105 protein-coding genes, 2 tRNA genes and 12 pseudogenes (1 of these 119 only partly in view) are annotated in these 110,488 nt (G+C 61.9%); 63 read left to right on the top strand and 56 right to left on the bottom strand.

Features of this window, described 5'->3' with window-relative positions; genetic code table 11:
- Positions 1–80 precede the first annotated feature (80 nt).
- A pseudogene (locus tag ACFQAU_RS16045) lies at positions 81–2,976 on the bottom strand (Rne/Rng family ribonuclease).
- 546 nt (positions 2,977–3,522) lie between these two features.
- Here ACFQAU_RS16045 and ACFQAU_RS16050 point away from each other — a divergent pair.
- Positions 3,523–3,813: a hypothetical protein gene (locus tag ACFQAU_RS16050; protein WP_132443422.1), complete on the top strand. Its 291-nt coding sequence runs from the start codon at positions 3,523–3,525 to the stop codon at positions 3,811–3,813.
- Between the two features lie 23 nt (positions 3,814–3,836).
- On the opposite strand, the gene ACFQAU_RS16055 is transcribed toward ACFQAU_RS16050, so the two are convergent.
- The 5 genes and pseudogenes from ACFQAU_RS16055 to purC all read right to left on the bottom strand — a co-directional run bounded on the left by ACFQAU_RS16055 (position 3,837) and on the right by purC (position 8,680).
- Positions 3,837–5,171 carry a sigma-54-dependent transcriptional regulator gene (locus ACFQAU_RS16055; RefSeq protein WP_067624654.1) on the bottom strand — a complete coding sequence of 445 codons (1,335 nt, stop codon included), beginning with the start codon at positions 5,169–5,171 and terminating at the stop codon, positions 3,837–3,839.
- A 4-nt stretch (positions 5,172–5,175) separates the two neighbouring features.
- Entirely contained in the window at positions 5,176–6,903 is a 1,728-nt protein-coding gene (locus tag ACFQAU_RS16060) for a sensor histidine kinase (protein WP_201721952.1), read from the bottom strand.
- A 69-nt stretch (positions 6,904–6,972) separates the two neighbouring features.
- The gene (purQ, locus tag ACFQAU_RS16065; protein ID WP_132443424.1) at positions 6,973–7,641 is read right to left on the bottom strand and encodes a phosphoribosylformylglycinamidine synthase subunit PurQ; all 669 of its coding nucleotides are present in this window, start codon (positions 7,639–7,641) and stop codon (positions 6,973–6,975) included.
- Positions 7,641–7,870: pseudogene (gene purS, locus ACFQAU_RS16070) on the bottom strand (phosphoribosylformylglycinamidine synthase subunit PurS). The gene purQ and the pseudogene purS overlap by 1 nt, the downstream one beginning before the upstream one ends.
- A 48-nt stretch (positions 7,871–7,918) precedes the next feature.
- Positions 7,919–8,680, bottom strand: coding sequence for a phosphoribosylaminoimidazolesuccinocarboxamide synthase (gene purC, locus ACFQAU_RS16075; protein WP_067629081.1), 762 nt, complete (start codon positions 8,678–8,680; stop codon positions 7,919–7,921).
- Positions 8,681–8,847: 167 nt separating this feature from the next.
- Between purC and ACFQAU_RS16080 the strand changes: the two genes are divergently transcribed.
- Entirely contained in the window at positions 8,848–9,165 is a 318-nt protein-coding gene (locus tag ACFQAU_RS16080; RefSeq protein WP_132443425.1) for a DUF1476 domain-containing protein, read from the top strand.
- 132 nt (positions 9,166–9,297) lie between these two features.
- Entirely contained in the window at positions 9,298–10,311 is a 1,014-nt protein-coding gene (gene bmt, locus ACFQAU_RS16085; protein WP_132443426.1) for a betaine--homocysteine S-methyltransferase, read from the top strand.
- A 3-nt stretch (positions 10,312–10,314) separates the two neighbouring features.
- On the opposite strand, the gene ACFQAU_RS16090 is transcribed toward bmt, so the two are convergent.
- Complete coding sequence (locus tag ACFQAU_RS16090) at positions 10,315–11,391, bottom strand: PA0069 family radical SAM protein (protein WP_132443427.1); 1,077 nt, start codon at positions 11,389–11,391, stop codon at positions 10,315–10,317.
- A gap of 201 nt (positions 11,392–11,592) precedes the next feature.
- Between ACFQAU_RS16090 and ACFQAU_RS16095 the strand changes: the two genes are divergently transcribed.
- Positions 11,593–12,291, top strand: coding sequence for a corrinoid protein (locus ACFQAU_RS16095; protein ID WP_067629073.1), 699 nt, complete (start codon positions 11,593–11,595; stop codon positions 12,289–12,291).
- Between the two features lie 55 nt (positions 12,292–12,346).
- On the top strand, positions 12,347–12,991 hold the full coding sequence (locus ACFQAU_RS16100; RefSeq protein ID WP_132443428.1) for a DUF1638 domain-containing protein: 645 nt from the start codon (positions 12,347–12,349) through the stop codon (positions 12,989–12,991).
- Positions 12,992–12,994: 3 nt separating this feature from the next.
- Here ACFQAU_RS16100 and ACFQAU_RS16105 read toward each other — a convergent pair whose 3' ends face one another.
- Positions 12,995–13,405 carry a SufE family protein gene (locus ACFQAU_RS16105; RefSeq protein WP_120351037.1) on the bottom strand — a complete coding sequence of 137 codons (411 nt, stop codon included), beginning with the start codon at positions 13,403–13,405 and terminating at the stop codon, positions 12,995–12,997.
- Positions 13,406–13,530: 125 nt separating this feature from the next.
- Here ACFQAU_RS16105 and ACFQAU_RS16110 point away from each other — a divergent pair, with 125 nt between their 5' ends.
- A complete protein-coding gene (locus ACFQAU_RS16110; RefSeq protein ID WP_120351036.1) occupies positions 13,531–14,049 on the top strand; it encodes a hypothetical protein in 519 nt (172 codons plus the stop codon).
- Positions 14,050–14,106: 57 nt separating this feature from the next.
- Here the strand turns inward: ACFQAU_RS16110 and rnd are convergent, their stop codons facing one another.
- The 3 genes and pseudogenes from rnd to purM form a co-directional block, all read right to left on the bottom strand.
- Positions 14,107–15,264 (bottom strand): ribonuclease D, encoded by a 1,158-nt coding sequence (gene rnd, locus ACFQAU_RS16115; protein WP_120351035.1) that lies wholly within the window; start codon positions 15,262–15,264, stop codon positions 14,107–14,109.
- Between the two features lie 79 nt (positions 15,265–15,343).
- On the bottom strand, positions 15,344–15,940 hold the full coding sequence (gene purN / locus ACFQAU_RS16120) for a phosphoribosylglycinamide formyltransferase (protein WP_132443429.1): 597 nt from the start codon (positions 15,938–15,940) through the stop codon (positions 15,344–15,346).
- Positions 15,937–16,982: pseudogene (gene purM, locus ACFQAU_RS16125) on the bottom strand (phosphoribosylformylglycinamidine cyclo-ligase). The gene purN and the pseudogene purM overlap by 4 nt, the downstream one beginning before the upstream one ends.
- Positions 16,983–17,110: 128 nt before the next feature.
- On the opposite strand from purM, the gene ACFQAU_RS16130 reads away from it, so the two are divergent.
- A tRNA-Ile gene (locus ACFQAU_RS16130) sits at positions 17,111–17,187 on the top strand.
- 26 nt (positions 17,188–17,213) lie between these two features.
- Here ACFQAU_RS16130 and ACFQAU_RS16135 read toward each other — a convergent pair.
- A complete protein-coding gene (locus ACFQAU_RS16135; protein WP_067629061.1) occupies positions 17,214–17,663 on the bottom strand; it encodes a DUF4442 domain-containing protein in 450 nt (149 codons plus the stop codon).
- A 69-nt stretch (positions 17,664–17,732) separates the two neighbouring features.
- A pseudogene (locus tag ACFQAU_RS16140) lies at positions 17,733–19,054 on the bottom strand (ATP-binding protein).
- Between the two features lie 43 nt (positions 19,055–19,097).
- On the opposite strand from ACFQAU_RS16140, the pseudogene ACFQAU_RS16145 reads away from it, so the two are divergent.
- The 3 genes and pseudogenes from ACFQAU_RS16145 (at position 19,098) to ACFQAU_RS16155 (ending at position 20,797) form a co-directional block, all read left to right on the top strand.
- Positions 19,098–20,011: pseudogene (locus ACFQAU_RS16145) on the top strand (MBL fold metallo-hydrolase).
- 145 nt (positions 20,012–20,156) lie between these two features.
- Positions 20,157–20,279: a hypothetical protein gene (locus ACFQAU_RS16150; RefSeq protein WP_259980958.1), complete on the top strand. Its 123-nt coding sequence runs from the start codon at positions 20,157–20,159 to the stop codon at positions 20,277–20,279.
- 95 nt (positions 20,280–20,374) lie between these two features.
- Complete coding sequence (locus tag ACFQAU_RS16155) at positions 20,375–20,797, top strand: DUF4112 domain-containing protein (protein ID WP_120351031.1); 423 nt, start codon at positions 20,375–20,377, stop codon at positions 20,795–20,797.
- A gap of 63 nt (positions 20,798–20,860) precedes the next feature.
- Here ACFQAU_RS16155 and ndk read toward each other — a convergent pair whose 3' ends face one another.
- Positions 20,861–21,283, bottom strand: a complete 423-nt coding sequence (ndk, locus tag ACFQAU_RS16160) for a nucleoside-diphosphate kinase (protein ID WP_067266630.1) — start codon at positions 21,281–21,283, stop codon at positions 20,861–20,863.
- A 106-nt stretch (positions 21,284–21,389) separates the two neighbouring features.
- On the opposite strand from ndk, the gene ACFQAU_RS16165 reads away from it, so the two are divergent.
- The 4 genes from ACFQAU_RS16165 (at position 21,390) to ACFQAU_RS16180 (ending at position 25,239) form a co-directional block, all read left to right on the top strand.
- On the top strand, positions 21,390–23,255 hold the full coding sequence (locus tag ACFQAU_RS16165) for an ABC-F family ATP-binding cassette domain-containing protein (RefSeq protein WP_067629091.1): 1,866 nt from the start codon (positions 21,390–21,392) through the stop codon (positions 23,253–23,255).
- Positions 23,256–23,346: 91 nt separating this feature from the next.
- A complete protein-coding gene (locus ACFQAU_RS16170) occupies positions 23,347–23,985 on the top strand; it encodes a MarC family protein (RefSeq protein ID WP_067629053.1) in 639 nt (212 codons plus the stop codon).
- Between the two features lie 45 nt (positions 23,986–24,030).
- Positions 24,031–24,612, top strand: coding sequence for a retropepsin-like aspartic protease family protein (locus tag ACFQAU_RS16175; RefSeq protein ID WP_132443432.1), 582 nt, complete (start codon positions 24,031–24,033; stop codon positions 24,610–24,612).
- Positions 24,613–24,762: 150 nt separating this feature from the next.
- Entirely contained in the window at positions 24,763–25,239 is a 477-nt protein-coding gene (locus ACFQAU_RS16180; RefSeq protein WP_132443433.1) for a dihydrolipoyllysine-residue succinyltransferase component of 2-oxoglutarate dehydrogenase complex, read from the top strand.
- 51 nt (positions 25,240–25,290) lie between these two features.
- Here ACFQAU_RS16180 and ACFQAU_RS16185 read toward each other — a convergent pair whose 3' ends face one another.
- Positions 25,291–25,749 carry a DNA polymerase III subunit chi gene (locus tag ACFQAU_RS16185; protein WP_120351029.1) on the bottom strand — a complete coding sequence of 153 codons (459 nt, stop codon included), beginning with the start codon at positions 25,747–25,749 and terminating at the stop codon, positions 25,291–25,293.
- A gap of 7 nt (positions 25,750–25,756) precedes the next feature.
- The gene (locus ACFQAU_RS16190; RefSeq protein ID WP_132443434.1) at positions 25,757–27,229 is read right to left on the bottom strand and encodes a leucyl aminopeptidase; all 1,473 of its coding nucleotides are present in this window, start codon (positions 27,227–27,229) and stop codon (positions 25,757–25,759) included.
- 131 nt (positions 27,230–27,360) lie between these two features.
- Between ACFQAU_RS16190 and lptF the strand changes: the two genes are divergently transcribed.
- The 8 genes and pseudogenes from lptF (at position 27,361) to ACFQAU_RS16230 (ending at position 35,369) form a co-directional block, all read left to right on the top strand.
- Positions 27,361–28,494 carry an LPS export ABC transporter permease LptF gene (gene lptF / locus ACFQAU_RS16195; RefSeq protein ID WP_132443435.1) on the top strand — a complete coding sequence of 378 codons (1,134 nt, stop codon included), beginning with the start codon at positions 27,361–27,363 and terminating at the stop codon, positions 28,492–28,494.
- A complete protein-coding gene (gene lptG, locus ACFQAU_RS16200; protein ID WP_132443436.1) occupies positions 28,491–29,588 on the top strand; it encodes an LPS export ABC transporter permease LptG in 1,098 nt (365 codons plus the stop codon). The genes lptF and lptG overlap by 4 nt, the downstream gene beginning before the upstream one ends.
- A 1-nt stretch (position 29,589) precedes the next feature.
- Positions 29,590–31,176, top strand: coding sequence for an LPS-assembly protein LptD (locus ACFQAU_RS16205; protein WP_386283446.1), 1,587 nt, complete (start codon positions 29,590–29,592; stop codon positions 31,174–31,176).
- Entirely contained in the window at positions 31,110–31,754 is a 645-nt protein-coding gene (gene lptD / locus ACFQAU_RS16210) for an LPS assembly protein LptD (protein ID WP_386283452.1), read from the top strand. The genes ACFQAU_RS16205 and lptD overlap by 67 nt, the downstream gene beginning before the upstream one ends.
- The gene (locus ACFQAU_RS16215; RefSeq protein ID WP_120351024.1) at positions 31,742–32,980 is read left to right on the top strand and encodes a peptidylprolyl isomerase; all 1,239 of its coding nucleotides are present in this window, start codon (positions 31,742–31,744) and stop codon (positions 32,978–32,980) included. The genes lptD and ACFQAU_RS16215 overlap by 13 nt, the downstream gene beginning before the upstream one ends.
- Positions 32,977–33,949, top strand: a pseudogene (gene pdxA, locus ACFQAU_RS16220) (4-hydroxythreonine-4-phosphate dehydrogenase PdxA). The gene ACFQAU_RS16215 and the pseudogene pdxA overlap by 4 nt, the downstream one beginning before the upstream one ends.
- Positions 33,946–34,788: a 16S rRNA (adenine(1518)-N(6)/adenine(1519)-N(6))-dimethyltransferase RsmA gene (rsmA, locus tag ACFQAU_RS16225; RefSeq protein WP_132443439.1), complete on the top strand. Its 843-nt coding sequence runs from the start codon at positions 33,946–33,948 to the stop codon at positions 34,786–34,788. Before pdxA ends, rsmA begins: the two are co-directional and overlap by 4 nt.
- 2 nt (positions 34,789–34,790) lie before the next feature.
- A complete protein-coding gene (locus ACFQAU_RS16230) occupies positions 34,791–35,369 on the top strand; it encodes a hypothetical protein (protein WP_132443440.1) in 579 nt (192 codons plus the stop codon).
- A gap of 63 nt (positions 35,370–35,432) precedes the next feature.
- Here the strand turns inward: ACFQAU_RS16230 and ACFQAU_RS16235 are convergent, their stop codons facing one another.
- The 3 genes from ACFQAU_RS16235 to prfA form a co-directional block, all read right to left on the bottom strand.
- On the bottom strand, positions 35,433–36,062 hold the full coding sequence (locus ACFQAU_RS16235; protein WP_132443441.1) for a DUF4167 domain-containing protein: 630 nt from the start codon (positions 36,060–36,062) through the stop codon (positions 35,433–35,435).
- A gap of 208 nt (positions 36,063–36,270) precedes the next feature.
- Complete coding sequence (gene prmC, locus ACFQAU_RS16240) at positions 36,271–37,113, bottom strand: peptide chain release factor N(5)-glutamine methyltransferase (protein ID WP_067629029.1); 843 nt, start codon at positions 37,111–37,113, stop codon at positions 36,271–36,273.
- Positions 37,110–38,165 carry a peptide chain release factor 1 gene (gene prfA / locus ACFQAU_RS16245; protein ID WP_132443442.1) on the bottom strand — a complete coding sequence of 352 codons (1,056 nt, stop codon included), beginning with the start codon at positions 38,163–38,165 and terminating at the stop codon, positions 37,110–37,112. The genes prmC and prfA overlap by 4 nt, the downstream gene beginning before the upstream one ends.
- Before the next feature lie 72 nt (positions 38,166–38,237).
- On the opposite strand from prfA, the gene ACFQAU_RS16250 reads away from it, so the two are divergent.
- Positions 38,238–38,525, top strand: coding sequence for a hypothetical protein (locus tag ACFQAU_RS16250; protein ID WP_386283460.1), 288 nt, complete (start codon positions 38,238–38,240; stop codon positions 38,523–38,525).
- On the opposite strand, the gene ACFQAU_RS16255 is transcribed toward ACFQAU_RS16250, so the two are convergent.
- From ACFQAU_RS16255 to ACFQAU_RS16265, 3 genes are all read right to left on the bottom strand, one after another.
- Complete coding sequence (locus ACFQAU_RS16255) at positions 38,463–38,888, bottom strand: DUF1499 domain-containing protein (RefSeq protein ID WP_132443443.1); 426 nt, start codon at positions 38,886–38,888, stop codon at positions 38,463–38,465. The two genes, ACFQAU_RS16250 and ACFQAU_RS16255, sit on opposite strands and share 63 nt — an antisense overlap.
- A gap of 105 nt (positions 38,889–38,993) precedes the next feature.
- Complete coding sequence (speB, locus tag ACFQAU_RS16260) at positions 38,994–39,959, bottom strand: agmatinase (RefSeq protein WP_132443444.1); 966 nt, start codon at positions 39,957–39,959, stop codon at positions 38,994–38,996.
- Positions 39,959–41,128 carry a M20 aminoacylase family protein gene (locus tag ACFQAU_RS16265; protein ID WP_132443445.1) on the bottom strand — a complete coding sequence of 390 codons (1,170 nt, stop codon included), beginning with the start codon at positions 41,126–41,128 and terminating at the stop codon, positions 39,959–39,961. The genes speB and ACFQAU_RS16265 overlap by 1 nt, the downstream gene beginning before the upstream one ends.
- A gap of 64 nt (positions 41,129–41,192) precedes the next feature.
- Here ACFQAU_RS16265 and mazG point away from each other — a divergent pair, with 64 nt between their 5' ends.
- The 4 genes from mazG (at position 41,193) to ACFQAU_RS16285 (ending at position 44,891) form a co-directional block, all read left to right on the top strand.
- Positions 41,193–42,017, top strand: coding sequence for a nucleoside triphosphate pyrophosphohydrolase (gene mazG / locus ACFQAU_RS16270; protein WP_132443446.1), 825 nt, complete (start codon positions 41,193–41,195; stop codon positions 42,015–42,017).
- 77 nt (positions 42,018–42,094) lie between these two features.
- Positions 42,095–43,036 (top strand): nucleoside hydrolase, encoded by a 942-nt coding sequence (locus ACFQAU_RS16275; protein WP_132443447.1) that lies wholly within the window; start codon positions 42,095–42,097, stop codon positions 43,034–43,036.
- Entirely contained in the window at positions 43,033–43,482 is a 450-nt protein-coding gene (locus ACFQAU_RS16280; protein ID WP_132443448.1) for a GNAT family N-acetyltransferase, read from the top strand. The genes ACFQAU_RS16275 and ACFQAU_RS16280 overlap by 4 nt, the downstream gene beginning before the upstream one ends.
- Positions 43,482–44,891 carry a protein adenylyltransferase SelO gene (locus ACFQAU_RS16285; protein ID WP_132443449.1) on the top strand — a complete coding sequence of 470 codons (1,410 nt, stop codon included), beginning with the start codon at positions 43,482–43,484 and terminating at the stop codon, positions 44,889–44,891. Before ACFQAU_RS16280 ends, ACFQAU_RS16285 begins: the two co-directional genes overlap by 1 nt.
- 3 nt (positions 44,892–44,894) lie before the next feature.
- Here the strand turns inward: ACFQAU_RS16285 and ACFQAU_RS16290 are convergent, their stop codons facing one another.
- Positions 44,895–45,089, bottom strand: a complete 195-nt coding sequence (locus tag ACFQAU_RS16290) for a hypothetical protein (protein ID WP_206054258.1) — start codon at positions 45,087–45,089, stop codon at positions 44,895–44,897.
- Positions 45,090–45,102: 13 nt separating this feature from the next.
- Positions 45,103–46,413 (bottom strand): DEAD/DEAH box helicase, encoded by a 1,311-nt coding sequence (locus tag ACFQAU_RS16295; RefSeq protein WP_120351011.1) that lies wholly within the window; start codon positions 46,411–46,413, stop codon positions 45,103–45,105.
- A 348-nt stretch (positions 46,414–46,761) separates the two neighbouring features.
- On the opposite strand from ACFQAU_RS16295, the gene ACFQAU_RS16300 reads away from it, so the two are divergent.
- Positions 46,762–47,181, top strand: a complete 420-nt coding sequence (locus ACFQAU_RS16300; RefSeq protein ID WP_067629018.1) for a Fur family transcriptional regulator — start codon at positions 46,762–46,764, stop codon at positions 47,179–47,181.
- Complete coding sequence (locus ACFQAU_RS16305) at positions 47,178–47,876, top strand: NYN domain-containing protein (RefSeq protein WP_132443450.1); 699 nt, start codon at positions 47,178–47,180, stop codon at positions 47,874–47,876. Before ACFQAU_RS16300 ends, ACFQAU_RS16305 begins: the two co-directional genes overlap by 4 nt.
- A 7-nt stretch (positions 47,877–47,883) precedes the next feature.
- Here ACFQAU_RS16305 and ACFQAU_RS16310 read toward each other — a convergent pair whose 3' ends face one another.
- A complete protein-coding gene (locus ACFQAU_RS16310; protein ID WP_132443451.1) occupies positions 47,884–48,945 on the bottom strand; it encodes an AbrB family transcriptional regulator in 1,062 nt (353 codons plus the stop codon).
- A gap of 129 nt (positions 48,946–49,074) precedes the next feature.
- Between ACFQAU_RS16310 and ACFQAU_RS16315 the strand changes: the two genes are divergently transcribed.
- The 3 genes from ACFQAU_RS16315 to ACFQAU_RS16325 are packed head-to-tail and all read left to right on the top strand — an operon-like array spanning position 49,075 to position 51,823.
- Entirely contained in the window at positions 49,075–49,998 is a 924-nt protein-coding gene (locus ACFQAU_RS16315; RefSeq protein ID WP_386283475.1) for a DMT family transporter, read from the top strand.
- A gap of 11 nt (positions 49,999–50,009) precedes the next feature.
- Positions 50,010–51,287, top strand: coding sequence for a phosphopyruvate hydratase (gene eno / locus ACFQAU_RS16320; protein WP_132443452.1), 1,278 nt, complete (start codon positions 50,010–50,012; stop codon positions 51,285–51,287).
- Positions 51,287–51,823: a GNAT family N-acetyltransferase gene (locus ACFQAU_RS16325; protein ID WP_132443453.1), complete on the top strand. Its 537-nt coding sequence runs from the start codon at positions 51,287–51,289 to the stop codon at positions 51,821–51,823. Before eno ends, ACFQAU_RS16325 begins: the two co-directional genes overlap by 1 nt.
- Positions 51,824–51,891: 68 nt before the next feature.
- Here the strand turns inward: ACFQAU_RS16325 and ACFQAU_RS16330 are convergent, their stop codons facing one another.
- Together ACFQAU_RS16330 and ACFQAU_RS16335 are read right to left on the bottom strand one after the other, a co-directional pair.
- Complete coding sequence (locus tag ACFQAU_RS16330) at positions 51,892–52,470, bottom strand: hypothetical protein (RefSeq protein WP_386283478.1); 579 nt, start codon at positions 52,468–52,470, stop codon at positions 51,892–51,894.
- Positions 52,471–52,822: 352 nt separating this feature from the next.
- Positions 52,823–53,949: pseudogene (locus tag ACFQAU_RS16335) on the bottom strand (anhydro-N-acetylmuramic acid kinase).
- A gap of 66 nt (positions 53,950–54,015) precedes the next feature.
- Between ACFQAU_RS16335 and tyrS the strand changes: the two are divergent.
- From tyrS to ACFQAU_RS16350, 3 genes are all read left to right on the top strand, one after another.
- Entirely contained in the window at positions 54,016–55,266 is a 1,251-nt protein-coding gene (gene tyrS, locus ACFQAU_RS16340; protein WP_132443456.1) for a tyrosine--tRNA ligase, read from the top strand.
- 132 nt (positions 55,267–55,398) lie between these two features.
- A complete protein-coding gene (locus tag ACFQAU_RS16345) occupies positions 55,399–56,154 on the top strand; it encodes a 3-hydroxyacyl-CoA dehydrogenase (protein ID WP_132443457.1) in 756 nt (251 codons plus the stop codon).
- Positions 56,154–56,765 carry a hypothetical protein gene (locus ACFQAU_RS16350; protein WP_132443458.1) on the top strand — a complete coding sequence of 204 codons (612 nt, stop codon included), beginning with the start codon at positions 56,154–56,156 and terminating at the stop codon, positions 56,763–56,765. The genes ACFQAU_RS16345 and ACFQAU_RS16350 overlap by 1 nt, the downstream gene beginning before the upstream one ends.
- On the opposite strand, the gene ACFQAU_RS16355 is transcribed toward ACFQAU_RS16350, so the two are convergent.
- The 3 genes and pseudogenes from ACFQAU_RS16355 to ACFQAU_RS16365 form a co-directional block, all read right to left on the bottom strand.
- A complete protein-coding gene (locus ACFQAU_RS16355; RefSeq protein WP_132443459.1) occupies positions 56,762–58,573 on the bottom strand; it encodes an ABC-F family ATP-binding cassette domain-containing protein in 1,812 nt (603 codons plus the stop codon). The two genes, ACFQAU_RS16350 and ACFQAU_RS16355, sit on opposite strands and share 4 nt — an antisense overlap.
- Positions 58,574–58,628: 55 nt before the next feature.
- Positions 58,629–59,350, bottom strand: a pseudogene (locus ACFQAU_RS16360) (GNAT family N-acetyltransferase).
- Positions 59,351–59,414: 64 nt separating this feature from the next.
- Positions 59,415–59,879, bottom strand: a complete 465-nt coding sequence (locus ACFQAU_RS16365; protein WP_120351000.1) for an outer membrane protein assembly factor BamE — start codon at positions 59,877–59,879, stop codon at positions 59,415–59,417.
- Positions 59,880–59,969: 90 nt separating this feature from the next.
- On the opposite strand from ACFQAU_RS16365, the gene ACFQAU_RS16370 reads away from it, so the two are divergent.
- The 8 genes and pseudogenes from ACFQAU_RS16370 to ACFQAU_RS16405 all read left to right on the top strand — a co-directional run bounded on the left by ACFQAU_RS16370 (position 59,970) and on the right by ACFQAU_RS16405 (position 65,787).
- Positions 59,970–60,521 (top strand): YceD family protein, encoded by a 552-nt coding sequence (locus ACFQAU_RS16370; protein ID WP_132443723.1) that lies wholly within the window; start codon positions 59,970–59,972, stop codon positions 60,519–60,521.
- A gap of 201 nt (positions 60,522–60,722) precedes the next feature.
- Positions 60,723–60,928: pseudogene (rpmF, locus tag ACFQAU_RS16375) on the top strand (50S ribosomal protein L32).
- A gap of 50 nt (positions 60,929–60,978) precedes the next feature.
- Positions 60,979–62,055 carry a phosphate acyltransferase PlsX gene (gene plsX / locus ACFQAU_RS16380; RefSeq protein WP_132443461.1) on the top strand — a complete coding sequence of 359 codons (1,077 nt, stop codon included), beginning with the start codon at positions 60,979–60,981 and terminating at the stop codon, positions 62,053–62,055.
- Positions 62,052–63,023, top strand: coding sequence for a beta-ketoacyl-ACP synthase III (locus ACFQAU_RS16385; protein ID WP_067628999.1), 972 nt, complete (start codon positions 62,052–62,054; stop codon positions 63,021–63,023). The genes plsX and ACFQAU_RS16385 overlap by 4 nt, the downstream gene beginning before the upstream one ends.
- A gap of 109 nt (positions 63,024–63,132) precedes the next feature.
- Positions 63,133–63,435 carry an integration host factor subunit alpha gene (ihfA, locus tag ACFQAU_RS16390; RefSeq protein WP_067265868.1) on the top strand — a complete coding sequence of 101 codons (303 nt, stop codon included), beginning with the start codon at positions 63,133–63,135 and terminating at the stop codon, positions 63,433–63,435.
- Positions 63,436–63,438: 3 nt separating this feature from the next.
- The gene (locus ACFQAU_RS16395; RefSeq protein ID WP_132443462.1) at positions 63,439–64,488 is read left to right on the top strand and encodes a MerR family transcriptional regulator; all 1,050 of its coding nucleotides are present in this window, start codon (positions 63,439–63,441) and stop codon (positions 64,486–64,488) included.
- Between the two features lie 67 nt (positions 64,489–64,555).
- Positions 64,556–64,632: transfer RNA gene (locus ACFQAU_RS16400), tRNA-Pro, on the top strand.
- A 78-nt stretch (positions 64,633–64,710) separates the two neighbouring features.
- Positions 64,711–65,787 carry a 2'-deoxycytidine 5'-triphosphate deaminase gene (locus ACFQAU_RS16405; RefSeq protein ID WP_120352198.1) on the top strand — a complete coding sequence of 359 codons (1,077 nt, stop codon included), beginning with the start codon at positions 64,711–64,713 and terminating at the stop codon, positions 65,785–65,787.
- A 236-nt stretch (positions 65,788–66,023) separates the two neighbouring features.
- Here the strand turns inward: ACFQAU_RS16405 and scpB are convergent, their stop codons facing one another.
- The 7 genes and pseudogenes from scpB to ACFQAU_RS16440 form a co-directional block, all read right to left on the bottom strand.
- Positions 66,024–66,680: an SMC-Scp complex subunit ScpB gene (gene scpB, locus ACFQAU_RS16410; protein WP_132443463.1), complete on the bottom strand. Its 657-nt coding sequence runs from the start codon at positions 66,678–66,680 to the stop codon at positions 66,024–66,026.
- A gap of 3 nt (positions 66,681–66,683) precedes the next feature.
- Complete coding sequence (locus tag ACFQAU_RS16415; protein ID WP_132443464.1) at positions 66,684–67,478, bottom strand: segregation and condensation protein A; 795 nt, start codon at positions 67,476–67,478, stop codon at positions 66,684–66,686.
- Positions 67,471–68,477 (bottom strand): annotated as a pseudogene (locus ACFQAU_RS16420) (glycoside hydrolase family 3 N-terminal domain-containing protein). The gene ACFQAU_RS16415 and the pseudogene ACFQAU_RS16420 overlap by 8 nt, the downstream one beginning before the upstream one ends.
- Complete coding sequence (locus ACFQAU_RS16425) at positions 68,477–69,532, bottom strand: SPOR domain-containing protein (protein ID WP_132443465.1); 1,056 nt, start codon at positions 69,530–69,532, stop codon at positions 68,477–68,479. Before ACFQAU_RS16425 ends, ACFQAU_RS16420 begins: the two are co-directional and overlap by 1 nt.
- A 31-nt stretch (positions 69,533–69,563) precedes the next feature.
- Positions 69,564–71,309: an arginine--tRNA ligase gene (gene argS / locus ACFQAU_RS16430; RefSeq protein ID WP_132443466.1), complete on the bottom strand. Its 1,746-nt coding sequence runs from the start codon at positions 71,307–71,309 to the stop codon at positions 69,564–69,566.
- Positions 71,310–71,415: 106 nt separating this feature from the next.
- Positions 71,416–72,036, bottom strand: coding sequence for a Rossmann-fold NAD(P)-binding domain-containing protein (locus tag ACFQAU_RS16435; RefSeq protein ID WP_132443467.1), 621 nt, complete (start codon positions 72,034–72,036; stop codon positions 71,416–71,418).
- 48 nt (positions 72,037–72,084) lie between these two features.
- Complete coding sequence (locus ACFQAU_RS16440) at positions 72,085–73,242, bottom strand: deoxyguanosinetriphosphate triphosphohydrolase (protein WP_120350992.1); 1,158 nt, start codon at positions 73,240–73,242, stop codon at positions 72,085–72,087.
- 96 nt (positions 73,243–73,338) lie between these two features.
- Between ACFQAU_RS16440 and ACFQAU_RS16445 the strand changes: the two are divergent.
- Positions 73,339–73,661: pseudogene (locus ACFQAU_RS16445) on the top strand (HesB/IscA family protein).
- Positions 73,662–73,677: 16 nt separating this feature from the next.
- On the opposite strand, the gene ACFQAU_RS16450 reads toward ACFQAU_RS16445, so the two are convergent.
- On the bottom strand, positions 73,678–74,739 hold the full coding sequence (locus ACFQAU_RS16450) for a DUF6902 family protein (protein ID WP_240791525.1): 1,062 nt from the start codon (positions 74,737–74,739) through the stop codon (positions 73,678–73,680).
- Between the two features lie 53 nt (positions 74,740–74,792).
- On the bottom strand, positions 74,793–75,056 hold the full coding sequence (locus ACFQAU_RS16455) for a DUF6749 family protein (RefSeq protein ID WP_132443468.1): 264 nt from the start codon (positions 75,054–75,056) through the stop codon (positions 74,793–74,795).
- A 347-nt stretch (positions 75,057–75,403) separates the two neighbouring features.
- On the opposite strand from ACFQAU_RS16455, the gene xth reads away from it, so the two are divergent.
- Positions 75,404–76,186 carry an exodeoxyribonuclease III gene (gene xth / locus ACFQAU_RS16460; protein WP_120350991.1) on the top strand — a complete coding sequence of 261 codons (783 nt, stop codon included), beginning with the start codon at positions 75,404–75,406 and terminating at the stop codon, positions 76,184–76,186.
- Between the two features lie 3 nt (positions 76,187–76,189).
- Here xth and ACFQAU_RS16465 read toward each other — a convergent pair whose 3' ends face one another.
- Positions 76,190–76,774 carry an HNH endonuclease gene (locus tag ACFQAU_RS16465; RefSeq protein WP_067621954.1) on the bottom strand — a complete coding sequence of 195 codons (585 nt, stop codon included), beginning with the start codon at positions 76,772–76,774 and terminating at the stop codon, positions 76,190–76,192.
- Between the two features lie 145 nt (positions 76,775–76,919).
- On the opposite strand from ACFQAU_RS16465, the gene ACFQAU_RS16470 reads away from it, so the two are divergent.
- Positions 76,920–77,363, top strand: a complete 444-nt coding sequence (locus ACFQAU_RS16470) for a VOC family protein (RefSeq protein ID WP_132443469.1) — start codon at positions 76,920–76,922, stop codon at positions 77,361–77,363.
- Here ACFQAU_RS16470 and ACFQAU_RS16475 read toward each other — a convergent pair.
- The 3 genes from ACFQAU_RS16475 to ACFQAU_RS16485 are packed head-to-tail and all read right to left on the bottom strand — an operon-like array spanning position 77,360 to position 79,395.
- Positions 77,360–78,025 carry an alpha/beta hydrolase gene (locus tag ACFQAU_RS16475; RefSeq protein WP_067939390.1) on the bottom strand — a complete coding sequence of 222 codons (666 nt, stop codon included), beginning with the start codon at positions 78,023–78,025 and terminating at the stop codon, positions 77,360–77,362. The genes ACFQAU_RS16470 and ACFQAU_RS16475 overlap by 4 nt on opposite strands.
- Positions 78,022–78,654 carry a DNA-3-methyladenine glycosylase family protein gene (locus ACFQAU_RS16480; protein WP_120350988.1) on the bottom strand — a complete coding sequence of 211 codons (633 nt, stop codon included), beginning with the start codon at positions 78,652–78,654 and terminating at the stop codon, positions 78,022–78,024. The genes ACFQAU_RS16475 and ACFQAU_RS16480 overlap by 4 nt, the downstream gene beginning before the upstream one ends.
- Positions 78,655–78,681: 27 nt before the next feature.
- Complete coding sequence (locus ACFQAU_RS16485; protein WP_386283491.1) at positions 78,682–79,395, bottom strand: precorrin-6A/cobalt-precorrin-6A reductase; 714 nt, start codon at positions 79,393–79,395, stop codon at positions 78,682–78,684.
- 123 nt (positions 79,396–79,518) lie between these two features.
- Here ACFQAU_RS16485 and ACFQAU_RS16490 point away from each other — a divergent pair.
- Positions 79,519–80,729, top strand: a pseudogene (locus tag ACFQAU_RS16490) (MFS transporter).
- Between the two features lie 4 nt (positions 80,730–80,733).
- On the opposite strand, the gene ACFQAU_RS16495 reads toward ACFQAU_RS16490, so the two are convergent.
- From ACFQAU_RS16495 to ACFQAU_RS16515, 5 genes are all read right to left on the bottom strand, one after another.
- Positions 80,734–81,498 carry a squalene/phytoene synthase family protein gene (locus tag ACFQAU_RS16495; protein ID WP_132443472.1) on the bottom strand — a complete coding sequence of 255 codons (765 nt, stop codon included), beginning with the start codon at positions 81,496–81,498 and terminating at the stop codon, positions 80,734–80,736.
- Positions 81,495–82,202, bottom strand: a complete 708-nt coding sequence (locus tag ACFQAU_RS16500; RefSeq protein ID WP_132443725.1) for a class I SAM-dependent methyltransferase — start codon at positions 82,200–82,202, stop codon at positions 81,495–81,497. The genes ACFQAU_RS16495 and ACFQAU_RS16500 overlap by 4 nt, the downstream gene beginning before the upstream one ends.
- 8 nt (positions 82,203–82,210) lie before the next feature.
- A complete protein-coding gene (gene cimA, locus ACFQAU_RS16505; RefSeq protein WP_132443473.1) occupies positions 82,211–83,827 on the bottom strand; it encodes a citramalate synthase in 1,617 nt (538 codons plus the stop codon).
- Positions 83,824–85,194: a cysteine--tRNA ligase gene (cysS, locus tag ACFQAU_RS16510; protein ID WP_132443474.1), complete on the bottom strand. Its 1,371-nt coding sequence runs from the start codon at positions 85,192–85,194 to the stop codon at positions 83,824–83,826. The genes cimA and cysS overlap by 4 nt, the downstream gene beginning before the upstream one ends.
- 353 nt (positions 85,195–85,547) lie before the next feature.
- Positions 85,548–86,147: an outer membrane protein gene (locus tag ACFQAU_RS16515; RefSeq protein ID WP_067621921.1), complete on the bottom strand. Its 600-nt coding sequence runs from the start codon at positions 86,145–86,147 to the stop codon at positions 85,548–85,550.
- Between the two features lie 457 nt (positions 86,148–86,604).
- On the opposite strand from ACFQAU_RS16515, the gene ACFQAU_RS16520 reads away from it, so the two are divergent.
- Complete coding sequence (locus tag ACFQAU_RS16520) at positions 86,605–87,975, top strand: phospholipase D-like domain-containing protein (protein ID WP_132443475.1); 1,371 nt, start codon at positions 86,605–86,607, stop codon at positions 87,973–87,975.
- Positions 87,972–88,682: an endonuclease/exonuclease/phosphatase family protein gene (locus ACFQAU_RS16525; protein WP_132443476.1), complete on the top strand. Its 711-nt coding sequence runs from the start codon at positions 87,972–87,974 to the stop codon at positions 88,680–88,682. The genes ACFQAU_RS16520 and ACFQAU_RS16525 overlap by 4 nt, the downstream gene beginning before the upstream one ends.
- Positions 88,683–88,687: 5 nt before the next feature.
- Here ACFQAU_RS16525 and ACFQAU_RS16530 read toward each other — a convergent pair whose 3' ends face one another.
- Positions 88,688–89,026: a hypothetical protein gene (locus ACFQAU_RS16530; protein ID WP_067622059.1), complete on the bottom strand. Its 339-nt coding sequence runs from the start codon at positions 89,024–89,026 to the stop codon at positions 88,688–88,690.
- A gap of 1,147 nt (positions 89,027–90,173) precedes the next feature.
- Between ACFQAU_RS16530 and ACFQAU_RS16535 the strand changes: the two genes are divergently transcribed.
- From ACFQAU_RS16535 to ACFQAU_RS16550, 4 genes are all read left to right on the top strand, one after another.
- Complete coding sequence (locus ACFQAU_RS16535; protein ID WP_386283497.1) at positions 90,174–91,352, top strand: hypothetical protein; 1,179 nt, start codon at positions 90,174–90,176, stop codon at positions 91,350–91,352.
- Positions 91,353–91,453: 101 nt separating this feature from the next.
- Complete coding sequence (locus ACFQAU_RS16540; RefSeq protein WP_386283498.1) at positions 91,454–91,807, top strand: hypothetical protein; 354 nt, start codon at positions 91,454–91,456, stop codon at positions 91,805–91,807.
- 29 nt (positions 91,808–91,836) lie between these two features.
- A complete protein-coding gene (locus ACFQAU_RS16545; protein WP_386283500.1) occupies positions 91,837–93,714 on the top strand; it encodes a GEVED domain-containing protein in 1,878 nt (625 codons plus the stop codon).
- Positions 93,596–95,233, top strand: coding sequence for a hypothetical protein (locus ACFQAU_RS16550; RefSeq protein WP_386283503.1), 1,638 nt, complete (start codon positions 93,596–93,598; stop codon positions 95,231–95,233). Before ACFQAU_RS16545 ends, ACFQAU_RS16550 begins: the two co-directional genes overlap by 119 nt.
- A 13-nt stretch (positions 95,234–95,246) precedes the next feature.
- Here the strand turns inward: ACFQAU_RS16550 and ACFQAU_RS16555 are convergent, their stop codons facing one another.
- Genes ACFQAU_RS16555 through ACFQAU_RS16565 form a run of 3 tightly spaced genes read right to left on the bottom strand, consistent with a single transcriptional unit; the run spans position 95,247 to position 97,278 of the window.
- On the bottom strand, positions 95,247–96,344 hold the full coding sequence (locus tag ACFQAU_RS16555; protein ID WP_386283977.1) for a sensor histidine kinase: 1,098 nt from the start codon (positions 96,342–96,344) through the stop codon (positions 95,247–95,249).
- Entirely contained in the window at positions 96,281–96,610 is a 330-nt protein-coding gene (locus tag ACFQAU_RS16560) for a sensor histidine kinase N-terminal domain-containing protein (protein WP_386283506.1), read from the bottom strand. The genes ACFQAU_RS16555 and ACFQAU_RS16560 overlap by 64 nt, the downstream gene beginning before the upstream one ends.
- Complete coding sequence (locus ACFQAU_RS16565; RefSeq protein WP_120350978.1) at positions 96,607–97,278, bottom strand: response regulator transcription factor; 672 nt, start codon at positions 97,276–97,278, stop codon at positions 96,607–96,609. The genes ACFQAU_RS16560 and ACFQAU_RS16565 overlap by 4 nt, the downstream gene beginning before the upstream one ends.
- A 149-nt stretch (positions 97,279–97,427) precedes the next feature.
- On the opposite strand from ACFQAU_RS16565, the gene ACFQAU_RS16570 reads away from it, so the two are divergent.
- The 6 genes from ACFQAU_RS16570 (at position 97,428) to ACFQAU_RS16595 (ending at position 103,671) form a co-directional block, all read left to right on the top strand.
- Positions 97,428–98,504 carry a type 2 periplasmic-binding domain-containing protein gene (locus ACFQAU_RS16570; protein WP_132443479.1) on the top strand — a complete coding sequence of 359 codons (1,077 nt, stop codon included), beginning with the start codon at positions 97,428–97,430 and terminating at the stop codon, positions 98,502–98,504.
- Positions 98,505–98,573: 69 nt separating this feature from the next.
- Positions 98,574–100,604 carry a tripartite tricarboxylate transporter permease gene (locus ACFQAU_RS16575; protein ID WP_132443480.1) on the top strand — a complete coding sequence of 677 codons (2,031 nt, stop codon included), beginning with the start codon at positions 98,574–98,576 and terminating at the stop codon, positions 100,602–100,604.
- 11 nt (positions 100,605–100,615) lie between these two features.
- Complete coding sequence (locus ACFQAU_RS16580) at positions 100,616–101,704, top strand: 4-oxalomesaconate tautomerase (RefSeq protein WP_132443481.1); 1,089 nt, start codon at positions 100,616–100,618, stop codon at positions 101,702–101,704.
- A gap of 1 nt (position 101,705) precedes the next feature.
- Positions 101,706–102,521, top strand: a complete 816-nt coding sequence (locus ACFQAU_RS16585; RefSeq protein WP_132443482.1) for a universal stress protein — start codon at positions 101,706–101,708, stop codon at positions 102,519–102,521.
- 7 nt (positions 102,522–102,528) lie between these two features.
- On the top strand, positions 102,529–102,687 hold the full coding sequence (locus ACFQAU_RS16590) for a hypothetical protein (RefSeq protein WP_165935525.1): 159 nt from the start codon (positions 102,529–102,531) through the stop codon (positions 102,685–102,687).
- A 9-nt stretch (positions 102,688–102,696) separates the two neighbouring features.
- Positions 102,697–103,671 (top strand): D-2-hydroxyacid dehydrogenase family protein, encoded by a 975-nt coding sequence (locus tag ACFQAU_RS16595; RefSeq protein WP_132443483.1) that lies wholly within the window; start codon positions 102,697–102,699, stop codon positions 103,669–103,671.
- Here ACFQAU_RS16595 and ACFQAU_RS16600 read toward each other — a convergent pair.
- On the bottom strand, positions 103,646–104,692 hold the full coding sequence (locus tag ACFQAU_RS16600; RefSeq protein ID WP_132443484.1) for an AbrB family transcriptional regulator: 1,047 nt from the start codon (positions 104,690–104,692) through the stop codon (positions 103,646–103,648). The genes ACFQAU_RS16595 and ACFQAU_RS16600 overlap by 26 nt on opposite strands.
- A gap of 88 nt (positions 104,693–104,780) precedes the next feature.
- Here ACFQAU_RS16600 and ACFQAU_RS16605 point away from each other — a divergent pair, with 88 nt between their 5' ends.
- From ACFQAU_RS16605 to ACFQAU_RS16620, 4 genes are all read left to right on the top strand, one after another.
- Complete coding sequence (locus ACFQAU_RS16605) at positions 104,781–105,461, top strand: GntR family transcriptional regulator (RefSeq protein ID WP_132443485.1); 681 nt, start codon at positions 104,781–104,783, stop codon at positions 105,459–105,461.
- On the top strand, positions 105,458–106,843 hold the full coding sequence (gene tcuA / locus ACFQAU_RS16610) for an FAD-dependent tricarballylate dehydrogenase TcuA (protein ID WP_132443486.1): 1,386 nt from the start codon (positions 105,458–105,460) through the stop codon (positions 106,841–106,843). The genes ACFQAU_RS16605 and tcuA overlap by 4 nt, the downstream gene beginning before the upstream one ends.
- Positions 106,833–107,900, top strand: a complete 1,068-nt coding sequence (gene tcuB / locus ACFQAU_RS16615) for a tricarballylate utilization 4Fe-4S protein TcuB (RefSeq protein WP_132443487.1) — start codon at positions 106,833–106,835, stop codon at positions 107,898–107,900. Before tcuA ends, tcuB begins: the two co-directional genes overlap by 11 nt.
- 196 nt (positions 107,901–108,096) lie before the next feature.
- Entirely contained in the window at positions 108,097–109,197 is a 1,101-nt protein-coding gene (locus tag ACFQAU_RS16620) for an alpha-hydroxy acid oxidase (protein ID WP_240791527.1), read from the top strand.
- Here ACFQAU_RS16620 and ACFQAU_RS16625 read toward each other — a convergent pair.
- The 3 genes in view from ACFQAU_RS16625 to ACFQAU_RS16635 are tightly spaced (at most 5 nt apart) and all read right to left on the bottom strand, a layout consistent with a single transcriptional unit that may run on beyond the window.
- Positions 109,182–110,027 carry an energy transducer TonB gene (locus tag ACFQAU_RS16625; protein ID WP_132443488.1) on the bottom strand — a complete coding sequence of 282 codons (846 nt, stop codon included), beginning with the start codon at positions 110,025–110,027 and terminating at the stop codon, positions 109,182–109,184. The two genes, ACFQAU_RS16620 and ACFQAU_RS16625, sit on opposite strands and share 16 nt — an antisense overlap.
- On the bottom strand, positions 110,024–110,482 hold the full coding sequence (gene exbD, locus ACFQAU_RS16630; protein ID WP_120350966.1) for a TonB system transport protein ExbD: 459 nt from the start codon (positions 110,480–110,482) through the stop codon (positions 110,024–110,026). The genes ACFQAU_RS16625 and exbD overlap by 4 nt, the downstream gene beginning before the upstream one ends.
- 5 nt (positions 110,483–110,487) lie before the next feature.
- A protein-coding gene (locus tag ACFQAU_RS16635) for a hypothetical protein (RefSeq protein WP_386283526.1) crosses the window boundary here: on the bottom strand, position 110,488 shows a 1-nt sliver of it. The gene runs 128 nt beyond the window's last position; only 1 of the gene's 129 nt is visible here; its start codon lies off the right edge, out of view; its stop codon straddles the right edge of the window (only 1 of its three bases is visible, at position 110,488).

Raw genomic sequence — 110,488 nt, forward strand, 5'->3', positions numbered from 1 at the left:
CGGAACGCGCGCTTCAACCCTACGACAGAATCGGAAACGGCGGGCCTGAAAGCCCGCCGTTTCCTTTTATATGTCGTGGCTTAGCTGCCCAGCGACCACCAGCCCCGGCGTTTTGGCTTGGGCTTTTCGGCGGGTTGCTCTTCCACCTTTTCGGCCACCGGCTCAGGAGCCGTTTCGGCAGCGGGCGCTTCGGCTTCCACCGGCTGGGCCGTGGGTTCGGGCTGCGGCTCAGGCTGCGGTGCTTCCGCGACAGGTGTGGCCGTTTCCGGCGACGGGGCCGCGATGGGCGCTTCGGTCGGCAGTGCGTCGGCCATCGCCTCGGGCGTGGCTTCGGCAACCGGCTCGACCGGCTTGGCTTTGGCCCGGCTCCGGCGCTTGGGTTTTGGCGCGGGTGCGGCCTCTTCCTCGGTCGCCACGGCGTCTGTTGTCACCGTCTCTTCTGCCGCTTCCACCACGGGCTTTTTGGTCCGGCGGCTGCGCTTGGCCTTGGGCTTGGGCGTCTCTTCTCCTTCAGCCTCGGCACTGACCTGTGGCGTTTCGCCTTCTGCGGCGGCAAGCGCTTCGGGCGCGGGTTCCGCTTCGGGGGCCAGTTCGGCTTTGGGCTTGCGCGACCGGCTGCGGCTTTTTGGCTTGGGCTTTTGCTCGGCGGCGGGCGCGGCGTCGGTGTCGGCCTGCGCTGCCTCCGCTTCTACCGGTTGGGCTTTATCGCCTTCGTCCGGCTTCGCCTCTTCCTGCTGCTGACCACCGTTCTGATCGTCTGCACCATTCTGCTGCTCGCCATTGCCATTGCGGCCACGGCCACCCCGGCTGCGACGACGACGGCGGCGGCGTTTGGATTTGCCCTCGCCCTCGTCACCATTGCCGTTGCCATTCCCGTTTCCGTTCTCGGATTGCGGGGGCTTCCTGTGCGGCGGGTGCCTCTTCCACTTCGGCCTCTGCGGCGCTCTCATCCTCGTCGATCTGATCCATCAGCGATGTATCGACCGAAACGACGTGATCCGAGACGGGCGGCACGGTGCGGGTGGCGGTCTTGAACTTCTCGATGTGGAAATCGGGGCTGACCAAGGTTGGGTCGCCTTCGATCCTCACAGACATGCCGTAACGCATCTCGATATTGGCGATGTGCTCACGCTTTTGGTTCATCAGGAAGTTGGCGATGCCCACGGGCGCACGCACCAGCACTTCGCGCGAACGGCGGCGGGTGCCCTCTTCTTCGATCTGGCGGATGATCGACAGGGCGAGGTTGTCGTCAGAGCGCACCAGACCGGTGCCGTGGCAGGCGTGGCAAGGCTGGGTCGTCGCCTCGATCATGCCCGGACGCAGACGCTGGCGCGACATTTCCATCAGGCCAAAGCCCGAGATGCGGCCCACTTGGATGCGCGCGCGGTCGGTCTTGAGCTTGTCTTTCATCATCTTTTCGACGGCGGCGTTGTTCTTGCGCTCATCCATGTCGATAAAGTCGATGACAATCAGGCCCGCGAGGTCACGCAGACGCAGCTGACGCGCCACTTCGGCGGCAGCCTCAAGGTTGGTCTTGGTCGCGGTCTGCTCGATCGAACCTTCCTTGGTGGCCCGACCAGAGTTCACGTCAATCGCCACCAGCGCTTCGGTCACGCCGATCACGATATAGCCACCCGAGGGCAGTTGCACAGTGGGGTTGAACATGCCCGAAAGGTAGCTTTCCACCTGATAGCGCGCAAAGAGCGGCAGGCTTTCGTTGTAGAGCTTCACGTTTTTCGCGTGGGACGGCATGATCATTTTCATGAAGTCCTTGGCGATGCGGTAGCCGCGCTCGCCCTCAACGTGGATCTCGTCAATCTCGCGGTTATAGAGGTCGCGGATCGAGCGTTTGATCAGGTCGCCTTCTTCGTAGATCTTGGCGGGCGCGATGGACTTCAGCGTCAGCTCGCGGATCTGCTCCCAGAGGCGCTGGAGGTATTCGTAATCGCGCTTGATCTCGGCTTTGGTGCGTTTCGCGCCGGCAGTCCGAACAATCAGACCAGCACCCTTGGGAACTTCGATCTCAGTCGCGATTTCTTTAAGTTTCTTACGGTCAGCCGCATTGGTGATCTTGCGCGAGATGCCGCCGCCGCGCGCGGTGTTGGGCATCAGCACGCAGTAGCGACCCGCAAGGCTGAGGTAGGTGGTCAGCGCCGCGCCCTTGTTGCCGCGCTCTTCTTTGACGACCTGCACCAGCAGGATCTGGCGGACCTTGATGACCTCTTGAATCTTGTAGCGGCGCGGGCGCGGTTTGCGCACGGGGCGAATGTCTTCGCTGTCATCTTCGTCGGCGACGGATTCGATGGAATCGTCTTTCGCCGTGGCATCGCTGCCTTTGTCGTCTTCGTTGTCGGCATCGTCGGCCTGGGCGTCGCTGGCGTCAGCGTCATCGGACGTAGCCGCTGCCGTTTCATCTGCCTTAGCAACCTCGGCCTCGGCTTCGCCGTTCTCAGGCTCTTCGACCGGCGTTTCCGCGACCCGCTCCATGGGCGAGCTGCCCTCTTCGCTGTCGAGATCAACAGTTTCCATACCGGCGATTTGATCGCTGTTGTCGTCAGCTACCTCTGCTGTGACCACGGCATCATCGCTGTTGGTCTCAGCCGCTTGGCTTTTCGATCGGCTGCGCGACCGCGAGCGGGTCCGCTTGGGCTTTTCGTCTTCGTCGTCTTTGGCGGCCTGCGCTTCAGCATAGGCGCGCTCTTCTTCCAGCAGCGCCTGACGGTCGGCCACGGGAATTTGGTAATAATCGGGGTGGATTTCCGAGAACGCGAGGAAGCCATGACGGTTGCCGCCATAGTCAACAAAGGCAGCCTGAAGCGACGGTTCGACCCGTGTAACTTTGGCTAGATAGATATTGCCGGCAAGCTGGCGTTTGTTTTCTGATTCAAAATCGAATTCTTCGACCTTGTTTCCGTCCACGACCACAACGCGAGTTTCCTCGGCGTGGGTGGCATCGATAAGCATTTTCTTAGACATAGATCCATTATGCACAGCACCCGCGCACGGAAGGCCCCTGGCGGGGCATCGGGCTGGGAGGTGTGACTTGTCAGGGCGATGGAGGACGCGGCAACAGCAGGGCCACGAATGGCCCCCATCTGTCTGCTCTGAGCATCTGCGCGCGTCATCGCGGTTCTTCTCCGATGCGAGGGCCTTTGCGCCTCTCCCATCCATTAATTAGCTGTGCTTCGGTTGGGCTAACCCTCGCGAATATCAGCGGTTCTTCGGCCGTTTCCGGCCCAATCGGTCTGCTGGCCCCCGGTGTCGGGCTGGCACGGCAGCGAAACTGTCAAAAGTCACCATACGCCAGTCGGGCGTTACAGGACTTATCCGGCTAGTTAAGGGCTTTAAGGGGTGAAACACAATGGTCAATCGAATGAGCAACAGTCAAATGCGGTTTATCTCGGGTCGGTTGACAAGGCGCATGGGCTTGGAAACATTCAGACTGTCGCCGCAAGGATCGCTGGGCGGCACCATAGAATTGCTTTGCCGCCCCCGCGGCCCAGAGTTTCAAAGGACCGCTTCATGCAAATATTCCTGCGCCCCGCGCTTTGTCTGACCCTTTTGGGCCTTGCCGCCTGTGATGAGATCGCCGTGGCCGACAATCCGGCGGCGCTGGCCGAGTTGCGCGGGCAGAAAAGCTGTGTGGCCGCGGTGACCCAGCAAACCGGCGCGACGGGTGTCGCCGTCAATACAACACGCCCTGTGGTGGAGCTTTACCGCCATATCGTTGACGTACCCGGCGGCGCGAGTTGGTCCTGCATCACCGATCCGAATGGCAAAGCGGTCGAGATTGCAGAGCAGCGCAGCGGTTAAACCGCGCTGCTTAAGGGAGGTGGTCAGAGGTAATCTGACCGCTGCAACCCGTATTTCGCCATCTTCTCGTTCAGCGTCCGGCGCGGCAGGCAAAGCTCGTCCATCACGCTGGCGATAGAGCCCTTGTGACGGCGCATGGTGTTGTCGATCAACATGCGCTCGAATGCCTCGACATATTCCTTGAGCGGTTTGCCTTCGGTGGTCATCACCGGCTGCATCTCGTCATGGTCGCTCATCAAGAGGGAGGCGATGGTGCCCGAGCCGCGGCGCGATTGCAGCACGGCGCGTTCGGCCACGTTAATGAGTTGGCGCACGTTGCCGGGCCATGGCGCTTGCAACAACTGTGCCGCCTCTTGTGCACTGACCTGAGGCGCCTCGCAGCCGTATTCATCCGCGAACTGATCGCTGAGCCGGGTGAAGAGCGTCAGGATATCCTCACCACGCTGGCGCAGCGGCGGCACGGTGATGCGGAGCGCTGCCAAACGATAAAACAGGTCCGATCGCAGCGCGTCTTCCGAGGTGCGCCCGGCTTCTTGCAGGTTCGAGATGGCGACGATTCGTGTCTCTGCCGGGGTGCCTTGTTCGTTGATGGCGCTCAACAACCGCGCCTGCAGGCTTTCGGACAGGGCTTCGATGTCTTCCAACACCAATGTCCCGCCGCGCGCTTCTTCGATGGCGGGCAGTTGCGCGTCTTCGGGCTGCATCGGGCCGAACAGCCGCTTGGCGAGCGCGTCTTCCTCCAGAGCACCACAGGAGACGAGGACAAATTTCTTGCCCGCGCGGCTGCCGACCGCGTGCAGCGCATGGGCCACGAGGGTCTTACCGGTCCCGGTTTCTCCGTCGATCAGCACATGCCCATCGGCCTGCCCCAGATCGAGGATATCTTCGCGCAGGCGTTCCATGACGGGCGATTGGCCGATGAGCTTTTTCATCAGCTGGCCGCCGTCCGACAGCTCACGCCGCAGGGCGCGGTTGTCCATCACCAGACGCCGCGCATTGGTGGCCTTTTTGGCCAGTTCGCTCATCCGGTCGGGGTTGAAGGGCTTTTCAAGAAAGTCGAAAGCGCCGACGCGCATCGCTTCGACCGCCATCGGCACGTCACCATGACCGGTGATCATGATGACCGGCAAAGCCGAGTCGCTGCCCATCAGCTTTTTCAGGAATTGCATTCCGTCCATGCCCGGCATTTTGATGTCGGAGATGACGATGCCCGGATAATCCGGCCCCAAAGTCTTTAGCGCGTCTTCGGCGCTGCCGAAGGTTTCCGTGTCATACCCCGAAAGGGCCAGCCACTGGCTGATCGACTGCCGCATGTCCTGTTCGTCGTCTACAATCGCGATTTTCATTGCCTGAGCCATGCGTTCACTCCGCCGCTTCTATCTTCGTTTCATCTGCCAATATAGGCAGTTGCATCTCAAATACAGCGCCACCGTTTTGTCCGTTGCGCGCCATAAGCCGTCCCCCAAGGTCGTTGACGATCCCCGATGAAATGGCAAGACCCAGCCCAACACCATCGCCGGGCTGTTTGGTCGTGTAGAAAGGTTCGAACAGCGCGTCCAAGTCCTCAATCCCCGGGCCATTGTCGCGCACGGTTAATGTCGCCGTCTCCCCCGCTGATAGTATAATGTCCACCTGAGGGTTTCGTTCCGATTTTGTTGCGTCTAATGCGTTTCTTAACAGGTTTACCATAACTTGTTCGATCCGCATACGGTCTCCCATCACCATGACGGGATTATCGGGCAGGATGCGGCTGATCTGAACCTGTCGCTGGCGCAACTGCGGCTCCATCATCGACAGGGAAGACGCCAGCGCCGCGCCCATATCAACCGGAGAGAAGGCCTCCTGCCCCTTGCGGGCATAGGATTTAAGCTGCCGGGTGATCGCGCCCATTCGTTCGATCAGGTCGTCGATGCGCCCAAAGGACGACAGCGCCTCATCCTGCCGGTTGCGGTTCAGCAAAAGCCGCGCGCCCGCTAGATAGGTTTTCATCGCCGCAAGCGGTTGGTTCAACTCATGGCTGACGGCGGCAGACATTTCACCCAATGCGGCAAGTTTTGATGACTGTTCTAGGGTTTGCTCGGCCACGGCGAGGGTCTGTTGCACCCTCTTTCGCTCCGCAATCTCACGCTGGAGTGCGAGGTTCAGCGCCCTGAGCTTGGCCGATTCCCGTTGAAAAATCGCCAAACGTCCCGCTGTGCGGCGGCTCAGGAAATAGAACGCCAGCGCCAAGAGAATCGCAAAACCCATCACCTCTAACGCCAACACGCCGTTCACTTTTTCCCTAACCGAGGCATAGGTGGTGTAGCTGCTCATCCGCCAGCCGCGGAACGGAATGCGGTTTTCCAGCCGCATCACCGCCTCGCCCTGCAGATAGGCATCGGGCGGCAGCGCGGTCCAATCGGTGGTGGCTTGAATGGCGCGTTCAATGGCGCTTTGGGGCGTGTGGTTGGCCAGCGCTTCGGGTTCTGTCAGCCCGCGCCAACGCGACTCGGTGGCGAGGATAATCTCGCCCGTGCTGTCCATCACGATGACCGCGTCCGAGATCCCGGCCCAAGCCCGTTCAAACTTTTGCAGATCAACCTCAACGGCGATCACCCCAAGTGTGGTCCCGCCAGACTGCATGCGCCGCGAATAGAGGAAGCGATAGCCGCCCTGCTCACGCTCAATGGTCGAAAAGATCGTCGCATTTGAGCGGATGGCATCAACGAAATAGGGCTCGGATTTATGGGCGGAGCCGAGGCGGTTACGGTCTGTCGCCGCCACGGTACGCCCGTCGATGTCATATAGCATCAAGGATGCCGCGCCGATTTCCTCAACGAAAGAGATAAGCCGCTGTGTCGACAGCGAATAATCCGCCGATTGCAGCGCGCCGATCAACGTGGGGTCGCGCGCCAAAAGCTGCGGCACAATGGCGTTTTGCCGTAATTCAGCCAGCAGGTTGCCGCTGTAAAGCGCGATGCGCAGTTCTGCGCGGTTGCGGGTGCTTTCGGTAAAACGGTCGGTCAGCAGCTTGTTGGTGATCGAGATCGTCACCACGGCGAGGATCATCAGCGACGCAATCGCGAACCGCACCCGCCAGGATACGGCCATGCTATTGCCTTCGGAACCGGATGCATCACTCATCGCGGCAATCTACGCGCTACGCTGGCCGCACTCAAGTCAGGCGGTTTGCAAAGCACCGGTCAATGCGCGGAAGAGCGCCGCCCCGTCGATGTTGCCATGGGCCGCTTCGGCTGCCCGCTCGGGGTGCGGCATCATGCCCAACACGCGGCGGTTTTCCGAAAGAATGCCCGCGATATCATCGCGCGCGCCATTCGGGTTCTCGGCATAGCTGAACGCCACACGATCTTCGCCGCGCAATTTCGCGATGGTCTCATCATCGGCAAAATAGTTGCCGTCATGGTGAGCGATTGGAATGTTGACGACCTGACCGGCGTCGTAGCCAGAGGTATAATCGCTCGCCGTGGTCTCAACCTTGAGGCCGACAGTCTTGCAGATGTACTTCAGCCCCGCATTGCGCAGCAGCGCGCCGGGCAGCAGGCCGGTTTCGGTCAGCACCTGAAAACCGTTGCAAATGCCCAGCACATAGCCGCCGCGCTGCGCATGAGCCGCCACAGAGCGGCAGATCGGCGAATTCGCGGCAATGGCCCCGCAGCGCAGGTAATCCCCATAGGAGAACCCGCCGGGAATGCCTACGATATCAACGCCTTGCGGCAGTTCGCTGTCCTTGTGCCAGACCATGGAAACCTTGGCGCCCGCGGCTTTGAAAGCCACGGCAAGGTCGCGGTCGCAATTGGACCCGGGGAAGACAACTACCGCTGCGTGCATCAGGCCAGCTCCACCGAATAGGATCGATCACCGTATTGGCCAAGAGCTTTTCGCACATGGCGGTCACATCGGCCTCGGTCGTGCCCTCGGCGAGGTCAAGCTCGATCACCTTGCCCTGACGCACACCGTTCACCCCGTCAAAGCCCAAGGCTCCGAGCGCGTGGCGGACAGCTTCGCCCTGAGGGTCGAGCACCCCGTTCTTCAGCATCACATGCACCCGTGCTTTCATGGCGCGACACCCCTTTGTAACATCTGCAAATTGAACGGCGAAGCCGCGTTAGTTGATCAACGTCGGCTTGGAGACCGGCGCATTGTTCTTGGGCATGACGCCGAGACGTTTGGCCACTTCGGTATAGGCATCGGTGAGCGAGCCCAGATCCCGGCGGAACACATCTTTGTCGAGCTTCTGGCCCGTCTCGATGTCCCACAGGCGGCAGCTGTCGGGGCTGATCTCATCGGCGACGATCAGACGCTGGAAGTCACCATCGTAAACGCGGCCAATCTCAATCTTGAAGTCCACCAGCTTGATGCCGACGGCCATCATGACGCCCGACATAAAGTCGTTGACCCGCAGCGCGAGGCTCAGAATATCGTCCATGTCTTGCTGGGTTGCCCAGCCAAAGGCGGCGATATGCTCTTCGGTGACCAGCGGATCACCAAGCGCGTCGTCTTTGTAGCAATACTCGACAATCGGGCGCGGCAGCTGTGTGCCCTCTTCGATGCCAAGACGCTTGGACATGGAGCCCGCCGCATAGTTCCGCACGATCACTTCCAGCGGAATGATCTCAACCTGCCGCACGAGCTGTTCGCGCATGTTCAGGCGTTTGATAAAATGCGTCGGCACGCCGATGTTGTTCAGCCCGGTCATAAAGAACTCGGACAGGCGGTTGTTCAACACGCCCTTGCCCTCGATCGTGGCTTTCTTCTCGGCGTTAAAGGCCGTCGCATCGTCTTTGAAATATTGCACGATGGTGCCGGGCTCAGGACCTTCATAGAGGATCTTTGCCTTGCCTTCGTAGATCTTGTTGCGCCGGGCCATGGGCATCCTTTCCAACAGGGGGCCGGGAACATCCCTGCCGCTTGCGCTTCTCTTAGTGCAACCACCCCGCTGCTGCAAGCATGGCCCGTCACCTTTGACGCGCCACTTGTGGGAACGCGGGGGCGACCGCATATGAATAGGGTAACACCAGCAATCGGAGACCCGCTATGAGCAAGTTCGACGACCGTGCAAATGCCTTTGAAAGCAAGTTCGCCCATGATGCAGACATGCAATTCCGCGCCGAAGCGCGCCGCAACAAACTTCTGGGCCTCTGGGCTGCTGAACTTTTAGGCAAATCGGGCAGCGACGCCGACGACTATGCCAAAGAGGTGGTGAAATCCGACTTTGAAGAGGCGGGCGACGAGGATGTCTACCGCAAAGTCTCGGGCGATCTGGGCGGCCGCGCCGATGAGGCGACGATCCGCGCCAAGATGCAGGCGCTAATGGTCGAAGCCAAAGCGCAACTGCTGAGCGAGACCAGCTGACGCATTCCACCCCGGCCACGCGCCGGGGTGACCCGCCCTGCCTGCCCTCATAATGAAGATGAATATTATGAGATTGCCCCCATGAAGGCATCATGACATCAGGCGAAATTCCCAGACCCTACAGGAGCCCCCATGAGCAACGCATTCACCGATCTTTTGGCTGAAAAGGGCACATTGCTCGCGGATGGGGCCACGGGCACCAATCTGTTCAACATGGGGCTGATGTCGGGCGACGCGCCTGAGATGTGGAACACCGATGAGCCGAAGAAGATCATCAAGCTTTACCGTTTCGCGGTGGATTCGGGCAGTGATCTGTTCCTGACCAACTCTTTTGGGGCCAATGCCTCGCGGCTCAAGCTGCACGGCGCCGAAAAGCGGGTGCATGAATTAAGCCGCGTCTCTGCCGAACTGGCACGCGAAGTGGCCGATACCGCCGAGCGCAAAGTCATCGTCGCAGGCTCTGTCGGCCCCACGGGTGAGATCATGGAGCCGGTCGGCACCCTGACCCACTCCCTCGCCGTTGAGATGTTCCATGAGACTGCCGACGGCCTCAAAGCTGGTGGTGCCGATATTGGCTGGCTGGAAACGATCAGCGCCCCCGAAGAATACCGCGCCGCTGCCGAAGGCTTTGCGCTGGCGGGGCTGCCATGGTGCGGCACGATGAGCTTTGACACCGCGGGACGTACGATGATGGGCCTGACCTCCGAAGGGATGGTCGATATGGTGCACGGGCTGGACAACACACCGCTGGCATATGGTGCCAACTGCGGCACGGGCGCGTCTGACCTGCTGCGCACGGTACTCGGTTTCGCCGCCAAGAATGGCACGCTGCCGATCATCTCCAAGGGCAACGCGGGCATCCCGAAATACGTCGAAGGCCACATCCATTACGACGGCACGCCCGAGTTGATGGCGCGCTATGCGACCATGGCGCGTGACGCGGGGGCCAGCGTCATCGGCGGTTGCTGCGGCACCCTGCCCGAGCATCTGGTCGCGATGCGCGAAGCGCTCGATAGCACGGAAAAAGGTCCCGCCCCGACGTTGGAGCAAATCCGCGAAGAGATCGGTGATTTCTCGTCCGAAAGCGACGGCACCGACGGGCAAGGTCCAGTGCGCGCGCCGCGCCGTGGCCGCCGCCGGAGCTAAGCTTCAAAACAAGCTCAATTGATCGCCCTTTTCGGAGGGCGGTCGAAACAGATCGCAGCGCAGCGGCACGCCCGCGCGGGTCAGCCCCAGACGTTTGACTGCCAGATCAAACCGCTGCGCCACCATCTGCGCATAGGGCCCCTCGCCCCGCATGCGTTTGTGCCAGCCCGCATCGTATTCCTTGCCCCCATGCATATCGCGCAGCCGCGCCATGATCCGCTCGGCCCGGTCGGGGTAATGGGTGGCGAGCCACTCTTGCACCAGCGGCGACACCTCACGCGGTAGGCGCAGCATGATCCAACCGGCGTGCCGCGCCCCGGCGTCACGTCCGGCGGCAAGGATCGCCTCCAACTCCGGGTCGGTCAGCGCCGGAACCATTGGGGACGCCATGATCCGCACCGGGATGCCAGCCTCCGACAGCTTTCGGATCACCTGCAGCCGCCGCTGCGGTGCGGGCGCGCGCGGTTCCATCAAACGGCTGAGCTTTGCGTCCAGCGTAGTCACCGAAATGCCAACCGCCGCCAATCCGCGCTCGGCCATATCGCCCAGAATGTCGATGTCGCGTTCGATCAGGCTGCCCTTAGTGACAATTGCCACCGGGTGATTGAATTCAGACAGCACCTCAAGACACTCCCGCATGATGCCATGGGTCTTTTCGATGGGCTGGTACGGATCGGTGTTAGTGCCGATGGCGATGGGCGCGACCTCATAGCGTTTCGCGCGCAGCTCTCGCGCCAAGACCTGCGGCGCTTCGGGGCGGGCGATCAACTGCGTTTCAAAATCCAACCCCGGCGACAGTCCAAGATAGGCGTGGCTGGGCCGTGCGAAACAGTAAACACAGCCATGTTCGCAACCGCGGTAAGGGTTGATCGACCGATCAAAGGGCAGATCCGGCGAGCGGTTGTAGGTAATTACCCGGCGCGGCACCTCGATGCTGGTGTTGGTACGCAGCACCGGAAGCACCTCTTCCCGTGCCCAGCCATCGTCCTCCGCCACGCGGGCGTGACGCTCAAACCGGCCTGCGTCATTGCTGCCTGCCGCGCGGCCAAGCACGCGGAATCGCTGGTCTTCCCTATCCATGAAAGAAGGTTAGAACATTGTGCGAACATCAGCAAGTAAACTTGCGCAAACCCTTGTCCTTACACCGCAAAAAGCAGTAGTTTGCTCCCAAGGCGTCGCGCATGGCGCGGCCGATGTCGCAAACCGCGACCCCGGCGCTAACATTCCGTGAGACAAGGGCCCAAGTGTCATGCACCTGCACGCCCAGCAGAAGGAAACACCATGTCAGAAGAAGACGATATCATCCTGGCCGAGTTGGACGACGAAGAACTGGTCCAGCAGATGTTCGATGACCTCTATGACGGTCTCAAGGAAGAGATCGAAGAAGGGGTGCAAATCCTGCTCGACCGCGGTTGGGAACCCTATGAGGTTCTGACCAAAGCGCTGGTCGGCGGCATGACCATCGTGGGCGCGGATTTCCGCGACGGTATCCTCTTTGTGCCCGAAGTGCTGCTGGCCGCTAATGCGATGAAGGGCGGCATGGCCATCCTCAAACCGCTCCTGGCCGAAACCGGCGCGCCCCGGGTGGGCAAAATGGTGATTGGCACGGTCAAAGGCGACATCCACGACATCGGCAAAAACCTCGTTGGCATGATGATGGAAGGCGCGGGTTTCGAAGTTGTCGATCTGGGCATCAACAACGCGGTCGAAGCCTATCTAGAAGCGCTTGAGACGGAACAGGCCGACATCCTCGGCATGTCCGCCCTGCTGACCACGACCATGCCCTATATGAAAGTCGTGATCGACACGCTGATCGAACAGGGCAAGCGCGACGACTATATCGTGCTGGTCGGTGGCGCGCCGCTGAACGAAGAGTTCGGCAAGGCCATCGGGGCCGACGCCTATTGCCGCGATGCCGCCGTAGCAGTGGAAACGGCCAAAGACTGGATGGGTCGGAAACATAACTCCGCCAACGCCTAGGCTGCTGGCACCGCTCCACTTGGCTTTGGCATCGGTGACATGCGATGGTGACGCCATGAGCGACAGCAATCTGCCAGATGATCGGACCCTCACCCAAGAGGGGCTCGCGCCCACCCGCGCGGGCCGCATTCTGCTGATCTCCTGTGGCGCGCTGGCCCGTGAGATACTGGATTTGAAGGCCGCGAACGGCTGGACCCATCTTGACCTGACCTGCCTGCCCGCGAAATATCACCTCTACCCGGAAAAGATCACCCAAGCGGTGCGCGACACGGTCGCCAAACACCGCGCGGACTATGACGATTTCTTTGTCGTCTACGCCGATTGCGGAACGGGCGGCGGGCTGGAGCGGGCCTGCGAAGAGATGGGCGTGCAGATGGTCGCAGGGCCACATTGCTACAGCTTTTTTCAGGGCAACGAGAGTTTCGCCAAAACCTCGGAAGATGAGATCACCACCTTCTACCTCACCGATTTTCTGGTGCGGCAGTTTGAGGCTTTCATCATCAAGCCAATGGGACTCGACCGGCACCCAGAGCTGCGCGACATGTATTTCGGCAATTACGAGAAACTGGTCTATCAGGCGCAGACGGACGACCCGGCGCTGACCGAAAAGGCGCAAGGCTGCGCCGCGCGGCTCGGCCTTTCGTTCGAGCGGCGCTTCACGGGCTACGGGGATTTGCAGACCGCTTTGCGCGACCTTTAACCGTCAGGCTTCCTGAGCGGCCGTCTCGCGCACGCGCTCAATCATCGCGCGCAACCCGTTGGAGCGTTGCGCCGAGAGGTGGTCATTCAATCCCAGCCGCGCAAGTTCCGCTTTGGCATCGACAGCGCCCACTTCGGCAGGCGTCAAACCGTTGTAAAGATTGCGCAAAACCGCGATCAGCCCCGAGACGATCATCGCGTCGCTCGCGCCGTCAAAATGCAGCTTGCCGCCGTCAAACTGTGCATGGAGCCAGACCTGAGAGGCGCAGCCGTCGACCTTGGTCGCCGGCACGCGCAGCGGCTCGGGCAGCGGGTCCATCGCTTTACCAAGGTCGATCACATGGCGGTAGCGGTCTTCCCAATCGTCCAGAAACTCGAAATCCTCGACCAGTTCTTCAAAGGCAGGCGTGGCCATCTGTGCACTCTCTTTGGGTGAATTCCATTGCCTGACAGGTAGGATGCCGATGCGCAAAGGTCCACCCCTTCCCAAGGGTGGCGTGATGGGGTAGCACAAGACAAGTTAATTTAACGGCGGATCCCATGCGCAAGACACTCCTCGCTCTTTTGGCCTCGACCCTTTTGGTATCCGCCTGTGGCACGGTCCGTGACAGCCGCATCAACCCGCTGAATTGGTTCGGCCCCGCGCGTTCGGCACCGTCCGCGCCGGAAGAGAGCAACAACCCGTTGATTCCACAGCGCAGCGGGCTGTTCGCCCGGCGCGCGGTTGAGGTCGACACTTATGAGGGGCGCCCTTTCGAGCAGATCACCGACCTGACGATCGAGCCGGTCCCGGGCGGTGCGATTCTACGCGCCACGGGCCTTGCCGCGCGGCAGGGCATTTATGCGGTGCAGCTAACTCCTGCGACGATTGATGAGACGCCTGTCGACGGTGTTCTGACTTACCGTTTGGAAGGGGTACGCCCCGACAAGGCGACCCCGCAAGGCAGCCGCCCCACCCGTGAGGTCATCGCGGGCCGTCGTCTGACAGATCAAATGCTGGCCGGGGTGCGCGAGATTCGCGTCGAAGGGCAGATGAATGCGCTGGTCTCTCGCCGCTAAGCGGCCAAGCCACGCACCATAAGAAAGAGCCGCCCCAATCGGGCGGCTCTTTTCAGTTCAGACTTTGACTGCTTTCACATCCGTCCCATCGGCGGCCAAAGCAATCTTGCCCTCGCAGAGCAGCAGCGCATCGGCGCCAAAGACCTCATGCCGCCAGCCGCGCAGGGCCGGCACGTCGCGCTCTCCCGCCGACAACATATCCAGATCACTGGCCGAGGCGATCAACTTGGCCGCGACGCCTGCGCTTTCGGTCTTGGCCTTGAGCAAAACCCGCAGCAGATCGGCCAGCGCCGGGTTCACCTGCAGCTTGTCGCGCTTGCGGTCGGGTTGCGGCATGTCGGCGGCTTTGCAGGCCACGCCTGCGGCCACGGCTTTCAAAATGCCCTCGGCGATTTCCCCTTTGCGGGCCTCGCGCAGCAGCAGACGGGCGCGGTTCAGCTCCTCGCCGTTAGAGGGTTTGAGGCTTGCCAATTCGACCAGCGCGTCATCCTTGAACACGCGATTGCGCGGGATATTGCGGGTGCGGGCGTAATCCTCACGAAAGGCGGCCAATTCGCGGACGATCGCCAGAAACTTCGGCGAATTGGTCCGGGTCTTGACCCGCTTCCACGCATCCTGCGGCTGGGTCACATAGGTATCGGGGCTGAGCAGCGTCTCAAGCTCCTCGGCCACCCAACGGGCGCGGCCGGTCTGTTCAAGCTTGCGCGCCAGAAACTCGTAAATCTGCCGCAGGTGGGTCACATCGGCCAGCGCATAGGTCTTCTGTGCGTCGGTCAACGGACGGCGGGACCAATCGGTAAAGCGCGAGGTCTTGTCCAGCGACTCATGCGCGATCTTGCGCACCAAGGTCTCATAGCCCACCTGTTCGCCAAAGCCGCAGACCATCGCGGCCACCTGCGTGTCGAACAGCGGTTCGGGAAAGACCTTGGCGTCGACGTAGAAGATCTCAAGATCCTGCCGTGCCGCGTGGAACACTTTGACCACCGATGTGTCGCGGAACAGATCGTAAAGCGGCTCAAGCGAGATGCCGTCGGCCAAGGGATCGACCAGCACGGCGTTGCTGTCGTCGGTGCCGGGCATGGCAAGTTGGACGAGGCAGAGCTTGGAATAATAGGTCCGCTCACGCAGGAATTCCGTGTCGACGGTCACGTAATCATGGCGCGCAGCTTCTTCACAGAATTGCGCGAGGTCGGCGGTCGTGGTGATGGTTTTCATAAATGCTCTTTGACAAGTTGCACGCCCGGTCATCGGGCTTTGCTCAAGAGGTACATCACGCGGAAAGCTTTGACCAGCGTCAGCCCGTGAGCATGACCGGCTGGCGTTCCCCGGCGGCGAAACGGCGCAGCACGGCGGGGTAAAGGCGGTGTTCTTGCACCAGCACCCGCTGGGCCAAGGTCTCTGCCGTGTCGCCCGACAGAACCGGAATGCGCGCTTGGCCAAGGATCGGACCATCATCCAAAGCGGCAGTGACTTCATGCACGGTGCAGCCATGTTCGGTATCGCCCGCCTCAAGCGCGCGTGCATGGGTGTGCAGCCCGCGGTATTTCGGCAGCAGCGACGGGTGGATATTGATCATCCGCCCGGCCCAAGCATCGGTGAAGCCTTCGGTCAGTTTGCGCATAAAGCCGGCAAGGCAAATAATGTCCGGCGCATGGGCCTCAAGTGCGGCGCTCAAAGCCGCCTCAAACGCGGGGCGGTCTTTGCCGTAGGGGCGGTGATCGACCACTTCGGTCGCGATCCCCTGCGCCTGCGCCCAAGCGATCCCGCCCGCGTCCGGGTTGTTGGACAGCACCAAACAGGGGCGGCCTGCATGGTCGCCGGTCATATCCTCGACCAGCGCCCGCATGTTAGAGCCGCCGCCCGAGACGAAAATCGCAACCCGCTTGGTCAAAGCAGCGCGCCGGAATAGGTGACGCCATTGCCGGTGGTGATACGCCCGATTTCGATGGCAGCGTGGCCATCCTCGGCAAAAGCGGCCTTGGCCGCGTCGACCTTATCGGCAGAGACGACGGCAACCATGCCAATGCCAGCGTTGAAAGTCTTGAGCATCTCGGCCTCGGCCATGCCCCCTCGGCGGCCAGCCATTTGAAGACCGGCGGCAGGTCCCATGCGTTCAGGTCAATCTCAGCCGCCAGCCCCACGGGCAACACACGCGGCAGGTTTTCAGTGAGGCCACCGCCCGTGATATGCGCCAGCGCCGACACGGCATCGGCGCGCAGGGCCGCAACGGCGCCCTTGACGTAAAGCTTGGTCGGTGTGAGCAGCGCACTGCCCAGATCACCTTCGCCCCATGGGCAATCGTCGCCCCAGCCCAGACCGCTGCGCTCAACGATTTTGCGCACGAGGCTATAGCCGTTGGAATGCACCCCGTCGCTGGGCAGGCCCAAGAGCACGTCGCCCTCTTTCACATCGCGCGGCAGCTCGGTTCCGCGCTCCATCGCGCCGACGGAAAAACCGGCGAGGTCGAAATCGCCCGCGTGATACATGCCCGGCATTTCAGCGGTCTCGCCCCCGATCAGGGCACAGCCGGAATCGGCGCAGCCTTTGGCGATGCCTTCAATGATCCGTGCGGCACTGTCGAGTTCCAGCTTGCCGGTCGCGAAATAGTCGAGGAAGAAAAGCGGCTCGGCGCCTTGGCAGACCAGATCGTTGACGCACATGGCAACCAGATCAATGCCGATGCTGTCGACGTTGCCGGTATCTATCGCGATGCGCAGCTTGGTGCCTACGCCATCCGTCGCCGCAACCAGCACTGGATCGGTGAAACCTGCGCCTTTCAGGTCAAACAGCGCGCCAAAGCCGCCAAGGCCAGACATAACGCCGGGCCGCGCGGTGGATTTCGCCGCTGGCTTGATCCGCTCTACAAGCGCGTTGCCTGCGTCAATATCCACGCCTGCTTCGGCATAGGTGATTCCGTTGTCGGATTTCGTCATGGTCATGGCCCCCGGCGCGCATTTTCCCTTGCGCGCGGAGTTAGAGTATTGTGCGGGTCACTGCAATCATTTGGTGCAGCTAATGTCTTGACGCTCGGGCTGCGGCGTCATACCCAAACGCCCATGGCGGGCCTGTAGCTCAATTGGTTAGAGCAGAGCGCTCATAACGCTTTGGTTGCGGGTTCAAGTCCTGCCGGGCCTACCATTCCGCCCCCGCTTTTCGCCCAAACCTCAGCGTTTGGCGCTGACATGCCAGTTCACCTGCATCTCAACGACCGTCTCACCCGCCTCATTCTGGATGTCGACCGCCACGTCAAAGGCGACTTTTCCGTCTTCTTGCAACGCGGTCAGCAGCTCGGCCCCGGGGCGCGAGGTTTCGGCATGGGCGGTCAGCGTACCCTCGGCGATCTTTTTAAAGGTGATTTGCCCCATGGCCGCGACGGGGCGCATGTCCATAATCACCGGCGCAATCGCCCCGGCCATGGCAGCACCCGAGGCGGCTTCGCCCAGCGTGAACATCGCCCCTGCGTGCTGCGTGCCGATGTGGTTAGAGGTCTCATGCCGCTGCACCAGTTCGGCGCTGGCGGTGCCGTCGCCGATCTTGAGCAGTTTCACCCCGACATGGGCGGCAAAAGGCACGGCGGTGTCGAGATGGGCTTTGATCATGTCGTAGGGGGTCATGGCTGCGCTCCGTTCTAAGGTCGGCTCACTGTGGCAAAGCCGCGCGCGCGGCACAATCCTGCCGCCGGGTCACCGCGCGATGACAATATCTGCACGCAGCCCACCAAGCCGCGCCGATTCCCCAGCCGCAGCACCCCGCCATGGGCGCGCGCAATGTCGGAGGCGATGGCAAGGCCCAGCCCAACGCCGCCGCCCTTGTCTTGATTGCGCGCAGGATCAAGCCGCGAGAACGGCCGCGTTGCCTCGTCGCGCCGCTCTTCCGGGATGCCGGGGCCGTCGTCTTCGACACGGATACGCAGGGTGCGGTCGCTCAGCATGACCGAGACTTCGGCCTGCGAGCCATAGCGCACGGCGTTGGAGATCAGGTTATCCACCGCCCGGCGCATTGCCACCTTGCGCAGTTTCACGATCCCCTCGCCCGCACCTTCAGGCGGCAACAGCGTGACCTTGCGCCCGGTGCGCTGCGCGTCTTCGACAATGGCGCTGATGAAACGGTGCGGCGCCACTTCCTCGGGATCGCCCTCGGCGGCGCCTTTGGCAAAGTTGAGAAACTCATCCAGCATCCGCTGCATGTCATCCACATCGGCCAGCAACGGGGTGGCATCCTCTTCATCGATCATCGACAGGCCAAGGCGCATACGGGTCAGCGGTGTGCGCAGATCGTGGCTTACCCCCGAGAGCATCATGGTCCGCTGCTCAATCTGCCGCTCAATCCGGGCGCGCATGTCAACGAAGGCATTGCCCGCCGCGCGGACTTCGACCGCGCCGGTGGGGGTATAGGGTTCATGCCGCCCCCGGCCAAAAGCCTCGGCCGCGCGGGCCAAGCGTTTGATAGGGCGCAGCTGGTTGCGCAGATATATGGAGGCGATGAGGCTCAAGAGCACCCCGAAGAACACCGTATAGACAAAAAGCTGGTGCGGGTTCGAGGCCGAGATCCGCCGCCGTTCAAACTGGATGCGCAGCGGGCCATGCACGCTATCGACGTAGAGCACGACAAAATCATCATCGCTGAGGTCAAATGTCTTGATCCCCTCCATGCGGCTTCTCATCCGTGGGATGAGCACCCGGCCCGAATAGTCATACCACAACAAGCTGTCTTGAACTGGCAGCGGACGATTGGCCCGGGTCACCACGAAATCAAGCGGCCCCGCCCGCGCCTCTACCGCCATGGGCACCGATTGGGCATCGGGTGCCGTGCCGACCGCCAGCATGACCAGTTCCAACTCGCGCAGGACCGTGTCGGTCATTTGACCGGTGACGCCTTCGAAATGTCGCTGGGCAAAGATCACCACAACGACCAACTGCAAAAACACCACCGGTAACAGCAAGATCAGCGCGGCGCGTCCGTAGATGCCGCGCGGCACATATCGTTTGAGCCAGGCAAAATTCATGGCTAGACCTTAGCCAGCCCCTGCCCCAGCGAAAGGTGAAACCATGCTGCCGCCCGACAACTTCGACCCCGAGATTGGCCTTGCCGAAACCTTGGAGCCCGGGCTGCGCCGTATCGTGGCGCCCAACCCCTCGCCGATGACCTATCGCGGCACAAATACCTATCTTCTGGGCCAGTCCGAGGTTGCCGTGATCGACCCCGGCCCCGACAGCCCCGCGCATCTTGACGCGATCCTCGCCGCGCTCCAGCCGGGCCAGCGGATCAGCCATATCATTGTGACCCATACGCATCTCGACCATTCCCCCTCGCGCGTCCCTTGGCCGCGCGGACCGGGGCCGAGGTCTGGGCTTTTGGCAACGCCACGGCGGGCCGGTCCCCAGTAATGCAGGGATTGGCCGAGGCGGGGCTGATGGGCGGTGGTGAAGGTGTGGATCACGAATTTATCCCCGATCATACCTTGGCCGACGGTGACGTACTGGAGGGGGAAAGCTGGGCGCTGGAGGTGCTGCACACGCCGGGCCATATCGGCAATCACCTCTGCCTCGCTTGGGGGGATGCCTGTCTCACGGCGGATCACATCATGGGCTGGGCCACCTCGCTGGTCTCGCCGCCCGATGGGGATCTGACCGATTTCATGACCTCTTGCGAAAAGCTGGCTGCCCGACAGTGGCGTGTGTTCTACCCCGGCCACGGCGCGCCGGTCCTCGATCCCAACACGCGGCTCGACTGGTTGGTGGCGCACCGCCGCGCGCGGGAGGCGTCGATCCTTGAGGCGCTGAACGCCGGGCCTGCCACGGCTGAGGACCTCGCCCGCGTGATCTATACCGAGACCCCCGCCGCGCTTTTGGGGGCTGCCACGCGAAACGTGCTGGCGCATTTGGTCGATTTGACAGGCCGGGGCCGCGTTGCCCCGCGGGGCGTCTTGCACGCAGAGGCGCATTTCGCCCTCACCTCATAGGGGAAAACCGCGGATTCCGTCGCAAAATCGCAACAAATGCCTCAATCTGGGCGCAATTAGGCCCCTTTATGGACCTGAACCGCGCCCAAGCTGGTTGCGAGGGTGAGAGACATCAAACCCCAGCGAGCAGCAAAGGAGCTACCCGATGGCCCGACTTGACAGAACGCCGCAACCGCAAAAACCGAAGCCCGAGCAGACGCCCAAGGGCACCTCGGCCCAGCCACCGCAGCGTCCCACACCGTTGATTACCGATTACGCCAGCCTTTGAGCAGGCCCCGCGACGCGCCGGATGGGGCCGGTGCTTTGGGGAACTTTGCAGCCTGACCGCGCGTTTGCAGCCTAGAGCAACACGCAAGGACAGATATGGAACCCCACGCCCCCTCTCACGAAGCCGACCTCGCCCGTCTGCGCCGTCTGGCGGTCAGCATGGACAGCGCCTTCAAAGTGCCGATTGTCGGTGTGCGCATGGGATGGGATTCGATTTTGGGTTTCGTGCCCGTGGTGGGCGATACGCTCGCCCTGCTCCCTTCGGCCTATATTCTGAAAGAATCACACCGGATGGGCGCGCCAAAGGGGATGCTGGCGAAGATGTTGGTGAACACCGGGATCGATTACGTTATCGGTTCGGTCCCGCTGGTGGGTGACCTTTTTGACATCGGTTGGAAGTCGAAACTGCGCAACGTCGATCTGCTGGAACGTCACCTGAAGGACCAAGCCGCCAAAGCGCCGCCCACGGGAAACGTCGAAGGGCGCATGTCTTCGCATCACCCCACGCTCAATAACTGATCCCTAAACGCAAGAGGGCCGCCCGAAGGCGACCCTTTCAATCGTTTTCCGAAGAATGGTGGCTTAGCCGACCAGTTCCAGACCGGAGAAGAAGTAGGCGATCTCAACCGCTGCGGTTTCCGGTGCGTCGGAACCGTGCACGGAGTTTTCGCCAACGCTTTCAGCGAATTCTGCGCGGATGGTGCCTTCGGCGGCGTCCGCAGGGTTGGTGGCGCCCATGACTTCGCGGTTTTTCGCGATGGCGTTTTCACCTTCGAGAACCTGAGCAACGATCGGCGCGGAGGCCATGAACTCGCACAGTTCGTCGTAGAAGGGACGCTCGGCGTGCACCTTGTAGAACTCGCCCGCCTGCGCCTTTGTCAGGTGGATGCGCTTTTGTGCGACAACGCGCAGGCCAGCGTCTTCGAATTTCTTGACGATGGCGCCGGTCAGGTTGCGGCGGGTTGCGTCGGGCTTGATGATCGAGAAAGTGCGTTCGAGGGCCATTGGCTGTACTCCATAGCGGGTGTTGATTTGCGCGCTCCCTAGCATGGGGTCTAACACATGAAAAGCCGTGATTGACCTTCGGCCCGGCTTGCTCCAAACGGCGTGCATGTTACGCATTTCAGAAATCAACTACTCCGTCGAAGGCCGCCCTCTGTTTGAGGAAGCCTCCGCCGTGATCCCCGAGGGCCACAAGGTGGGCATCGTCGGGCGCAATGGCGCGGGCAAGACCACGCTGTTCAAGATCATCCGTGGCGAGCTGTCGCTCGACAGTGGCGACATCTCTCTGCCGTCCCGCGCCAAGATCGGCGGCGTGGCGCAGGAAGTGCCCTCATCCGAGACCTCGTTGATCGACACGGTGCTGGCTGCCGATGTGGAGCGTGCCCGGCTGATGCTAGAGGCCGAAACCGCCGAAGACCCGACCCGCATCGCCGACATCCAGACCCGTCTGGCCGATATCGACGCTTGGTCCGCCGAAGGCCGCGCCGCGTCGATCCTCAAAGGTCTGGGCTTTGACGACGAAGAACAACAGATGCCCTGCTCTGCCTTTTCCGGCGGTTGGCGGATGCGCGTGGCGCTGGCCGCCGTACTTTTTGCCCAGCCTGACCTGCTGCTGCTCGACGAGCCGACCAACTACCTCGACCTTGAAGGTGCGCTGTGGCTGGAAAGCTATCTGGCAAAGTACCCGCATACGGTGCTGATCATCAGCCACGACCGCGGTCTGTTGAACCGCGCCGTGGGCGGTATCTTGCACCTCGAAGACCGCAAGCTGACGTATTATCAGGGTCCCTATGACCAATTCGCCCGCCAGCGCGCCGAGAAACGCGCGTTGCAGGCGGCGATGGCCAAGAAACAACAGGCCCGCCGCGATCACATGCAAAGCTTCGTGGATCGCTTCAAGGCCAAAGCCTCCAAGGCGAAACAGGCGCAATCGCGTCTGAAGATGATCGAGAAGATGGATATGATCACCGCGCCCGAGGATGTGGCGCGCAAGGTCTTCACCTTCCCTGAGCCCGAGGAACTCTCGCCGCCGATTATCAATATCGAGAACGGCTCGGTCGGCTATAGCGACGACAACCCGGTGCTGACCCGTCTGAACCTGCGCATCGACCAAGACGACCGTATCGCGCTCTTGGGCAAGAACGGTCAGGGCAAATCAACGCTGGCCAAGCTTTTGTCGGACCGTTTGCCGCTGATGGCCGGGCGGCAGGTCAACTCCTCCAAGCTGCGGGTGGGCTTCTTTGCCCAGCACCAAGTGGATGAGCTGATCGTCGAAGAGACGCCGCTGCAACATATGATCGCCGCCCGCCCTGGTGTGATGCAATCGAAACTGCGCGCGCAATTGGCGGGCTTTGGTCTTGGCCCGGAACAGGCCGAGACCGAGGTGGGGCGACTGTCAGGCGGGCAGAAGGCGCGGCTTTCGCTGCTGCTGGCCACGCTGCACGCCCCGCATCTGCTGATCCTCGATGAGCCGACCAACCACCTCGACATCGAAAGCCGCGAGGCGCTGGTCGAGGCGCTGACGCGCTACTCGGGTGCGGTGATCCTTGTCAGCCACGACATGCACCTATTGTCGCTGGTGGCCGACCGGCTTTGGCTTGTATCGAACGGCACGGTCAAACCCTATGAGGAAGACCTCGAAGCCTATCGCAAGATGCTGCTGACACCCGAAAAGCCTGTCAGCAAGAACCCATCGAAACAGCCCAAAGAAGCCCCCAAACCCAAACGCGCCAGCCGCGATGAGGTGCTGGCCCTGCGCAGCGAAGTCCGCAAGGCCGAAGCACGCATGGAAAAAATCAACGAGATGCGCGACAAGCTGGCCAAGAAACTGGCCGATCCGGCGCTCTACGAAGATGCCAAGACCGGCGAGCTTGAGGTCTGGAACAAGAAATACGCTGAAGTGATGGAAGCGCTGGAGCGTGCGGAGAGCCTCTGGGTCGGCGCGCAAGAAAAGCTGGAGAAAGCCACAGCCTGACCCAGCAAGGCCCAATTTATCACATCGCGGGGGTCGCCTAAGGGGCGGCCCTCGTGCATTCTGGCAAGAAGCCCCGCGCCAAGGAAGACCTATGACCCTCGACACCGCCTATATGATCACCGCCCTCGTCACGATGTTCGTGGTGATCGACCCCATCGCCATCGCGCCGGTCTTCCTTGCCTTGACCCGTGGGATGAGCAATGCACAACGCCGCCTGATCGCATGGCGCGCGGTGGGTGTGGCGGGCTTGGTGCTGTTGATCTTTGCCGCCTTTGGCGAGGCGGTGCTGGGCTTTATCGGCATCTCGATGCCCGCCTTCCGTGTGGCGGGCGGCATTCTTTTGTTCATCACCGCGCTCGACATGCTGTTCGACCGCCGCACCAAACGCCGCGAAGACCGCGCGGATGAGGATGACCACGACGATCCGTCGGTTTTCCCTATGGCCATTCCGCTGATCGCTGGCCCCGGCTCCATCGCCTCGGTGATCCTGCTGACGGGTGAAAAACCGGGCGGCGAAGGGCTGCTGACCATCATCGTGATCACCGCGCTGACGCTGGTGGTCATGGCGTTGACGATGCAGGTCAGCGGCGCGCTAGAGCGGGCGATGGGCAAGACCGGCATCAACATCATCACCCGTCTGCTGGGCATGTTGCTGGCGGCCCTCTCGGTTCAATTCGTGCTCGACGGGCTGGCGGCCTTTGGTTTTGGCCCCGGCCCGACGCCCGGCTGACATTTGCCCGGCCCCTTCCTATATGAGGTGTAAGGGGGCGCATTCATGGCCGAAATCGATACAGCACATCTGATCTACCTCATCGTTTTGCTGGCGATGCTGGCGGGCTGGTTCTTTTTGCAAAGCCGGCCCAATATGAACAAGACGCTGCAACAGGCGGCGGTCTGGGGGCTGATCTTTACCGGCGCGGCGGCCGGGGTCGGCCTGTGGCAAGACATCACCCGCGACACCGCCCGCCAACAGCTCTCCGTCAACCAAGAGGGTGAGATCGTCCTGCCGCGCGGGCGCGATGGGCATTACTACCTGACGGCCCAGATCAACGGTGCTTCGGTGCGTTTCGTCGTCGACACCGGCGCGTCTGATATCGTCTTGACCAAATCCGACGCCGCGCGGATTGGCATTGACCCCGAGGGGCTTGATTACCTTGGCCGCGCGGGCACCGCCAATGGCGAGACGCGCACCGCTTTCGTGCGGCTGGACGAGGTCGTGGTGGGCGAGGCGGTTGACCGCAATGTTCCCGCGGTGGTGAATGACGGGGTCATGTCCCAATCGCTTTTGGGGATGGGATACCTGCAACGCTGGGGCCGGATCGAGATCAGCGGCGGTGAGCTGCGCTTGAGCCGGTGATTTGGGGCAGAACCTTGCCCGAAATGCGAAAAGAAGAATCAAACTCGCCGCAAAATGACGCCGCATTCGCCGTGAATTGAACAGGTTTCCGCCCTTTTGGGCAGATACCTGTAAGGCACAACTGTACCCAATTTTGGAGAACGTGCTGCTATGCTGACGAATATTATGGGTGGGTCAACCACCTACCAACAAAGCAACAAACCCGCCAAGGCGGAAAAGGCTGAAAAGCCTGAGAAAACCAAGAACGAAGCCCCGCAGGCAGAAGCAAAACCCGCCAGCGAAGGGCAGACCACGCAAAACAGCGCGGCAGCCCAAGAGGCGTCCAAACCTCAGTCCGTGCAAGCCCCGGCCAAGACCGAAGCGGTGCAAGCCGTAGCACAGGCAAAGCCGACCGAGACGGCCCCAAAAACCACGACAGCGGATAACGAAGCCTTTGCCCGTGCGGCCGCACAGCGCAGCGTCGACAGCCAGCGCACCCGCGCCTTGCTGGATACGATCGCACCGGTGAACAACAGCGCGGTCGAAGCTGCCAAATCCTACGTCAGCAAGGTCGAACCGGATGCGCCAGAGGCCACCGCAAGCAAAGCCACGGCTGCCGCGAAACCCGCCCTCGACAAAGCGGCCTGACCAGCAGTCAGGGGCGGCGGCCTTGCGGCCCTGCCCCTGCTCCGCTGGCCTTTAGGTCTCGGCCTTCTTTTCCCAGCGACCACTTTCCTCAGACCAATATTGCGCCGACGCGCCTTCGGATTTCAGCCGCTTCCACAGGCCGCGTGCTTGATCCAGCGCCACGGGGTCATGCCCGTCGAACAATACGCAGACCCGTTGCAGCGACGCGATCTCTTCGGCGGTGACATCGGCACCATGCACCGCCATCAAACAGTCCGCGCGATTGGGCGTGCCATCCTCCAAGGTCAGCAACACCGGTTGCTCTGCATCCTGCGGCCCGCCCGCCATGCCATGGGGCAGAAAACTGTCGTCCGAATAGGTCCAAAGCGCCCGGTCAAGCGCTTGCAGCCCCGCATGATCGGTCCCGCGCAGGGCCACGCGCCACCCGTTGGCGAGCGACTTTTCCAGCAGCATCGTCAGCGTCTCGACCAGAGGTCGCTGGGTCAGGTGGTAGAAGTAAGCCGCCCCCATATCCGGCTCAGCCCTTCTCGAAACGGTCGGCGACCAGTCGGTTCAGCGCCGCCACGCCCCAGCCTGTCGCGCCCGCGGGGGCCAATGTGCTCTCGGACTTCAGCGAGGCGACCCCAGCGATGTCGAGGTGAATCCAAGGTGTCTCATCCTTGACGAAGCGCTTAAGGAATTGTGCCGCCGTGATCGACCCCGCCGGACGCCCGCCGATGTTTTTCATATCGGCGATCCGGCTTTTCAACTGATCGTCATAGCCTTGCCCCAGCGGCAGACGCCATGCGCCCTCGCCTTCACTCTCGGCGGCCTTCAGGAAATCGTTGCACAGCCCGTCGTCGTTCGAAAAGACGCCAGCGTTTTCATGACCCAGTCCGATAATGACCGCGCCCGTCAGCGTCGCCAGGTCGATCATCGCGGCAGGTTTGAAGCGGTCCTGTGCGTACCACATCACATCGCAGAGCACCAAACGCCCCTCGGCGTCGGTGTTGATGACCTCCACCGTGTCGCCTTTCATGGTTGTGATCACATCGCCCGGACGGGTCGCATTGCCCGAAGGCATATTCTCGACAATGCCCACCAGTCCGACAACATTCGCCTTGGCCTTGCGCAGCGCCAGCGTGCGCATCACGCCCGAAACAACGCCTGCGCCGCCCATGTCCATGGTCATGTCTTCCATGCCCGCGCCGGGTTTGAGGCTGATGCCGCCGGTGTCAAAGACAACGCCCTTACCAACCAGCGCCAGCGGGGCCGCATCATCTGTGCCGCCATCCCACCGCATCACGACGACTTTGGAAGGGCTGTCAGACCCCTGCCCCACAGACAAAAGCGTGCGCATACCAAGGCTTGCAAGCTCTTCCTCATCCAGCACTTCAACTTTAAGGCCCAAGCTCTCCATTTCCGCTAGACGTTCGGCAAAATTGGTTGTGGTCAGGATGTTGGCAGGCGCGTTGGTCAGATCGCGCGTCATGAAAGCGCCCTCGGCCACCGCCATCAACGGCGCTGCGGCCTCGCGGGCCTCCTCGGGTTTGGAGCACATCACCTCAACACTGCCTTTACGCGGCTTGGGCGCGGATTTGTGATCTTCGAACCCATAGTCCCGCATCGCCAAACCAAAGGCCACATCCGCCACCCGGCGGGTCGCGGCGGTAAGCAGCAAAAGATCACTGTCGCCCCGGCGCTTGGCCAGCGCGGCCCCGGCTTTGCGCGCGGTCATCACATCGGCCCGGCGCGGCATGTGGATCACATCCACCGCCTCTGCTGCCATGCCAGCGGGATAGCCCATGCTGAGCATGTCACCGGGTTTCAGCGCTGCGAAACGCTCACCTTCCATCAGCCGCTGCAAGGCGCCTTTGGTCAGCCGATTGACCCGCCGCGCGCCGGCATCGAGCCGCCCCTCAGGTTCAAGAAACACCGCGACCCGACCGGAATGCCCCGCGATACGGTCGATGTCGGTCTCGGCGAAAGTGATGGGGGTCAGATCGGTCATGGCGTGCCTCATGGTTGATTTTGCCCCAGACCTATCGCGACGCGCCGCGCATGGCCAGATAGCAGTTTTCCCGCCCCGCGAATTGCTTTAGGATCTGCACAAAGGCCGTCAGAGCATCTCGGGGGATCAGAGTGGCAAGAATTGACCGCTACATGCTGTCGCAACTTCTGGTTATGTTCGGCTTTTTCGCTCTGGTGCTGGTGGCGCTGTTCTGGATCAACCGCGCGGTGGTCCTATTCGACCGTTTGATCGGCGATGGCCAATCTGCACTGGTGTTTTTGGAGTTCACGGCCCTTGGCCTGCCCAAGCTCATCGTCACCGTCCTGCCCATCGCGACCTTTGCCGCTTCGGTCTATGTGACCAACCGCATGTCGGGCGAATCTGAGTTGACCGTGCTGCAGGCCGCAGGCTCGGGCCCATGGCGGCTGGCTTGGCCTGTCTTTGTCTTCGGGCTGTGTGTGGCGGTGATGATGACGGTGCTCAGCCATTTTCTGGTGCCCATGGCGCAGGGTCAGTTGAAACAGCGCGAGGCCGAGATCTCGCGCAATCTCACCGCGCGACTGCTGACAGAGGGGACTTTTCTACACCCTTCCGACGATGTGACCTTCTACACTCGGGCCATCGACAACGATGGAGTGCTGCGTGATGTTTTTCTGTCGGATCGGCGCAAGGCCAATGAGGGGGTGATCTATACCGCCGCCGAAGCCTATCTGGCGCGTAATGGCGATAGCACGACGCTGATCATGCTCAGCGGTATGGCGCAGCGGCTGGACACCGAACGCAACCGTTTGGCCACGGCCAAATTCCGCGACTTTTCCTTTGATATTTCTCCCTTGGTGAGCAGTGGCGATGCGATTGACCCGTCGGTCAGCGCCATGGTGACGCCCGATCTGCTTTGGAATTGGGGCGAGGTTGCGGCGCAAACCGACACCACAGCGGGCGTCGTCGCCGAAGAGCTGCATGGCCGTTTTGCGCAACCGCTGTTTTGCCTCGTCGCGGCGATGATCGGTTTTGCCACTTTGATCCTTGGCGGCTTTTCCCGTTTTGGCGTCTGGCGCGAGGCGGTGATCGCCTTTGGCCTGCTCATCGCCATTGACGGGCTGCGGGGCACGATGGTGGTGCAAATCCGTGAGACCGCGGCCCTTTGGCCGCTGGCCTACCTGCCCTCGCTTATCGGGGCCGTGCTGACGCTGGTAATGCTTTGGCAGGCGGCACATCCGCGCTGGATAAGGCGGCGGCTACGTGGCAAAGGGGCGGCCGCATGATCCTCCATCTCTACTTCGCCCGCCGCTTTTTCATGAGCTTTCTCGTCATCACCGGCGTGCTGGCCGCCTTGGTGATGCTGGTCGATGGTGTGGATCAGGCCCGGCGCTTTGCCGATGATGATGTGGGCTGGGATCAGGTCTTGGGGATGACGCTGCTGCACATGCCGCAGACCATCAATATGATCCTGCCGCTGATCATGATCCTTGCCACGGTGGCGCTTTTCATCGGTCTTGCGCGGTCCTCGGAGTTGGTGGTGACCCGTGCCGCAGGCCGCTCTGCCCTGCGTGCGCTGGTGGCACCGGTGGTGGTGGCGCTGATCATCGGCACGTTGGCGGTGGCCTTTCTCAACCCCATCGTCGCCGCGACCAGTGAACGGGCCGAGCAACTGACCCAGAAATACCGCTCCAACGGTCGCTCGGCCCTGTCGGTGAGCGACGAGGGGCTTTGGCTGCGTCAGGGCACGGAAGAAGGCCAATCGGTCATTCGCGCGTGGCGCACCAACAGCGATGCCTCCGTTCTCTATAATGTGACGATCATCAGCTATGACGCCGAGAAAGGTCCGATCCGCCGGATCGAAGCCGAAAGCGCGCAGCTGAGCGGTGGCGACTGGGAATTGACCGGTGCCAAGATTTGGCCGCTGGAGGCCGGGGTGAACGCCGAAGGCGCCTCTGAAGAGCATGAGACCCTGACCATCCCCTCATCCCTGACCGTTGAGCGCATCCGCGAGAGCATTGGCCGGGTGGCTGCCGTGTCCATCTACGAGTTGCCAGAGTTCATCCGCCAGTTGGAACAGGCGGGTTTCAGCACGCGCCAGCATGAGGTCTGGTTGCAGGCCGAACTGGCGCGGCCCTTCTTTCTGGTCGCCATGGTTCTGGTTGCGAGCGCATTCACCATGCGCCATACCCGCTTTGGGGGGACCGGCATTGCTGTGCTGGCCTCGATTTTGCTGGGGTTCGGTTTGTATTTCATTCGCAGTTTCGCACAGATCCTTGGCGAAAACGGCCAGATCCCCGTGACACTCGCCGCTTGGGCCCCGCCCGTGGCCGCGATTTTTCTGGCGTTAGGCCTGCTTTTGCACGCGGAGGATGGCTGACATGCGCGCGGCCCTTGTTGGACTTGCCCTTACTTTTGCGCCCCTGACTTTCGCGCCGCTGACGGTCAGCGCACAGACCGCCCCGGCCAGCGACCGCCCCGCCGTTCTGGTGGCCGATCAGGTGTTCATTACCCGTGACAAGGTCTTGGTTGCGCAGGGAAATGTCGAGGCCTTCCAAGGTGAGACGCGGCTGCGCGCCACGGCGATCCGCTATGATCAGGCCACCGGCGCGCTCAGCATCGAAGGGCCGATTGTGCTGTCGGAGGGCGAGAATACCACGATCCTCGCCGATGCGGCCTCCCTTGATGCAGGGTTGCAATCGGGGCTGCTGCGCGGCGCGCGGATGATCCTTGAGCAGCAGTTGCAGCTTGCTGCCGTGCAGATCAATCGGGTCGAAGGGCGCTATAGTCAACTTTACAAAGCCTCCGTAACCTCTTGCAAAGTATGCGAAGATGGCGAAACGCCACTTTGGCAGATCCGCGCCAAACGGGTGGTGCATGACCAATTGGCCCAGCAGCTTTACTTTGACGAGGCGCAGTTTCGCATCAAAAACGTGCCCGTCGCCTATCTGCCGCGCCTGCGCCTGCCCGACCCGACATTGGACCGCGCAACCGGCTTTCTCGCCCCCTCGGTGCGCTCAACCTCGCAATTGGGCGTGGGGCTGAAACTGCCCTATTTCATCAAGATTGGCGATCACCGCGATCTGACGCTGACGCCCTATCTTTCCGCCGAAACCCGCACGCTTGAATTCCGCTACCGACAGGCTTTCGTCGCTGGCCGGATCGACTTTGACGGCGCGATCACCGATGACGAATTGGAGCCGGGTGAAACCCGTGGCTACCTGTTTGGCACCGGCACCTTCGATCTGCGGCGGGACTACAAACTTTACTTCGGGATCGAGGTCACCAGCGACCGGTCCTACCTCAGTGACTACGGCTATTCCGACAAGGACCGCCTGACCAGCGAGTTGACCGTCAGCCGCGCGCGGCGGGATCAATATGTGCGCGCAAGCCTGCTGAACTACCAGTCGCTGCGCGATGGCGAAGACAATGATCTGTTGCCCAATCTCGTCTTGGACGGCGAACACCAGCGGCGCTATTTCCCCACGTCACTTGGTGGCGAAGTTCGTCTGACGCTTGAGGCCCATAGCCACCGCCGGGCCTCTGATCTCAGCACCGATGGCGACGGCGATGGCGAAGCCGACGGGCGCGACGTGTCGCGGCTCAATGGCGAGGCTGAATGGCTGCGGCGCTTTACCTTTGGCAACGGTCTGGTCACCGATCTTCGGGCCGGGGCGAGCTTTGGTCTGTTCAACATCGCGCAGGATGCCTTTTACAGTGAGCGGCACTACGACCTCGTCCCGCATGCCTCTGTTGCATTTCGCTACCCCATGCAGCGCCGCGAGGCGCGCGGTGTGGTGCAACAGTTCGAACCGATTGTGCAGTTCGGCTGGACCGGGGGGACCGGCTCAATATCCCGAATGAGGAAAGCACGCTGGTCGAATATGACGAGGGCAACTTCTTGTCGCTCAGCCGCTTTCCGCGCCCCGACCGGCGTGAACGCGGTGCGGTCGCGGCTTTCGGTGTGAACTGGGCGCGGATTGATCCGACCGGTTTGGATACCAGCTTTTCTTTTGGGCAGGTAATCCGGGCCAAGGCCGATGATGCCTTCACCTTTAGCTCGGGGTTGCAGGGCACCCATTCCGATTTCCTGCTGGCCGGGCAATTGCGCAGCGACGACGGTTTGGCGCTCATTGGGCGCGGGTTGATCGATGATGATTTCGAAGTCGCCAAGGCCGAGCTGCGCGGCATCTGGGATTTCAAACGCGGGCAGATCGCGGGCAGCTATGTCTGGCTGCACGAAGACGCCGCAGAGGACCGCGACGAAGATGTGTCAGAGATCACCTTTGACGGCAGCTATTCGATCAACAGCCAATGGCAAGCTTCGGCCGAATGGCGGTTCGACCTCGCTGATGAACGCGCCGCGACGGCAGGACTTGGCCTGAGCTACAACAATGAATGCGTGCAGGTCGACCTTTCCGTTAACCGCAGCTATTCATCCTCAACAAGTGTTGAGCCCTCAACGGATATCGGTTTTAACATCGGCCTCAGGGGCTTTGCCGCAAACACCGGAACAGAAAGATACGTACGCTCATGTGGGAAGTAACGAAACAGACAGTCCGTGCCGGGATCCGTGGCACTGCGGCGCTCGCCCTTGCGTTGGTCGTCGGCCAATCCGCAGCGGCGCAGAACCTTTTTGCGCCCGTGGCCCGTGTCAACGATGAGGTCATTACCGGTTACGAAGTCCAGCAGCGGCAGCGTTTCATGCAGCTGATCGGCGCACCGGGAACGGATACCAACAGCGTGATCGACAGTCTGATCGACGACCGGCTGCGCGGGCAAGTGCTTGACCAAGCCGGGCTCGAAGTCACGCCAGAGGGCATTCAATCCGGCATGTCCGAATTTGCCAGCCGCGCGGATCTGACGACCGAAGAATTTCTCAAGGTTCTGGGTCAGGCGCAGATCTCGGAAGAGACCTTTCGTGACTTCATCGTGATCAGCGCCGCGTGGCGTGATCTGATCCGCGCGCGCTATAATGGCCGCGTCGACATTACCGACGAAGAGGTCGACCGCGCCCTTGGCAGCAGCCGGGGCAACAATGGCCTGCGCGTGCTTTTGTCCGAGATCATCATCCCCGCCCCGCCGCAGAACGCCGATCAGGTGAATGCGCTGGCCGCGCGGATCGCGCAAAGCCGGACTGAGGCTGAGTTCTCGTCCTATGCGAGCCAATATTCCGCCACCGCCTCACGCGGGCGCGGCGGCAAGATGCCTTGGACCCCGCTTGAAAATCTGCCCGCCAGCCTGCGCCCGATCCTGCTGGCGCTTGCCCCCGGTGAGGTGACGGCCCCGCTGCCGATCCCCAACGCCGTGGCCCTGTTCCAGCTGCGCGGCATCGAAGAGACTGGCAAGCCCAGCGTTGAATATTCCGAGATTGACTACGCCGCCTATTACATCCCCGGTGGCCGGTCCGAGGCCGCCCTGTCGCGCGCGGCGCAGCTGCGCGGTCAGGTAGATCAATGTGATGACCTTTACGGTGTTGCCAAGGGACAGCCCGCCAATGTGCTCGACCGCGGTTCAAAGGCACCGGCAGAGATTCCGCAGGACGTGGCCATCGAACTGGCCAAACTCGACCCCGGCGAAGTCTCGACCACGCTGACCCGTGCCAATGGGGAGACCTTGGTGTTCCTCATGCTGTGCAACCGCACCACGGCGGCCAATGCCGATGTGAACCGCGACGCGGTGGTAAGCTCAATCCGGCAGCGCAAGCTTGAGGGCTACGCCACGCAACTGTTGGAACAGGCCCGCGCCGAAGCCCGTATCACCCGCCAATGAGCGGCCCCTCCCGGCCGGTGGCCATCACCTGCGGTGAACCCGCAGGTATCGGCCCAGAGATCGCCGCCCGTGCTTGGGCGGCGCTTTCGTCTGACATCCCGATGTTCTGGATCGGCGACCCGCGCCACCTGCCCACGGATGTGCCGCACCGTTTTATCGACAGTGCGGATGATGTGGGCTGGCCAAATGCCGATGCGCTGCCTGTGTTGCCTTACGCTTTTGACAGTGCCGCGCTCGCCGGGGTGCCGCAGCCCGGCCATGCGCAGGGGGTGATTGGCGTGATCGCCCGCGCAGTCGATCTGGTGCAAACGGGGGCCGCTTGTGCCATCTGCACCGCGCCGATCCACAAGAAGGCGCTGCAGGACGGCGCGAATTTCGCCTACCCCGGCCATACCGAATATCTCGCAGCACTTGCTGGTGTCGACGACGTGGTGATGATGCTGGCCTCTGACCAGTTGCGCGTCGTGCCCGCCACGATCCACATCGCGTTGGATCAGGTGCCGCAGGCGCTGACAGCCGCGGGCCTGCGCCGCACGATTGAGATCACGGCGCAGGAATTGCAGAACCGTTTCGGTGTTGAACGTCCGCGCATTGCTGTGGCCGGGCTGAACCCCCACGCGGGCGAAGGCGGCAGCATGGGGCAGCAAGAGATCGACTGGATCGCGCCGCTGATTATCGAAATGCAAGGCGAAGGCTATGCCCTGGCCGGGCCGCTGCCCGCCGATACGATGTTCCACGCCCGCGCCCGCGCAGGCTATGACGCGGCGGTGGCGATGTATCACGACCAAGCGCTGATCCCGATCAAGACGTTGGACTTTGACCGGGGGTGAATGTGACGCTGGGGTTGCCTTTCGTGCGCACCTCCCCGATCACGGCACCGCCTTTGACATCGCGGGCCAAGGGCGCGCCAACCCGACCAGCATGATCGAAGCGATCAAACTGGCATGGCAGATGGGCCAAAAAATATGAGTGCAATCGACAACCTTCCGCCGCTGCGCGAGGTGATCAACACCCACGAACTGGCCGCGCGGAAGTCGCTCGGCCAGAACTTCCTGCTGGACCTGAACCTCACGGCCAAGATCGCACGGCAAGCGGGGGATATGGCCGATTGCGACGTGCTGGAAATCGGCCCCGGCCCCGGTGGCCTCACCCGTGGGCTGCTGGCCGAGGGCGCGCGGCACGTGCTGGCGATCGAGAAAGACCGCCGCTGCCTGCCCGCGCTGGCCGAGGTCGCAGAACATTACCCCGGTCGCCTGACGGTGATCGAAGGCGACGCGCTGGAGATCGACCCGCTGAGCCATCTGACCCCGCCGATCCGCGTGGCCGCCAACCTGCCCTATAACGTCGGGACCGAGTTGCTGGTGCGCTGGCTCACCCCGCCTGAGTGGCCGCCGTTTTGGCAAAGCCTGACGCTGATGTTCCAACGCGAAGTGGCCGAGCGGATCGTCGCGACGCCCGGCTCCAAAGCCTATGGGCGGCTGGCCGTGCTGGCGCAATGGCGCAGCGATGCGCGTATCGTCATGCAATTGCCGCCGGGGGCTTTCACACCGCCGCCAAAGGTCTCGTCGAGTGTGGTGCATCTGACCGCCCTGCCCGAGCCGCGCTATCCGGCTGATCCCGCCGTGCTCAGCCGCGTGGTCGCGATGGCGTTCAATCAACGTCGCAAGATGCTGCGCTCGGCCCTCAAGGGCGCCGCGCCGGATATCGAAGATCGCCTTCACGCCGCCGGGCTGAAACCCACCGACCGGGCCGAGCAGGTGCCGCTAGAGGGCTTCTGCGCCCTTGCCCGTGAAATCGCCAAGGGGTGAAAATGTTCTACCGTCTATTGCTCGTCTGCACGCTGCTGCTGACGCTTTCCGCCTGTGCCTTGCCCCGCAACGGGCCACCACCACTGGGGACTGAGGCCGATATTTCGGCGCTGACCCGTGCCATTACAGAACTCTCGCCCAGTGTGGACCCGGCAGAGGCCGCCCGTGCAGCGCGGATCGCCTACCGTCATACCCATGAGCTGGCGATTTCCTATCAAATCACCGACCCGCCGCTGATCCATAACGTGAAGGTCAACAACGGCAGCAAGCCACGGGGCCTGTGTTGGCATTGGGCCGAGGATCTGGAGAAACGGCTGTTGGCCGAAGATTTCGCCACGCTCGACATGCACCGCGCCATCGCCAATGGCGACTCGCGATTGTTGCTGGATCATTCGACGGCCATCATCTCGGCGGCGGGTGCCCAGATGGAGGCAGGGCTTGTCCTTGATCCATGGCGGCAGGGCGGCGAGTTGTTCTGGTCGCCGGTCATGAGCGACCCGCGCTACGACTGGGAGCCGCGTGAAGAAGTGCTGCGGCGTAACGGGCGTGTCAGATATGTGCAGGCGGGGATGGAAGGGTAAGCCCACCCCGCGCGCCCTACCAATGGCCTACACGAAAAAGCCCCGCAATTTGCGGGGCTTTTGTTATTCTGCGGCTTTGGCGGTGTCGTTACCGTCGCCATCGCTGCCATTGTCCTGCGGCTGTGCCTCTGCCGCTTTCGGCTTGGGCTTGCGACGCGGGGCGCGTTTCGGCTTGGGCTTGCTTTCGGGCGTGTCGACCAGCGTGCTCTCTTCGCTGTTCGTTTCGGCCTCGGCTTGCTGCTGAGCGGGCTCTTGCTCGGGCTGTTTCTCCGCTTTTGGCTGATCGCCTTGCGGTTGGTTTCCCTGAGACTGATTGCCCTGAGGTTGATTTCCGCCCTGCTGCGCCTCGCGCTCCTGACGCTCTGCACGCTCGCGATCCCGTTCGGCTTGGCGCTCACGGTTCTGGCGCTCTTGCTCTTCGCGGCGCTGATCCACCTCGCGCTGCGCTTCGCTCAGCAGACGCAGATAATGCTCGGCGTGCTGTTGAAAGTTCTCGGCTGCAACACGGTCATTGCTCAACTGTGCATCGCGGGCCAGCTGGTTGTATTTCTCGATAACCTGCTGCGGCGTGCCGCGCACCTTACCCTCGGGGCCGGAGCTGTCAAAAACACGGTTGACGACATTGCCGCCGCCACCTTGCGACGAGCGTTTGCGGTTATTCTTCGACCGGGAGCGTGATCTGGGAGAATTCATGGAATGATGTCAGCCTTGTGTGCTGTGTGTCGTTCACCGGGGGTGCAAAGCACGTCTTGAACCCGGCCTAAGCGATATGTTGGGCATAGTGCCGCGCGGGACCGCCTATGGCATCCACCGCTGCAACACCCCTGACTAACCATGCCAGACAGGCTTGGGCAAGAAGAAACTGCCGCTTGGCCTGCCAAAGAGCCGTTTTTTCGCGATTTCACGCCGGTTTATCGGCTGAAACGACCCTTGGCCGCCCATCCAGATCATGCGCCAGCGTCACCCGTCCCCAGCCTGCGGCGGCAAAGATTTCCTGCACCGCTTCACCCTGTTGCCAGCCGATTTCGACCATGACCCGGCCTTCGGGCGTGAGATAGCCCTGCGCCTCGGCGGCGATGATGCGATAGATGCTCAGCCCGTCCTGCCCATCGGTCAGCGCCATCTCTGGCTCGTGCTGACGCAGTTCCGGAGAGACCGCTGCCATTTCATCGGCAGCCAGATAGGGTGGATTCGACAAGATCAGATCAAAGCGCCCGTCAACGGCGCTGAACCAATCAGATTGACGGATGTCGGCCCGTTCGGCCACCCCATGCTGAACCGCATTGGCGCTGGCCTGAAGGCAGGCGGCTTCGGAAAGGTCAACGCCCAGCCCCGTCGCGCGCGCCCTTTCGGCCAGCAGGGTGACGAGGATACAGCCCGACCCGGTACCAAGGTCCAGAATGCGGGAGAAATCATTGCCGAGGGCCAGATCAATCAGGGTTTCCGTCTCAGGCCGCGGGTCAAGCACATCGCGGCTGATCGCAAAGTCGCGGCCATAGAATGCCCGCCGTCCAATGAGTTGTGAGACCGGTACCCGCACGGCCCGCAGAGCGATTAGCTGCTCAAAGCGTTCGGCGACCTCGGGGGCGATTTCCTCGGGCGCGATCAGGGTCACGCGGGCGGCATCCACGGCGGCGGCATGGGCCAACAAAAGCCGCGCATCCCGCGCCGGATCGGGCACGCCCGCCGCCCGGAGCCGACCGGCCGCGGCGGCCATGGCTTGGGCCGCGGTCTGGGGGCTCACCCCTCCATCTCCGACAATTGCCGCGCTTGGGCGTCGGCGGTCAGCGCATCGACGATCTCATCCAGATCGCCCTGCATCACGGCCTCAAGACGGTAGAGCGTCAGGTTGATCCGGTGGTCGGTCATCCGCCCTTGGGGGAAGTTATAGGTTCGGATGCGCTCGGACCGGTCGCCCGAGCCCACCTGCGCCGCGCGGTCGGCGGACCGTGCGCTGTCGATCCGGCTGCGCTCCATGTCATAGAGCCGCGCTTTGAGCACCTGCATTGCCTTGTCGCGGTTGCGGTGCTGGGATTTCTCGGATGAGGTCACCACGATCCCGGTTGGGATATGGGTGATGCGCACGGCGGAATCGGTGGTATTAACGTGCTGGCCGCCCGCACCCGAGGAGCGCATTGTATCGATCCGCAGGTCATTTGCGTTGATCTCGATATCCACGTCCTCGGCTTCGGGCAGCACCGCCACGGTGGCTGCCGAGGTATGGATACGCCCGCCGCTTTCGGTTGAGGGCACGCGCTGCACGCGGTGCACGCCGCTTTCGAACTTCAGCCGGGCAAAAACGTTCTGGCCGGTGATATGGGCCACGACTTCCTTCACGCCGCCCAACTCGGTCATCTGGCTTTCGATAAGGTCAAATCCCCAGCCGCGCGCTTCGGCATAGCGCTGGTACATGCGCAGCAGATCGCCTGCGAACAAAGCGGCCTCATCGCCGCCAGTGCCGGGGCGGATCTCCAACATCGCGGGCTTCGCATCGGCGGAATCGCGCGGCAGAAGCGCCAGTTGCAACCCCTGCTCCACCTCCGGCAGACGTGCCCGCAGACGCGGCAGTTCTTCGCGCGCAAGCTCGGCCATCTCGGGGTCTTTCAGCATCTCTTGGGCTTCTTCAAGGTCGCGCTGAAGCTGCTGGTAAAGGTCGATTTGATCCACCACGGGCTTCAAATCACTGTATTCTTTGGCGAGGGCTGCAAAATCGGCCCCATCGGAGCCAGCAGACATGCTGGCCTCCAGAAACTGGAAGCGTTGCGAGATTTGCGCGAGGCGGTGCATCGGGATCATGGGGTTCCTGTCGCTTATGCAAAAGCTTTGGTCAAGAGGCGGCTTATGCTATCATGGGCTATGAAACGCATCATGCCGCTCACCTGCCTTGTGGCCCTGACGGCCCTGCACCCTGCCCTTGCGGATGTCAAAGCGCCGGGCGGCAAGACGATTGATTGCTATTGCACCAACAGCACCGGCGCCCGTGTGGAACTGGGTGAAACTATCTGCCTACAGGTCGGTGGGCGCATGTTCATGGCGCAATGCCAGATGTCGCTCAACGTGCCGATGTGGCGCGAGGTGCAGCAAGGCTGCCTGTCATCGCGCCTCAATCTGAGCGAGCCAGCCGTTGACCCGTTTGGCGTTGACACCCAGATCTGACCGGCCAAAGCGCGAGCGGCCATAGACTTCCATGTAGCGCGGATTAGCGCCGTAGACGCCGATGGTGGTGAAATCTGGATAGCCCATCAATTTGGTGCGGGTGACATAGGTGACCTGCCCCTCGGCCAGTGATCCGGCGACGACCTCGGTACGCGGGGTCTGCATGATGGCACTATCAAGCTGCGCCAAAGTCTCTTGCCCGTCGCCGTCAACCGGTGCGCGCCAGATATAGCTGTTGGTGCCTTGGGTCTTGCCCATCTTTTGCCCTTCGGCCTGCGCATGCCAACGCGCGGTATCGGTTGGCGCAAATCGGACATAGGCCACCAAGGCGACGAGGGCGATCACGATGATCCAGAACAGCATTTTAAGCACCTTTCAAAGGTCGGCGATTTGAGGCGACGCAGGTGGTCGCGGTGAGGTGGGCGGCCCCCAAGCCTGAGGGCTGCCCGATGAAGTTGTGGCCTTCGCTCACGCGGTTCTCATGCGGTGGCCCAGCAACGACAGAATCTCGGTCGCGACATGCGCGCCCGCGATCGCTGTCGCGCCTGTGGTGTCGAAGGGCGGAGAGACCTCAACCACGTCGCCGCCCATGATGTTGATCCCGGCCAGATCGCGCAGCATGATCGAGGTCTGCGCCGAGGTCAGCCCACCCCAGACCGGCGTGCCGGTGCCGGGGGCAAAGGCCGGATCGAGCGCGTCGATGTCGAAGGTCAGATAACAAGGCCGGTCGCCGAGGATTTCCTTGATCTTGGCAACGGTCGCCTGCGGCCCTTTTTCATGCACCTCACGTGCGTCGATGATGTTGACGCCCATCGTGTCTTCGTTGGTGGTGCGGATGCCGACCTGCACGCTGGTCGCGGGATCGACGATACCGGACTTCACGGCCTTGTAGAACATGGTGCCGTGATCGATCCGGTCCATGTCGTCGTCGGCCCATGTATCGGTGTGAGCGTCGAACTGTAACAGGCTGATCGGCCCGTATTTTTCGGCATAGGCCTTGAGGATCGGGAAGGAGATATAGTGATCCCCGCCCAGCACGACCGAGGCCGCACCGGCATCCAGAATGGTCTTGATATGCGCAATGAGTGCCGCCGGAAACTGGCTGACATGGCCATAGTCGAAAGCCAGATCGCCATAATCCGCGATGGCGAATTCGCTCAGCACGTCAAAGTCCCAGCCATAGGGCGCGTCGGGCGCTTGCAGCGCGCTCGCCTCGCGGATGGCGCGGGGGCCAAGGCGGGTGCCGGGGCGATTGGTCACCGCTTGGTCAAAGGGCACGCCGGTTACGGCAATGTCCACGCCGGTCAGATCTTTGGTGTATTTGCGTCGCAGGAAGGAGGTCGCACCGCCAAAGGTCAACTCATAGCTCGGCCCTTTGAGGTCCTCGCGGGTAAAGGCCATATCCATCTGTTTGGCCGCGTCTTCCAGTGCCATTACTTGCCTCCTGCTGGCTGTGCCCGCTCAACGATGCGGGCGAAAAAGGATGCGCCGAGCGGCGCGATCTCGTCGTTGAAGTCGTATTCCGGATGATGCAGCCCCGCGCCCTTACCGGTCCCGAGGAACAGATAGGCACCGGGGCGTTTTTCAAGCATAAAGCTGAAATCTTCCGCGCCCATTTCGCGGCCATAGTCGCCATGCACGCGGTCCGCGCCCACCACTTCGCTTGCCGCCGCGATGGCGGTTTCGGTCTTGGCGGGATCGTTGACCGTGGCGGGATAGCCGACCTCATAGACCAGCTCGGCTGAAACGTCATAGCTTGCCGCCTGCCCGTCCACGATCTGCTGCATGCGGCGCATCACCATCTCCTGCACCTCGCGGTCAAAGGTGCGCACGGTGCCGTTGATATAGGCGGTCTCAGGAATGATGTTATCGGCGCTTCCGGTGTGGATTTGCGTGACCGAAACCACCAGATCCTGTGCCGCGACATGATTGCGGCTGACGATGGTCTGGATCGCTGTGGCGATGCCGCAGGCCGCCACCACAGGGTCGCGGGTGTCATGGGGCATCGCGCCATGGCCGCCTTTGCCCTTGATGTGAATGTGAAACTCGTCCACCGCTGCCATGAACGGCCCCGGGGTGGTGAAAAACGCACCTTCGTCCAACCCGGGCATGTTGTGGATGCCGTAGACCTGCGCGATGTCGAACCGCTCCATGATGCCTTCTTCGACCATAATACCAGCGCCGCCGCTGGCCTCTTCAGCAGGTTGAAAGATTAGCGCCACCCGGCCCGAAAAATTGCGTGTTTCGGCCAAATAACGCGCGGCGCCCAGCAACATCGTGGTATGCCCATCATGCCCGCAGGCGTGCATTTTGCCCATGCGGGTGCTGGCGTAGTCCTTGCCCGTCGCTTCATGTATGGGCAGGGCATCCATATCGGCGCGCAGGCCGATCGTCGGCCCTGCGCCCTGCCCGTTGATGATCGCAACCAGACCGGTTGTCGCGATGCCTTCGTGCAGTTCATCGACGCCAAATTCCCGCAGCCGTTCGGCGACAAAGGCCGCCGTCTCATGACATTCCAGATCCAACTCAGGGATGCTATGCAAATGGCGCCGCCACGCTGTCATATCCTCCGCAAAGGCATTGATCCGGTTTACCACGGGCATGGGCTGGACTCCTTGGGGTTGGTTTGGTCAGGGTGCATCTGACACCAGACATACGGGGCCTGCAATGCCGGACAACACAAAAGCCGATCTCATTCACGATTCCGATGCGGGCATTGAACGGCTGCTTGAAATCATGCGCCGCCTGCGTGATCCCGACACCGGCTGCCCCTGGGATATCGAACAGGATTTCGATAGCATCGCCCCCTATACCATTGAAGAGGCTTATGAAGTTGCCGATGCCATTGCCCGCCGCGATTGGGCGGAACTTGAGGGCGAACTGGGCGATCTGCTGCTGCAATCGGTCTATCACACGGCCATGGGCGAAGAAGCGGGGCATTTCACCTTTCAATCTGTGGTGCGCAACATCAGCGATAAGATGGTGGCGCGCCACCCGCATGTCTTTGGCGACGAATCCCGCGACAAGAGCGCCGAACAGCAAACCGCCGATTGGGAAAAGATCAAAGCCGCAGAGCGCGCTGGCAAAGCACAGGGCGGCACGCTGGACGGGGTGGCGATCGGCCTGCCCGCTTTGTTGCGCGCGATGAAATTGCAAAAACGCGCAGCGCGGGTCGGCTTTGATTGGCCCGAGACGACACAGGTGCTGGACAAAATCACCGAAGAGGCCGCCGAATTGGTCGAGGCGAAAGATACGCTTTCGCAGGCCGAGGTTGAGGAGGAATACGGCGATCTGCTGTTTGTGATGGCCAATCTGGGCCGCCACCTTGGGCTCGACCCCGAAGCCGCCCTGCGCGCTGCAAATGCCAAATTCACCCGCCGGTTTGAAGGGATTGAAGCGCGGCTCGCGGCCATGGGCAAAACCCCGCAAGACAGTGATCTGTCTGAGATGGATGCGCTTTGGGATGCCGTGAAACTGGCGGAACGCGGCTAATCGCCGGGCCTGCGGCTGGACAAAGACATGAGCCTCCGGCAAGGCTCTGCCCCAAGCAATTTGACGAAAGTAAGCCCATGACCCCGCGCAAAATCATCATCGACACCGACCCCGGACAGGACGACGCCGTCGCGATCCTCCTTGCGCTGGCCAGCCCCGAAGAGATCGACGTGCTGGGCATCACCTGTGTCGCGGGCAACGTGCCGCTGGAGCTGACCTCGAAAAATGCGCGCATCGTCTGCGAATTGGCGGGGCACCGGGATGTAAAGGTCCTTGCCGGTTGCGACCGCCCGCTGGGCCGTGACTTGGTGACGGCAGAACATGTGCACGGCAAGACCGGCCTTGATGGCCCCGACCTGCCCGACCCCACCATGCCGCTGGCCGAGGGGCATGGCGTCGATTTCATCATCGAACAGATCCGCGCCCATCCCGCAGGCAGCGTGACCCTCTGCCCCTTGGGCCCGCTCACCAATATTGCGACCGCCCTGCAAAAGGCGCCCGATATCGCCGAAAAGGTGCAAGAGATCGTGCTGATGGGCGGTGGCTATTTCGAAGGGGGCAATATTACCCCCACGGCGGAGTTCAACATCTACGTCGACCCCCATGCCGCTGATATCGTGTTTAAATCAGGTATTCCCATCGTCGTGATGCCGCTGGACGTGACCCATAAGGCGCTGGTCACCAAACCGCGCAACGATGCCTTCCGCGCGATTGGCACGCCGGTGGGTGTCGCCGTGGCCGAAATGACCGATTTCTTCGAGCGGTTCGACAAAGAGAAATACGGCTCCGAAGGCGCGCCGTTGCATGACCCTTGCGTCACCGCCTATCTAATCAACCCCGATCTGTTCAAAGGTCGCCATATCAACGTCGAGATCGAGACTGTGTCTGAACTGACCATGGGCATGACCGTAGCCGATTGGTGGGGCGTGACAGACCGCGCGCCCAACGCGCTTTTCGTGGGCGACCTTGATGCCGATGGGTTCTTTGCGCTGCTCACCGAAAGGCTGGCCCGTCTATGAGCGCACATCTCACCCTCGGCGCGCCTGAGCATCTTGATAAACTGGTAGGGCTGGTCGCGGCCTTTCATGCCGAAGCGGGCATTGAGATGACCGATGAGCAGCGCCGCAACGGATTGGCGCCGCTGCTGGAGGGGATCCCCCATGGGGCCGCCTATCTGATCGGCCCGCCCCGCGCGCCGATTGGCTATGTGGTGATCTGTTTCGGCTGGTCGGTTGAATTCGGCGGGCTGGACGCCATCATTGATGAAATCTACGTCCGTCCCGGCGTGCGGGGGCGCGGCATTGCCTCGGAAGCGCTGATCGCTCTGCCACGGGCGCTTGCCGCAGGCGGGTTGCGCGCCATCCATCTTGAGGTGGACCGCACCAATAAAGCGGCGCTCAAAGTCTATACCCGTGCGGGCTTCCGCCCCCGCGAGGATTACATGCTTATGTCTCGGAAACTGTGATGCGTATTCCCTTTGATAACAGCTATGCCACCCTGCCCGACGGGTTCTTTACCCGGCTCGACCCGACGCCGGTAAAAGAACCCAAGCTCTTGGCATGGAACGACGATCTGGCGGCGTCGCTCGGAATCGAAGGCGGCGATGCAAAGACCCGCGCGCAGGTTTTCGGCGGCAATGCGGTGCCCGCAGGGGCGGCCCCCTTGGCGCAGCTTTACGCCGGGCATCAGTTCGGCAATTTCAACCCGCAGCTTGGCGATGGCCGTGCGATCCTGCTGGGCGAGGTCGTCGACAGCGTCGGCAAGCGCCGTGACATTCAGCTCAAAGGCTCCGGCCCGACGCCCTATTCGCGTATGGGCGATGGCCGCGCCTGGGTTGGGCCGGTGCTGCGCGAATATCTAATCAGCGAGGCGATGCATGCGCTCGGCGTGCCGACCACCCGGGCCCTCGCCGTCGTTGCCACCGGGGAGCCGATCCTGCGCGAAAGCGGCCCTCTGCCCGGCGCCATCGTCACCCGCGTCGCCGCAAGCCATCTGCGCGTCGGCACCTTTCAAGTCTTTGCCCATCGCGGAGAGACGGAGGCGCTCAAAACCCTCACCGACTATGCCATTGCGCGGCATTATCCCGATGCCGAGGGTCCGCTTGACCTTCTGCGCGCGGTCTGTGCCGCGCAGGCAGAGCTGGTGGCGCAGTGGATGTCCTTCGGCTTTATCCACGGGGTGATGAACACCGATAATTGCAGCATCTCAGGCGAGACGATCGACTATGGCCCCTGCGCCTTTATGGATGCCTTTCATCAGGGCCGTGTGTTCAGTTCCATCGACCGGCAGGGCCGTTATGCCTATGGCAATCAACCGCAGATCGTTGTGTGGAACATGGCGCAGCTTGCGACCTCGCTTTTACAGCAGATGGACGACAAAGAGACCGCCGTCGAAGACGCCACCGAAATCGTGCATGACATGCCCGAGTTGGTCGAAGCCGCATGGCTGCGGCGTTTTGCGGCCAAACTCGGGATTTCCAATCCTCGACCCGAGGATGTGGATCTGATCAACGAACTGCTGAGCCTGATGCAAACGGACGGCTCGGATTTCACCAACACGTTCCGCGCCCTTGGGACCGATCAAGCGCGTGATCACTTTACCAACCGCGATGCCTTTGACGCATGGGCCGAAAACTGGCGCAGCCGGATCAAGGATGAGCCGGACCCGCAGGCGGTCATGCAGGCGGCGAACCCCGCCGTGATCCCGCGCAACCACCGGATTGAGCAGATGATCGAAGCCGCCGTTGCGGGCGACATGGCCCCGTTCGAGCGGTTGATGACAGCGCTGGCGACGCCCTTTGAAGAGACCGATCCCGAGCTTCAGCGCCCGCCGACCGAAGATGAGATCGTCCCGGCGACCTTCTGCGGGACCTGAAGCCTAGCGCACTCGGGGTTTGCGGTTGATCAGGTGGATCCCTGTCGCCACCAGCAGCAGGGCGAACCAAACGGTGAGCCCGATGTCTTGCGACAGGATCAGCCAGCCGAAAAGCACCGCTAAGACCGCAGCCACGCGGGTCGGATAAGTCAATGGCGCGCTGTGGTTGTCACAGCACGCCATTGGGTCGTTCAACATTCTAAATGTCGGCTTAGGCTGCCTGCTGGCCGCCCGGCTTCCCGCCGCCGCCACCGCGCCGACGGCGACGACCACCGCTTGGCTTGCCAGCGCCTTCGCCCCCGCCTCCGCCACCGGGACGACCACCGCCGCCACCCGGACGGCCACCGCGCCCACGGCCACGGCCTTTGGGTTTGGACGGCTCATCAATCACTTCCCAAGGACGGCCCGAAGCCACAGGGATCGAGATGCCCATGGTCTTTTGGATCGCTTTCAACTCGCCCATTTCATCCGGTGCGCAGAAGGCCACGGCAGCGCCGTCCTTGCCCGCCCGCGCGGTCCGACCGATCCGGTGCACATAGTTGTCAGGCACGTTCGGCAGCTCGAAGTTATAGACGTGCTTCACATCCGGGATATCCAGACCACGGGCCGCCACATCGGTGGCCACCAGCACAGTGATGTCGCCATTTTTGAAACCCGCAATCGCGCGGTCACGCTGGCCTTGGCTTTTGTTGCCGTGGATCGAAGCGGCGTCGAAACCGGCTTTCACCAGCGTCTTCATCAGCTTTTCCGAGCCATGCTTTGTACGGCCAAAGACCAATGCGCGCTCGCCTTTATGCTTGGCCAAAAGCTCTTTCAGCAGTTCGGTCTTTTCGGCCTTGGCGATGAAGTGCACCTCTTGCGTCACCTTATCCGCCGCCTTGCCCGGAGGCGAGACTTCGATGCGGATCGGGCTGCTAAGATAGCTGTTGGCGATCTCGTTCATCAGCTTGGGCATGGTCGCCGAGAACAGCATCGTCTGACGCTCTTTCGGGATCAGGTTCGAGATTTTTCGCAGGTCATGGATGAACCCCATGTCGAGCATCTGGTCGGCCTCATCCAGCACGAGGAAGGTCGTGGTGTCGAGCTTGACCGCGCGGCGGTCCAGCAGGTCCAGCAGACGGCCCGGCGTGGCGATCAACAGATCGACACCGCGCTCCAGACGCTTGATCTGCGTGTTGATCGACTGACCGCCGACAACCATCGCCACTTTGATCGGCGTGCCTTCGGCATAGCCGCGCAGGTTCACGGCGATCTGTTGGGCCAGCTCGCGTGTCGGGGCCAAGACAAGCCCGCGCACGGAGCGCGGCGCGGGGCGGCCTTCAAGCTCCATCATCTGCGCGATAAGCGGCACACCAAAGGCCGCCGTCTTGCCGGTGCCGGTCTGGGCAAGGCCCATCACGTCGCGGCCATTCATGGCTTGGGGGATTGCTTGTCGTTGGATCGGGGTCGGATCTTTCAGACCCATTTCATTCAACCGGGCCACCAAGTTCTTTGGCAGGCCCATCATGTCAAAATCGCTCATTCGTTCACTTTCCGGCACGCAAGAGCGCGCACCATCCTTAGTCGCCGCGCCCAATTCAGGCGCCACGGGGTCGCGCAAGCCAGATCGCGGGCGCAGGCCACATGCCTCACACCCGTCTGTCGCGCTTGGCCCCACGCGTGATTTTGGGAACATCGGCGGGCCTTGTCGTCAGCGTCCCAGAGGCCCCTTATGGGACTTGGCGCTGATACTGCTCACGCGGCAGAAGGCTTCGCTTGACCCCCACATGGGCGGTGCGCGGGCAAAAGTCAACCGGCGGGGTTCAATTGCGGTGGCGTCTGACCGCGCTAGAATGTTAGGAACGTGGTCCGACGGACGAAGGGCGAAACGATGCGCAACCCGATCATCAAACGGTGCGAGGCCATGGGCCTGCGCATGACAGGTCAACGCCGGGTCATCGCGCAGGTGATTCACGACAGTGACGACCACCCCGATGCCGAGGAATTGCTGGCCCGCGCCACTGAGATCGACAGCGGCATCTCTATCGCCACGGTTTACCGCACGGTGAAACTGTTCGAAGAGGCAGGCATCCTCGACAAGTTAGAATTCGGCGATGGCCGGGCGCGCTATGAAGATGCGCAGCGCGAACATCACGACCACCTGATCGACGTGAATTCCGGCGAGGTGATTGAGTTCGTCGACGCAGAAATCGAAGAGCTTCAGGAACGTATCGCGCGTAAATTGGGTTACAAACTGCAGGGGCACCGGATGGAACTTTACGGTGTGCCAATCAAGAAGGATGACCCATGACCGACCGTGACCGCCCGCTTCTGGCCGTGTTGATCGACGCCGACAATGTCCCGGCCAAACATGCTGCGGCCATCATGCGGGAGGTCACAACCATCGGAGAGCCCGCCCTGCGCCGCGTCTATGGCGATTGGTCGAATGACCACCTCAAAGGATGGAAGGCGCCGATCCGCGAGTTGGGCTTGGTGGCCCATCAGGAAACCGCGAACACCAAGGGCAAGAACGCCAGCGACATAGGGCTGGTCATTCAGGCGATGGACATTCTGCACAGCCGCCGCTTTGATATTATCGTAATCGTCTCCTCCGACAGTGACTTCACCGCGCTGGTGAACCGTCTGCGCGAAGATGGGGTGACGGTGATCGGCATCGGCGAAAAGAAGACCCACGATTCGCTGCGCAACGTCTACAACCGCTTCATCTTGATCGAAAACCTCGACGGAGCAGAGCCGGACACAACGTCACGCGCCAGCGCCAAAGTGGCCGACGCCCTGCCCCTGTTCAAATCGGCGATGGAGAAGATCGACACCGAAGACGATTGGTACAACCTCGGCCAGATTGGCCAGACCATTCAGGCGGCGCATCCGGATTTCGACAGCCGGACATATGGCCATGGCAAGCTGAGCGCCTTGGCCGCCGACCTCAAAGCCTTGGAAACGCGCAAAGATGGCAACCGGCTCATGGTTCGCTTGAAAAGCTAGGGCGGGGTCATTCGGCGGCGCGCTGTTCTTGCTTCGCCACGCGCGACAGCATGGCGGGCAACAGCACGCTCAGCACCACCAGCCGCATGATGTGGCAGGCGGCGACAAACCCCGGCACCACGGCCAGCACCGCGCCAAGCGCGATCATCGTCTCAAGCCCACCGGGCGCGAAAGCCACCAACACATGGCCCAGCGGCATGCCGAGCGCCCAAGCCACAGGCACAGCACCCAGCCCCGCCAGCCCGACGGCCACGCCGGTAATCGCCAGTCCCGCGCCAAGCCCGCTGACAAACCGTGCGGGCGTAATGCCAGAAAATCGCGTGCCGATCAGGCAGCCCAGCACCAGATAGGCGATAAGGGTCAGCCAACCCGGCAGCACCCCGGTCTCCAACTTGGTCAGATGCGCGATGGCAGAGACCACCATCGCCCCCATCAAAAGCGGTGCGGGCACCGAAAGCCGGGCAAAGATCAGCCCTACAACCACGGCCGCAAAGATCATCACGAAGATTGAGAGCACCTCCATCCCCGCGCCCGCCGGGGCGATATTGCCGGTCATATCGACGCCCATCAGCAAAGCGGCAAAAGGCACGACAATGGTCAATGCCAAAAGCCGGACCGACTGGGTGATCGAAATCCGCGGCACGTCAGAGCCTCCGTCGCTGGCAATCGCCATGACGAAACTCAGATGCCCCGGAGCCGAGGCCAGAAGCGCGGAACGCGCGTCGAAACCGAAATACCGCGCCAGCATCCAGCGGCAGACAGCCATAATCCCCCAGATCACCCCCGTCATAAATACAAAGGCCAGCGGCCAGCGCACCATGGCGTTGACAGCATCTTGGTTAAATCCCGCGCCGACAGCGATGCCCAGCACCACGAAACAGGCATCCCGCAGCCGCGGGTCGACCGCCGTGCGCAGACCGGCCAGCCCCAGACCACTCACCGCGATCACCGGCCCCAGCAGCATATAGACAGGGGCGTTGAGCCACCAAAACAGCAGCGCGCCAAGACCCCCTGTGGCAAGGGTCAGCAGGGTGTCACGCGGGGCAAGGGAAAGGCTGGGCCATCTCATGCATGATGGCTAGCACCCTGCCGCAGCGGGCGCCAGAGCCACACGCATGACGCGCATTTTGGGCTCTTGCCCTTTCATCGCAAAAGGTTCATGGGCGATTGGCAATATCCGGTGTGAAAGGGCGATAACATGGACAATCTGCGCGGCGCGATGCTGATGGTGCTGGCCATGGCCGGTTTCGCCATTGAGGATATGTTCGTCAAACTGACGAGCGATGCCCTCCCCGTGGGGCAGATCATCGCGCTGTTGGGCGCGGGCGGCGGGGCGATCTTTGCCGTGATCCTGCGCATTCAGGGGCGGCGGTTGTTCTCTGCGGATATGCTCACCGGGCCGATCCTGCTGCGCGCCGTGGGGGAGGTGCTGGGCACCCTGTGTTTCGTGACCGCTATCGTGCTGACGCCGCTTTCCTCGGCCTCTGCTATTTTGCAGGCGACCCCGCTGGCCGTGACCCTTGGTGCGGCGCTGTTTCTGGGAGAACCCGTCGGCTGGCGCCGTTGGAGCGCGATTGTCGTGGGTTTCCTCGGCGTGCTGCTGATCGTCCGCCCGGGGTTGGAGGGGTTCAACGCGCTGTCGCTCTTTGCCGTGGCAGGTGTCATCGGCCTTGCGCTGCGCGATCTGGCGACCCGTAAAGTCCCCAAAAGCATCAGTTCCATGCAGCTTAGCTTTCTTGCCTTTATCGTGCTGGTTCCGGCAGGGCTGATCCTGATGCTGGCTGCTGGCACCCCCGCCGCCATGCCCGGCGGGGCCGAGGTGGTCTATCTTGCCGCCGCGATGGTGATCGGTGTGATGGCCTATTACGCCATCGTGGCCGCCATGCGCGTGGGCGAAGTCAGCTTCGTCACGCCCTTTCGTTACATGCGGATGCTATTCGCGTTGGTCGCGGGGATCGTGGTCTTTGACGAATCCCCCGACACGCTGACGCTCGTGGGGGCCGCGATCATCATCGCCTCGGGGGTCTATACCCTGCTGCGCGAACGCAAAATCACCCCCGGCCCCGCCGCGGTCTTTCCAAGCCGGGCCTGCCGGGGTAAACCGCTGCAAACCCGAACATGAGGACAAAGCCCATGAGCACGATCATCGACATCCACGCCCGCGAAATCCTCGACAGCCGGGGCAACCCGACGGTCGAAGTCGACGTTATCCTCGAAGACGGGACCATGGGCCGCGCCGCTGTCCCCTCCGGTGCCTCCACCGGCGCCTATGAGGCGAATGAGCGTCGCGACGGCGACATATCCCGCTACCTCGGCAAAGGCGTTTTGGAAGCCTGCGCCGCCGTGAACGGCGAGATCGCCGAAGCGCTGGTCGGGATCGACGCGACCGAGCAGGTTGAGATCGACGAGATGATGATCGAACTCGACGGAACCGAGAACAAATCCCGCCTTGGTGCAAATGCGATTCTGGGTGTGTCGATGGCCGCCGCCAAGGCCGCCGCAGACTACTGCGCGCAGCCGCTTTACCGCTATATCGGCGGCACCACTGCCCGCGTTCTGCCCGTGCCGATGATGAACATCATCAATGGTGGCGAACATGCCGACAACCCGATCGACATTCAGGAATTCATGATCATGCCGGTCGCCGCGGAGAACATCCGCGAAGCCGTGCGCATGGGCGCCGAAGTCTTTCACACGCTGAAAAAAGAACTTTCCGCCGCGGGTCTGTCGACCGGGATCGGCGACGAAGGTGGTTTTGCCCCAAACATCAGCTCGTCACGCGATGCGCTTGATTTCATTTTGAAGTCGATCGAAAAAGCGGGCTACAAGCCCGGCGAAGACATGTACCTCGCCCTCGATTGCGCGGCGACGGAATACTACAAAGACGGCAAATATGTCCTCTCCGGTGAGGGCAAGACCCTGTCGAGCGAAGAGAACGCCGACTATCTGGCAGCCCTCGTGAACGACTATCCGATCATCTCCATCGAAGACGGCATGGCCGAAGACGATTGGGACGGCTGGAAGGCACTGACAGATGTCTTGGGCGGCAAGGTGCAATTGGTGGGCGACGATCTCTTCGTGACCAATCCCGCGCGTCTGTCCGACGGCATCAAACGCGGCTGCGCCAACTCCATGCTGGTGAAGGTCAACCAGATCGGCACCCTGACCGAGACGCTCAAGGCTGTCGATATCGCGCATCGCGCAGGGTACACCAACGTCATGTCGCACCGCTCGGGCGAGACTGAGGATGCCACCATCGCAGACCTTGCCGTGGCGACAAACTGCGGTCAGATCAAAACCGGCTCGCTCGCGCGTTCCGACAGACTGGCCAAGTACAACCAGTTGATCCGTATCGAGGAAATGCTGGGCGAGACCGCGCAATACGCGGGCCGCTCGATCCTGCGCGGCTGATGTCTAAAGTTGATATTCGTCCTGTCACCACCGCTGCGGATCTCGCGGCGGTGGTTGAACTTTGCTGGGCCTACCGTGACTTTCTGTACAACTTCGCCCCGACCGAGCGGCTGATTGTCGAGACCTTCTATCCGCAAGACAAATACAGCGCTCTGATGGCCCGTCTGGCCGATGAACACGCCCGCCCGCGCGGCATCATTCTGTTGGCCGAGCGGGATGGCATCCCTTTGGGCTGCGGCATGTCCCATGCGCTGAGCGATACCGAGAGCGAGATCAAGCGCGTCTTCGTGACGGATGCCGCCCGTGGTACAGGTGCGGGTCGGGCGATCTGCCAAAGGTTGATAGATCAGGCGCGGGAGGATGGGTTTGAGAAGGTCTATCTCGACACGTCCATCGCCTTTGCCCCTGCCCGCGCGCTCTATGCCTCGCTTGGGTTTATTGAGCGGGGGCCCTATCAGCCAATGCCTGATTTCGCCCGTAAGGCGATCTGCTTTTATGAGCTGCCGCTGACGACTGCCGCCGCTCTGCCCCGGTAGCGCATAATGAGGGGCGGAAGTTCCCCCGCCCCTCATTCTTCATTCCGCGGCCTTCATCCCACTGCCGATCAGCTGGCGAATAACTGCAGGAACTTCTGTTTCGAATACCCCAGCCGCAATACGCCGCGGTCGGACAAACGCGGCGCAATCCGCATCCGGATGATATCTTTGTCAGTTTTCAGCGCCGCGCTGAGGCGTAGAACGGCATCGACCTTACCGTTGGGTCCGGGGGCGACTTCTTCGATCATACCGACCAAGATGCGGTCTTTGCTCCAGACCGGTGCGCCGATGAGCGTCGCAATGTTGATCGTTTTGGCAGAGATTGCACTGCTGTCGGCCACGCCCGTCGCCCGGCCTGCGGTGGTCCCTGGGACAGGGTCCTGCCCGCCCGTGCCCGCACCGCCGCTGCCTGAGCCGCCATTGCTACCGACCGAGACGCCCGCCCCGGCCCCGACACCATGACTGCCGCCGACTGAGGCGCCGACGTCTGCGTTCACGCCATCACCGCCGCCGACCGACGCGCCGACGCCCGCGTTCACGCCGCTATCCCCGCCGACTGAAGCGCCGACTCCGGCTCCGACGCCATCGCTTCGGCCAACTGAGGCCCCCATGCCGACATCCGCGCCGCCGTGGCCGCCGGCGCTCACGCCGACCCCCAGACCAATTTCCGCCTGGGCCGCGGGCGTGAGCAAAATCGCCGCCGCCGTGATCGCCATGGAGTTTTTAAGTTTCTGGTTTGAAAGATAGTCATTTCGAATCTCCTTCTTTAGATCGGGGCCGGTAAGCTTCAGCTCCTCCGCCAGCCATTGGGCCCCATGCTATATTCACGCTTACAGAAGGATTTTTGTTTCAAATAATTGCGAAAAATATATATTTTTTGAAATTTTGTTAAAGGGATGCCGAAGTTGCCGCCTTGGCCGCGTAAGAGCTGCACCCTGCTGCCCGATTGGGCGCCCTCCGGCAAATTCCCGTCATGATTGAATTTTTAACGCTCGGACTTCAGATTCGACTGACGGTGCCGCCACCCACTGCGGCGCGCACGCCAGTGGTGCCGGGGCATGAGGTCGGCAGGCCACGCGCCACGCGCACGGCGAGATAGGCAAAAGCCTGTGCCTCCAGCATATCGCCATCCAACCCGATCTCTTCCACCGGAGCGACAGGGCAATCAAGGCTGACGTCCAGCATCCGCATCAGCACCGGATTATGGCGCCCGCCCCCGTGACATAGACCCGCTCGGGCGGGGCTGGGCAGTGCTGCATCGCCTCGGCCACGCCAGCGGCGCACATGGCGGTCAGGGTGGCACAGGCATCGGCGTCTGACAGTTCACCGACCAAGGCGACCATTTCCGCGAAATCATTCCGGTCGAGCGATTTGGGCGGCATGCGTGCAAAGTATGGCTCGGCAAGGAATAGCTCCAACGCGCCATGTTCCACCCTGCCCCGGGCAGCCAGTTTGCCGCCTTCGTCAAAGTCTTGGCCGAGGCGGGCCTGCATCAAATCGTTGATCGGCGCATTTGCCGGGCCGGTATCGAAAGCCAGCAGCGCGCCTTCTTCCTCTGGGCGTGCAACGCGCGGATCGACCCAAGTCAGGTTGCCCACGCCGCCAAGGTTCAAGAAAGCCACCGGGCCCTCCCGCCCAGCAAAACGGGCGCAGGCATGGTGAAAGAACGGGGCCAAAGGTGCGCCCTCTCCGCCCAGTTCCACATCGGCACTGCGGAAATCCCAGACAACGGGCAAGTTGATGGTGCGCGCCAATAGCGCCCCGTCGCCCACTTGCAGCGTGCCCTGCATCCGGGGCGCATGGGCAAGGGTCTGGCCGTGGAAACCGACAAGCTCAACGCCGGGCTCATCTTTCAACAGATCATCCAACAGCGCCAGATGCGCGGCCTCAACCGCTTGCGCTGCCGCCTCAACCTCGGCCCCGTGCCATTTTCCGAATCCGGCGGCGATCACCCGACGCTCTTCGGCCGAATAGCTGCGATAGGCGCTGCGGCCAAAGCTGGTGATGTCCTGCCCATCGGTGCGCAAAATAGCCGCGTCCACCCCATCTAACGAGGTGCCCGACATCATTCCCAATGCCGTTACCACACCGGTTCCGACATGTTGCCTGTGCATGGCCCTATTCATGGCCTTTTCCTTTGCCGCTCGTGCGCATATAGATTGCCCCGCAATACAGTTTTGAGGCAAGTCACCATGACATACCATCCCAAATCGGAGTTCATCCACACGATGATGCAGCGCGGCTTTCTGGCCGATTGCACCGATTATCAAGGGTTGGACGAAGCCCTCATGAAAGGCGCGGCGCCGGCTTATGTAGGGTATGACGCCACGGCCAAGTCACTGCACGTGGGGCATCTGGTCAATATCATGATGCTGCGGTGGTTGCAGAAGTGCGGCGGCAAGCCGATCACCCTAATGGGCGGCGGCACAACCAAGGTGGGCGATCCGTCCTTCCGGTCGGATGAACGCCCCCTGCTGACGCCAGAAGCGATTGACGACAATATCGAAGGCATCCGTCAGGTCTTTGCCCGCTACCTTGATTATGGGGATGGGCCGAGCGACGCGCTGATGCTTAACAACGCTGAATGGCTCGATGAGTTGAACTATCTCGATTTCCTGCGAGACATCGGGCGGCATTTCTCGATCAATCGGATGCTTAGCTTTGAAAGCGTGAAATCGCGGTTGGACCGCGAGCAATCACTGTCGTTCCTCGAATTCAACTACATGATTTTGCAAGCCTATGACTTTATGGAATTGCACCGCCGTTATGGGTGTATCCTGCAGATGGGCGGCTCGGACCAATGGGGCAACATCGTCAACGGCATCGACCTGACGCGCCGCGTGATCGACGGCGAAGTTTACGGCCTCACATCGCCGCTTTTGACCACCAGCGACGGCAAGAAGATGGGCAAATCGGCAGGGGGCGCGGTCTGGCTGAACGGCGACATGCTTTCGCCTTACGAGTTCTGGCAGTTCTGGCGCAATTGCACCGATGCCGACGTGGGCCGGTTCCTCAAGCTCTATACCGAGCTGCCGGTCGACGAATGCGACCGTCTGGGCGGGCTTGCCGGGTCTGAGATCAATGAGGCGAAGGTGCGACTGGCCAATGAGGTCACCGGCCTGCTGCACGGCGAAGAAGCGGCGCGGAACGCCGAAGCCACGGCGCGCGAGGTCTTTGAAAAAGGCGGCGTGGGCGACGATCTGCCTACATTAACTCTTACGGCGGCGGATGTGGGCGATGGGGTCTCGATCGTTCAACTGCTGGTGAAATCCGGCCTTGCGGGCTCCGGTAAAGAGGCCAAGCGCCTGATTGCCGAGAATGGTGCGCGGATTGATGATCAGCCGCTGACAGATGCGGGCTTGATGCTCGATGCGGGCGCGCTCTCGTCTCCTATCAAGCTGAGCGCAGGTAAGAAACGCCACGCGCTGGTGCAGATCGGCTAAAGTCTTAACTTAACGGGGGCTGCCTTACGGCCCCCAGTCTCCTCCTGCTCATCACCTGTTCCAGCAAGCATGGCTTGCATGGGGCCAAACTTCGTGTTGAACTGAACAAGCGTTCATATCGGGGGAGCCATCATGAAACTAGACAGTACAGCCGCCATCATCACCGGGGGCGCATCGGGGCTTGGCGAAGCCACGGCGCGCTATTTTGCGTCGCAAGGCGCGCAGGTCACCCTGCTGGATCGTGACGCCGCCCGGGGCGAATCTGTGGCCAAGGAAATCGGCGGGCATTTCGTCATGACCGATGTGACGGATGAGACTTCGGTGCAAAAAGCGGTGGACCAAGCTCAGGAAAAGATGGGCTGGATCACGGCGGCGGTGAACTGTGCAGGCATTGCACTTGGGATCAAGACCACAGGCCGCGACGGGCCGCACCCGTTGGACGCCTTTCAGCGCACGGTCGACATCAACCTTGTCGGCAGTTTCAACGTGGCGCGGCTTGCAGCGGTGGCCATGGCCAAGAACACACCCGAAGACGATGGCGCGCGGGGGGTGATCATCAACACCGCCTCAATCGCCGCATTTGACGGGCAAAAGGGCCAAGCCGCCTATGCCGCGTCCAAAGGCGGGATTGTAGGCATGACCCTGCCCATGGCGCGGGATCTGGCCAAAGACGGCATCCGCGTGATGACCATCGCGCCCGGCATCTTCAAAACGCCGATGCTGGCGGGGCTGCCGGAAGAAGTGCAAGCGGATCTGGCCAAGGATGTCCCCAACCCGCCGCGCCTTGGCGATCCTTCGGAATACGGGCGGTTGGCCGGGTTCATCGTTGAAATGGGCTATCTCAACGGCGAGGTTATCCGCCTTGATGGGGCGCTGCGGATGCGCTGATGCCGCTGCAGAACCGCGTCCAGCCCGATGGAGAGATCATCGCCCACCCCGCGCGGGGTGGGTTCATGGGCAATCGCGGTATCCTGCACGATGAAAACGGTCTGCACCCCAAACGCCGTTGGGCGCATCAGAATTGGGTGTGCTGTGTGCTCAGCTTCAAGGGCCGTCGGCGGCAGTTGATGGCCCCGCGTCACTATACCGAGCTTTTCTTTCTGGATGAGGCTGTGGCCTTTGCCGCCGGTCACCGGCCCTGCGCTGAATGCCGCGCCGCGGATTACCGGCGGTTCCGGGCGTGCTGCGATGTGTCGGGGCCTGCTGCGGCCCTTGACCGTCAGTTGCACAGCGAACGCGCCGTGCCGCGCGTTTTCCAACAGCGTCGCCATGCGGATGTGGCGATGCACGACCTGCCTGACGGGTCTTTTGTCTTAGATCATGAAGGCCAGAGTGGGGTGCTGTTCGGCGATGCCTTCCACCGCTATCAGCCCTCAGGCTACGGCCCGGCGCAACCACGCCCTCGGGGCCGTGTCACCCTGCTCACTCCGCCCAGCAGCGTCGCCGCCTTCCGCAATGGATACCGGCCGCAGATCGCTCTGAAAGACGCGGGGGATTAACCCTGCGCCTTTTCCTCCAGCGTCATCCACTCTTCCTCGGCGTCGGACAGTTTTTCGTGCCGCTGCACCAGCGCATCGGTGGCCTTTTGGAACTTCACCGGCTCACGGGTGAACAACTCCGCGTCGCTAAGCAGTTCTTCGAGTTTGCCGATCTCCGCCTCAAGACGCTCAATCTCACCCGGCAGCGCTTCGAGCCGGTGCTTTTCGGTAAAGCTGAGACCTGAGACGGATTGTTTCTTCTCTGCTTTCGGCTCGGCCTTGCCGGGCTTGGACTTTACCACGCTGTCGGAAAAATCATCCTGGTCGCGCTGCGCCAGATAGTCGCTCCAGCCGCCGGCATAGACCGTGGCACGCCCGTCGCCTTCCATGGCGATGGTGGTGGCGGCCACGCGGTCAAGGAAGTCACGGTCGTGGCTGACCAGCAGCACGGTGCCGTCGTAGTTGCCCAAGAGTTCTTGCATCAGGTCAAGTGTCTCGACATCCAGATCGTTTGTCGGCTCGTCGAGCACCAAAAGGTTCGAGGACCGTGCCATGATCTTGGCCAGCAGCAGCCGCGCCTTTTCCCCGCCTGAGAGCGAGCGCACAGGCGCGCGGGCCTGCCCCTCGTCAAAGAGGAATTCTTTTAGGTAGCCGACCACATGTTTGGGCTGTCCGCGCACCAGCACCTGATCGGCCTTGCCTGACACGCGCATGTCAGGATCCCCCGTGAGGCTGTCCCAAAGGGTCATGTCCCCGTCAAGCTGCGCACGGGCCTGATCGAAAAGCGCCAGTTCCAGATTGGTGCCGAGCTTGATCTCGCCTGAATCGGGCTGTTCTTTCCCGATCAGCATGTTCAGCAGCGTGGTCTTGCCCACGCCGTTCGGCCCCACCAGCGCGATCCGGTCGCCGCGTTGCACAGTGATCGAGAAATCCCGCAGGATCTGTTTGTCACCGAATTTCTTGGCGATCCCCGCAGCTTCGATCACCTTGCGGCCAGACTTCGGCCCGGCCTCCAACGCCATGGCCGCCGTGCCTTGCCGTTTGATCTGGGCCGACCGTTCGGCGCGGAGATCCTGAAGCGCCCGCACCCGGCCCTGATTGCGTTTGCGCCGCGCAGAGATGCCTTCGACCGCCCAACGGGCCTCGGCCTTGATCTTGCGGTTCAGCTTGTGACGCTGCATGTCCTCTTCTTCCCAGACCTGATCGCGCCAAGCCTCAAAGCCTTCAAAACCGATGTCCTGTCGGCGCACGGCCCCGCGGTCCACCCAAAGGGTCGCGCGGGTCAATTCGCGCAGAAAAGCGCGGTCGTGGCTGATGATGACAAAGGCCGTGCGGGTGCCCTTCAGCTCGGATTCGAGCCAAGCGATGGCTTCGATGTCGAGGTGGTTGGTCGGTTCGTCCAGCAGCATCAGCTCGGGCTCTTCGGCCATCAGCCGCGCCAGTGCCGCACGGCGGCGTTCGCCGCCCGAAGCCGTGGCGACGGGGCGTGCGGGGTCGAACTTCAGCCCCTCGCCCGCGCGTTCGACCTTGTACATCTCGCCCGGATCAAGACCGTGTGCGGCGAAATCGCCAAGCGTCTCGAACCCCGTAAGATCGGGTTCCTGCTCCATATAGCCGACCGACACACCGGGCCCGGCAATCACCGCACCGCTGTCAGGCTCGACCAGCCCGGCCATGACCTTCATCAGGGTCGATTTGCCCGAGCCGTTGCGGCCGACCAAAGCCAGCCTGTCGCCGGTCTGAATCACCAGTGAGAGGTCTTCGAAAACAGGATCGCCGCCAAAGGTCAGCGAAATGTCGGTGAGTTGTAAAAGGGGTGCGCGTGCCATGCCCGCCAGCTATCTCTCGGCGCGGGCAAGGTCAATGTCCAAAGGCGCGCCCGGGTCAGGCCAATGCGCGCAAGAGCCGCGCGCGGTTGGGTGGGATCGCGGCGATCTCAAGCCCGGTAAAGACGTGCAGCGTGTTCATCTGCCGGTCGATCACGGCGTGATCGCTGACCCATCCCCCATCGCCAGATAGCTACGCAGCAGCGGCGGGATCTGCTGGCGCGCGCGCCGGGGATCTGCGGTATGGCTGTCGCGGGCGTAAGCGTGGATATCCGCGGCTTTGGCGGCAGGCCGCCAGTGTGCCGGGGCAAGGTGCTGCTGTTTCAACAGGGCAAAGGCATCACGGTAGGCGGCAGGATCGGTGCCCGCAAAGGAGGAACAGCCGAACAGAAGCGCCGCACCGCTGCGGTCAACCTCTCGCGCCAACTGCCCCCAAGCGAGGCGCTGAATATCGGGGTCGTGCCAATCTGGATGGATGCAAAAGCGCCCAAGTTCCAGCATGGCGCCCTCCATACCGTGTAGGCGGCTCAGGTCATAGAATTGCGCGGCATAGCTTTGGCCAAGGCTCGTGCCCTGAAACCGCCTCAGGCGAAAGCAGCAGATCAGCGTACCGCTGGCGCGGTCCTCGACCAGAAAATGCCGTGCAGCCGCGTCGAAGGGGTCTCTGTCTGGGGTGGTTCCGGTCTGAAAACATTGCGCCCGAAGCGTCTGCGCACGGGTAATGTCAGCAGGCGTGATGGCTTCGCGCGTCAGATATCGGCCCGGGGGCGCATGGGTCATCTGCGAGGTCGCCTTCGCTTGTCCGCTGTCCCGCCGACCGTCCGGCGGGACATGCCGGGGAAACTTAGCTGCCGAATGCCGAGGGGCTAAAGCGGCCGATGTTGCCCAGAAGCTGACGCAGGAAGGTGTTATCGGCTACGGGAGATGTCGTCACGCGGCGCGATAGCGGCACAACTTGCCCGCGTTCCAGCCCAAAGCGCTCGACATTCGACACCACACCCGCCTCATTGAAGCTGACGGTCACCACTTCACGCTCGATCTCTTTGGCGGCCAGAAAGCCCAGAGCCCGTTTGCGCATTTTAACGTAATAGTAACTATCATCGCTCAAAACACCTGAAACGGTGGGCACACCGATCTTCTGGGCGACGCTTTCTTTGGTATCGCTGCCAACGACGACCTGCTCAAGCTGGTCCTGCGGCGGCACATAGCCGTGGTTTTCATACTGCGGGCTGCAGGCTGTGAGAAGCAGTGCAAGGCCCATACCTGCGAGCCGGAGACTCGTCTTGCCGGTCTGTTTCGATTTGCGCATTTGCTCTGCCCTCTTGCCCTGACGGATTATGGCTTTTATTTCGCATACACCAAGGCACCCCAAGTGTACAAGAAACGAAAGTCGGATCTCATGTCGCGCAAATCACCTACGCCCACCGCTCTACGGGTCGCTGACCTGTCCCAGACGGAGCCAAACGGCTTTGCGCTGCGCCCTGAGGCAGAGGCGCTGGCGCAGATCGCCGAGGAGTTGACCCTCTCCGCGCTGCGCAAACTCAGCTTTTCAGGGAGCATCAAACCCCTCGGCAAGCAGGACTGGCAGCTTGACGGGAAATTGGGCGCGACCGTGGTGCAGCCCTGCGTGGTCACGCTGGAACCCGTTACCACGCGCATCGACGCGCATATCACCCGCCGCTTCGTCCATGATTTCGAACTCCCCGATGAGGAGGAGGTCGAAATGCCCGAGGACGACACCACCGAACCGCTGGGTCAATGGATCGACCCTGCGCAGGTGATGATTGAGGCGCTGGCGCTGGAAGTGCCGGAATACCCCCGCAAGGGCGATGTCGAACTGGGCCAGATGGTCCATGCCGAACCCGGGCAAAAGCCGATGACCGACGAAGACGCGCGGCCCTTCGCGGGCTTGGGTGCCCTGCGCGATGCGCTAAAGAAAGACGAAACCTAAAGAAACAGGCGGAAAACCGCGGGTATTCGCGCTTGCATCGCGGCGAATTCGCGTTATTTTGCCGCCCTCACCCGAATTAAGGTTGGACATTGCGCGGCTGCGGCCCTAAAGCGTCGTCACGCCCGAAACGGGGTCCGAATTGAAACACGGTTGCGGCCTGCCACATGCACGTCAGCAACCCCGAAGGCAAAGGCACCAGACATGGCTGTCCAACAGAATAAAGTATCTAAATCCCGCCGCAACAACCGCCGCGCCCACGATCGCTGTCCGCAGCGAACCCGAACGAATGTTCGAACTGCGGTGAGCTGAAGCGCCCCCACCACATCTGCGCTGCTTGCGGTCACTATGACGACACCGAAGTTGTCGCCCTGACCGAAGAAGTAGACCTGGAAGACGACGCAGCATAAGCTACGGTTGTTTCCAAGGTTTTCTCTAAGGCAGTGAGGCATTCGCACTGATGACGGCCCAGCCCGATCACCCCAACGCGAAAGCCGGACACACCCTGATCTCGGTCGACGCGATGGGTGGTGACGAAGGCCCGGCAGCAATTGTTGCCGGGTGTGCGCTTTCTGCGACAGCAAATCCCGACATTGGTTTTATCCTGCATGGTCCCCGCGATCAGTTGGAGCCTTTGATCGCCAAACGTGGCGAGTTGTCGGGCCGTTGCGAAATACGTCACGCCACGGATGTCGTCACGATGGACGACAAGCCGAGCCAAGTTGTGCGTACCGGCAAAGACAGCTCCATGTGGTCGGCCATCGAATCCGTGCGCAGCGGAGAGGCGGCCGTGGCTGTCTCTTGCGGCAATACCGGCGCGCTGATGGCGATGTCGATGATACGGCTGCGTAAATTGCCGGGCGTGAACCGCCCTGCGATTGCCGTGCTCTACCCGTCTTCCAACCCCCAGGGGTTCAACGTGATGCTCGACGTGGGCGCCGATGTGCGCGCCGACGCCGATGATCTGTTGCGTTTCGCGCTGATGGGCACCTCCTATGCCCGCAACGGCATGGAACTGGAGCGCCCCCGCGTCGGTCTGCTGAACGTCGGCACCGAAGAGCATAAGGGCCGTACTGAACTCAAGGAAGCCTACGATCTGATTCGGGCCCAAGGCGATGCCACCGGGTTTGAATTCGTCGGTTTCGTCGAGGGCGGCGATATCTCGGGCAACCGCGCCGATGTTATCGTGACCGACGGTTTCACCGGCAATGTCGCGATCAAGACCGGCGAAGGCACCGCCAGCATGATCGGCAACCGCCTGCGCGAGGCGTTCAAATACTCGCCCCTGTCGCGGCTGGCCTCGCTGCTGGCCTATACATCCCTGCGCCGCCTCAGCAAAAAGATCGACCCACGCCGTGTGAACGGTGGCGTCTTTCTGGGTCTGAACGGCACGGTGGTGAAATCGCACGGCTCTGCCGATGCGACCGGCATCTCTGCTGCGATCAAACTCGCCGCGCAGTTGTCGCAGAATAAATTCAATGACAAGCTGGCCGCTCGCGTTGCCGCGACGCTGCCAGCCGAGGAGTCCGTCAAATGAGCCTGCGCGCCGTTGTCACTGGTTGTGGCCACTACCTGCCCGCCCGTGTCGTGGAAAATGCCGAATTTGAAGCGACCCTCGACACAAATGACGAATGGATCCGCTCGCGCTCGGGCATCGAACGCCGCCACTTTGCCGCCGAAGGAGAAACCACCTCCACCATGGCCAGCGCCGCAGCGCGCAAGGCGCTCGAAGACGCCGGGCGCGATGTCTCTGACGTGGATGCGATCGTCGTGGCCACCTCTACACCTGATCTTACCTTCCCCTCCGCCGCGACCATGGTGCAGGCCGAATTGGGCATGACCAGTGGTTTTGCCTTCGACGTGCAGGCGGTCTGCGCGGGCTTCGTCTATGCGCTGGCAAACGCCAATGCGTTGATCGTATCCGGTCAGGCGCGCAATGTGCTGGTGATCGGAGCCGAGACTTTTAGCCGGATCATGGATTGGACCGACCGCTCGACCTGTGTGCTGTTTGGCGACGGCGCGGGCGCGTTGCTGCTTGAGGCGCAAGACGGCAGCGACAGCCCGTCCGACCGGGGCATCCTCGCGACGGATTTGAATTCTGACGGACGCTACCGTGACCTGCTCTACGTCGATGGCGGCGTGTCGACCGGCACCACTGGCTATCTGCGGATGCAGGGCAATCAGGTGTTTCGCCACGCGGTCGAGAAACTTGCCGCCACCGCCAATACCGCGATGGACCGCGCCGGCGTCAGCGCCGAAGATGTCGATTGGATCGTGCCGCATCAGGCCAACATCCGCATCATACAAGGCACCGCAAAGAAATTGAACCTGCCGATGGAGCGCGTGGTCGTCACCGTACAGGACCATGGCAACACCTCGGCGGCCTCGATCCCGCTGGCGCTGTCTGTGGGCCGTGAGCGTGGCCAGATCAAACAGGGCGATCTGATCGTCACCGAAGCCATTGGCGGCGGTCTGGCGTGGGGCTCTGTTGTTCTGCGCTGGTAAGTCCCTGAGCTAACGTGGAAAATCTCTGCCGAATCGTGCTTGATCCGGGCATTGATGTTGACTCTAAAATTCTGAGCAGCATATGCTATTGGAAAGCATGGGGGATATAATGCCGAACAAGACATTGACGCGCATGGATTTAAGCGAAGCTGTATTTCGTGAAGTCGGTCTGTCTCGTAATGAGAGTGCTCAACTGGTCGAAGCAGTGCTTGAGCATATGTCCGACGCTCTGGTCGACGGGGAACAGGTCAAGATTTCCTCTTTCGGCACCTTCTCGGTACGCGACAAGACCGCGCGTGTGGGCCGAAATCCGAAAACCGGCGAAGAAGTTCCAATCAACCCGCGCCGGGTGCTGACCTTCCGCCCCTCGCATTTGATGAAAGACCGCGTTGCCGAAGGCAACAAGTCCTGACCCATGGTCAAATCGCCGGACGCTTTTCGCACCATCTCCGAAGTCGCTGACTGGCTCGGTATTCAGGCCCATGTTCTGCGGTTCTGGGAGAGTAAGTTCACCCAAGTGAAACCCATCAAACGGGCTGGAGGGCGGCGCTATTACCGTCCGGCCGATATGCTGTTGCTGGGTGGGATCAAGAAACTGCTGCACGATGACGGGCTGACCATCAAAGGCGTCCAAAAGATCCTCCGCGAGGAAGGGATGACCCATGTGTCCTCCCTCTCTGCCCCGCTTGATGAGCTGGATTTTGCGGAGCCTCGGCCCGCCCCCAAACCTGACATCATCCGCCCGGAAACCGGGGTGGTTCTGAACTTTGGCGGCGCAAAGTCTGACGCCGTGCCCGAGGCCGATGTCTCGGACGAGGACGCCGAAGAGGCAGAGCCTGCCGCCGATCTGGGTGAGAACGCCCTGCCCGTCGAAGAACCCGCAAGCGCAGCGGAGGCGGCGCCTGTCGAAGAGGCACCGAAAGCACCGGAGGCCGCGCCTGTGGCGGTGCCGCGCCGCTCGCCCGTGCCGCCCGCCGATGACCACCCACGGGCCACACCTGATCCGCTGGCCCCGTCTGACAGCGCGACGCCGGATGCGCCGCAATTGGATGAACCTGCCGCTGATGCTGCGGTTGAGCCCGCCCCGGCTATGTCCGTCCCATCTAAGCCAGAACCGTCCGAGCCTGAACCGGCATCAAACGCCAGCCTCCCCGATTTTCTCAAACGCCCACTGGCTCCCGAGCCTGAACAGGCAACCGAAGCGGCGCCCGACCCCGCGCCTGAGCCCGCAGAAGCCGCACCCCAAGAAGACGAGGTCGACCACACGCCCAAACCCGCGATCATCGATCTGCCTGATTTCACCCCCGAAGCCGATTTCCCCGCCAGCCCGGGGCTGCTGAGCGTTGGCGCCCGTGTCCACCGTCTGCCGCGTGACGTGCAACCTCGGGTTGCCGGTCTGCTGCTGGATCTGGCCGAATTGCGCGCGCGTATGGCCGCGGAACCCGGCACCGAAACAAATTACTAATCGCGATGAAAAGTTTGGCAATTCCCTCTTGCGCCCCCTGCGAGATCGGGTATGAAGCCCACGTAGTCGGGCTATGGCGCAGCCTGGTAGCGCGTCCGTCTGGGGGACGGAAGGTCGCAGGTTCGAGTCCTGCTAGCCCGACCAACCGACTACAACAAAACGCCCGCGCCGGTAACGCGCGGGCGTTTGTCATTTGAAAGGCCCCGTTTGATGCCCAATGCGATGAACGGGGTGCTCCCCAACCAGCAGATTGCAGCGATGATCGACAGCGGTGCCATTGCCGCCGATCCGGCGGTGACCTCCGCGCAAATCCAGCCCGCCAGCCTTGACCTGCGGCTCGGCAATGTCGCCTATCGCGTGCGCGCGTCTTTCCTTGCGGGGCACGGGGCCAAGGTCGCGGATCGTTTGGAAGAATTCGAGATGCACCGCGTCGACCTCAGCGATGGGGCCGTGCTTGAAAAAGGCTGCGTCTATGTGGTCCCCCTGATGGAGCGGCTGGCCCTGCCCGAAGGTGTCTCTGCCGTGGCGAATGCCAAAAGCTCCACCGGGCGGCTTGATCTTCTGACCCGCACCATCACCGACGGCGGCACCGAATTTGACCGGATCGCGCCGGGCTATACCGGCCCGCTCTATGCCGAGATCTGCCCCCGTTCCTTCTCGGTGCTCGTGCGCCCCGGTATGCGGTTGAATCAAATCCGCTTTGGCAGCGGGGATGCGACGCTCGATGATGACGCCCTGCGCGCGCTGCATGACACCACGCCACTGGTGGACGGCACTGCCGTGATTGACGAAGGGTTGGGCTTTTCCGTCGATCTGCGGCTGCCCGGCACCAGCCTTGTCGGCTACCGCGCGAAGCCGCATACCGGGGTGATCGACCTCGACAAGATCGGCCACTACGACCCCGCCGCCTATTGGGAAGAGGTGCACAGCACCAATGGCCAGATCATCCTTGATCCCGGCGCGTTTTATATCCTTGTCAGCCGCGAAGCGGTGACGATCCCGCCCGCCTATGCCGCTGAAATGGCACCCTATTTGGCAATGGTCGGAGAGTTCCGCGTGCATTACGCGGGTTTCTTCGATCCGGGCTTTGGCCATGCCGAAGCAGGTGGTGCAGGCTCACGCGGGGTGCTTGAGGTGCGCTGTCACGAGGCGCCCTTTGTGCTGGAGCATGGGCAGGTCGTGGGGCGCTTGGTCTATGAGCATATGGCGCAGATCCCCAGCCAGCTTTACGGCGCTGACATCGCGTCGAATTACCAAGGTCAGGGTCTGAAACTGTCGAAGCATTTCCGCTCCGTCTGACCGCCTACCGCGAGCGAAGAAACCGGCGCAGCAAGCGGACCCCTCGCTGCGCATTGCGCGCATTGAAAGCGGTGCCCCCGCGCGAGCGGCCCTTTTACCCACGCCAGCGCCTCGTGACATTAAGCGGCGCATGACATGGCGCAGAACCATATTGACGATCGGTTTCATCAGCCCTCTCCCTTGGATCAGCAAAACTGATGTAGTGGCGGCGGGGCGTAAGTCAGCCCCGACCCCGATTAATCTTCGAACAGCTCGCTCTGGCCTTCGGTGGTTTCTGGCTCGTCCTCGCCATCGCCTACGGTGGGCAGCAGACCGGCGGGCGGGCGGTTTTCCAACAACCCGGCAGAGCGCAGTTCTTTGAGCCCCGGCAGGTCCCGCGCGCTCTCTAGACCGAAGTGATCCAGAAACTCCTGCGTGACCACAAAGGTCACCGGACGGCCCGGCGTCATCTTACGGCGGCCAAAGCGGATCCACTCCATCTCAAGCAGTTGATCGACCGTGCCGCGTGACACGGCCACGCCGCGTATCTCTTCGATTTCGGCGCGGGTGACGGGTTGGTGATAGGCGATGATCGCAAGCGTTTCGATCGCAGCGCGGCTGAGTTTGCGGGTCTCGACCGTTTCCCGATGCATCAAAAAGCCAAGGTCCGGCGCGGTGCGAAAAGCATAGGCGTCGCCGACTTTCATGACCTGCACGCCGCGCCCCTGATAGCGGTGGCGCAGAAAGGCCATCGCCTCGCCCACGTCAGAGCCGCCCGGCAGCCGCTGTTCCAATTCTCGCAGCGTGATTGGTTCGGAACTGGCGAAAAGCACGGCTTCGATCATACGCTCCTGTTCGGCCAGCGAGGGCGCGTCGAACAGTTTCTTTTCTTTCGTTTCAATCTCTTCCGACACGCATCAATCCTTCTTGCGCAGTTGGATGGGGGCGAAAATCTCTTTTTGCCGGATCTCCATATGCCCCTCTTTGACCAATTGCAGGGAGGCCGCAAAGGTCGCAGCGGTCGCTGAGCGGCGGCGCTCAGGATCGCTTTCCCAGCCCTCGGGCAGGTAGCTGTTCAGATCACCCCAATCGCCCGCATAGCCGATCAGCCCGCGCATCCGTTCCAGCGCCTCTTCCATGGTAAAGACCTTATCGCGGTCCATCACAAAGGGGCGGAAATCCTCCCGCGTGCGGGTGCGCGCATAGCCCTGCATCAGGTCCAGCAGCGTCGCGGTATAGGTGACCTTTTTGACAGTGGTGATCTCTTGAGTCTGGCCGCGGGCAAAGAAATCCCGACCCAGTTGATCCCGCGCCATCAGGCGTGCGGAAGCGTCCCGCATCGCCTGCAGGCGTTCCAGTTGGAAAGCCAGATGGGCGGCCATTTCTTCGCCCGAGGGGCCTTCTTCGGTGGGGTCCGGCGGCAGCAAAAGGCGTGATTTCAGGAAAGCCAGCCATGCGGCCATGACGAGGTAATCCGCCGCCAGTTCCAACCGCAGTTCTTTGGCACGCTCGACAAAGGCCAGATACTGCCGCGCCAGTTGCAGAACCGAAACCTTGCGCAGATCGACCTTTTGCGTCCGGCTCAGCGACAGCAGCAGATCAAGCGGCCCTTCATAGCCTTCGACATCAATGATGAACGCCTCGGCGGCCAGCCGGTCGGCCACGGAGCCACCGGCCCCGCCCCTGTCTTCCTCGAATGTCGTGTCAGCCATGCAATGCCCCGCCCAGAAGCGTCTCAAGCTGGGCGCTGAGGGCGTCGATGTCAACGTCGTCGGGGGTTTGCCGCGCATCCAACGCACGCAGCGCGCGGGTCTGGGTAGCTGTAGTCATCTCGCCTGCGGCCTCGGCCACGGCGCGGCGTTCTTCCAGCGGTCCATTGCAAAAAAGCGCGACATCACAGCCCGCGGCAATGGCCGCACGGGTGCTTCCCGCCGGGGTCATCTGCAGGGCTTTCATCGAAATATCGTCGGTCATCACAAGGTTATCAAAGCCGATATCATCGCGGATGATCCGCATCACCTCTGACGACAGAGTCGCGGGCGTGTCGTCCAATGCGTCATAGACCAGATGTGCCGTCATGCCCATGGGCAGGTCGCGCAGGCTGCGGAACGGCGCGAAATCCACGGCCTCCAGATCAATGCGGCGGGCATCCACGCGGGGCAGATTGTGATGGCTGTCGAGCGTCGCACGGCCATGGCCCGGCATATGTTTCATCACCGGCAGCACGCCCCCGGCCAGCAGCGCATCGGCAACGGCGCGGCCAATCTCGGCCACCTGCCCCGGCGTTTCGCCATAGCACCGGTTGCGCAAAAACGGATGGGTCTTGGGCCCCGCTACATCGATCAGTGGCGCACAGTTGCTGTCGATCCCGACGCTGTGCAACTCATGGGCGATGATCCGGTACATCAAGTAAAAGGCCTTCGTCGCCCGTTCCCCGGCGCGCGCGGCCAGTTCCATCGGCGGCATCCAATCGCGCCACTGCGGGGCGCGCATCCGCTGCACGCGGCCTCCTCTTGGTCGATGGTGATTACTGCCTCATGGCCTGCCGCCTCGCGCATCTCATCACATAGCGCGCGGACCTGATCCGGGCTGTCGATGTTGCGGGCGAAAAGGATGAAGCCGAAGGGCCGCACGTCACGAAAGAACGCTTTTTCCTCGACGCTGAGCTGGAGGCCCGTCGCGTCGAGGATCGTGGCCCCGAAGGGACGCATCAGCGCATCACCACCGGGATGCAATCCGCATTTTCGGCCACAAGTGCCGAACAGAAGCGCCGCGCATCGGCGATGTCGTCAAAGCCCATGGCACGCAGGCGATAGAACACCCGCCCGCCGCTGGTGGCCTTTTGCACAACGCGATTCTTACCTTCGAGATAGGCACCGAAACGGCCCTGCAAACGGTCCCATTGTTCGCGGGCAACCTCGGGGCTGTCAAATGCACCAAGCTGGGCCATCCGGGTGCCAGCGGGAAGGGCCGCGGGATCAACCTCTTGGGCGACAGTCGCGACCGGATTGCTCTGGACTGCGGCGGGTGTCACCACGGCACCGCCTGCCGGGCGGCGGCGCGGACGCAGGGAGTTGCGCACGCCGGGCGCGTTCAATACGGCCTTGACGACTTTTGGCTGCACGGAGGTATCGGCCAGCGCCATCGCCACGGCGGCATCGACCGGATCACCAGAGGCGCCCGCCCCGGAGAGCGGTGCGACACCATTGGTCAGCTGCGCCACGAGGTCTTGAACATTGCCAGAGCGGATCGCGGCGGAGGCATCGATCAGGTCGCCGTCATTCTCGTGGGCGACGGCGGGGGTCGCATTGCCCTGTGTCTTTGCGGCAACCATCGCCACTTGAACGGGCTGGTCTTCGTCTTGCAATTCCATTTGACGCGGCGCGAGGCGCAGTTGATCTGCGGGGCGACCGGCGCTGCCTTCGGCGGCAACGACATTGACCGATAAGCCCTGATGGCGGGCCAATTCGCCGCCCGGCTCATCGGGACGCACGCGGATCTCGCCTTCGATGGCGCGGACCACCGGAATGCCGGTCACATCACGCACCAGCAGCTTGTAGCCCCAAACACCAATCCCCGCGACTAGCGCCAAGGAAACCACAGCACCTGCGATATTGGTGAGCGTTGTCAGGGTCTTGGGCCCGCTGCCCACTGCGTAGCCATGCGCGGAATCGGGCGCATAGCCCGCCGTCGTCGGGGAAGACGTGAAATCTGCCATCTCTGCCTCTTTGCCCGGCGTGATACATCGCCACGCGGGTCTGGTCATGGGGTTGCCTGTTTTCGGCGCGCTGGTGCGGTTATCGCATCTCCTGCGCCGGTGTGACCCCAAGAATACCAAGACCCGCCGCAATTACAATCGCAACGGCACGCGACAGGGCAATTTTTGCCTGCGATGTGGCAGCGTCCCCTTCTTGCAACGCACGCAGCCCGTCTTCGGAACGGCCCAAGTGGTAGAGGCTGTGGAAATCGGACGCGAGTTCATAGAGGTAGAAGGCCACCCGGTGCGGCTCGTTGCTGCGCGCGGCGGTTTCGACCAGACGCGGCCATTCGGCCAGTTTGCGCAGCAGGCCCAGCTCGGCATCATGGTCAAGCTTGGTCAGATCCGCATCCATCAGCGTGGCATCGGCAACCTCGACCCCGGCCTCTTGGGCTTTGCGCAGGATCGAAGCCACCCGCGCATGGGCGTATTGCACATAGAACACCGGGTTTTCGCGGCTTTGTTCCAGCACCTTGTCGAAATCAAAGTCGAGCATCGCGTCGTTCTTGCGCGTCAGCATGACAAAGCGCGTCACATCGGGGCCCACCTGATCAACCACATCGCGCAGGGTCACAAAGGTCCCTGCCCGTTTGGACATCTTGAACGGCTCGCCGTTTTTAAAGAGTTTCACCAATTGCGTCAGCTTGATGTCGAGCGGCACATGACCATCGCTCAATGCCGACACGGCCGCCTTCATCCGCTTAACGTAGCCGCCATGATCCGCGCCAAAAATGTCGATCAGCATGTCGAAATCGCGGCTGACCTTGTCGTAGTGATAGGCGATGTCGGGGGCGAAATAGGTCCAGGACCCGTCGGATTTCTTGACCGGGCGGTCCACGTCATCGCCGTGTTCGGTGGATTTGAACAGCGTCTGTTCGCGCGGTTCCCAATCTTCGGGCTTCTTGCCTTTTGGCGGCTCCAGCACGCCTTCGTAGATCAGCCCTTTGGCTTCGAGAGAAGCAATCGCCGCTTCGATCTGGCCAGTGCCGTAGAGGGATTTCTCGCTGTAGAAGACATCCATCTCAACGCCGAGGGCCGCCAAATCCTCACGGATCAGGTTCATCATCGCATCGGTCGCAAAGTCGCGGATATGATCGAGCCATTCGCTCTCAGGTTGGTCGACCAGCTTGTCGCCATACATCTTGGCCAGCGCCTCGCCCAGCGGGATCAGGTAGTCGCCGGGGTATGTGCCATCGGGAAAGGCCACCTCTTTGCCATTGGCTTCAAGGTAGCGCAGGTAGACCGAGCGCGCCAGCACATCGACCTGCGCGCCGCCGTCGTTAATGTAATATTCGCGCGTCACATCGTAGCCTGCGAAATCCAGCAAGCTAGCCAGCGCATCGCCAAAGACCGCGCCACGGGTGTGGCCCACATGCAGCGGCCCGGTGGGGTTGGCCGAGACATATTCGACGTTCACCCGCTGACCCGCGCCAAGGATCGCGCGGCCAAAGTCGGTGCCTTGGTTCAAGACTTGCCGTGCCACGTTCTGCCAGACCGAAGGCGCAAGGCGCAGGTTGATAAAGCCCGGGCCGGCCACTTCGGCAGAGGTGATGCGCGGATCGTTTTGCAATTGGGCGGCCAATGCTTCGGCGATATCGCGTGGCTTCATGCCCGCGGGCTTGGCCAGCACCATCGCAGCATTGGTCGCCATGTCACCATGCGCAGGGTCGCGTGGCGGCTCGGCGGTGATCGGGTCAAAGTTCAGGGTCGCAGGCAGGGCATCCTGCGCGACCATCTGTTCCAGCGTCGCAATGATAAGATGGCGAATTTCGGCAAATAGGTTCATGTCGGGTATCCTTGTTCCCCGCCCGTTTATCATGTGCGGGGGTGCAGTCAATCAAGCGGCAGGCCGCGAGGGCCCAAGTCAGGGAATGGCGTTTGAAGCGGCGTTGTCAGCCGAGGTCCAAACGCCCACTTCGGAGCCGTCGGCCAGCTTCGGACCCAAGGTACAGCGCGGTGTCTGTGGCCAATTCGGCCTGCCCCTCGGGCACAGTGATTAGATGAAAATGCAGCCCCCGTGCACCAAAGACCTTATCGAGCGCGGCATTGGCGGCCTCAAAAGCGCCGATCATCCCATGACCAGCAAGCGCCAGCGGCTGGCTGGGGCGCGGCAGGACGGTCACGACAGACCCCTGCCCAGCCACCAAGCCACGGCCCAAGGCCCGCACCAGCGCAGAAAGCCCCCGGATCTGCGCGTCCATGCCCTTGGCGCAATCGTCGGGGTCCAGCGGCATCAGGTTCAACACCAAATGCAGCGGCGTGCCGCCCCAGTTGCGGTAAAGCGGTTCGAACCGGCTGACCAGATCCCCGGCAAGCGCCAGCCCTTCGACCCTTGCGGTCGACTGGCTCATCAGCCGTGCCAGCACGGCGGGATCACGGTCCATCGCCACGACTTCCGCCCCCAGCTTCGCCGCGCGCTTGGCGACCGTTGGGCCCGGTGCTTGACCCGCTGAAAGGATCGCAAAGGTCGCGTCACCGGCAAGGCTTTCCGGCAGAACGGGTGTTTGTATCATGTCACGTCACCTATGGATCACAAAAGGCAGGCTACCATGCCGCAAAGATTAGCGGAAGCTGCGCAAATCACTGCCAAAGAGACGGGCGTGTTCTTGCAACGCAAATCGGTCAGTCATGCCCGCAATGTAATCCGAGACCATCCGCGCCAGCGTGGTTTCATCCTCTGCCGCCTCAATTGCCGCCGCCCAGTGGCGCGGCAACAGGTTGGGCTGAGACAGAAACAGCGGAAAGAGGTCTTCGACCACCTTAGTGACCTTCTCGCGATTCTCCATCACCGAGGGGGCGCGATACATCCGGGTGAAAAGGAATTTTCGGATCTCGCGCAGGTCCTGCCAGACAGGATCCGAAAAACGGATCACCGGACGGCCCAGATGGCGGATGTCATCGGGCGATGTCGCCCCCGTCTCTTTCAGCAGCTTGGACGATGTTTCGATCACATCGCCCACCATCACGCCAAAGACCCGGCGCAGCGCCTCATGACGGCGGCGATAGCTGTCGGTGTCGGGGTAAAGCCGGTCCACTTCCGCATAGGCCGCGCCGACCATGGGCAGCTCGGCAATCTCGGCTTCGGTGAACAGCCCTGCCCGCAGACCGTCGTGCAGGTCGTGGTTGTTGTAGGCAATGTCATCGGAAAGTGCTGCCACCTGCGCCTCTGCACTCGCATGGGTGTGCAGTTCCAGATCATGGCGCGCGTTATAGTCAGCCAGCGCATGGGGTACGGCGCCCATGACCGGCCCATTGTGCTTGGCAATCCCTTCGAGCGTGTCCCACGTCAGGTTCAGCCCGTCGAATTCGGCATAGTGCCGCTCCAGCGTTGTGACGATCTTGATCGCCTGCGCGTTGTGGTCAAACCCACCGTAGGGCGCCATCAGCTTGTGCAGCGCATCCTCGCCGGTGTGGCCAAAGGGCGTGTGGCCCAGATCATGCGCCAGCGCCACGGCCTCGGTCAGCTCGCCATTCAGGCGCAACGCCCCTGCGATGGTGCGCGCAACCTGCGCCACTTCGATGGAATGGGTCAAACGGGTCCGGAAATAGTCGCCCTCATGCTCCACAAAGACCTGCGTCTTATGTTTGAGCCGCCGAAAGGCGGAGGCGTGAATGATCCGGTCCCGGTCCCGCTGATAGCAGGAGCGAAACGTGCTTTCCTCCTCCGGCACCAACCGTCCCTTGGCGGTGTCCGGATCCGAGGCGAATTCTGCGCGCATTGCGGCTGGTCCTCTCTCGCGGTCCTTGTGACCTGTCCTTGTGGTTTCTATATGTTAGGGGAACGCGAAAGAAAACCGATGCATCGGAGCCCGCAGATGAACCTGCCCCCTAAAGTCACCCCCGCGCCTTTGAACGCCTTGCCGAGATCGGCGCCGCCGACGAAGGCAAAGCCCTGCGCGTCGCTGTCGAAGGCGGCGGCTGCTCAGGGTTTCAATATGACATTGCGCTGGACGAACCTGCCGAGGATGACCTCGTTCTGGAAGGCAGCGGTCAGAAGGTGGTGGTCGATAGCGTGTCCCTGCCGTTTCTGGCCGATGCGGTGATCGACTTCACCGAAGAACTGATCGGCGCGCGGTTCACGATTGAGAACCCCAATGCCACGGCGGCCTGCGGCTGCGGCACGTCCTTTTCGATGTGAGCACATCCGGGCGCGTTCAGGCGCGCACCCGTGCGAACCCCTCGAAAAACTGTTCGAAATGCGGGCCAGAGCGTTCGGCTGCGAGCAAGATCGCATGGCTGTCAGGTCCGAGATAAGACAGAACATGCGGGCGCATATACCCCCAATCCGCGCGCCGCTGCGCCCCCATATCATTCAGGCAAGCTGCCAGCGGGCGCAGCGCACCTTGCCCGCTGCGGGAGGCGTGAAAGCGCAGCGCGCCTTGCGGCATGGTTTGGGCCAGTGACGAACGGTCTGCGATTTTCATGGCCCAGCCGGTGACAAGAAATTCGTGATAATCGTCATGCATGGGCGCATCGGGCTCGGCTTGAACGCGCAGGGCGCGGTGGTAGGCCGCGATGGCATCTTCCCACAGTGGGCTTGGGTAATTGCCGCTGAAACGCAGCGCGGCGCAGACCTCGGCCAGCAGATCCATGTCTTGATCCAGAAAGGCCAGCAGCCCGGTGAAATGCAGGCTCTTTAGTGTCCCGTCTGGCAGTTCGGGAATCTGGCGGCCATAATCCGACAAGTAGAAAATGATATGTGTCAGCTCATAAGCCGCCTTTCGATTGGGCATGGCAAAGGTGACACTGCGCGAGACGAAGTCGCGCAGCCGCTGGCCAAGCGCCCCGTCACCGACCTGCGGCCCGACACCCCGACGGCGCAGCAGACGGCGGGCCTCGGCGCGTTGCAGGTCTGACAGTTCTGCGCCTTCCAGATCCGCCCGCGCAACCCTGCCGCAGAGCGCCGCGCCGTGTTGCTTTGGCAGGCCGATTGCTTCGAGGTCGAGGCAGATCGACAGGATAAAACGGTAGTATTGTGGGAAATTGCGCAGCAGATCGCGGCACCCTGCGTGGAATGCGGCGAGCGGCTCTAGCGCCTCGGCGTCCAGCGCGGCGCCCGTGCTTGCCAGCACCCCCAGCAGTTCGGCGTTTTCCTTGAGCCAAAAAACATCCCCCTGAGCGCGACGCTCCTTCGCAAAGCTGCGGATCAAGCGGGCAGATTGGACTTCCGGGTCGCGGCACTCGGCAGGTCTCAGCAGAACAACATTGGTCATCATAGCGCCTCCAGATGGGAAACAGCGGGCGACGGGGCCGCCCGCTTGAACCAGTTTCAGGCATCAAAGCGCAGCACCTGCGCCTCGGTCGGCGCGAGGCCGGTTGTGAAAAGACCGACCCCCGCCCCCTGCGCGATGCTGCCGCTGTCGTGGTGCAGACCGGTGGTGAACATCTCGGTCCCCTCGCCCATCAGCATGTCACCGCCTCCGCGGTTAAGACCGGTGGTGAAAAGGCCAACCCCCGCGCCGAGCATCATCGGCTTGTCCTGTGTTTCAGGCGCTGTTACGGGGGCGAAGTTACGTGCGGAAATAGCGGTCATCGTGGTGTCCTTTCAAAGGGCTTTGCAATTTAAAGATGTAGTCCAATTACTGATGCACGTTAAAATTGTTTCGCCAAGGATTTTTCGCCTAAGTTATTGTACTGGTTAAGTTATCCACATTAGTGTCGCGCCACAGTTTCGACCAATTGTTCGACTTTCCATCCTTTGCATGGTGCCAACTAAAAACCTTCCACAGGGCTGTTGCAGAACAATGCAGCGCGGGAGAATTCCGCGGCTCTAGTTATACTAGAACTTGCCGCCCAAGAATCACCCTAAGCGCGCAGCCCTCCCCTTGCTCCGCCACCGCATTTGCGCGATAGCAGACCCACGTCGAAAGAGGGCCGGATATGAAAATCGCGAGTTTTAACATCAACGGTATCAAAGCCCGCGCCGCGGCCTTGCCCGAGTGGCTCGACGAGGCGCAGCCGGACGTGGTTGTGCTGCAAGAGATCAAGTCGGTCGACGAGGCCTTCCCCCGCGAGATGCTCGAAGAGCGCGGTTATAACGTCGAGACCCACGGGCAGAAATCTTTCAACGGTGTGGCGATCCTGTCGAAACTCCCGCTGGAGGATGTGACCCGCGGCCTGCCCGGCGATGACGAAGACGATCAGGCTCGCTGGATCGAGGCCACGGTCGTGGGTGACGATATGGCGCTACGGGTTTGCGGGCTTTACCTGCCCAATGGCAACCCGGTGCCGGGGCCAAAGTATGACTATAAACTCGCTTGGATGGCCCGGCTACAAGCCCGTGCCGAGACGCTACTGGCCGAAGAAACGCCCTTCCTCATGGCGGGCGATTACAACATTATCCCGCAGGCCGAAGATGCGGCCAAACCCGACAGTTGGCGCGAAGACGCCCTATTTCGCCCCGAATCCCGCGCGGCGTGGCGGCAGCTGGTGAACCTTGGGCTTACGGATGCTTTTCGGGCGCGCACCCAAGGGCCGGGGCATTATTCGTTCTGGGATTATCAGGCCGGTGCCTGGAACCGCAACAACGGCATCCGCATTGACCATTTTCTCTTGTCGCCGACCGTGGCGGACCGGCTGCGCGATTGCCAGATTGACCGCGATGTGCGCGGGCGTGACAAACCGTCGGACCATGTGCCGATCTGGGTCGAACTGGATATCTAAGCGTCAGGCCTGAAGCTCGGCATCCCAATAGAGAAAATCCATCCAGCTTTCATGCAGATGGCCGGGCGGGAATTTGCGCCCCATGTTGCGCAACTCTTCGGCGGCGGGTTGGCGCGGCGGTTTGCGCAAAGCCAGCCCCGTGCGGTGCAAGGGCCGCGAGCCTTTGCGCAGATTGCAGGGGCTACAGGCCGCCACCACGTTTTGCCAGCTTGTCACCCCACCCGCAGCGCGGGGCACCACATGGTCAAAGGTCAGATCCCCCTTCGCGCCGCAGTATTGGCAGCGGAATTCATCCCTCAGAAATAAATTAAAGCGCGTGAAGGCCACGCGCTTTTGAGGTTTGACATAGTCTTTGAGAACGACAACGGAAGGGATCCTGATCACCGTAGAGGGGCTGCGCACCACCTCGTCATATTCGGCGACGATCTCGACCCGGTCGAGCCATTTGGCCTTTACCGCTTCTTGCCACGGCCACAGCGACAGCGGATAATAAGACAATGGCCGATAATCCGCGTTGAGCACCAGCGCGGGGTGGTGTTTGAGCGCCGCCGGGTGGCGGGTAAATTCGGTCCTGAAATCGCCGTCCATCTGGTCGCGTCCTCTGCCCGTTTTAGTCACTATATCTCGCGGTTTCTCTCTGGCAAGACAAAGGTGAACCACTAGATGTCGCCGGTTTTGCCCAAAGATTACGACAGAGGCGTGACAGATGGGCAGGGTTTGTTAACCTTGTGGCATGATGAAAAGCCCCCTGCCCGATGCGCCCGCCCCGCAGTCCTTGCTCGAAGCCGCCGTTTACGTCGATGATCTGGATGCGGCGCGGGAGTTTTACCGCGACATTCTGGGTCTAAAACTGTTTCAAGAGGTGCCGGGGCGGCATATGTTCTTTGCGCTTGGCCCCTCGGTCTTGCTGGTCTTCAACCCCACGGCAACAAGCCAGCCGCCCGGTAATCCGAAGATGCCGGTGCCGCCCCATGGGGCGCGGGGGCCGGGGCATGTCTGCTTTGCGATGAAACGCGATGAGATCGCCGCGATGGAGACGCGGCTGCAGGCCGCCGGGGTCGAGATCGATACCAGCTTTGACTGGCCCAACGGGGCGCGCTCACTTTATGTGCGCGACCCGGCAGGCAATTCGGTCGAATTCGCAGAGCCGTGGCTCTGGGATGAGATGAAGGGTTAAAGCCCCAGTTTGTCGCGCATAAAGGCCAGCGCCACGCTCAGCCCATCCGGCGCGATGCCATGGCCGGTGCCCTTCATCACATGGGCGTAGACGTCCTGCCACCCGGCCTCTTGCAGGGCTTCGGCGGCCTGCGGCAGGGATTGCGGTGCCACCACATCGTCGGCATCTCCGTGCACCAGCAGCACCGGCGGCTTGACGCGCGCCTCTTCGGCCAGCGCTTCGGGGTTCAGCAGGCGGCCCGAAAAGGCCACGATGCCCGCCACCGCATCCTCGCGGCGCGGGGCCACATGCAGCGACATCATCGTACCTTGGGAAAAGCCGAACAGCACGACCTGTTCCGGCAGCACGTCTTCGTCGACCATCAGCGCGTCGAGGAAGGCGTCGAGGTCTTCGACCGCGCTCATCATGCCGCGCATGGATTCCTCTTCGGACGACCCGTCGATCCACGGAATCGGGAACCATTGGAAGCCCATCGGTGCACCCGCGCAGGCTTCGGGCGCATCGGGAGCGATGAACAGCGTGTCGGGCAAATGCTCGCTCAGAGGATCGGCGAGGCCCAGCAGGTCAGCGCCATTGGCCCCATAGCCATGCAGGAACACCACAACCGACCGTGTGGTGCCAGAGACCGGCTCGCGGCGCTCGGCGTTCAAAACCCGTGTCATGACAATCCTTCCTTTTGTTTCAACACCCGGTAGTAGGCAAAGAGCAAGCGCGCCGCAACCGACCGCCAAGGTGACCAAGCGGCGGCCATGGCGGTAAGGTCTTTCGGCGTCGGGCGCGCGGGCAGATCAAACAGCCCCCGCGCGGCTTCTTGCAACGCAAGATCGCCACTTGGAAAGATGTCGCGACGGCCCATGCAGAACATCACATAGACCTGCGCGGTCCACGGCCCGATACCCGGCATGGCGACCAACGCGGCAATGGCTGCGTCATCGGATAGGCAGTGCAGCGCGTCAAAGTCAAACTTCCGCTCTGCCAAGGCCAGCACATAGCGTGCTTTGGGACGGCTCAGACCCGCGGCGCGCAGACCGTCGTCGCCCGCGTGCAGGACGTTTTCCGGGCGGTCCAACCCCGCCTCCACCAGCCGCGCATAGATCGCCCGGGCAGAGGCCACGCTCACCTGCTGCCCCACGATGATGTCGAGAAGGCCCGCGAAACCCGGCGGGCGCAGGCGCAGGGGCAGCGGACCGGTGCGTGCAAGCGCCATGGCAAAACGCGGCTCGGCTTCAGACAGCCAAGCGGCTCCCTCGGCCACATCGGCGTTGCAGGTGATCGGGAGCGCAAGGCTCACAGCTGCGCCGCCCAGTCCATCATCGCGTCAAGGTCGGTCAGGCAGCGCACCCCTTGGCAGGCGCGGCTTTTCGATGAGGATCACCGGCAAGCCAAGGGCGAGTGCGGCGTCGACCTTGGGGCGGCTGGCCGCGCCGCCAAGGTTGCGGCAGATCAGCAGGTCGACGCCAAACTCGCGAAACAGCGCGGTTTCGGTCGCCACCGTGAAAGGCGGATCGCCAAAGATGAGATCCACAAAGTCATAGGGCGCGGGCCGGTCATGGCGGCTGGTCTGGCGCAGCATGAGGCGCGCACCCTCAAACGGCAGAAACTGTGGCAGGCTGGCCCATCCGGTGGCGGCAAAGACGCAGGCCCCGGGCGGCACCGCACGGGCGGCGGCGGGTACATCGCTGGCCGATTGCAGCAGCGGATCATCCAAGGTCCAGCCGGGGCGCGCAAAACTGACAAAGGGCTTATCCAAGGCGGCGGCAGTGGCAAAGCCTGCGTGGCTCAGCCCCGCGTCGAACCCATGGCTGAGGTCCAAAACCGCGTCAAAACCCGCCATGTCGCGCAGCAAGGCGGTGGTATCTTCTGGGTCGCGCATCTCAAACGCCATCGGCATCGGATTGCTGCCGCGCGGCGGTTCCGTCAGCCATGCGGTGACCCTGTGACCGGCCTTAGCCAAAGCGACGCCAAGCTGCCGCGCCTCGGCAGTGCCAGCGAGCAGAAGAAGGTTCAGCGAAGGGTGGTTTGAGGCGGTCATCGGCGCAATCATCGGCGAGCTTGGCGTCGGGTGCAAGCGGGATCGGGGGCGCAAAAACCGGGGCCGGGCTTGCCCTTACGCATCGGCAGGGCTACGCCTTGGCGGGAAGTGAGGAATTCAGACATGATCGACGACAGACGCGCCCGGCGCAACGTAGCGGTGCTGGTGGCAGCGCAGGCCTTTCTTGGTGCGCAGATGCCGATGATTTTCCTCGTGGGTGGTCTTGCCGGTCAGTCGCTGGCGACCAATGTCTGTCTTGCCACGCTGCCGATCTCGATGATCGTGCTGGGCTCCATGCTCTCGGCCACGCCGGTTTCGGCCATCATGCAAAGGTTTGGCCGACGGGCGGGGTTTTTCTGGGGGCTGCGGGCGGAGCATTGGGCGCCGCGGTCGCGGCCTATGGGCTTTATCTCGCGTCTTTCCCGGTCTTTTTGCTCGGTTCCCTGCTGACGGGCGTCTATATGTCTGCCCAAGGGTTTTACCGTTTCGCCGCCGCCGATACCGCCTCGGATGACTTCCGGCCCAAAGCGATCTCTTATGTGATGGCGGGCGGTCTGGTCTCGGCCATCATCGGGCCGCAGCTTGCCACGGCGACCTCTGGCAGCCTCGTGGTGCCCTTCCTTGGCACCTATTTGGCCGTGGTGGCGGTGAACGTTGTGGGCGCGCTGCTGTTTCTTTTCATCGACATTCCAAAACCGCCGATCCCGGCGCATGACGCGCCCAAGGGCCGCAGCCGCTGGGAGCTTCTGACCACGCCGCGCATCGCCGTGGCGGTGATCTGCGCCATGGTGGCCTATGCGCTGATGAACCTCGTGATGACCTCGACCCCGCTGGCCGTCGTCGGCTGCGGCTATAGCCAAGATAACGCGGGCTACGTGGTCACTGGCCACGTGCTGGCAATGTTCGCGCCGTCCTTCTTTACCGGCCACCTGATCAATCGGTTCGGGGTCGAGCGGATCATGGGCCTTGGCATCGCGATCCTTGCCGCCGCAGGTCTGGTGGCGCTGCAGGGGGTGGAACTGGGCAACTTCTTTGTCGCGCTGATCCTCTTGGGGCTGGGCTGGAACTTTGGCTTTATCGGGGCCACGACCATGCTCGCCGGGGCGCATGAGCCGCATGAGCGCGGGCGGATGCAGGGCCTGAACGATCTGCTGGTGTTCGGCGGCGTGACCGTCGCCTCGCTCGCCTCGGGCGGTTTGATGAACTGTTCGGGCGGCACGGCGCAAGAAGGCTGGGCAGCGGTGAACTTTGCCATGGTGCCGTTCTTGGTGCTGGCCGGTGGCTCGCTGATCTGGCTGGTGCTGCGCAGCCGCAAAGAAACGCAGCTGAGCTAAGCGCCTACCAGCGAGACGCCATGGCCCGCAGCGCGAAATGGCGGCGCGGGTCAGGCAAGCCTGCTTGGGAGACCTTTTGCGGGTCTGCCACAGCCGCGTGCAAAACAGGTCCGGCATGGGCGGCAGGCAACAATGCGGCCCGCGCCGCCTTTGGGATCTGCGCCCGTTTGGCCCGCGCTGATTTCAGGCAGTCCAACGCCCCTTTGGCAAGGGCCGAAACCCCTTCCGCCGTGCCATCGAGCAGCGGCACACGGCCCGCCTCTTCCAAATTCGGAATGGCACAGAGCCATGCGGCGATGCCGGTGGCATAGGCTGCATCGCGCACAACCGCTTCCTCCGTCGCGCCAAGGCGGCGTGCGGCGACCCACATCAGATGGCCTGCGGTCTGGTCGATGTAGCGCGCGAAATGAGCAGCATCCTCAAAGGGGTCTTTGTAGATATCCCACCGCCGCGCAGCGACGAGTTCATCGAGCAGTTCCGCATCCTCGGGCGCGATGGCGCGGGCCAGCGGCGTGGTGACTTCGTGGCGCCTGACGGGACCGCCCTTGGCAATCTCCTCCAGCGCGTCGCGCCACCATTGCAGGCGCATCTCGGCGATCATCGCTTCTTGGGTCACCCAAGGCGCGCGGGCGACTTCGACGTTGAAGGCATAGAGCGGAAACAGCAGCCTGCGTGCTTCCACAGGCGCGGCCATGGCGGCGCGAAACCGCCACGGGTCGGCGCGCTCTACCATGGCGGCGCATGCGTTCAGGTCGGCGTGGAAAGTCATAGGGGACGGGCCACCGTCAGCAGGTAGCCAAACTCATCCCGGTGGGCACGCCAGCAGGCGATTTCCGCCTCGGTTGCATCGAGCACTTGGGCCAAGTCGTCAACCGCGCCGGGGCGCAGCTTTTCGATGCGGGCCTCCAGCGGGGTGTAGTAATTCTCCCAAGCCTCATCCGACAAGACCCGGCTCGCCACGACTTCATACCCCGCCGCGCGGACCCGTTCGGCAATGCCATCGGCGTCACTCATTGCGGGATAGTCCGCCCATTGCGCGCGCGCCTCATCCGATGGTGTGTCGGTCAGCCAACAAGGCTCAGAAAAGGCCACCACACCGCCCTCACGCAGGGATTTCCGCCAGCGGCTCAGCGCCTCGGTCACACCAAGAAAATAGACCGCACCCGCGCACCAGATCAGGTCATATTCATTGGCGATCGCAGCCATATCCGCGCGCAGCAGGGTGACATTGCCATCCGCCACAAAACGCCCCCGCGCGGTGTCGACGAAATGGGCGGTTTTATCGAGTGCTGTAACATGCCCCTGCGGGATCGCCGCGCGGAGTGCGCCGATGTCACTGCCGGGACCACAGGCGACATCGGCGATCTCGGCACGCGCAGGCAGGTCGACCTGCTCCACGGCCCAGTTGACGTCGGCAGGCTCTCCCGGCCCTTCGCGTGGCAAATCACGGTGCAGGGTGAAAAAAGCGGTCATATCGTCTGTCATTGGGCGCGGTCCCGGATCAATTTCCAACGTATCGCATCTAGCAATGCCTCGAATGAGGCGTCGAGTATGTTGGCGCTGACGCCCACGGTGGACCAACGCCGCCCCTGCCCGTCTTCGCTGTCGATGATGACGCGGGTGGTGGCTTCGGTGCCGCCTTGGGTGATGCGGACTTTGAAGTCAACCAGACGCATGTCATCCAGCAGACTGCTGTACTTGCCCAAATCCTTGACCAGCGCTTTGGAGAGGGCGTTGACCGGGCCACGGTCTGCGCCATCTTCGTCCAGCGATTCCGAGACCGAGAGCCGCTTTTCTCCGTCGACATCGACCACCACGACCGCCTCGGAAAGGCTGACCATCCGGCCTTCGGCATTGCGGCGACGTTCGACCGTGACGCGGTAACGCTCCACCTCGAAAAGATGCGGCAACTGGTCCATCACGTCGCGGGCGAGCAGCTCGAAACTCGCCTGTGCGGTGTCATAGGCATAGCCCTGCGCCTCGCGGCCCTTGACCACTTCCAAGATCCGGCCAAGCGCCGGGTCGCCCTTGGCCACGGCCAGACCGGCATCGCTCAGCCGTTTGCGCAGATTGGATTGCCCGGCTTGGTTCGACATCGGAATGACGCGGGTATTGCCGACCAGTGCGGGGTCGATATGTTCATAGGTGCTGGGGTCTTTGGCGATGGCGCTGGCATGAAGCCCCGCCTTATGCGCAAAGGCCGACGACCCCACGAAACCTGCCTGTTTCATCGGCACGCGATTAAGGATTTCGTCCAGCATACGACTGGTGCGGGTTAGACCGCGCAGCGCGTCACGGCTCACACCGATATCAAAGCGGCTGGCATAGGGGTCTTTCAGAAGCAGGATCGGGATCAGCGTGGTCAAATTGGCGTTGCCGCACCGCTCGCCCAGCCCGTTCAGCGTGCCTTGGATTTGGCGCGCGCCCGCGTCGATGGCGGCCAGCGTGCAGGCCACGGCGTTTTCGGTGTCGTCATGGGTGTGAATGCCCAGCCGGTCACCGGGGATGCCTGCGGCGATCACATCGCGGGTGATGCGGCCGATCTCTTCGGGCAGCGTGCCGCCATTGGTGTCGCAAAGCACGATCCAGCGCGCCCCCGCCTCATAGGCCGCGCGGATCGCCTCAAGCGCGTAGTCGGGGTTGGCCTTATAACCGTCGAAGAAATGTTCGGCATCAAACAGCGCCTCGCGGCCTTGGGCGACCAGATGGGCGACGGATTTGGCGATGTTGTCGGTGTTTTCCTCCAGCGTGATGCCTAGCGCGGTTTTCACATGGAAGTCATGGGTCTTGCCGACGATACAGACCGACTGCGTCCCGGCGTTCAAGACGGCGGCCAAAACATCGTCATTTTCCGCTGACATGCCCGCGCGTTTGGTCATGCCAAAAGCGGTGAGCCGTGCCGAGGTGGGCGGTGCCGCGTCGAAGAACGCGCTGTCGGTTGGGTTCGCACCGGGCCAACCGCCTTCGATATAGTCCACGCCAAGCGCATCCAGCGCCTCGGCAATCTGGCGTTTCTCGTCGGTGGAGAATTGAACGCCCTGAGTTTGCTGCCCATCGCGCAGCGTGGTGTCATAAAGCCAGAGACGTTCGCGCGTCACAACAGCCCCTCCAACTGCGCCCGATCAAAACCGGGCGGTGGGGTCAGTTTCACGCCGTCCTTGCTCATCTGGACTTCGATCCCGACAGAGGTGAGCGCGGTTTTGATCCGGTCGACCTGCGCGAAATCTTTGGTCTCCATCGCGGTGGCACGGGCATCACTCAGAAAAGCTTCGATATCTGTCAGATCCAGCGCCTGCACTGCGGCCCAATCGGGGATCAACTCATCCAGCAGCCCCAAAAGCTTCAACGCCCCGCGCAGACCCGCCGTATCGCCCGCATTCGACAGACGGTGGCATTCGGTCAGCGCACCGTGGGTATTAAGGTCATCCGCCAAGAGCGTGACGAGGTCCGGTGAAGGCGTCGCGGCCTCAGCCTCCGCCGCCTGAAGATACCATTTGCGAAGGGTCTTCTCGGCCTCCTCGCGCTTCTTCTCGGTCCAGTCCATCGGCTTGCGGTAATGGGTTGAGAGCATGACGAAGCGGATCACCTCGCCCTGCACGCCCTGATCCAGCAGATCGCGCACGGTAAAGAAATTGCCCAAGCTCTTGGACATTTTCTTGCCCTCGACTTGCAACATCTCATTGTGCAGCCAGTAGTTGGCAAAGCCGTGGCCCGCGCATTTGGACTGGGCGATTTCGTTCTCATGGTGCGGGAACTGCAGGTCAATGCCACCGCCGTGGATGTCGAACCGCTCCCCCAGCAGGTCATGCGCCATGGCGGAGCATTCGATATGCCAGCCCGGACGGCCCTGCCCCCAAGGCGACTCCCACCCCGGAGTGCCCTCGTTCGAAGGTTTCCAGAGTACGAAATCCATCGGGTCTTCTTTGTAAGGCGCGACTTCAACCCGCGCGCCTGCGATCATATCATCGACCGAGCGGCCCGAAAGCGCGCCATATTCGGCATATTTGCGCACCCGGAACAGCACATGGCCCTCGGCCTCATAGGCGTAGCCCTCATCGATCAGCCCGCGGATCATCGCGACCATCTGGGGGATGTACTGCGTGGCCCGCGGCATGTGATCGGGCTCCAGCGCGCCGACGGCGGCCATGTCGTTGAGATACCACTGCGTCGTCTCTGCGGTGATCTCCCCAATACTGCGCCCGCTGTCGGCGGCGCGGGCGTTGATCTTGTCGTCGACATCGGTGAAGTTGCGCACGTAAGTAACGTGTTCGGGGCCATAGACATGCCGTAGCAGACGGTAGAGCACATCAAACACGATCACGGGCCGCGCGTTGCCCAGATGCGCGCGGTCATAGACCGTGGGACCGCAGACATACATCCGCACATTCTGCGCATCAATCGGCGTGAAATCCTCTTTCTTCCGGGTGGCGGTGTTGTGCAGCTTGATCGTCAGGTCACGGGTCATTGGCAGGCGTCCTTGCGCGGGTGTGACGCGGGCTTGGCATAGTTTTGTCAGAATGGGAATGACGTGAACAGCGGCCCGCGAGGATGTCTCAGCGGGTAATGCAGCAAATAATGAGCGTTGCGGTGTTCATGACAAGCTTGTAGCAAGCCCGCCGCCCTGCGCCAAGCCCCTTGTCCGGTTAAGTTTTATGCGCGTAGCGCGCGGCCATGACGGACGGAGACAGCCTGCTTGGGGGCAGCATTGCCCATCTTTGCCAGATGACATGCCCGCCACGCGGCCTGTCCGCACAAAAAAGGCCGGCCTCCTTTCGGAAGCCGGCCCCCTATCCAAGCGAGTTACCCCGCCAAGATAGATTAGAAGCGCATGGAACCACGCAGGGAGATGGTTGTCGCGTCCAGATCGTCGCCTGTGCCGCCTACGTCATCGAATTTGTGCTGCAGCACTTCGCCACCGACGGTGTAACGGTCTGTGACTTTATATGTGACGCCCAGACCAGCGAAGGGGCCTGTTTCATCACCAACGTCGGTGTCGGCGCGGGCTGCACCAGCTGTTGCATAGACCAGCGTGTTGCCGAAGTCGTAACCGGCTTTCAGCTTGGCGCGTGCAACGGAATCCGCGGCGACGCCTGTGTTGCCCAGATCGATGTCGGTTTTGTCATAGTCGAGTTCACCACCCAGTACGAACTTGCCGAAGTCATAGTCGTAACCGGCGTGGAAACCGTAGGACGTGTCGTCACCGTCAAGGGTGCCGCTGTCGCTGTCGATGTCGGTTTGACCAACCTGAAGACCGGTGTAGAAGCCTGTCCAGTCGCCATCAACGGCCACGGGTGTCGGCGCAGGTGTGAAAACCGGTGCTTCAACTGTGGTGTCTTCCAGCGAACCGGCTGCTGCTGCACCCGCGAAGGCGCTGGATGCGATCAGGGCGATGCTGGCGATTGTTGTCGTGCGTTTCATGTTCTGCTCCTTAAATACAGGTGACCTGCGATCCTCGCCGCAGGGTCACTTACGCAACGCCTCATCTAGTATTGGGTTTCAGGTTTTTCACTTCACAGATTTGCGATGCGCTGATTGTCGCACATTTGCAACATACCCTCGGCCAAGCGCCGCTTAAGTTATGTATCAAGTGTGTTTCCGCCTTGGGGCTTAGCGATAATTATCAAGATGCATCAGATACTTGCCGCCGCAATACGGATAATTCAGCCCCAGTCACTGTCACCCAAGTGCAAAAAAGCCTGCGCGGATCGGCACTGCACCGACGGTAGCATTGCAAGCAGGATCCGTCTTTCAAAGCCACCACCTCAAAAACCACACTAAAATCATTCCTCGACGCCTGACACCGACCAAGGCTTGCTGTCAAAGGTGAACGGGTTATTTGCCTCTATTGCCAGCAAGAAGGAGCAGACCCCACCCCATGTCTTGGATCACCACCCATCTAGAGATCGTCATCATCGTGATCCTGACGCTGCTGGCGGCGATCGTGATTTTGCAACAGCGCCGCACGCCGCAATCGACGGCGGCTTGGCTGCTGTTCATCATCGCGCTGCCATGGGTGGCGGTGCCGTTGTTTCTCGGGCTGGGCTTTCGCAAACAATCTTCGCGCTACTCCCCGGTGCATTTCCTCAAAGGGGAAACCGGAGGGCCGCCGCCCCGTCCGGTGCATACGCTGGACGCGACGATGCAGTATTTCGGCCTGCCCGCCGCCGCCCATGGGCAAGACCTGCGGCTCTTGGGTGATCCGACAGCGGCGCATGAAGCCGTGATGGCGCTGATCCAAGGGTCCGAGAAACGGATCGACGCGCTTTTCTACATCGTTGCCAATGACGACACCGGCCGTATCTTTGTCGATGCGCTGACCGAACGCGCCAAGGCCGGTGTCAAAGTTCGGCTGCTGATGGACCGTTTGGGCACCCTGCGCGGCCCGGCCGCGGCACTGCGCCGCCTGCGTGCGGCAGGGGGTGACGTGCGCTTTTATTCACCGCTGTTGCAAGTGCCGGGCTCAGGCCACCTGAACCTGCGCAACCACCGCAAAATGATTATCGCGGATGATGCGCGGGTCTTTTCAGGCGGCATGAACATCGGCGCGCACTACCTCGGCCCCACGGCGCTTGAGGACGGCTGGACCGATCTGGCCTTCTTGCTCGAGGGGCGCGCAGTGCAGAGTTTCGGCGATGTTTTCCGCTCGGATTGGGGCGTGGCCAGCGGGGAGGCTTTGGAGCCTGCCCCCTCGGTCGCGGCGCATACGGGCGGGACCGCCACGGTGCAATTGGTTCCTTCCGGCCCCGATATCACCGAGGACCCGCTGCACGACGGTCTGATCCGCGCGCTGCATTTGGCTGAGGCGCGGATTTGGCTCGTGACCCCCTATTTCGTGCCGACCGAAGCACTTGGTGCGGCTTTGACGACCGCAGCCCGCCGCGGTGTGGATGTGCGGGTGCTGGTGCCCGAACGCTCCAACCAACGGCTGGCGGATTTTGCCCGCGGTGCCTACCTGCGCGACCTGCACGAAGCTGGCGGCCATGTGCTGTATTACCAGCCCGGGATGATCCACGCCAAAGCCGGGATCATCGACGATATGGGGCTTGTGGGCACCGCCAATTTCGACGTGCGCAGCATGTTGCTGAACTTTGAGGTGACGCTTTTTGTCTATGACGCGGGGTCGGTCGCAAAGCTGCATGATTGGTTTGAACATCTCTCCGAACACTGCGCCATGGAGAAGCCTCCGACGGGGATGATCCGCAAGGTGGCCGAGGGGCTGTTTCGTTTGGGAGCGCCTGTTCTATGATCCCCGCCGTCGCCCCCCAATCGCTGCGCATCGTCAGCTATAACATCCGCAAGGCCCTGGGCACCGATAGACGCCGCGATCCGGAGCGGATCATGCGGATCATCCGCAGCCTGCATGCAGATGTGGTGGTGCTGCAAGAAGCCGACCGCCGCCGCGCCCCGCGCCCCTCTGCCCTGCCGCTGGATCGGGTCGAAGAGGTCACGGGCATGCGCCCTGTGCCAACGCCAAGCGATGTCAGCATAGGCTGGCACGGCAACGCCGTTTTGGTGCGCCCCTCCGCCAAGATCGATCAGGTGGCGCATCTGACCCTGCCGGGGGTCGAGCCGCGCGGTGCCATGGTGGCCGACCTGCACATCGGCGCGCGGCAATTGCGGGTCATCGCCTCGCATCTTGGCCTGCTGCGCCCCTCCCGCAAGGAACAGTTAAGCGCCATGATCGCTCACCTTGATGCCTGCGCCGCCTGCCCCACGCTGATCGCGGGCGATCTGAACGAATGGTCGCAAAAGGCCGGGCTGGGGCGCTTGGCGAAACGCTTTACGATCCATGCACCGGGCAAAAGCTATCACGCCCGGATGCCCGTGGCTTTTCTTGATCGCATGGCGTTGGATCAGCATCTGACAGTGCGCCAAGGCGGCGTGGTCGAGACGTCGCAGACCCGCCGCGCGTCGGACCATCTGCCGATCTGGCTCGACGTGGCGCATCGCTAGAGGGGTCATCCCGTAGCCCAAGCCAGTTCGCCCACCATCATGTTGCAAGCCTGCTGCGGATTGGAGAAGGCGACCTGCATATCAAAGGCCATGCGCACATCCGTTCGCGCCTTGGCAATTGTCGCATCCGTCGCCCCAAGCCGCCGTGCCGTGGCGATATTCTGGTTCGCGTCGTGCCGCAATTTGCGCACGCTCTCATAGCCGCCCGCAAAGCCTGCACATTGTTTGGCGGTCAATTCCGCCGCCGCCGCCCGTCGCGCCGCGGCTTCCATGGGTGAGGCCGGAGGTTCGACACAGGCCGCCAGCGATCCGGTGAGAAATCCCAATATAACAAGACGTTTCATCAAATTCTCCCTTTCACATCCTTGATAGGGAGGGACTGGTTTAATTTTGGTTAACGACTGTTTTGCCTCACGGCCAAGACCTGACGACGGGGCCCATAGGGCCGCGCTCAACCCCGGATGTCGTCTTGGCGCGCCGACGCAGGCGACAGCGCCAAGCGCGCGCGACACGTGCCCGGCCTCCAGCAGCCGCAATCATCAGACCCTGTCGCCCTTCAATACATAGTTAACCCTGCGCGGTTAAGAAATCTCACCAAAGCCTAGCAGACCTAACCCAAAGCATATGCCCAAGACCCACCTGCTCAGATTGACGCAAAAGTTACCCGATGAAAGCCTAGTGCAGGACAAATTGAGAGTAAGTCATGATATTCTTTAGATTATTCTGCGCGAGCGCCAAAGCCGTTCTGGGGGCATTCTTTTGGCTCTGTTTTTCAACCATGGTGCTTTCGCACGGGGCGTGGCTGGGCGGCGGTGGGGTTTCGCTGACCGATGCAAGCCGTCAGCAGATCGCGGACCGGGTCGCGGCGGGGCTGCCGCCGATTTCAGCCGGTGATAACATTGCCATCATTGCCGACTTTCCCGTCATAGCCGAAGGCACGCTTGATGGTCCGGGCGGCTATGCCACGTTGTATGTGCCCGCCGGGACCGAAGTCGCATCCGCCTATATAACTGATGCTACAGGCGCGGCCCGCGGCGCCCGCCCGGCGCGCGCCTCGACGGGGTCTGGCGTGTCTAAGGGTTGGGGTCCGAAGGGCCAGCAAGCGTTTGATATCTCTCCCAACGGCTGGGCTCCCTCTGACACGGCGCAGTGCCAAGCAGCGGGGTTTTCCATCGCCAATTGCAACGCCGGGCTGGCCTATATCTATGGCGATACTGGTATTTTCTACTCAACCCGTCCGGATACTGCATTGTTCGCAAATGGATCGGATATCGCCACTTTAGAAAACGGGTACCTCGTTAATCCCACGAATGGCAGCCCTTGGAGCAGCGTTGGCGGCACCGGCACCGCCCGCGTTCACAACAAATGGGACGCGGTTCAGATCAACGCATTCGGTTCTGGGGGGACAATCGACCCAAACGGTTTCTCAACACAAGAAGAGACCACGATCACGGGCGGCCGAGGGGCGACCCCTTTCGCGCGGGCAGCCCCGTGGCAGGCCCGGATTCCGGATCCGATTGGGACCGTTACGGCACCACCGGCCCTTGGAACCGGATCAGCTATCCCGGTTCCTGCGAAGCGGATGATCCGCTGCTCGCGGGGCCAGACGGGCCTGCCACTGGCGCCGGATCCGTCTTTCCCGAATCGCTGGACCCGGGCGTTAACTCTTACGAAGCCTGCACCGAGACGACCGCGGGTTTTAACCTCAATAGCAGCGCCGCGTCGGTTTTGCCGAGCGGCACAAACGCAGTGCGCTACGCCTTCGGCGGGATCGCGCAGGGAGAGACTTATTACGCCGTCATGGAAGTGAAAGTCAGCGACCCGGCCAACATTGGATATTTCAATGCCGAAGGTCACGGCGGAGACTCCGCCGAAGGCGCCTCTGCCGGGAACGACAACCCGTGGCGCTACTGGGTCGCCGGAACCTCAGCCGTCTCACCTGCGGGGCCTGAGGACCTTTTCGTATCAATCTCCATCACGGCGGTGAACGGCACCCCCTATTCGGGGGGCGACGTCCCGCAGGGCGCCACGCTGACCTACCGCGTGAGCTATGTTAATACATCGCTCAGCCCCATGACCAATGTGCTAACCTCGGTGACCCTGCCGCCAGAAATTTCGGGTACGACGAACTTTCAGGTCATCTCGGGCGAAGACATCCGCCCTGCGACCACCCCGACAAACGGCACTTTCCCGCTCCTTCCGATGACCAGCTTGAACGGCCTTGGAAGCGGCGCCATCGAGTTTGACGCCTATGTCTCTACCGCGGCGGGAGGCAGCATCACCGCCGATGCCGCGAATTCCAGCGATGAAGGCGGTGCCGATACCGACAGCGTCAGCGTTAACGTAACTGCCATGCCAGCCGATACGCTTCCAACCTGTTCTGGAACGCGGTTTTCGATCGTCGATTGGACATCAGACAGCCCTGCAGCCCTCGGCGCGACATCTACTTTCACCCGCTATGGAGTCGGCGGTTCACTCACTGCAACTGCAAACGCTGATGCCAGAATTGGCCGCGCAGCCGCGATCGGAAACGCAAATGAACTCTATTCCGCCGGGTATGGCGGCAACCCCGTTTTTACACAGCAATATGCCACCTTAAATATCGATTTTGACACGCCCATGGACTCCGTCCTTTTCTACGTCACGAGCTTGGAATTTGACGATCCGTAGCGGTCTACGGCGAACGCAACGGCGTGCGCGTGCAACCTGCCATCGCCGACGGCCCGCTTTCGGCCTCCATGTTTCGCCGGGCCAACGCCGATGGTTCCGTCTTGGCAGAGCGCGACAGCGCATTCTCGACAACAGCCTTACCCGAAAATTTTGCCGTAGAAGTCGGATTTGGCGCCCCGGTTGATCGGGTCGTGATCGATCATGGCACCCGCAAAAACAACAGCGCAAACTTCGCCGGATCTCTGCAACTGACCGACATCCAAGCCTGCGCCGACTTCACCGACGCGCCATCGATATATGGGGATGCACTCCATACGATGGGGTCAGAGCCCAAGGTCTATCTGGGCGATGCTTTGACAAGCGATGCAGGGCCAGGGAACGCCGATGATGCGGGGTCGGACGATGACGATGGCATAACGATTCCCCGCTCATCCAAGGTTTTATCGCAACACTAGAAGCACGTGTCCAAGGCAACGGTGGCTTTTTGACCGCTTGGATCGACTACGACGGCAACGATGTCATGGCCCTTGCAACCGCCGAAGAAATCGCGCGCGATTTGCAAGACGATGGCACCGGTGGGGATCAGGTCGCGGGCGATGGCCTGATCCAATTTGACGTGATTGTCCCGGGTGACGCGGTACTAGACCAGACCTTTGCCCGCTTTCGGTGGTCTACAACTCCGGTCGTCGGCGTGGCAGATGTCTCCTTGGATGGGGAGGTCGAAGATTACCCGATCAATATCGCTGCGGCCCCTCTGGTAGATCGCGGTGATGCTCCGGCAAGCTATGGCGACCCATTGCACATCATCGCTGAAACCGGCATCGCGGGGACCTACTTAGGGGCCCTCCCTCCTGACCCCGAGGCTGCCTCCCAAGCAAGTGCAGATGCTTTGGGCGACGATCTTGACGGAAATGATGACGAAGACGGAGTCACGCTCCCCCAGCTCATTGCTGGCGGCACGACTGAAATAACCGTGTTCGTAAACGAGGTGACCGGCGGGGTCGGCAGTTTGACAGGCGGCGTGGCCTATCTTCAGGCGTGGATCGACTTTAACGGCAACGGGCTCTTCGACGCTACTGAGCAGATCGCCTCTGATCTGCAGGACGGCAGCGCTTCGGATAAAGATGGCACGCTGAATGGCGAGATCCGATTTGATGTGAACGTGCCGGGAAGTTCCGTGCTCACGCCGACATTCGCGCGGTTCAGGTGGTCAACCACCGAGGGCGTCGTCCCCGTCGCACTTGACGGAGAGGTTGAGGACTACAGGCTGACAGTTTCCGGCGATGTTCCTCCGGTTTCCTGCGACAGTGGCCTATACTTGCTGTCTGACGATCCAACACAGTTGCGCAAACTGCGCTTTACCGACACCGGGTCGGGCTACTCCATGTCATCGCAACCCCTCGGGACAGCGCCGCGCCGGCTGGCAGCCGGCTGGGGATACAACGAAATCGATGGCTATATCTATGGCGTCCGCCCCGGCAAAGATGAGCTGTGGCGCGTGGACGGTACCGGAAACTTCACCAAAATGCCTTCATTCCCAAACAGCGCCGAAAGGGCCGAAGATGCGGGCGATATCTTGCCCAACGGTATAATGGTCTACGAAGCAGACAACGTCACATGGCAGTTGTTGGATTTGACCGACCCCAACAATCCGATCGATGCCGGGCAATTGACCCTCTCCCAAGCCGTCACGGTGTCTGATTTCGCTGTTAATCCATTGGACGGCTTCATCTACGGCATCAACGAAAACACCGGCAGCCTGTTTCGCGTGTTCGCGAACAATGGTCTCGCCGGTTTCACCACGGTGGTGGAATTTGGGCCCAGTGTCTACACGGGCATCTGGTCTGCGGTTTTCTTTGACGAGAACGGTCAGATGTATGCCTATGAGGAGGTATCGAACTCAATCTACCTAATCGATACGTCGACCGGCAATCGGTTAAGGCTGGCAACGGGCACGGATGAGGGCGGTTTCGGCGATGGCACCTCGTGCCGCGGCGGGACACCTTTCGTACTGTCCGGTCTGGGGGGCAATATCTATGTCGATCAAGACGGTTCCGATATCAAAGACGGCGCGGAAGAGAACTTGGCGGGCGGTATCCGAGTGGATTTATACTCCGATAACGCAACGCCGAATGATCTGGACGATGATAGCTTCATCCGGACCGTCGATACCGAGCCTGACGGAACATACGCCTTTGTCGGCTTGCCTGCGGGCACCACCTACCGGGTAGAGGTCGATGTGAATGACGCAGACCTCCCCCGGCGCGCAGATCGGAACCTCAAACCCCCTCGTTGGTGTAAAGGCCGATTCCGGTGCCTTTACAGTGGCCTACGACTTTGGTTTCGATCCGCAGTTTTCTGACCTCTCAATCACCAAAGAGGCCTATCAAGCGGGCACCACCTCTCCCGTCACAACCGCTGTCGAAGGCGACATCATCGACTGGGTGATCAGCGTGACAAACGACGGCCCCGGCTCGCCTTCGGGGGTCAAGGTGATTGAAAACATCCCCGCAGGTTTCGCCTATATCAGCGACACGGCTCCTCCGACCGGCGATTATTTCGACCCAAGTACGGGACTTTGGTTCGTCGATGAAATTCTGCCGGGTGCGACCGAAACCCTTACCATACGTGTCCGTGTCACGGCGGGTGGCAACTATACAAACGTCGTCGAGATCGTGAGCAGTTCCCTACCCGACCTCGACAGCGATCCAGCCGTTGGTCTGGCCCAAGATGACTTGCAGGACGGGATTGCCGACGATGACGAAGCCAGCGTCACGATCGCTCTCGCAACCTCGGGCGGTGAAATTTCAGGCCAGCTGATCCGGGATGATGGTCGCGGCGGGGTCGCGCACGATGGCTCTGCCACGGGCGACGAGGTAGGCACGAATGCAGGAACCATTTTGCTGCTGGACGATGCCGGTGCGCTATTGGCAAGCCCGCAGGTCGGCGCCGATGGACGATGGTCCTATCGGCTCGCGCCGAACTACACTGGCAGTCTGACCGTCTCCACGGTGCCCGCCGAAGGGTGGAGAGCGATTTCCGAGCGACCGGGCTCACTGCCGGGCTTGGTGAACAGCGATCCACATGATGGCTCGTTCAGCTTCACCCCTTCGCCTGAGACCGATTACAGCGGACTTACCTTAGGCATTATTCCACTTCCCACTTTGAGTGAGGACCGTGACGCGCACATCGGCGCGGGCCAAATCGCCCTTTTGCCGCATCTCTATCGAGCCAGTTCATCTGGCATCACCACCTTTACCGTAGAGAACATTTCCGAGCCTGCGGTCGGTGCATTTTCAGTTGCGCTCTTTATCGACAACGATTGCGATGGCGCGCCCGACACCCCGCTGAACGTGCCAATTTCCGTTCAAGCGGGGGACGAACTCTGCCTGATCTCGAGGGTCTCGGCGGGTGGCGGCCTGCCTCCGGGCAGCGCTTTGACCTACGAGGTGCAAGCCGCCACGGACTTTTCCGGAACCACTGCTTCGCACATTACAACCGATACGGATCGCGTGACGGTCGAAGTCGGTGGCAGTCAGCTCGTTCTGGTGAAAACTGTACAGAACGAAACGCAAGGCACGGGTGAGGGCTATTCAAATCAAGCCTCGCCCGGGGATGTACTGGTCTACCGCATCACAGTGGTGAACCCGAGCCAGCGCATTGCATCCGCCATCGTCATTTACGACCGAACGCCGCCCTATACTCAATTGGCGGAGGCTGTAGCCACGCCGCAAACCGTGAGCCCCTCGCTGATCTGCGATCTCGCAACCCCAAGCGACAACCTACCGGGATATGAAGGCCCCCTGCGGTGGGATTGCAGCGGGACGCATGCCGCAGGCGCCGAAGGGAGTGTTTTTTTCAAGGTCCGCGTGACACCTTGATCGGAACCGCCGTTCAGACAGTCGACGCAGAAAGTGGGATCTTGATCTTTACGATTAACCCCTTGTCTTGCGGCACCAGTTCGGCTTGCCCGCCGTGACGGCGCAGGACATCTTTAACAATTGCAAGACCAAGACCACTGCCTTGCCCTTCGCTTAGTTGGCCAAACCTCTCAAACGCGGCTTCGGCACTGTCTTCGGGAATGCCGGTGCCGTCATCTTCTACAGCCAAAACCGCAAATCGCCCCTCTACCATGGTGCTGACGCGGATCGCGGTGAGGCCGCCGCCGCCATGGGTCAGCGCGTTTTCAAGCAAATTGGTGATCGCTTCGGCGAGCAGCACAGTGTCGCCCGCAACGTGGAGCGGCGTGGTGCTTGGTTCAAAGCCAAAGCCAATGTCCCGCGACAGGACGGTGGGGGCAAAGTCACTGCACACTTCGGCAGCGACAGCGTTGAGCTCAAGCGTATCGAATGCAGGGGCCTCGTCGTAGCGCAACCGTTCAAGAGACAGCAACTGGTTGGCCAGCCGCGCTGATTTGCGGGCCGCAGCAATCAATTCGCGTTCTCTCAACCGACGCTCTTGCGGGTCGCTGACATCTGGCAAAACCTCGGCCAATGACAACAGTGCGGAGGCGGGGTTGCGCAGTTGATGCGCGGCGTTGGAAATAAAGACCTGATGGTCCTCGATGCTCTGGCGCACCTGCCCGAAAAGCCGGTTCAATGTGGCGACGATACCAAAGGCCTCAGCCGGGACCGGGCGGCGGATATCACGCAAGTCATCGGGGGATCGGTGTTGGATCGCATCTTGCAAATCGTTCAAGGGGCGCAGGCCGATCTTCACCCCGAACCAGACCACCAAAGCAAGGGCCGCCATCAGACTGGCGATCAAAGCCGCCGCGCGGCGCGCCAAGGCGGCGGCGAAGGCATTGCGATCACTGTCCCTTTGCCAGACTGTGACAATCGTATCGCCCGTCAGGTTGCCGATGGTCGTACTCTCCCGCATCCGCAAAACGCGCACAGGCTCGCCCCGATATTCAGCCATCGTGTAGTTCAGCCGATCCTCGCCCGCCCGACCGCCAGAGACGGGGGGATAGGCATAGCCGGTAATGTAGATGCCACCGGGACCGGTGACGTGGTAAAAAGCTCACCACCCCCGGCATCCGAGACGAAATCCCGCGTGCTGGGCGAAAGCGCATCCCCGCCAGAAATCGCCACATCGCGTGAGATCGCCAAAGCCGCGGCCAACAGGCTGCGGTCGAACAGGGTTTCAGAGGTGCGCTGCGCCACTTCAAAGCGCCAAAACCCCAGAACGATCGAAAGCAACAGCAGCGGCGGCAGGATCAGCATGAACAGCCTAGAGCGCAGCGACATCGAGGTCATGCGCTATCGACCTCCAGCATATAGCCCAGCCCGCGCGCCGCTTTAATGCGGATGCCGAAGGGCTCCAACCGTTTGCGAAGACGGGAGACATGCGGCTCGATTGCGCTGTCTTCCTGCGCGGCCCCGGTGCCATAGACATGGGTGATCAGTTGTGATTTCGAGACGATCCGCCCGCGCCTTTCCAGCAGGCATTCAAGCGTCGCCAGTTCTTTGCGGGGGAAGGCCAGTGGCTGTTCATCCTTCAACAACTGGCGGTTAGTGCGGTCAAAGACCAAGGGACCAATCGCGTCGCGGGCGGCGAACTCAAGGTTCTTGCGCCGCGCCATGGCCCGGAGCCGCGCCTCCAACTCATCCATCTCGAAGGGCTTGGTCAGATAATCATCGGCCCCGGCATCCAGCCCGGCCACCCGCTCTGAAGTCTCTGCCCGCGCGGTCAGCAGGATCACCGGCGTTCCATCGCCGCGGCGGCGCAGGCGGCTCAGAACCTCCAGCCCATCACAGCCGGGCAAGTTGCAATCCAGCACGATTAGATCTGCCCCCTCATGGCGCAGAAATGCATCGGCCTCTTCCCCGTCGTGCAGCAGGTCTACTGCATGGCCGCGATCCCGCAGGCGATGGGCAATTCCTTGGGCAAGGGCTTCATTGTCTTCGATGACTGTAATGCGCATGATTAAAACTTAATCCTAATGCGCAAGTTTCGCGCAAGGTTGGAAAGGCAGAGTGCCCGTGTTGGAGGAGGGATTCGTTCCCTAAACAAATCCGAACGACGGCAGACGTGAAAGTCTGACCGGTACAGAATGTCTACGGGAGGACACCTATGACTATCAAGTATTTCGCCGCCACCGCTGCATCCGCCGCCTGCCTCGCCGCCCCGGCGCTGGCCGAGGTCGATTTTGCAGGCAAAACCATCGAGTGGGTCATCCCCTTCTCGGAAACCGGCGGCTCGGCCAAATGGGCCAACTTCTTTGCGCCGCTTTTGTCCGAAGAACTGCCCGGCAACCCCACGGTCGTCGTCAAGTTCATGCCGGGTGCAGGTTCAACCAAAGGCGCCAACTGGTTCCAAGAGCAAGAGCATGACGAGGGCACGGTCCTTTTTGGCACCTCCGGTTCGACCCAGTTCCCCTACCTGTTGGACGATCCGCGGGTGCGCTATGAGTACAGCGACTGGAACCCGGTCATGGCCTCGGGCACCGGCGGGGTCGCTTATCTGAACCCCACGGACGGTGAGAAATTCGACGGCACCGCCAATAACCTCAAAGACGTCAACTTCATCTACGGCTCGCAGGGGGCCACCCGCCTTGACCTCGTGCCGCTGCTGGCATGGGAAATGCTGGGCATGAACGTCGAGCCTGTCTTTGGCATCAAGGGCCGTGGCGATGGCCGTTTGATGTTTGAGCGCGGCGAGGCCACGATCGACTATCAGACCTCGTCGAGCTACCTCGGCGCCTCTGCGGATCTCGTCGAAAAAGGTCAGGCCGTGCCGATGATGACATGGGGCGCGCTGGACGAGGACGGCAACATCGTTCGCGACCCCACCTTCCCCGACATCGCGACTTTCAAGGAAGTTTGCGAAGCGACCGAAGGCTGCGCCACCGAAGGCGAGGCATGGGACGCATGGAAAGCCTTCTTTATCGCAGGTTTCCCTGTGCAAAAGATCGCCTTCCTGCCCGCAGGCACCCCCGACGATGTGATCGCGACCTACACGGCGGCCTTTGACGCGGTGCGCAACCGCGAAGACTTTGCCCAGATTGCCGAGAAACGTGTCGGTAAGTACCCCGTCTTCGTAGGCGAAGGCGCGGCAAAGGCGACGCAGCGCGGCACGACCGTCTCTGCGGAGGCGAAAGCCTTCGTCACCAACTGGCTGCAAGAAGCCTATGGCGTTTCGCTGAAGTAAGCGGAACCCTCTCGGCCCCGGGTCAATCCCGGGGCCACCCCCTTATTCTAACATTTCGAGGTCGGTGCGATGGATCTGTTCGCAACCGCTCTGCCTGCGCTTGGCGAGGCATGGGCTCTAATTCTGCAACCTATGGTTCTGGGATATCTGGTGCTGGGCGTGGTCATGGGCCTCGCTGTCGGGGTCTTTCCCGGCCTCGGCGGGATCGCGGGGCTGTCGCTGCTTTTGCCTTTCATGTTCGGCATGGACCCTGTGCTGGGTCTGGCGCTGATGATCGGCATGGTCGCGGTGGTGCCAACCTCTGACACATTCGCCTCGGTCCTCATGGGCATACCAGGGTCTTCGGCCAGCCAAGCCACGGTGCTCGATGGCTTTCCGATGGCCAAAAAGGGACAAGCCGCACGGGCGCTTTCGGCGGCTTTCACCTCATCGCTCTTCGGCGGTCTGGTTGGCGCGGCTTTCTTGACGATGTTCATCGTCATCGCGCGGCCCATCGTCCTGTCCTTCGGCCTGCCCGAAATGCTGATGATCTCGATCCTCGGCCTGTCGATGGTGGCGGTGTTGGCGGGGCGCGTAGCGCTCAAAGGTCTGGCGGCGGCGGGCCTCGGCCTGCTGATCGGCACCATCGGTGAGGCCGACGCGGGCGGCTCCCTGCGGATGGCGACCTATGACATTCCCTACCTGACGGACGGCTTGAAACTGGTAATCGTCGGCCTTGGCATCTTTGCCGTGCCAGAAATCGTCTCGCTTCTGCGCCAAGACCGGGCGATTTCCAAAGAAGCCAAACTCGGCGCGGGCTGGGGTGAAGGCGTGCGCGACTGGGTTGCCAACAAATGGCTGTCGGTGCGCTGCTCGTTGATCGGCGTGGTCGTCGGTGTCATCCCCGGCCTTGGTGGATCAGTCGTTGACTGGATCGCCTATGGCCACGCGGTTCAAACGACGAAAGACAAATCGAATTTCGGCAAAGGCGAAGTGCGCGGCGTGATCGGGCCGGAAAGCTCGAACAACGCGAAAGAGGGCGGCGGCTTGGTCCCTACCCTGCTCTTCGGCATTCCGGGTTCTGGCTCGATGGCAATTTTCATCGGTGCCATCGCGCTTTTGGGCTCTGGCGAGATCGAAGTCGGCCCCTCGATGCTGCGCGACAACCTCGACATCACCTATTCCATCGTCTGGTTGCTGGCGCTGGCCAACGTCGTCGGCACGCTCTTGTGCATCGCGGCCTCGGGCGGCATTGCCAAGCTGACCACCATCCGCTTCACCTATCTCGCGCCGTTCCTGTTCATGCTGATCTCTTTCGCGGCGTTCCAGTCGGGGCAGAACTTCGAAGACATCCTCGCGCTCTTCGTGATCGGCCTGATCGGCATCTTCCTGCGCCGCTTTGACTGGTCGCGCCCAGCCTTCTTGATCGGTTTCGTGCTGTCCAACCCGGTCGAGAAATTCTCGAACCAAGCGTTCCAGATCGCATCGTTCCGGTTCCGCAAATCTTTTGAGGAAGGCATGGAGTATGTCTTCTCCCCTATCGTCATCGTGCTACTGATCATCACTGTGGTCTCTGTCGTGCTCGGACTACGTCAAGCCAAGTCGATCATGGCCGAGGGCGATGTTCAGTCCGGCTCCAAACGCGCGCCGTTGGTCTTTTTGCTGATCATCATGGGCTACGTCGTGGCCGCGCTGATCAATGCCTCGCTGATCCCCGACTACAACATGACCGACAAGATCGTGCCGCTGGTCGTGGGGGGCATCGCCTTGGCCGCGCTGCTGATCTTGCTGGTGCAGATGATCCTGCGGCCTGAAGGAGATTCGATCTTTGCCGACAAGGAAGTCTCAGGCGAGGACGCTGATGCACCCTATGGCCTCTGGAGCACGCTCGCGTGGTTCGTGGGGCTGATCGTCGCCACCTATTTCGTCGGCTTTATCCTCGCGCTCTTGGGCTTTTTGATCAGCTTCCTGCGGGTTCGTGCACAGGCGCATTGGCCGAAAACCCTGATCCTGACCGCCTGCGGCATCGCGCTGATGTGCGTCATGGCCGGGGCACTCAACCGTGATTTCCCGCCGGGTCTGCTGCAAGGCGCAGTCGACCTGCCCTGGCCGCTGAACTGAGGAGTTTAGAGATGACACAGACAGCTATCCCCTATCTCTTCATGCGCGGCGGCACATCGCGGGGGCCATACTTCAACCGCGCGGATCTGCCTGAGGATCGCGAAACATTGGCCGAAGTGCTGCTCGCCGTCGTCGGCTCCGGCCATCCGCTCAACATCGACGGCATCGGCGGCGGCGCGGCGGTGACCACCAAGGTCGCGATGCTTTCACCTTCGGAGGACGGTTGGGCCGATGTGGACTATTTCTTTGCTCAAGTTTCGGTCGAGGATCGGCTGGTCGATTTTAAACCGACCTGCGGCAATATCCTGTCGGGCGTCGGGCCAGCGGCGGTCGAGTTGGGCCTCGTCCAACCCACCGGCGATGTGACAGATGTCAAAATCCACGCCGTCAACACCGGGGCCAAGGTGCTGTCCAAAGTGCTAACCCCCGGCGGCGTGCTCACCTATGACGGCGACACCGAGATCGCGGGCGTGCCCGGTGCCGGTGCGGCTGTGGCACTGAATTTCATGGGGGTCGTCGGCTCTTCGACCGGGGCGTTTTTACCCACGGGCAACATCCGCGATACCTTTGACGGGATCGACGTCACCTGCATGGATGTCGCCATGCCGATGGTCATTGCCCGCGCGGCGGACTTTGGTCTGACGGGGTATGAAAGCGTCGCCGAACTCGACGCGAACAAAGATTTCTTCGCGCGGATGGAGGCAATTCGCCTTCAGGCCGGGGCCGCCATGGGCATGGGGGATGTGGCAAAATCCGTCACGCCGAAGTTCGGCCTGCTGGCCCCTGCCCGCGATGGCGGCACAATCGCGACGCGCTATTTTATGCCGTGGAACACGCACCCCTCCATGGCGGTGACCGGGGCGCAATGCCTCGCGTCCTGCGCGCTCACGCCCGGCAGTGTGGCCGATGGCCTGCTCGACCGCCCCACCCAAAGCCCCGCCGACGTTGTGCTCGAACATGCTTCTGGCACGATTGACGTGCTGGTGGATTATGACACGTCGGACGGCTTCGCGCTGAACTCTGCCGGTCTGCTGCGGACGGCGCGCAAGCTGGCGGATGGCTGTGTCTTTGTCCCCTCACGCATCTGGGAGGGTCGCTGACATGCCCGTGATGAACCTTCTTGTCGCCTTCAACGGCTCCGACGCCTCCATCGCCGCATTGCGCTATGCCGCCTCACTGGCCAAACAGCGCGGCGCGCATGTCACGGCGATCCTTGCCCATACCGCGCATGAGGTGATCGACCGCCGCTCGCGCTGGATCCCCGAAGAGGCCCGCGCCCTATTGGAGGCTGCCAACAGCGAAATCTTGGCCGAAGTCACCCGCCGGTTCGAAGAGCTACGCCCGGCACTTGATCTGGGCGACGCGCTAGATTTTCGCGATGAGACTGGCCGCGTCGACACGCTGCTTTCCGAAGGCGCGCGGTACTATGACATGCTGATCGTCGGTGCCCGCGCCGAGAGTGATGATGCCCATGTGACCCACCACCCAGACCGGATCGCGCTGCAATCCGGGCGACCGGTGATCGTGGTTCCGGCAGGCTATGACGCAGGCGCGCAGCATAGTCATGCGGCATTGGCGTGGGACGGCGGACGCGCCGCCGCGCGGGCACTGTCGGACAGCCTGCGCCTGCTTGAGGCCGATGGCCGGGTCAGCGTTTTGACGGTCGGCAAACGCACCTCTTGGCCGATCGCCGATCTGATGAGCCATCTTGACCGCCACGGCGTCGAAGCGGTGCATGAGAACTTTCCCACCACCCATCCGGTGGCGCAGACCCTGCTGTCCTACTGCGAGCGGCACGATCCCTCGCTGCTGGTGCTCGGTGCCTATGAGCACTCCAAATTCCGCGAAGATTTCCTTGGTGGCGTGACCGCCGAGGTGCTGGAAAAGATCAAAATCCCCGTTTTGTTGTCCCATTGAGAAGCGAATGATGACCAATTACGAGAAAATCCACGTCGCCCGCCGTGATCTGGAAAAACTGCGCGCCGAGTTGATCGCCAAAATCGGCACGCAGAAGGACCGCGACCCTGATCTGCTGATCCTGCATGAGCGGGTCAGCAAAGCGATCAACGCGCTTTCCGCATAGGGTGCCGGGATGAAGGTTCATATCCTCGACGACTGGTTCGACACCCTGCGCGGGTTGCCTTGCTTTGACCTGCTGGCGGGACACGACGTGACCGTCTGGACGGATCATCAGCCTGTCGAGGCGGTCTTGGCCGACCGTTTGCAGGATGCCGATTGCGTGGTGCTCTTTCGCGAGCGGACCAAGGTGACGCGGGGGCTGCTTGAGCGCCTGCCGAACCTGCGCCTGATTTCGCAACGCGGCGCTTATCCGCATGTGGATGTCGCGGCCTGCACCGATCAGGGCGTGCTGCTGTGTTCCAACAAAGGCGCGGATGGGGCCAACCACGCGGCAGCTGAACTAACCTTTGCACTGATCCTTTCAGCCATGCGGCAACTGCCGCAGCAGATGGCAAGCGCCAAGGCGGGCAACTGGCAGATGGGGGTCGGACGCAGCCTGCGCGGACGGCGGCTGGGGCTTTATGGCTATGGGCGCATCGGGCGTGTGGTGGCGGACTATGCCCGCGCCTTTGGCATGGAGGTTGTCTGGTGGGGCTCTGAAGCCGGACGCGCGCGGGCGAAAGCCGATGGGGAAACCGTCGCCGAAAGCCGCGCGGCGTTTTTCGGGTCCTGCGACGTGGTCTCCCTGCATCTCCGGCTGACACCTGAGACCCGCGGCAGTGTCACCGCGGAAGACCTCAGCGCCATGTCGCCCCGCGCGGTACTGGTGAACACCTCCCGCGCCGGACTGATTGCCGAAGGCGCGCTGCTGCAAGCGCTCAACGCCGGGCATCTGGGCGCAGCGGCGGTGGATGTCTTTGATACCGAGCCGTTAACGGATCCCAATGACCCGCTGCTCTCGCACCCCAGATTGATCGCCAGCCCGCATATCGGCTTTGTCACCGAAGACGAATTCGACAAGCAATTCACCGATATTTTCGAACAGGTGAATGGCTTTGCGGCAGGCGCGCCGATCCATATGATCAACCCTTCCGTCTACGCGCCATAAGTCCCGCAACCAGCGGCGCGCCGACGATCACCAACACGATGCGGGTGAGGTGGTGCGTGATGACAAAACCCAGATCCGCGCCGGTGACGATGGCCAGCACCGTCATCTCGGCCTGCCCGCCCGGCGCGAAGGCAAGGAACGCCTCGACCGGATCGCCCAACCCGGCCCAAGTGACGAGCCCGGTGAAACCTGCGGCCAAGACGGCGAGCACCAGCACATAGGCGATGCCTGCCAGCACCACCCGTGTCAGCTCGCCCCATGTCACGCCCAGAAAATGCACGCCGATTCCGCAGCCGATAAAGAACTGCGCGGCAAGGATGGCCTCGGCTGGCGGGCGGCTGTGGATCAGGCCCGAGAGTGACAGAATGGCGGTCACGATCATGGGGCCAAGGATGGACGCGCCGAACAGGCCGATCCGCTCTCCTCCCTTCCAACCGATCAGGGCTGCGGCCGCCATCAAGGCCATCTCCCCCACCGGCAGTTCCGTTACCGGCGCGCCGATGGGATTGGTCAGCCCTGCCCCGTATGCCAGCGTCAGGAAAGCAGGCGCGAGGGTGACGATGATCAACACCCGCGTGGCATGGATCAATGACAACGCCCGCGGATCGCCCCCTGCTTCGGTGCCGAAGATCACCATGTCCTGCAAGCCGCCCGGCATCGCGGCGTAATAGGCCGTCGGCGCGTCGAACCCCCAAACATGCCGAAAGAAAGGGACGCCGATAATCCCGATCAGCGCAATAAAGACCGGGACCAGCGCCACCGACATCGCCATCTGTGGCAGTTGGTGGAAAAGGTCAGGCGTGATCGAGGCCCCCACCGCCACCCCAAGGATCGTGCGCGCCGCGACCGAGACTTGGCCGAAGCCTTTGATCGGCACGTTCGACAATGCCGCGATAAGGCAGGCGGCCATCGGCCCGAAAAGGAATGGCAGCGGCAGATCGAGCCACCAAAAGAGCAAAGTTCCAGCCGCGGCGAGGATCAAGGTCAGCGCACGACGGCGGGTCGGTTGGGAGAGGCGCATAGGGTTCAACTCACTTCTTCTTCCGGGCTTGACCCTTTCTGGATACGATTGTATCCACCTGTATGCAATACCTATCGGAGGGGGTTTCATGAGCGAAGAAGACCGCACACCGCAAGGCAACTCTGCCTACAATCAGTTGATGGATGAACTTCGCGCCGGACGGCTCAACCCCGGCGACCGCCTGCGTGAAACGGAGTTGGCCGAGCGCTTGGGCGTCTCCCGGACCCCCGTGCGCGAAGCGATCCGACAGTTGGAGGCCGATGGCGTCGTGGCCCATATCCCCCGCCAAGGGGCGAGTATCCGCACACTGGACTATGCTGAGGTGATGGAGCTTTACGAGATGCGCGCCGTGTTGGAGGGCACCGCCGCGCGGCTGGCCGCCCGCGCCGCCTCGGATATCGAAATCGAAGAACTTCAGGACATGAACCAGTCGCTCGCCACCTTGGGCAACGTGCCCGAAGCCTTCACCCTCAACCGCCAGTTCCACGCAGCCCTTCTGGACGCCGCGAAGAACCGTTTCCTGACCCGGTCGATCCATACGCTGCAAAAGACGCTGATGATCCTCGGCCCGACGACGTTGACCGACCCTGCCCGCGCCGAGAATGCGGTGGAAGAGCACTTTGGCGTCCTCGACGCGATCAAGGCCCGTGATGCCGCCCTCGCCGAAGCAGCGATGCGCGCGCATATCGAAGCGGCCCAACGGGTCCGGGTTCGTGCCCTGCGCGCGCAGCCCTCGCGTGATGAGACCTATGACGGAGACCTGCTGTGACCGAAGCTTACGATATCGTCGTGATCGGCGGCGGCAATGCGGCGCTTTGTGCCGCGATCACCGCCGCCGAGGCCGGTGCCCGCGTCTTGATCCTAGAGACCGCGCCAAAGCCTTACCGAGGAGGTAATTCGCGCCACACCCGGAACTTCCGCTGCATGCACCACGGGCCGCTGGGGCCGTTGGTGGAGAGCTACACCGAAGAGGAATACCTCGCCGATCTGATGAAGGTGACGGGCGGCAAGACGGATGAGCACCTCGCCCGCCTCGCCATCCGCACCTCAGAGGAATGCCTACCCTGGATGGAGGAACATGGCGTCCGCTTTCAGCCATCGCTCTCTGGCACCCTGTCACTGGCCCGCACCAACGCCTTCTTCCGTGGCGGTGGCAAAAGCCTTGTGAATGCGTATTACCGCACCGCCGAGGGTTTAGGCGTGGATGTGCTTTATGAAGCTGCCGTGACCCATCTCGAACTGGAAGGCGACCGGGTGACGCGGGTGGACTATACGCATGAGGGGGCGGCCAAGAGTCTCTCGCCCAAATCCGTCGTCGTTGCCTCTGGCGGCTTTCAGGCGGATACCGACTGGCTCGCCCGCGCATGGGGGCCAGCGGCAAAGAATTTCCTGATCCGGGGAACGCCCTATAACCGCGGCGTGGTACTGGCGGACCTGCTGGACCAAGGCATCGCACAGGTGGGCGACCCGACGCAGTGCCACGCGGTCGCCATCGACGGGCGCGCGCCAAAGTTCGACGGCGGAATCGTCACGCGGTTGGATTGCGTGCCCTTCTCCATCGTCGTTAACAAGGACGCACAGCGGTTCTATGACGAGGGCGAGGATGTCTGGCCCAAACGCTACGCCATCTGGGGCCGTCTGGTGGCCGCCCAGCCCGATCAGGTCGGCTATGTCATCATCGACGCGAAATCGCTGAACCTGTTCATGCCTTCGGTCTTCCCACCGATCAAAGCCGATACGCTGGCGGAACTGGCGGGAAAGATGGGCCTGCCTGCTGATGCGCTGGAGCACACCGTGGCCGAGTTCAACGAAGCCTGCGGCGATCAAAGTAACTTCCACCCAACCGAACTTGATGGCGTGGCGACCACGGGTCTGACCCCGCCCAAGACAAACTGGGCGCGACCGATCACCGAGCCGCCGTTCTACGGCTATTCCCTCAGGACCGGCGTCACCTTTACCTACCTTGGCCTGAAAGTAGATGAAAACGCGCAATGCTCCATCGGCGACCGCCCTGTCAGCAACCTCTGGGCGGCGGGCGAAACCATGGCGGGCTCGATCTTGGGCCAAGGCTATCTTGCCGGATTTGGCATGACCATCGGCACCGTCTTCGGACGTATCGCAGGCAAGGAGGCCGCAGCCCATGCAAATTGATCTACTCCAAGAAGCACGCCGTCAGGCCGAAATCTGCAACGCCTGCCGCTATTGCGAGGGCTACTGTTCGGTCTTCCCTGCCCTTCAGGCCGAACGCGCCTTTTCTGACGGGGATTTAACGCAACTGGCGAACCTTTGTCACAACTGCCGGGGCTGCTATTACGCCTGCCAATACACCGCTCCGCATGAGTTTGACCTGAACCTGCCCCAAGCCTTGGCCGATGTGCGCCAAGACAGTTGGGAGGAGTTCGCCTTTCCACGTGCCGCCGGGAAAACGTTCCAGAAAAACGGCCTCGCCATCGTGCTCGCCACTGTCGTGGGCTTTGCCCTGCTGTTCTGGGCTGCCCGTGCGCTGGCCGCCGCAGGAGGCGAAGGTTTCTATGCGGTGCTGTCTCACAATGCGATGGTGTCGATCTTTCTGCCCGCCTTTCTGTTTCCGCTGATCAGCATCGCCATCGGGCTGCGCCGTTACTGGCAAACCGTCGGCGGTGCCCCGGTTCGCCTCTCGCATCTGCGCGGGGCCGTTGCCTCAATCGCGTATATGCGCAATCTCAAGGGCGGGCACGGCGACGGTTGCAACTTTGAAGACGAAGACCGTTTCACCCACACCCGCCGCTATGCGCATCAGGCAATCATGTACGGCTTTCTGTTGTGCTTTGCTTCGACCAGCGTGGCGACGCTTATGCACTACCTGCTTGGTATGCCCGCTCCTTACGGGCTGTTCTCCGCCCCCAAAATCCTTGGACTGTCGGGCGGTGTTCTGTTGGTGTTGGGCTGTGGCAAGATGGTCTGGCTCAAGCTGCGGTCGGACAAATCGCTCGGTGCGACCAATGCCTTTGGCGGAGAGATCGCCTTTACCGGGTTGCTGGGGTTTGTCGGGCTGAGCGGGCTGTTGCTCTATGCGGCAAGCGGTTCTGGCTGGATGCCGGGGCTGTTGGTTATACACCTCGGCGCTGTGCTCGCGTTCTTTTTGCTGACACCCTTCACCAAAATGGCCCATGGTTTTTACCGAATGGCGGCTTTGGTAAGGGATGCGCAGCGGCGTGAGGCGGTTTGAGCGAAATGGTACAGCGCGGGCGGGGCGCGCGGCGGCGCAGGTTCATGACAAAACCGATGTTGGGAATTTTCATCCTCTGAGCCGATAAGGCCAGCATTGGGTTTTACCCAGCATCCAATTGCGGTAAAAAGCGCCTATCCGCTGAAGCTTAGGCTTTGGCGGCTTACAGGGTCGGGCGTTGCATGGAGCCGGAACATTGAGTTTTACAGCGCCTGATTCCGACCAATTGCCCCGCACATTGAACGATTATTACAGCCGTGCACGCGCAGGGATGAGCCCGCGCAACCGCGCGTATTTCTTGGCCGGTGCCGGGGATGGGCAGACTGCTTCAGCCAATGAAACCGCTTTTCAGCAGGCTGAGGTCACGCCACGGATGTTGCGCGATCTGCGGGGCGGGTCGACAGAGGTGTCGCTGCTGGGACAAAAGCTTGTTGCGCCCTTTCTGATTGCGCCCTTTGCCTATCACCGACTGCTGCATGACGCAGGCGAGAGCGCAACCGCCCGCGCGGCCGAGGCCCAGTCGATCAAGATGGTGCTGAGCGCGCAGAGCAGCGAACCACTCGACAGGGTGCGCAGCAGCGGCCCCGGCAGTGACTGGTTTCAGCTGCACTGGTTGGGGAGCAGAGAGGCCACGCAAGCGCTTGCGCAGATGGCACTGGACGCGGGTTTCACCAGATTGATCCTGACCATTGATGCGCCCGTCCAAGGGGTGCGGGACCGCGAAATCGAGGCGCAGTTTCAGCTGCCGCCCGATGTCAGCGCGGTCAATCTCGCGCGGTTCACGCCGCCTGCCTTCACGTCGCGTGAAGACGCGCAGTCGATCATTTTTGACCACATCGCCGAGACCCTGCCCACATGGGCTGATATCGCTTGGCTGATCGAGACGTTAGAGGCTCCGCTGCTGCTGAAAGGCGTACTGCATCCCGAAGATGCAGCGCAGGCGCAGAGGATCGGCGCGGCGGGCGTTATCGTGTCAAACCATGGTGGCCGGGTGCTGGACCGCGCGCCCTCAACGCTAAGCGCCCTGCCCGCCATAGTTGCCAAGGTCGGACCGGATTACCCTGTGTTGATGGACGGAGGCATCCGGCGCGGGGTCGATATCCTGATCGCGCTGGCGCTCGGGGCAAAGGCCGTTTTGATCGGGCGGCCCATCGCCTGCGGATTGGCGGTGGCTGGCGATCTGGGCGTCAGCCATGTGTTGCGCTTGCTGCGCGACGAGTTGGAAATCGCTATGTTGCTAAGCGGCTGCGCAACGGTGCAAGACATAGAACGCGATATGGTTCACCTGAAACTATAACGCAGCGGGATGATCAGCGTGAATTCGTCGCCTTTCAGATAGTTGGGCGGCGTGGGCATCTTTTCCAGCGTCTTGACCGTCTGCACGGCAGCCATGTCGAGGATTTCTGAACCCGAGGATTGCGCCACCTCGGCCGCGATCAGCGCCCCATAGCGGTCCAGCGTGAAGCGCACCTGAACCTCGCCTTCGATCCGGTCGCTGCGCGCCTTGGCCGGATAGGTTTTGCCACCGCTGATCAACAACACGATGCTTTTCTGCCAGTCGCGGATCTCTTCCGTCTGTTCGGCGGTCAGCCCTTCACTTTCAGCCTTGGCGGTTTCCGCTTCGGTGTCAGCCTCAACCCCGGCGACAGATTGCTCAGAGGCCTGCCGCGCCTCGGCGCCGATCTGGCTTTCCGCGTCGATTTGCTCGGGGTCCTGCTCGGCGGCGATCTCTTCGGCCACCTCCTCCGTCTCGGCTTCGGGCTCGGGGGCGGCCACGCCGAATTTCAGGCTCTCGTCCTCAACGTCATAGGGTATCTGACTTAGAATTGGCTGTTCGGCGGCCTTAGCGGCCTCCAAAACTTCAGGGCTTTCGGTTACCGTCGGTGCCTCCTGGGCCTCGATTTGCGCCACGCTGTCTTCTTGCAAGGCCGAGGGGGCCGCGATGATGTCCGACAGATCGAACATCATCGCGCCGGTAATCCCCTCTGTCTTGGGCTCGGCGGGTTCTGCGGCGGGGGGCTGATCAAGCAGCAAGACGGGAAGCCCTGCATGCAGCGCACCGCTTAGGGCGATCGCGACGCCCCAGAAAACGGGCCTGACGCTGCGCGAGGCGTAGGTCAGGCTCACTGCGCCGCCTCCGGCTCAGGCATGGCTGCCTCTTCTACATTTTCATCCAGTCCGACCAGCCCGACTTTCAGAAACCCGTCTGCGCGCAGGATGTTCATCACCCGCATGAACTCACCATAGGGCACGGATTTATCCGCGCGGATGAAGATCCGCGTGTCGCGTTTTTGCAAGGTGGCGATGCCGACGTCGATATAAAGCCTGTCGTGCGTCGTGGCCGTCTCGCCCACTGAAAGGGCGAGGTCTTCAGTGATGGTGATGAAAACCGGCTCGGCGGGGCGCTCCGGGGCTTCGGCGACCGCTACGGGCAGTTCCACCGGGATGTCGACCGTCGACAGCGGGGCCGCGATCATGAAGATGATCAGCAGAACCAACATGACATCGATAAAGGGGGTGACGTTGATCTCGCTGTTTTCGCTGAGATCGCCATCGTCGTCACCGCGCAGCCGCGCACCCACGCCGCC

Origin of the sequence: Sulfitobacter profundi, from assembly GCF_042661425.1 — a bacterium.
In the GTDB taxonomy this organism is placed as follows: Bacteria; Pseudomonadota; Alphaproteobacteria; order Rhodobacterales; family Rhodobacteraceae; genus Sulfitobacter; species Sulfitobacter profundi.

Bases quoted from the DNA above. Each gene is read 5' to 3' on its own strand.
- ACFQAU_RS16415 (WP_132443464.1), bottom strand. From the start codon at position 67,478: ATGGCTGACACGACATTCGAGGAAGACAGGGGCGGGGCCGGTGGCTCC.
- ACFQAU_RS16250 (WP_386283460.1), top strand. From the start codon at position 38,238: ATGCCGCTCACCTGCCTTGTGGCCCTGACGGCCCTGCACCCTGCCCTT.
- ACFQAU_RS16350 (WP_132443458.1), top strand. From the start codon at position 56,154: ATGCCGCTGCAGAACCGCGTCCAGCCCGATGGAGAGATCATCGCCCAC.
- purQ (WP_132443424.1), bottom strand. From the start codon at position 7,641: ATGCACGCAGCGGTAGTTGTCTTCCCCGGGTCCAATTGCGACCGCGAC.
- ACFQAU_RS16495 (WP_132443472.1), bottom strand. From the start codon at position 81,498: ATGACTTTCCACGCCGACCTGAACGCATGCGCCGCCATGGTAGAGCGC.
- ACFQAU_RS16560 (WP_386283506.1), bottom strand. From the start codon at position 96,610: ATGACCTCGATGTCGCTGCGCTCTAGGCTGTTCATGCTGATCCTGCCG.
- ACFQAU_RS16275 (WP_132443447.1), top strand. From the start codon at position 42,095: ATGACCCCGCGCAAAATCATCATCGACACCGACCCCGGACAGGACGAC.
- ihfA (WP_067265868.1), top strand. From the start codon at position 63,133: ATGCCGAACAAGACATTGACGCGCATGGATTTAAGCGAAGCTGTATTT.
- ACFQAU_RS16280 (WP_132443448.1), top strand. From the start codon at position 43,033: ATGAGCGCACATCTCACCCTCGGCGCGCCTGAGCATCTTGATAAACTG.
- eno (WP_132443452.1), top strand. From the start codon at position 50,010: ATGAGCACGATCATCGACATCCACGCCCGCGAAATCCTCGACAGCCGG.
- ACFQAU_RS16290 (WP_206054258.1), bottom strand. From the start codon at position 45,089: ATGTTGAACGACCCAATGGCGTGCTGTGACAACCACAGCGCGCCATTG.
- xth (WP_120350991.1), top strand. From the start codon at position 75,404: ATGAAAATCGCGAGTTTTAACATCAACGGTATCAAAGCCCGCGCCGCG.
- lptG (WP_132443436.1), top strand. From the start codon at position 28,491: ATGATCCTCCATCTCTACTTCGCCCGCCGCTTTTTCATGAGCTTTCTC.
- ACFQAU_RS16440 (WP_120350992.1), bottom strand. From the start codon at position 73,242: ATGCGCGCAGAATTCGCCTCGGATCCGGACACCGCCAAGGGACGGTTG.
- ACFQAU_RS16230 (WP_132443440.1), top strand. From the start codon at position 34,791: ATGTTCTACCGTCTATTGCTCGTCTGCACGCTGCTGCTGACGCTTTCC.
- ACFQAU_RS16570 (WP_132443479.1), top strand. From the start codon at position 97,428: ATGACTATCAAGTATTTCGCCGCCACCGCTGCATCCGCCGCCTGCCTC.
- ACFQAU_RS16305 (WP_132443450.1), top strand. From the start codon at position 47,178: ATGACCGACCGTGACCGCCCGCTTCTGGCCGTGTTGATCGACGCCGAC.
- cysS (WP_132443474.1), bottom strand. From the start codon at position 85,194: ATGACCCGTGACCTGACGATCAAGCTGCACAACACCGCCACCCGGAAG.
- rnd (WP_120351035.1), bottom strand. From the start codon at position 15,264: ATGAAAACCATCACCACGACCGCCGACCTCGCGCAATTCTGTGAAGAA.
- ACFQAU_RS16310 (WP_132443451.1), bottom strand. From the start codon at position 48,945: ATGAGATGGCCCAGCCTTTCCCTTGCCCCGCGTGACACCCTGCTGACC.
- ACFQAU_RS16500 (WP_132443725.1), bottom strand. From the start codon at position 82,202: ATGACCGCTTTTTTCACCCTGCACCGTGATTTGCCACGCGAAGGGCCG.
- ACFQAU_RS16565 (WP_120350978.1), bottom strand. From the start codon at position 97,278: ATGCGCATTACAGTCATCGAAGACAATGAAGCCCTTGCCCAAGGAATT.
- ACFQAU_RS16595 (WP_132443483.1), top strand. From the start codon at position 102,697: ATGAAGGTTCATATCCTCGACGACTGGTTCGACACCCTGCGCGGGTTG.
- ACFQAU_RS16455 (WP_132443468.1), bottom strand. From the start codon at position 75,056: ATGACCGCTATTTCCGCACGTAACTTCGCCCCCGTAACAGCGCCTGAA.
- ACFQAU_RS16080 (WP_132443425.1), top strand. From the start codon at position 8,848: ATGAGCAAGTTCGACGACCGTGCAAATGCCTTTGAAAGCAAGTTCGCC.
- ACFQAU_RS16090 (WP_132443427.1), bottom strand. From the start codon at position 11,391: ATGGATAGGGAAGACCAGCGATTCCGCGTGCTTGGCCGCGCGGCAGGC.
- mazG (WP_132443446.1), top strand. From the start codon at position 41,193: ATGCCGGACAACACAAAAGCCGATCTCATTCACGATTCCGATGCGGGC.
- ACFQAU_RS16150 (WP_259980958.1), top strand. From the start codon at position 20,157: ATGGCCCGACTTGACAGAACGCCGCAACCGCAAAAACCGAAGCCCGAG.
- ACFQAU_RS16170 (WP_067629053.1), top strand. From the start codon at position 23,347: ATGACCCTCGACACCGCCTATATGATCACCGCCCTCGTCACGATGTTC.
- argS (WP_132443466.1), bottom strand. From the start codon at position 71,309: ATGAACCTATTTGCCGAAATTCGCCATCTTATCATTGCGACGCTGGAA.
- ACFQAU_RS16100 (WP_132443428.1), top strand. From the start codon at position 12,347: ATGAGCGACAGCAATCTGCCAGATGATCGGACCCTCACCCAAGAGGGG.
- rsmA (WP_132443439.1), top strand. From the start codon at position 33,946: ATGAGTGCAATCGACAACCTTCCGCCGCTGCGCGAGGTGATCAACACC.
- ACFQAU_RS16300 (WP_067629018.1), top strand. From the start codon at position 46,762: ATGCGCAACCCGATCATCAAACGGTGCGAGGCCATGGGCCTGCGCATG.
- speB (WP_132443444.1), bottom strand. From the start codon at position 39,959: ATGGCACTGGAAGACGCGGCCAAACAGATGGATATGGCCTTTACCCGC.
- ACFQAU_RS16325 (WP_132443453.1), top strand. From the start codon at position 51,287: ATGTCTAAAGTTGATATTCGTCCTGTCACCACCGCTGCGGATCTCGCG.
- ACFQAU_RS16180 (WP_132443433.1), top strand. From the start codon at position 24,763: ATGCTGACGAATATTATGGGTGGGTCAACCACCTACCAACAAAGCAAC.
- ACFQAU_RS16385 (WP_067628999.1), top strand. From the start codon at position 62,052: ATGAGCCTGCGCGCCGTTGTCACTGGTTGTGGCCACTACCTGCCCGCC.
- ACFQAU_RS16450 (WP_240791525.1), bottom strand. From the start codon at position 74,739: ATGATGACCAATGTTGTTCTGCTGAGACCTGCCGAGTGCCGCGACCCG.
- ACFQAU_RS16465 (WP_067621954.1), bottom strand. From the start codon at position 76,774: ATGGACGGCGATTTCAGGACCGAATTTACCCGCCACCCGGCGGCGCTC.
- ACFQAU_RS16345 (WP_132443457.1), top strand. From the start codon at position 55,399: ATGAAACTAGACAGTACAGCCGCCATCATCACCGGGGGCGCATCGGGG.
- ACFQAU_RS16580 (WP_132443481.1), top strand. From the start codon at position 100,616: ATGACACAGACAGCTATCCCCTATCTCTTCATGCGCGGCGGCACATCG.
- ACFQAU_RS16575 (WP_132443480.1), top strand. From the start codon at position 98,574: ATGGATCTGTTCGCAACCGCTCTGCCTGCGCTTGGCGAGGCATGGGCT.
- ACFQAU_RS16255 (WP_132443443.1), bottom strand. From the start codon at position 38,888: ATGCTGTTCTGGATCATCGTGATCGCCCTCGTCGCCTTGGTGGCCTAT.
- ACFQAU_RS16175 (WP_132443432.1), top strand. From the start codon at position 24,031: ATGGCCGAAATCGATACAGCACATCTGATCTACCTCATCGTTTTGCTG.
- ACFQAU_RS16585 (WP_132443482.1), top strand. From the start codon at position 101,706: ATGCCCGTGATGAACCTTCTTGTCGCCTTCAACGGCTCCGACGCCTCC.
- ACFQAU_RS16190 (WP_132443434.1), bottom strand. From the start codon at position 27,229: ATGACCGATCTGACCCCCATCACTTTCGCCGAGACCGACATCGACCGT.
- ACFQAU_RS16295 (WP_120351011.1), bottom strand. From the start codon at position 46,413: ATGAGCGATTTTGACATGATGGGCCTGCCAAAGAACTTGGTGGCCCGG.
- ndk (WP_067266630.1), bottom strand. From the start codon at position 21,283: ATGGCCCTCGAACGCACTTTCTCGATCATCAAGCCCGACGCAACCCGC.
- ACFQAU_RS16435 (WP_132443467.1), bottom strand. From the start codon at position 72,036: ATGATACAAACACCCGTTCTGCCGGAAAGCCTTGCCGGTGACGCGACC.
- ACFQAU_RS16285 (WP_132443449.1), top strand. From the start codon at position 43,482: ATGCGTATTCCCTTTGATAACAGCTATGCCACCCTGCCCGACGGGTTC.
- ACFQAU_RS16365 (WP_120351000.1), bottom strand. From the start codon at position 59,879: ATGCGCAAATCGAAACAGACCGGCAAGACGAGTCTCCGGCTCGCAGGT.
- ACFQAU_RS16550 (WP_386283503.1), top strand. From the start codon at position 93,596: ATGACGCAGACCTCCCCCGGCGCGCAGATCGGAACCTCAAACCCCCTC.
- ACFQAU_RS16155 (WP_120351031.1), top strand. From the start codon at position 20,375: ATGGAACCCCACGCCCCCTCTCACGAAGCCGACCTCGCCCGTCTGCGC.
- purC (WP_067629081.1), bottom strand. From the start codon at position 8,680: ATGGCCCGGCGCAACAAGATCTACGAAGGCAAGGCAAAGATCCTCTAT.
- ACFQAU_RS16215 (WP_120351024.1), top strand. From the start codon at position 31,742: ATGTGGGAAGTAACGAAACAGACAGTCCGTGCCGGGATCCGTGGCACT.
- ACFQAU_RS16405 (WP_120352198.1), top strand. From the start codon at position 64,711: ATGAACGGGGTGCTCCCCAACCAGCAGATTGCAGCGATGATCGACAGC.
- ACFQAU_RS16135 (WP_067629061.1), bottom strand. From the start codon at position 17,663: ATGACCCCCTACGACATGATCAAAGCCCATCTCGACACCGCCGTGCCT.
- ACFQAU_RS16185 (WP_120351029.1), bottom strand. From the start codon at position 25,749: ATGGGGGCGGCTTACTTCTACCACCTGACCCAGCGACCTCTGGTCGAG.
- ACFQAU_RS16370 (WP_132443723.1), top strand. From the start codon at position 59,970: ATGTCGCGCAAATCACCTACGCCCACCGCTCTACGGGTCGCTGACCTG.
- ACFQAU_RS16205 (WP_386283446.1), top strand. From the start codon at position 29,590: ATGCGCGCGGCCCTTGTTGGACTTGCCCTTACTTTTGCGCCCCTGACT.
- ACFQAU_RS16590 (WP_165935525.1), top strand. From the start codon at position 102,529: ATGATGACCAATTACGAGAAAATCCACGTCGCCCGCCGTGATCTGGAA.
- ACFQAU_RS16050 (WP_132443422.1), top strand. From the start codon at position 3,523: ATGCAAATATTCCTGCGCCCCGCGCTTTGTCTGACCCTTTTGGGCCTT.
- ACFQAU_RS16605 (WP_132443485.1), top strand. From the start codon at position 104,781: ATGAGCGAAGAAGACCGCACACCGCAAGGCAACTCTGCCTACAATCAG.
- tcuB (WP_132443487.1), top strand. From the start codon at position 106,833: ATGCAAATTGATCTACTCCAAGAAGCACGCCGTCAGGCCGAAATCTGC.
- ACFQAU_RS16520 (WP_132443475.1), top strand. From the start codon at position 86,605: ATGTCTTGGATCACCACCCATCTAGAGATCGTCATCATCGTGATCCTG.
- ACFQAU_RS16600 (WP_132443484.1), bottom strand. From the start codon at position 104,692: ATGCGCCTCTCCCAACCGACCCGCCGTCGTGCGCTGACCTTGATCCTC.
- ACFQAU_RS16485 (WP_386283491.1), bottom strand. From the start codon at position 79,395: ATGACCGCCTCAAACCACCCTTCGCTGAACCTTCTTCTGCTCGCTGGC.
- ACFQAU_RS16355 (WP_132443459.1), bottom strand. From the start codon at position 58,573: ATGGCACGCGCACCCCTTTTACAACTCACCGACATTTCGCTGACCTTT.
- ACFQAU_RS16315 (WP_386283475.1), top strand. From the start codon at position 49,075: ATGGACAATCTGCGCGGCGCGATGCTGATGGTGCTGGCCATGGCCGGT.
- ACFQAU_RS16055 (WP_067624654.1), bottom strand. From the start codon at position 5,171: ATGGCTCAGGCAATGAAAATCGCGATTGTAGACGACGAACAGGACATG.
- ACFQAU_RS16235 (WP_132443441.1), bottom strand. From the start codon at position 36,062: ATGAATTCTCCCAGATCACGCTCCCGGTCGAAGAATAACCGCAAACGC.
- ACFQAU_RS16425 (WP_132443465.1), bottom strand. From the start codon at position 69,532: ATGACCAGACCCGCGTGGCGATGTATCACGCCGGGCAAAGAGGCAGAG.
- ACFQAU_RS16525 (WP_132443476.1), top strand. From the start codon at position 87,972: ATGATCCCCGCCGTCGCCCCCCAATCGCTGCGCATCGTCAGCTATAAC.
- ACFQAU_RS16060 (WP_201721952.1), bottom strand. From the start codon at position 6,903: ATGGCCGTATCCTGGCGGGTGCGGTTCGCGATTGCGTCGCTGATGATC.
- ACFQAU_RS16515 (WP_067621921.1), bottom strand. From the start codon at position 86,147: ATGAAACGCACGACAACAATCGCCAGCATCGCCCTGATCGCATCCAGC.
- ACFQAU_RS16265 (WP_132443445.1), bottom strand. From the start codon at position 41,128: ATGCCCGTGGTAAACCGGATCAATGCCTTTGCGGAGGATATGACAGCG.
- prfA (WP_132443442.1), bottom strand. From the start codon at position 38,165: ATGATCCCGATGCACCGCCTCGCGCAAATCTCGCAACGCTTCCAGTTT.
- bmt (WP_132443426.1), top strand. From the start codon at position 9,298: ATGAGCAACGCATTCACCGATCTTTTGGCTGAAAAGGGCACATTGCTC.
- ACFQAU_RS16110 (WP_120351036.1), top strand. From the start codon at position 13,531: ATGCGCAAGACACTCCTCGCTCTTTTGGCCTCGACCCTTTTGGTATCC.
- ACFQAU_RS16475 (WP_067939390.1), bottom strand. From the start codon at position 78,025: ATGACACGGGTTTTGAACGCCGAGCGCCGCGAGCCGGTCTCTGGCACC.
- plsX (WP_132443461.1), top strand. From the start codon at position 60,979: ATGACGGCCCAGCCCGATCACCCCAACGCGAAAGCCGGACACACCCTG.
- ACFQAU_RS16095 (WP_067629073.1), top strand. From the start codon at position 11,593: ATGTCAGAAGAAGACGATATCATCCTGGCCGAGTTGGACGACGAAGAA.
- ACFQAU_RS16105 (WP_120351037.1), bottom strand. From the start codon at position 13,405: ATGGCCACGCCTGCCTTTGAAGAACTGGTCGAGGATTTCGAGTTTCTG.
- tyrS (WP_132443456.1), top strand. From the start codon at position 54,016: ATGACATACCATCCCAAATCGGAGTTCATCCACACGATGATGCAGCGC.
- ACFQAU_RS16165 (WP_067629091.1), top strand. From the start codon at position 21,390: ATGTTACGCATTTCAGAAATCAACTACTCCGTCGAAGGCCGCCCTCTG.
- ACFQAU_RS16395 (WP_132443462.1), top strand. From the start codon at position 63,439: ATGGTCAAATCGCCGGACGCTTTTCGCACCATCTCCGAAGTCGCTGAC.
- ACFQAU_RS16530 (WP_067622059.1), bottom strand. From the start codon at position 89,026: ATGAAACGTCTTGTTATATTGGGATTTCTCACCGGATCGCTGGCGGCC.
- ACFQAU_RS16470 (WP_132443469.1), top strand. From the start codon at position 76,920: ATGATGAAAAGCCCCCTGCCCGATGCGCCCGCCCCGCAGTCCTTGCTC.